This is a genomic window from Ectobacillus sp. OTK, from assembly GCF_059698935.1.
The window spans coordinates 1,305,858-1,421,200 of sequence record NZ_AP048547.1 but is presented as its reverse complement, the minus strand read 5'-3'; the positions used below and the strand labels follow the sequence as shown (position 1 = coordinate 1,421,200).

Annotated in this window: 100 protein-coding genes, 3 pseudogenes, 1 riboswitch and 4 other annotated features (1 of these 108 only partly in view); of the genes and pseudogenes, 26 read left to right on the top strand and 77 right to left on the bottom strand. The window is 41.1% G+C overall.

Features of this window, described 5'->3' with window-relative positions; all coding sequences use genetic code 11:
• Nucleotides 1-155: 155 nt before the first annotated feature.
• The 3 genes from AC6HZ4_RS06915 to AC6HZ4_RS06905 form a co-directional block, all read right to left on the bottom strand.
• On the bottom strand, nucleotides 156-449 hold the full coding sequence (locus tag AC6HZ4_RS06915) for a CPBP family intramembrane glutamic endopeptidase (protein WP_497494251.1): 294 nt from the start codon (nucleotides 447-449) through the stop codon (nucleotides 156-158).
• 59 nt (nucleotides 450-508) lie between these two features.
• On the bottom strand, nucleotides 509-1,525 hold the full coding sequence (locus AC6HZ4_RS06910; RefSeq protein WP_497494250.1) for a DUF3231 family protein: 1,017 nt from the start codon (nucleotides 1,523-1,525) through the stop codon (nucleotides 509-511).
• A gap of 340 nt (nucleotides 1,526-1,865) precedes the next feature.
• Nucleotides 1,866-2,264 (bottom strand): hypothetical protein, encoded by a 399-nt coding sequence (locus AC6HZ4_RS06905; RefSeq protein ID WP_497494248.1) that lies wholly within the window; start codon nucleotides 2,262-2,264, stop codon nucleotides 1,866-1,868.
• A 151-nt stretch (nucleotides 2,265-2,415) separates the two neighbouring features.
• Between AC6HZ4_RS06905 and AC6HZ4_RS06900 the strand changes: the two are divergent.
• Nucleotides 2,416-3,194: pseudogene (locus AC6HZ4_RS06900) on the top strand (IS3 family transposase); the annotation flags it as partial.
• A gap of 929 nt (nucleotides 3,195-4,123) precedes the next feature.
• On the opposite strand, the gene AC6HZ4_RS06895 reads toward AC6HZ4_RS06900, so the two are convergent.
• The 7 genes from AC6HZ4_RS06895 to AC6HZ4_RS06865 all read right to left on the bottom strand — a co-directional run bounded on the left by AC6HZ4_RS06895 (nucleotide 4,124) and on the right by AC6HZ4_RS06865 (nucleotide 12,680).
• Entirely contained in the window at nucleotides 4,124-5,545 is a 1,422-nt protein-coding gene (locus AC6HZ4_RS06895) for a family 4 glycosyl hydrolase (protein WP_497495625.1), read from the bottom strand.
• A gap of 32 nt (nucleotides 5,546-5,577) precedes the next feature.
• The gene (locus tag AC6HZ4_RS06890) at nucleotides 5,578-7,569 is read right to left on the bottom strand and encodes a beta-galactosidase (protein WP_497494247.1); all 1,992 of its coding nucleotides are present in this window, start codon (nucleotides 7,567-7,569) and stop codon (nucleotides 5,578-5,580) included.
• A 28-nt stretch (nucleotides 7,570-7,597) separates the two neighbouring features.
• Nucleotides 7,598-8,305, bottom strand: a complete 708-nt coding sequence (locus tag AC6HZ4_RS06885) for a rhamnogalacturonan acetylesterase (protein ID WP_497494246.1) — start codon at nucleotides 8,303-8,305, stop codon at nucleotides 7,598-7,600.
• 107 nt (nucleotides 8,306-8,412) lie between these two features.
• Nucleotides 8,413-9,447: a glycoside hydrolase family 88/105 protein gene (locus AC6HZ4_RS06880; protein ID WP_497494245.1), complete on the bottom strand. Its 1,035-nt coding sequence runs from the start codon at nucleotides 9,445-9,447 to the stop codon at nucleotides 8,413-8,415.
• A 17-nt stretch (nucleotides 9,448-9,464) separates the two neighbouring features.
• On the bottom strand, nucleotides 9,465-10,358 hold the full coding sequence (locus tag AC6HZ4_RS06875) for a carbohydrate ABC transporter permease (protein ID WP_497494244.1): 894 nt from the start codon (nucleotides 10,356-10,358) through the stop codon (nucleotides 9,465-9,467).
• 5 nt (nucleotides 10,359-10,363) lie between these two features.
• Nucleotides 10,364-11,263 carry a carbohydrate ABC transporter permease gene (locus AC6HZ4_RS06870; protein WP_497494243.1) on the bottom strand — a complete coding sequence of 300 codons (900 nt, stop codon included), beginning with the start codon at nucleotides 11,261-11,263 and terminating at the stop codon, nucleotides 10,364-10,366.
• A 118-nt stretch (nucleotides 11,264-11,381) separates the two neighbouring features.
• Nucleotides 11,382-12,680 (bottom strand): ABC transporter substrate-binding protein, encoded by a 1,299-nt coding sequence (locus AC6HZ4_RS06865; RefSeq protein ID WP_497494242.1) that lies wholly within the window; start codon nucleotides 12,678-12,680, stop codon nucleotides 11,382-11,384.
• A 320-nt stretch (nucleotides 12,681-13,000) separates the two neighbouring features.
• On the opposite strand from AC6HZ4_RS06865, the gene AC6HZ4_RS06860 reads away from it, so the two are divergent.
• The gene (locus AC6HZ4_RS06860; protein ID WP_497495624.1) at nucleotides 13,001-13,534 is read left to right on the top strand and encodes a dihydrofolate reductase family protein; all 534 of its coding nucleotides are present in this window, start codon (nucleotides 13,001-13,003) and stop codon (nucleotides 13,532-13,534) included.
• A gap of 94 nt (nucleotides 13,535-13,628) precedes the next feature.
• Here the strand turns inward: AC6HZ4_RS06860 and AC6HZ4_RS06855 are convergent.
• The 8 genes and pseudogenes from AC6HZ4_RS06855 to AC6HZ4_RS06820 form a co-directional block, all read right to left on the bottom strand.
• Nucleotides 13,629-13,885 (bottom strand): annotated as a pseudogene (locus tag AC6HZ4_RS06855) (MFS transporter); the annotation flags it as partial.
• A 234-nt stretch (nucleotides 13,886-14,119) separates the two neighbouring features.
• Entirely contained in the window at nucleotides 14,120-14,635 is a 516-nt protein-coding gene (locus AC6HZ4_RS06850) for a DinB family protein (protein WP_497494241.1), read from the bottom strand.
• Nucleotides 14,636-14,705: 70 nt separating this feature from the next.
• On the bottom strand, nucleotides 14,706-15,761 hold the full coding sequence (locus tag AC6HZ4_RS06845; protein WP_497494240.1) for a PQQ-dependent sugar dehydrogenase: 1,056 nt from the start codon (nucleotides 15,759-15,761) through the stop codon (nucleotides 14,706-14,708).
• Nucleotides 15,762-16,274: 513 nt separating this feature from the next.
• A complete protein-coding gene (locus AC6HZ4_RS06840) occupies nucleotides 16,275-16,628 on the bottom strand; it encodes a VOC family protein (protein WP_497494239.1) in 354 nt (117 codons plus the stop codon).
• Between the two features lie 398 nt (nucleotides 16,629-17,026).
• A complete protein-coding gene (locus AC6HZ4_RS06835) occupies nucleotides 17,027-20,272 on the bottom strand; it encodes a rhamnogalacturonan lyase family protein (RefSeq protein WP_497494238.1) in 3,246 nt (1,081 codons plus the stop codon).
• 140 nt (nucleotides 20,273-20,412) lie between these two features.
• Nucleotides 20,413-21,723: an ABC transporter substrate-binding protein gene (locus tag AC6HZ4_RS06830; RefSeq protein ID WP_497494237.1), complete on the bottom strand. Its 1,311-nt coding sequence runs from the start codon at nucleotides 21,721-21,723 to the stop codon at nucleotides 20,413-20,415.
• Nucleotides 21,724-21,930: 207 nt separating this feature from the next.
• A complete protein-coding gene (locus AC6HZ4_RS06825; protein WP_497494235.1) occupies nucleotides 21,931-23,097 on the bottom strand; it encodes an acyltransferase family protein in 1,167 nt (388 codons plus the stop codon).
• 445 nt (nucleotides 23,098-23,542) lie between these two features.
• Complete coding sequence (locus tag AC6HZ4_RS06820; protein ID WP_497494234.1) at nucleotides 23,543-24,271, bottom strand: GntR family transcriptional regulator; 729 nt, start codon at nucleotides 24,269-24,271, stop codon at nucleotides 23,543-23,545.
• 756 nt (nucleotides 24,272-25,027) lie between these two features.
• Between AC6HZ4_RS06820 and AC6HZ4_RS06815 the strand changes: the two genes are divergently transcribed.
• From AC6HZ4_RS06815 to thiC, 5 genes are all read left to right on the top strand, one after another.
• Nucleotides 25,028-26,344, top strand: a complete 1,317-nt coding sequence (locus tag AC6HZ4_RS06815; RefSeq protein ID WP_497494233.1) for an amidohydrolase family protein — start codon at nucleotides 25,028-25,030, stop codon at nucleotides 26,342-26,344.
• Nucleotides 26,345-26,401: 57 nt separating this feature from the next.
• Nucleotides 26,402-27,220 (top strand): purine-nucleoside phosphorylase, encoded by an 819-nt coding sequence (locus AC6HZ4_RS06810; protein ID WP_497494232.1) that lies wholly within the window; start codon nucleotides 26,402-26,404, stop codon nucleotides 27,218-27,220.
• Between the two features lie 113 nt (nucleotides 27,221-27,333).
• Complete coding sequence (locus AC6HZ4_RS06805; RefSeq protein ID WP_497495623.1) at nucleotides 27,334-28,605, top strand: NCS2 family permease; 1,272 nt, start codon at nucleotides 27,334-27,336, stop codon at nucleotides 28,603-28,605.
• Nucleotides 28,606-28,789: 184 nt separating this feature from the next.
• Nucleotides 28,790-29,971 (top strand): NupC/NupG family nucleoside CNT transporter, encoded by a 1,182-nt coding sequence (locus AC6HZ4_RS06800; protein ID WP_497494231.1) that lies wholly within the window; start codon nucleotides 28,790-28,792, stop codon nucleotides 29,969-29,971.
• Nucleotides 29,972-30,441: 470 nt separating this feature from the next.
• Nucleotides 30,442-30,556: riboswitch (TPP riboswitch) on the top strand.
• Nucleotides 30,557-30,691: 135 nt separating this feature from the next.
• Entirely contained in the window at nucleotides 30,692-32,473 is a 1,782-nt protein-coding gene (gene thiC / locus AC6HZ4_RS06795; RefSeq protein ID WP_497494230.1) for a phosphomethylpyrimidine synthase ThiC, read from the top strand.
• 947 nt (nucleotides 32,474-33,420) lie between these two features.
• Here the strand turns inward: thiC and AC6HZ4_RS06790 are convergent.
• From AC6HZ4_RS06790 to AC6HZ4_RS06715, 16 genes are all read right to left on the bottom strand, one after another.
• The gene (locus AC6HZ4_RS06790) at nucleotides 33,421-34,968 is read right to left on the bottom strand and encodes a response regulator transcription factor (protein WP_497494229.1); all 1,548 of its coding nucleotides are present in this window, start codon (nucleotides 34,966-34,968) and stop codon (nucleotides 33,421-33,423) included.
• On the bottom strand, nucleotides 34,961-36,733 hold the full coding sequence (locus tag AC6HZ4_RS06785) for a cache domain-containing sensor histidine kinase (protein ID WP_497494228.1): 1,773 nt from the start codon (nucleotides 36,731-36,733) through the stop codon (nucleotides 34,961-34,963). Before AC6HZ4_RS06785 ends, AC6HZ4_RS06790 begins: the two co-directional genes overlap by 8 nt.
• Nucleotides 36,734-36,794: 61 nt before the next feature.
• Nucleotides 36,795-37,424: a YesL family protein gene (locus tag AC6HZ4_RS06780; protein WP_497494227.1), complete on the bottom strand. Its 630-nt coding sequence runs from the start codon at nucleotides 37,422-37,424 to the stop codon at nucleotides 36,795-36,797.
• Nucleotides 37,425-37,710: 286 nt separating this feature from the next.
• Nucleotides 37,711-38,526 carry a sugar phosphate isomerase/epimerase family protein gene (locus tag AC6HZ4_RS06775; RefSeq protein ID WP_497494226.1) on the bottom strand — a complete coding sequence of 272 codons (816 nt, stop codon included), beginning with the start codon at nucleotides 38,524-38,526 and terminating at the stop codon, nucleotides 37,711-37,713.
• 151 nt (nucleotides 38,527-38,677) lie between these two features.
• Complete coding sequence (gene kduD, locus AC6HZ4_RS06770) at nucleotides 38,678-39,460, bottom strand: 2-dehydro-3-deoxy-D-gluconate 5-dehydrogenase KduD (RefSeq protein ID WP_497494225.1); 783 nt, start codon at nucleotides 39,458-39,460, stop codon at nucleotides 38,678-38,680.
• A 42-nt stretch (nucleotides 39,461-39,502) separates the two neighbouring features.
• A complete protein-coding gene (kduI, locus tag AC6HZ4_RS06765) occupies nucleotides 39,503-40,333 on the bottom strand; it encodes a 5-dehydro-4-deoxy-D-glucuronate isomerase (RefSeq protein ID WP_497494224.1) in 831 nt (276 codons plus the stop codon).
• A 15-nt stretch (nucleotides 40,334-40,348) separates the two neighbouring features.
• Entirely contained in the window at nucleotides 40,349-41,365 is a 1,017-nt protein-coding gene (locus tag AC6HZ4_RS06760) for a sugar kinase (RefSeq protein WP_497494223.1), read from the bottom strand.
• Nucleotides 41,362-42,015: a bifunctional 4-hydroxy-2-oxoglutarate aldolase/2-dehydro-3-deoxy-phosphogluconate aldolase gene (locus AC6HZ4_RS06755; RefSeq protein ID WP_497494222.1), complete on the bottom strand. Its 654-nt coding sequence runs from the start codon at nucleotides 42,013-42,015 to the stop codon at nucleotides 41,362-41,364. The genes AC6HZ4_RS06760 and AC6HZ4_RS06755 overlap by 4 nt, the downstream gene beginning before the upstream one ends.
• The gene (bglB, locus tag AC6HZ4_RS06750; RefSeq protein WP_497494221.1) at nucleotides 41,990-43,117 is read right to left on the bottom strand and encodes a beta-galactosidase BglB; all 1,128 of its coding nucleotides are present in this window, start codon (nucleotides 43,115-43,117) and stop codon (nucleotides 41,990-41,992) included. Before bglB ends, AC6HZ4_RS06755 begins: the two co-directional genes overlap by 26 nt.
• A gap of 373 nt (nucleotides 43,118-43,490) precedes the next feature.
• On the bottom strand, nucleotides 43,491-43,805 hold the full coding sequence (gene rhaM / locus AC6HZ4_RS06745; protein WP_497494220.1) for an L-rhamnose mutarotase: 315 nt from the start codon (nucleotides 43,803-43,805) through the stop codon (nucleotides 43,491-43,493).
• Between the two features lie 141 nt (nucleotides 43,806-43,946).
• The gene (locus AC6HZ4_RS06740; protein WP_497495622.1) at nucleotides 43,947-46,460 is read right to left on the bottom strand and encodes a rhamnogalacturonan lyase; all 2,514 of its coding nucleotides are present in this window, start codon (nucleotides 46,458-46,460) and stop codon (nucleotides 43,947-43,949) included.
• A gap of 422 nt (nucleotides 46,461-46,882) precedes the next feature.
• The gene (locus AC6HZ4_RS06735; RefSeq protein ID WP_497494219.1) at nucleotides 46,883-47,785 is read right to left on the bottom strand and encodes an AEC family transporter; all 903 of its coding nucleotides are present in this window, start codon (nucleotides 47,783-47,785) and stop codon (nucleotides 46,883-46,885) included.
• A gap of 159 nt (nucleotides 47,786-47,944) precedes the next feature.
• Entirely contained in the window at nucleotides 47,945-48,685 is a 741-nt protein-coding gene (locus AC6HZ4_RS06730; RefSeq protein ID WP_497494218.1) for a GTP cyclohydrolase II, read from the bottom strand.
• 418 nt (nucleotides 48,686-49,103) lie between these two features.
• Nucleotides 49,104-49,760 (bottom strand): TetR/AcrR family transcriptional regulator, encoded by a 657-nt coding sequence (locus tag AC6HZ4_RS06725; RefSeq protein WP_497494217.1) that lies wholly within the window; start codon nucleotides 49,758-49,760, stop codon nucleotides 49,104-49,106.
• 74 nt (nucleotides 49,761-49,834) lie between these two features.
• On the bottom strand, nucleotides 49,835-50,899 hold the full coding sequence (locus AC6HZ4_RS06720) for an ABC transporter permease (protein ID WP_497494216.1): 1,065 nt from the start codon (nucleotides 50,897-50,899) through the stop codon (nucleotides 49,835-49,837).
• Nucleotides 50,896-51,621 carry an ABC transporter ATP-binding protein gene (locus AC6HZ4_RS06715; RefSeq protein ID WP_497494215.1) on the bottom strand — a complete coding sequence of 242 codons (726 nt, stop codon included), beginning with the start codon at nucleotides 51,619-51,621 and terminating at the stop codon, nucleotides 50,896-50,898. Before AC6HZ4_RS06715 ends, AC6HZ4_RS06720 begins: the two co-directional genes overlap by 4 nt.
• 361 nt (nucleotides 51,622-51,982) lie before the next feature.
• Here AC6HZ4_RS06715 and AC6HZ4_RS06710 point away from each other — a divergent pair, with 361 nt between their 5' ends.
• Nucleotides 51,983-52,756 (top strand): alpha/beta hydrolase, encoded by a 774-nt coding sequence (locus AC6HZ4_RS06710; RefSeq protein WP_497494214.1) that lies wholly within the window; start codon nucleotides 51,983-51,985, stop codon nucleotides 52,754-52,756.
• Nucleotides 52,757-53,275: 519 nt separating this feature from the next.
• Nucleotides 53,276-54,154: a hypothetical protein gene (locus AC6HZ4_RS06705; RefSeq protein WP_497494213.1), complete on the top strand. Its 879-nt coding sequence runs from the start codon at nucleotides 53,276-53,278 to the stop codon at nucleotides 54,152-54,154.
• Between the two features lie 344 nt (nucleotides 54,155-54,498).
• Here AC6HZ4_RS06705 and AC6HZ4_RS06700 read toward each other — a convergent pair whose 3' ends face one another.
• The 11 genes from AC6HZ4_RS06700 to AC6HZ4_RS06650 all read right to left on the bottom strand — a co-directional run bounded on the left by AC6HZ4_RS06700 (nucleotide 54,499) and on the right by AC6HZ4_RS06650 (nucleotide 64,614).
• A complete protein-coding gene (locus tag AC6HZ4_RS06700) occupies nucleotides 54,499-55,236 on the bottom strand; it encodes a thermonuclease family protein (protein ID WP_497494212.1) in 738 nt (245 codons plus the stop codon).
• Between the two features lie 150 nt (nucleotides 55,237-55,386).
• Nucleotides 55,387-55,617 carry a hypothetical protein gene (locus AC6HZ4_RS06695; RefSeq protein WP_497494211.1) on the bottom strand — a complete coding sequence of 77 codons (231 nt, stop codon included), beginning with the start codon at nucleotides 55,615-55,617 and terminating at the stop codon, nucleotides 55,387-55,389.
• Between the two features lie 264 nt (nucleotides 55,618-55,881).
• The gene (ssuD, locus tag AC6HZ4_RS06690) at nucleotides 55,882-57,009 is read right to left on the bottom strand and encodes an FMNH2-dependent alkanesulfonate monooxygenase (protein WP_497494210.1); all 1,128 of its coding nucleotides are present in this window, start codon (nucleotides 57,007-57,009) and stop codon (nucleotides 55,882-55,884) included.
• Nucleotides 57,010-57,052: 43 nt separating this feature from the next.
• The gene (gene ssuE, locus AC6HZ4_RS06685) at nucleotides 57,053-57,604 is read right to left on the bottom strand and encodes an NADPH-dependent FMN reductase (protein ID WP_497494209.1); all 552 of its coding nucleotides are present in this window, start codon (nucleotides 57,602-57,604) and stop codon (nucleotides 57,053-57,055) included.
• 123 nt (nucleotides 57,605-57,727) lie between these two features.
• Nucleotides 57,728-58,522, bottom strand: a complete 795-nt coding sequence (locus AC6HZ4_RS06680; protein WP_497495621.1) for an ABC transporter permease — start codon at nucleotides 58,520-58,522, stop codon at nucleotides 57,728-57,730.
• 86 nt (nucleotides 58,523-58,608) lie between these two features.
• Nucleotides 58,609-59,634 carry an aliphatic sulfonate ABC transporter substrate-binding protein gene (locus AC6HZ4_RS06675; RefSeq protein WP_497494208.1) on the bottom strand — a complete coding sequence of 342 codons (1,026 nt, stop codon included), beginning with the start codon at nucleotides 59,632-59,634 and terminating at the stop codon, nucleotides 58,609-58,611.
• A 15-nt stretch (nucleotides 59,635-59,649) separates the two neighbouring features.
• Nucleotides 59,650-60,417 (bottom strand): ABC transporter ATP-binding protein, encoded by a 768-nt coding sequence (locus AC6HZ4_RS06670; RefSeq protein WP_497494207.1) that lies wholly within the window; start codon nucleotides 60,415-60,417, stop codon nucleotides 59,650-59,652.
• 307 nt (nucleotides 60,418-60,724) lie between these two features.
• Nucleotides 60,725-61,798, bottom strand: a complete 1,074-nt coding sequence (locus tag AC6HZ4_RS06665) for a sulfate/molybdate ABC transporter ATP-binding protein (RefSeq protein ID WP_497494206.1) — start codon at nucleotides 61,796-61,798, stop codon at nucleotides 60,725-60,727.
• Between the two features lie 16 nt (nucleotides 61,799-61,814).
• On the bottom strand, nucleotides 61,815-62,684 hold the full coding sequence (cysW, locus tag AC6HZ4_RS06660) for a sulfate ABC transporter permease subunit CysW (protein WP_497494205.1): 870 nt from the start codon (nucleotides 62,682-62,684) through the stop codon (nucleotides 61,815-61,817).
• A gap of 10 nt (nucleotides 62,685-62,694) precedes the next feature.
• The gene (gene cysT / locus AC6HZ4_RS06655) at nucleotides 62,695-63,522 is read right to left on the bottom strand and encodes a sulfate ABC transporter permease subunit CysT (RefSeq protein WP_497495620.1); all 828 of its coding nucleotides are present in this window, start codon (nucleotides 63,520-63,522) and stop codon (nucleotides 62,695-62,697) included.
• A 39-nt stretch (nucleotides 63,523-63,561) separates the two neighbouring features.
• Nucleotides 63,562-64,614, bottom strand: coding sequence for a sulfate ABC transporter substrate-binding protein (locus AC6HZ4_RS06650; RefSeq protein WP_497494204.1), 1,053 nt, complete (start codon nucleotides 64,612-64,614; stop codon nucleotides 63,562-63,564).
• A gap of 596 nt (nucleotides 64,615-65,210) precedes the next feature.
• Between AC6HZ4_RS06650 and AC6HZ4_RS06645 the strand changes: the two genes are divergently transcribed.
• The 5 genes from AC6HZ4_RS06645 (at nucleotide 65,211) to AC6HZ4_RS06625 (ending at nucleotide 67,156) form a co-directional block, all read left to right on the top strand.
• On the top strand, nucleotides 65,211-65,372 hold the full coding sequence (locus tag AC6HZ4_RS06645) for a Fur-regulated basic protein FbpA (protein ID WP_497494203.1): 162 nt from the start codon (nucleotides 65,211-65,213) through the stop codon (nucleotides 65,370-65,372).
• A 17-nt stretch (nucleotides 65,373-65,389) separates the two neighbouring features.
• The gene (locus AC6HZ4_RS06640) at nucleotides 65,390-65,530 is read left to right on the top strand and encodes a DUF2292 domain-containing protein (RefSeq protein ID WP_497494202.1); all 141 of its coding nucleotides are present in this window, start codon (nucleotides 65,390-65,392) and stop codon (nucleotides 65,528-65,530) included.
• 268 nt (nucleotides 65,531-65,798) lie between these two features.
• Nucleotides 65,799-65,960: a Fur-regulated basic protein FbpA gene (locus AC6HZ4_RS06635; protein WP_497494201.1), complete on the top strand. Its 162-nt coding sequence runs from the start codon at nucleotides 65,799-65,801 to the stop codon at nucleotides 65,958-65,960.
• 45 nt (nucleotides 65,961-66,005) lie between these two features.
• Entirely contained in the window at nucleotides 66,006-66,164 is a 159-nt protein-coding gene (locus AC6HZ4_RS06630) for a DUF2292 domain-containing protein (RefSeq protein WP_497494200.1), read from the top strand.
• A gap of 203 nt (nucleotides 66,165-66,367) precedes the next feature.
• Complete coding sequence (locus AC6HZ4_RS06625) at nucleotides 66,368-67,156, top strand: EcsC family protein (RefSeq protein ID WP_497494199.1); 789 nt, start codon at nucleotides 66,368-66,370, stop codon at nucleotides 67,154-67,156.
• Nucleotides 67,157-67,363: 207 nt separating this feature from the next.
• On the opposite strand, the gene AC6HZ4_RS06620 is transcribed toward AC6HZ4_RS06625, so the two are convergent.
• From AC6HZ4_RS06620 to AC6HZ4_RS06590, 7 genes are all read right to left on the bottom strand, one after another.
• Complete coding sequence (locus tag AC6HZ4_RS06620; RefSeq protein ID WP_497494198.1) at nucleotides 67,364-68,329, bottom strand: sporulation protein; 966 nt, start codon at nucleotides 68,327-68,329, stop codon at nucleotides 67,364-67,366.
• A gap of 60 nt (nucleotides 68,330-68,389) precedes the next feature.
• Nucleotides 68,390-69,721, bottom strand: coding sequence for a hemolysin family protein (locus AC6HZ4_RS06615; protein ID WP_497494197.1), 1,332 nt, complete (start codon nucleotides 69,719-69,721; stop codon nucleotides 68,390-68,392).
• Nucleotides 69,722-69,880: 159 nt separating this feature from the next.
• Entirely contained in the window at nucleotides 69,881-70,288 is a 408-nt protein-coding gene (locus AC6HZ4_RS06610; protein ID WP_497495619.1) for a MerR family transcriptional regulator, read from the bottom strand.
• Nucleotides 70,289-70,517: 229 nt separating this feature from the next.
• Nucleotides 70,518-70,739: a hypothetical protein gene (locus AC6HZ4_RS06605; RefSeq protein WP_497494196.1), complete on the bottom strand. Its 222-nt coding sequence runs from the start codon at nucleotides 70,737-70,739 to the stop codon at nucleotides 70,518-70,520.
• Nucleotides 70,740-71,147: 408 nt separating this feature from the next.
• The gene (gene licT / locus AC6HZ4_RS06600; protein WP_497494195.1) at nucleotides 71,148-71,981 is read right to left on the bottom strand and encodes a BglG family transcription antiterminator LicT; all 834 of its coding nucleotides are present in this window, start codon (nucleotides 71,979-71,981) and stop codon (nucleotides 71,148-71,150) included.
• Nucleotides 71,982-72,304: 323 nt separating this feature from the next.
• On the bottom strand, nucleotides 72,305-73,252 hold the full coding sequence (lipP1, locus tag AC6HZ4_RS06595; RefSeq protein WP_497494194.1) for a LipP1 family hormone-sensitive lipase: 948 nt from the start codon (nucleotides 73,250-73,252) through the stop codon (nucleotides 72,305-72,307).
• Between the two features lie 592 nt (nucleotides 73,253-73,844).
• Nucleotides 73,845-74,819, bottom strand: coding sequence for an NAD(P)H-dependent flavin oxidoreductase (locus tag AC6HZ4_RS06590; RefSeq protein ID WP_497494193.1), 975 nt, complete (start codon nucleotides 74,817-74,819; stop codon nucleotides 73,845-73,847).
• A 514-nt stretch (nucleotides 74,820-75,333) separates the two neighbouring features.
• Between AC6HZ4_RS06590 and AC6HZ4_RS06585 the strand changes: the two genes are divergently transcribed.
• On the top strand, nucleotides 75,334-76,239 hold the full coding sequence (locus tag AC6HZ4_RS06585) for a cation diffusion facilitator family transporter (protein ID WP_497494191.1): 906 nt from the start codon (nucleotides 75,334-75,336) through the stop codon (nucleotides 76,237-76,239).
• Between the two features lie 95 nt (nucleotides 76,240-76,334).
• On the opposite strand, the gene ystJ is transcribed toward AC6HZ4_RS06585, so the two are convergent.
• On the bottom strand, nucleotides 76,335-77,579 hold the full coding sequence (gene ystJ / locus AC6HZ4_RS06580; RefSeq protein ID WP_497494190.1) for an NADP-dependent malic enzyme: 1,245 nt from the start codon (nucleotides 77,577-77,579) through the stop codon (nucleotides 76,335-76,337).
• Between the two features lie 395 nt (nucleotides 77,580-77,974).
• On the opposite strand from ystJ, the gene AC6HZ4_RS06575 reads away from it, so the two are divergent.
• Nucleotides 77,975-78,856 (top strand): LysR family transcriptional regulator, encoded by an 882-nt coding sequence (locus tag AC6HZ4_RS06575; RefSeq protein WP_497494189.1) that lies wholly within the window; start codon nucleotides 77,975-77,977, stop codon nucleotides 78,854-78,856.
• 189 nt (nucleotides 78,857-79,045) lie between these two features.
• Here AC6HZ4_RS06575 and AC6HZ4_RS06570 read toward each other — a convergent pair whose 3' ends face one another.
• Nucleotides 79,046-80,365 carry a hemolysin family protein gene (locus tag AC6HZ4_RS06570; protein WP_497494188.1) on the bottom strand — a complete coding sequence of 440 codons (1,320 nt, stop codon included), beginning with the start codon at nucleotides 80,363-80,365 and terminating at the stop codon, nucleotides 79,046-79,048.
• 251 nt (nucleotides 80,366-80,616) lie between these two features.
• Here AC6HZ4_RS06570 and AC6HZ4_RS06565 point away from each other — a divergent pair, with 251 nt between their 5' ends.
• Complete coding sequence (locus AC6HZ4_RS06565) at nucleotides 80,617-80,808, top strand: hypothetical protein (RefSeq protein WP_497494187.1); 192 nt, start codon at nucleotides 80,617-80,619, stop codon at nucleotides 80,806-80,808.
• A 1,112-nt stretch (nucleotides 80,809-81,920) separates the two neighbouring features.
• On the opposite strand, the gene AC6HZ4_RS06560 is transcribed toward AC6HZ4_RS06565, so the two are convergent.
• The 6 genes from AC6HZ4_RS06560 to AC6HZ4_RS06535 form a co-directional block, all read right to left on the bottom strand.
• The gene (locus tag AC6HZ4_RS06560; RefSeq protein ID WP_497494186.1) at nucleotides 81,921-82,142 is read right to left on the bottom strand and encodes a hypothetical protein; all 222 of its coding nucleotides are present in this window, start codon (nucleotides 82,140-82,142) and stop codon (nucleotides 81,921-81,923) included.
• Between the two features lie 2 nt (nucleotides 82,143-82,144).
• Complete coding sequence (locus tag AC6HZ4_RS06555; RefSeq protein ID WP_497494185.1) at nucleotides 82,145-82,849, bottom strand: ABC transporter permease; 705 nt, start codon at nucleotides 82,847-82,849, stop codon at nucleotides 82,145-82,147.
• 5 nt (nucleotides 82,850-82,854) lie between these two features.
• Nucleotides 82,855-83,577: an ABC transporter ATP-binding protein gene (locus tag AC6HZ4_RS06550; protein ID WP_497494184.1), complete on the bottom strand. Its 723-nt coding sequence runs from the start codon at nucleotides 83,575-83,577 to the stop codon at nucleotides 82,855-82,857.
• Nucleotides 83,570-84,220 carry a TetR/AcrR family transcriptional regulator gene (locus AC6HZ4_RS06545; protein ID WP_497494183.1) on the bottom strand — a complete coding sequence of 217 codons (651 nt, stop codon included), beginning with the start codon at nucleotides 84,218-84,220 and terminating at the stop codon, nucleotides 83,570-83,572. The genes AC6HZ4_RS06550 and AC6HZ4_RS06545 overlap by 8 nt, the downstream gene beginning before the upstream one ends.
• A 736-nt stretch (nucleotides 84,221-84,956) precedes the next feature.
• Nucleotides 84,957-85,256 carry a YxcD family protein gene (locus AC6HZ4_RS06540; protein ID WP_497494181.1) on the bottom strand — a complete coding sequence of 100 codons (300 nt, stop codon included), beginning with the start codon at nucleotides 85,254-85,256 and terminating at the stop codon, nucleotides 84,957-84,959.
• Nucleotides 85,244-85,669 carry a hypothetical protein gene (locus tag AC6HZ4_RS06535; protein WP_497494180.1) on the bottom strand — a complete coding sequence of 142 codons (426 nt, stop codon included), beginning with the start codon at nucleotides 85,667-85,669 and terminating at the stop codon, nucleotides 85,244-85,246. The genes AC6HZ4_RS06540 and AC6HZ4_RS06535 overlap by 13 nt, the downstream gene beginning before the upstream one ends.
• Before the next feature lie 176 nt (nucleotides 85,670-85,845).
• On the opposite strand from AC6HZ4_RS06535, the gene AC6HZ4_RS06530 reads away from it, so the two are divergent.
• Nucleotides 85,846-86,625: a DUF1836 domain-containing protein gene (locus tag AC6HZ4_RS06530; RefSeq protein ID WP_497494179.1), complete on the top strand. Its 780-nt coding sequence runs from the start codon at nucleotides 85,846-85,848 to the stop codon at nucleotides 86,623-86,625.
• Nucleotides 86,626-86,751: 126 nt separating this feature from the next.
• Here the strand turns inward: AC6HZ4_RS06530 and AC6HZ4_RS06525 are convergent, their stop codons facing one another.
• The 7 genes from AC6HZ4_RS06525 to AC6HZ4_RS06495 form a co-directional block, all read right to left on the bottom strand.
• Nucleotides 86,752-87,852, bottom strand: coding sequence for a bifunctional 3-deoxy-7-phosphoheptulonate synthase/chorismate mutase (locus AC6HZ4_RS06525; protein ID WP_497494178.1), 1,101 nt, complete (start codon nucleotides 87,850-87,852; stop codon nucleotides 86,752-86,754).
• Between the two features lie 81 nt (nucleotides 87,853-87,933).
• Nucleotides 87,934-88,165 (bottom strand) — a binding site (T-box leader).
• A 71-nt stretch (nucleotides 88,166-88,236) separates the two neighbouring features.
• Nucleotides 88,237-88,467, bottom strand: a binding site (T-box leader).
• 102 nt (nucleotides 88,468-88,569) lie between these two features.
• Nucleotides 88,570-89,388 carry a uroporphyrinogen-III synthase gene (locus AC6HZ4_RS06520; protein WP_497494177.1) on the bottom strand — a complete coding sequence of 273 codons (819 nt, stop codon included), beginning with the start codon at nucleotides 89,386-89,388 and terminating at the stop codon, nucleotides 88,570-88,572.
• A 233-nt stretch (nucleotides 89,389-89,621) separates the two neighbouring features.
• Entirely contained in the window at nucleotides 89,622-91,085 is a 1,464-nt protein-coding gene (gene cobA, locus AC6HZ4_RS06515; RefSeq protein ID WP_497494176.1) for a uroporphyrinogen-III C-methyltransferase, read from the bottom strand.
• A 123-nt stretch (nucleotides 91,086-91,208) separates the two neighbouring features.
• Nucleotides 91,209-91,544 (bottom strand): nitrite reductase small subunit NirD, encoded by a 336-nt coding sequence (gene nirD, locus AC6HZ4_RS06510; RefSeq protein ID WP_497494175.1) that lies wholly within the window; start codon nucleotides 91,542-91,544, stop codon nucleotides 91,209-91,211.
• A 173-nt stretch (nucleotides 91,545-91,717) separates the two neighbouring features.
• On the bottom strand, nucleotides 91,718-94,129 hold the full coding sequence (gene nirB, locus AC6HZ4_RS06505; RefSeq protein ID WP_497494174.1) for a nitrite reductase large subunit NirB: 2,412 nt from the start codon (nucleotides 94,127-94,129) through the stop codon (nucleotides 91,718-91,720).
• A gap of 470 nt (nucleotides 94,130-94,599) precedes the next feature.
• On the bottom strand, nucleotides 94,600-95,955 hold the full coding sequence (locus AC6HZ4_RS06500) for an aspartate kinase (protein ID WP_497494173.1): 1,356 nt from the start codon (nucleotides 95,953-95,955) through the stop codon (nucleotides 94,600-94,602).
• Nucleotides 95,956-96,086: 131 nt separating this feature from the next.
• Entirely contained in the window at nucleotides 96,087-96,974 is an 888-nt protein-coding gene (locus AC6HZ4_RS06495) for an AraC family transcriptional regulator (protein WP_497494172.1), read from the bottom strand.
• 145 nt (nucleotides 96,975-97,119) lie between these two features.
• Here AC6HZ4_RS06495 and AC6HZ4_RS06490 point away from each other — a divergent pair, with 145 nt between their 5' ends.
• Nucleotides 97,120-98,439 (top strand): alpha-glucosidase/alpha-galactosidase, encoded by a 1,320-nt coding sequence (locus AC6HZ4_RS06490; protein ID WP_497494171.1) that lies wholly within the window; start codon nucleotides 97,120-97,122, stop codon nucleotides 98,437-98,439.
• A 213-nt stretch (nucleotides 98,440-98,652) separates the two neighbouring features.
• Nucleotides 98,653-98,899: a binding site (T-box leader), on the top strand.
• Between the two features lie 48 nt (nucleotides 98,900-98,947).
• Nucleotides 98,948-100,270, top strand: coding sequence for a branched-chain amino acid transport system II carrier protein (brnQ, locus tag AC6HZ4_RS06485; RefSeq protein WP_497494170.1), 1,323 nt, complete (start codon nucleotides 98,948-98,950; stop codon nucleotides 100,268-100,270).
• Between the two features lie 35 nt (nucleotides 100,271-100,305).
• Here the strand turns inward: brnQ and msrA are convergent.
• Nucleotides 100,306-101,239: pseudogene (gene msrA / locus AC6HZ4_RS06480) on the bottom strand (peptide-methionine (S)-S-oxide reductase MsrA).
• Between the two features lie 214 nt (nucleotides 101,240-101,453).
• Nucleotides 101,454-101,667 (top strand) — a binding site (T-box leader).
• Between the two features lie 40 nt (nucleotides 101,668-101,707).
• Here msrA and proB point away from each other — a divergent pair.
• Entirely contained in the window at nucleotides 101,708-102,799 is a 1,092-nt protein-coding gene (gene proB / locus AC6HZ4_RS06475) for a glutamate 5-kinase (RefSeq protein ID WP_497494168.1), read from the top strand.
• 137 nt (nucleotides 102,800-102,936) lie between these two features.
• On the top strand, nucleotides 102,937-104,184 hold the full coding sequence (locus AC6HZ4_RS06470; RefSeq protein WP_497494166.1) for a glutamate-5-semialdehyde dehydrogenase: 1,248 nt from the start codon (nucleotides 102,937-102,939) through the stop codon (nucleotides 104,182-104,184).
• Between the two features lie 95 nt (nucleotides 104,185-104,279).
• Here AC6HZ4_RS06470 and AC6HZ4_RS06465 read toward each other — a convergent pair whose 3' ends face one another.
• A complete protein-coding gene (locus tag AC6HZ4_RS06465) occupies nucleotides 104,280-105,035 on the bottom strand; it encodes an NRDE family protein (protein WP_497494165.1) in 756 nt (251 codons plus the stop codon).
• Between the two features lie 128 nt (nucleotides 105,036-105,163).
• On the opposite strand from AC6HZ4_RS06465, the gene AC6HZ4_RS06460 reads away from it, so the two are divergent.
• Nucleotides 105,164-106,081: a metallophosphoesterase gene (locus AC6HZ4_RS06460; protein WP_497494164.1), complete on the top strand. Its 918-nt coding sequence runs from the start codon at nucleotides 105,164-105,166 to the stop codon at nucleotides 106,079-106,081.
• 80 nt (nucleotides 106,082-106,161) lie between these two features.
• Here AC6HZ4_RS06460 and mscL read toward each other — a convergent pair whose 3' ends face one another.
• The 4 genes from mscL to pxpB form a co-directional block, all read right to left on the bottom strand.
• A complete protein-coding gene (gene mscL, locus AC6HZ4_RS06455) occupies nucleotides 106,162-106,560 on the bottom strand; it encodes a large conductance mechanosensitive channel protein MscL (RefSeq protein ID WP_497494163.1) in 399 nt (132 codons plus the stop codon).
• 95 nt (nucleotides 106,561-106,655) lie between these two features.
• The gene (locus AC6HZ4_RS06450) at nucleotides 106,656-107,867 is read right to left on the bottom strand and encodes an MFS transporter (RefSeq protein ID WP_497494162.1); all 1,212 of its coding nucleotides are present in this window, start codon (nucleotides 107,865-107,867) and stop codon (nucleotides 106,656-106,658) included.
• A gap of 302 nt (nucleotides 107,868-108,169) precedes the next feature.
• A complete protein-coding gene (locus AC6HZ4_RS06445) occupies nucleotides 108,170-109,174 on the bottom strand; it encodes a 5-oxoprolinase subunit C family protein (protein ID WP_497494161.1) in 1,005 nt (334 codons plus the stop codon).
• A complete protein-coding gene (gene pxpB, locus AC6HZ4_RS06440; RefSeq protein WP_497494160.1) occupies nucleotides 109,171-109,881 on the bottom strand; it encodes a 5-oxoprolinase subunit PxpB in 711 nt (236 codons plus the stop codon). Before pxpB ends, AC6HZ4_RS06445 begins: the two co-directional genes overlap by 4 nt.
• Before the next feature lie 278 nt (nucleotides 109,882-110,159).
• Between pxpB and AC6HZ4_RS06435 the strand changes: the two genes are divergently transcribed.
• Complete coding sequence (locus AC6HZ4_RS06435) at nucleotides 110,160-111,266, top strand: GerAB/ArcD/ProY family transporter (protein ID WP_497494158.1); 1,107 nt, start codon at nucleotides 110,160-110,162, stop codon at nucleotides 111,264-111,266.
• A 223-nt stretch (nucleotides 111,267-111,489) separates the two neighbouring features.
• Here the strand turns inward: AC6HZ4_RS06435 and AC6HZ4_RS06430 are convergent, their stop codons facing one another.
• A complete protein-coding gene (locus AC6HZ4_RS06430; RefSeq protein WP_497494157.1) occupies nucleotides 111,490-111,975 on the bottom strand; it encodes a hypothetical protein in 486 nt (161 codons plus the stop codon).
• Nucleotides 111,976-112,124: 149 nt separating this feature from the next.
• On the opposite strand from AC6HZ4_RS06430, the gene AC6HZ4_RS06425 reads away from it, so the two are divergent.
• Together AC6HZ4_RS06425 and AC6HZ4_RS06420 are read left to right on the top strand one after the other, a co-directional pair.
• Nucleotides 112,125-112,523 (top strand): VOC family protein, encoded by a 399-nt coding sequence (locus AC6HZ4_RS06425; protein WP_497494156.1) that lies wholly within the window; start codon nucleotides 112,125-112,127, stop codon nucleotides 112,521-112,523.
• Nucleotides 112,524-112,752: 229 nt separating this feature from the next.
• On the top strand, nucleotides 112,753-113,217 hold the full coding sequence (locus AC6HZ4_RS06420; RefSeq protein ID WP_497494155.1) for a chemotaxis protein CheX: 465 nt from the start codon (nucleotides 112,753-112,755) through the stop codon (nucleotides 113,215-113,217).
• Between the two features lie 126 nt (nucleotides 113,218-113,343).
• Here AC6HZ4_RS06420 and cysK read toward each other — a convergent pair whose 3' ends face one another.
• The 3 genes from cysK to AC6HZ4_RS06405 all read right to left on the bottom strand — a co-directional run.
• A complete protein-coding gene (gene cysK / locus AC6HZ4_RS06415) occupies nucleotides 113,344-114,264 on the bottom strand; it encodes a cysteine synthase A (protein ID WP_497494154.1) in 921 nt (306 codons plus the stop codon).
• A gap of 305 nt (nucleotides 114,265-114,569) precedes the next feature.
• Nucleotides 114,570-114,710: a YrzI family small protein gene (locus tag AC6HZ4_RS06410; protein WP_497494153.1), complete on the bottom strand. Its 141-nt coding sequence runs from the start codon at nucleotides 114,708-114,710 to the stop codon at nucleotides 114,570-114,572.
• Between the two features lie 387 nt (nucleotides 114,711-115,097).
• Nucleotides 115,098-115,343: the 3' end of an L-lactate permease gene (locus AC6HZ4_RS06405; protein WP_497494152.1), read on the bottom strand. 1,257 nt of this gene lie beyond the right edge of the window; 246 of the gene's 1,503 nt are visible here — the last part of the coding sequence; its start codon lies off the right edge, out of view; the stop codon is at nucleotides 115,098-115,100.

Sequence of the window (115,343 nt, the reverse complement as noted above, 5' to 3'; positions counted from 1 at the left end):
TTTATGTGTTAGTTATTATAACAATACAAATTGTAACAAATTCCGATACAAATAGGGGTTAAAATAATGTAAATCCGAGGTAAATCCAAAAGTGGCACGATTTGTGTATATTTTATGCACACCTAGCTAACATAATTGCCGAAAGAGGAAGTTGCTCAATGACTTATAATCACAAATAAATTATGAAAAGAATGCAAGATAATGACTGACCATAAAGAGTTAGTTTTTTTATACACATAACCAAAGATCAATCCAAGTAACAATACGTAATAATGAGACCCTAAATTCGAAAATTCCCCGCGATAAAGCCAAATTGGATAATGAATGATTAGAAAAAGAACAGCCGTATAAATGCTTATATTTATACATACTTGTAAAGGTATGCTTATTGTATTAACGTGGAGTTTAGTTGAACAAGAAGATGTGATTTTATGTTGTATTTGACTCATGAAGTGCATTACATTAAAAGCTAGGAATTTTTCCTAGCTTCGAGTTTCTGGAATATTATTTATTGCTCCTTTCCGTTGGCAAGCGATTCTCGGTCGCTTGCTGTTGGAGGCTGCTCTAACCATCCATTTTTTATCATTAGGTTTGCTCCGTCTTCTGCAAATTGTAAAAGTTCTAAAATTAGTCGTAAGTAGCTAACACCTAAATCTCTTCTTGAATTGACACTCAAAGCAGAACCATAATATGAAAGGGTTAATTGTGTAGACAATTGAATTTGGTACATCATATATTTATCTGAAAAAGTCATAGAAGTAGAGTTCGTGATCATTGACTGCCAGGAAATAGGTGAATTTAATTTATTTTCCTTAAATACCGATTCAAATATTTTTATGTGTTTATTGGCAATGTCAAGTCCTCTCATGAAATGTTGACGAGCCTCTTTTGATTGGGCTACTTGGATGAATCCCACTTTTAAAGCAGCATGTAAATGCATTTTTAGCATATTGAAAGTAATATCTCCAATTTCGATAGCATTCAACGGACGACGATTTCCCAACCATCCAGTTAAAAAACTTTGATGCTTTACAAAATCGATCGAATCGGGTGGCGTAATAATAGGAGGTCGAGTAAAAAGTCCTTTTGAAAGCATTAAATCAATGGATTGATCAAAAAGCTCCATCGTTTCGGACATACAGGTTATGTAATACTTCCGTAAGTCAGAACGAATTGAATTACTAACAGACAAAGCATATCCAGTTATTCCTTGCAAACTCATGATATAAATATAATTTAGGTAGAAAGAGTCTTGAAAAAGACGTGGTGCGTAAATGTTTACGTCGTCTTTTTCTGTAAACCCACGTGGAATAGGGTAATTTTCTTTTAACATGAATATTGTAATTTCTTGGACATGCTTTTTGGATAATTCAAGGGAATTTTGGTAGATCAATTTGACTTCGTGATCTTCGATATGTTCGAGTGCATAACGAAAGAAACAAATGGACATTGTATCAAAAATGTATTGAGTCCAAAGGCTTGCAATTTCCGGAGCAGTTAATCGAATTGGGCTATTTGTCTCCAAGGTTCATCCTCCGATTTACGATATTCTTTAGTGTTTATTATTGTTTTCTCAGAGAATAAAAAATATGTAAAAAGTTAGAAACTCCAACAATCACAAGATTTTACTGATAAGAAACAAGGTATAGATTTGAAAAAACAGCATATTTTGAATTTTTTACGAAGCCCCCCACTTTGTTTGAAGCAGGCTGAGTAAATTCAGTTTATTATTGTGATAAATTTATAGCGAAAAGGGTGTGATTCTTCTTTAAAATGTACATTGGTCGCCTGCTTCTTTCTCACACAAAAAAAGATTGTGAAAAATTGTACTTAAAGTAAACGGGTGCTTTAATGAAATAACGAAATCAATGAAAGAGCCAAAAATATACAAGTAATGCATAAAAACTTGTATATTTTTGGCTCTTTTTTACATTCAAAAAACATACTACCATAAACAGCATTTTTTTAATTGCCAAATACACAGGGATCAAGAATAATATTGGCAACTTGACACGGTGCCTTTGCGGGCATGATTTCCAAGCCAAAAAGCCAGCATTCTCAATGACTGGCTTCACTTTTAAATTCAAATTCTTTTTGCATAGTTCATTACAATTAGTAAATTTTAATTTGATGTCATACCTTAGTCCTTGTTTGGTTATCGAAGTTGAAACAATAGAGACCTCGACCCGTTCTTTATTTTCAAATCCTGAAAGGATAAACATTAAAGTGAAAATTATAACTGTAAAACAAATTTTGAACTTCATATTACCACTCCTCAAATAATTATCATTTCATATTTGAGAGTGTATTATCCTGTAAGTGTTTTAAATGATAACAAATAGCTGTTTTCGGCACAAAAACAGTGCTATTTCCAAAGGAGATTTTTTCTTTCCCTCTTGGAAAGCACTACACTACATTAAGCATAAATCACAGTTGAAAACATGGATGAAATGGTATCGCATGGGACAAACCTATCGATTTGAACAACCTGTAGGAAAGCAATATAGTCATGGGAAAGGCCAAAAAGAACTAAATGAAGTGGAACAGTTACGGTTAGAAAATAAACAATTAAAGGCGCAACTTCTTGTATTGGGAAAGTACCGAGAGATCGAAAGGAGTGGAAACCCAATCTTGTAATCACGACATGGAAAGAGCTGAGAGGATCCATTACGATAAAAGAGTTCTGTAAGATTCTCAACATTCCTCGCTCTGCCTTTTATCGTTGAATCCACAAACTAGAATGCATATCAGATGAAACAGAAAAACAAGTTCAGCGTGTGTACCATCAATATAAGCAGCGATATGGATACCGAAAAGTAACAGCGCTTCTGAGGCGATTGGGGCTCCATGTGAATCATAAAAAAGTGTTACGAATTATGAGAATGTATAGCCTATTATCTAGGGTTCGGCGGAAGAAAAAAGTATATATAGGAGGAGCGGAGCCAGTTGTATCTCCTAACCTTCTCCAAAGAGAGTTTGAAGCGACCGCACCGAATCAAAAGTGGTTTACAGACGTAACATATCTTATGTTTGGAGAGCGTACCTTATATCTTTCTACCATCATGGATGCCTACAACCGTGAGATTATCAGCTATGTCATCAGTGAATCTCCTAGTGTACGACTCGCTCTGGATACACTCAAACAGGCGATACGTAAGCGTGATGTGAAGGATGTCATTCTGCACTCTGATCAAGATTGGTGCAACCATTCCCATGCTTACACGCTGTGCATAACTCGCTGCATCACTGAACATGAGGACATCCATTTTTTCTCCGGATGCAGCTGCGAGATCCAGCTTTTTAGTGGCTTCTTGAGTGTCTCCCTTTTCGCTAAGAGTCACTAAATCAATGTCAATATTCGGATATTTTTCCTCAAAAGCATCAATTGTACTTATCCAATTGTAAGATGCCTCATTTCCAAAGGTATGGAATTTAATAGTAACTGTTTCAGCTTTTTTCGAATCTTCTGATGATGCTTTTTCGGTGCTGCCGCTTCCTGAACAGCCTGTCATTATAGCAGTAGACATTACAGTACAAAGCAATGGAGCCCATAACTTTTTCTTCATCATCTTTCCCCCTACAGTTATTTAAGTTTCATCATGAAAGCCTTTACAAGGAGAGTTTATCAAATTTAGTTATTCCAGATATAAAAATAATTTTACTAGCTCAGTGAAAATTTTGACAAAAGTATCCTAGATTTTAATTCAATCTCCGGTTCCAGTTCAAAAAACTCAAAGCAATTTCAATTAATTTCTAAAGCTCGGGCATACTGACGCTATTACTGCTTCTATACAAATATGCTTTGTTAGAAACATAACCTTTAAGGAAGTAGAAATAATAGGAGGTGACATAATGGGGCTGTTAATCAGTATACTAGTCCTTTTCTTATTTCCTCTTTTTATGTTTATATGGGTAAAAGCAACAGCTAAGGACGATTGTTGTAACAATGGAGTGCAATGCAAGAAGCGAAAAATAAAAAAATGGGATACAAAAAAACTAAAAGATTAGCAATATAATTAGCTTACCTTCAGGATTTATCACATGCTCATCTACAAAAATAAAAAACCGCCAATGCATCTCCTCCCTACGAGTCGCATTGGCGACTTTTAGTAATATACGCAGCTTAATTAACACTATAAGCGGCCGATTCCGTAGAATCCTTTATCTCCCATCCTGGTAAATATCCTCTAGTATTCTGCAGCATTTCCTCAAACAGCTGCTCCGCTTTCTCTCTAGGTATGGCAACTAACGGATCATTGATAAACGCATTAAAGGCCAATTGCTTATCCTTTTTGAGAGCCGCCTTCAATATTGCCTCTTGATTCAAAACATGTCTTTGGACCATATTTTGAATATCAAGCGGGAGCTTGCCTGCTATAATAGGCTGCACACTGTCCCTTTGAATGAATGCATTTGTTTCCACAATGGAGCCTAGTGGGAGGCCCTGCATTTGTCCCGCATTTGGAAGGTTTACGTTCGTTACCAAGTCCCCTAGTCCAAGAAGCGCAAGAATCATCTGAACTCCTTCCTCCCCGGAAGGCTTTATGTACATTTTCTCCTCCCCGGAAAGCAGCTTTTGATTCTCCATAATCTTTCTTTCGTGCTGTTGAATGCGAAAGTTTACAGAAGTGAGATGAAACTTCCAAGATTTTACCGTCTCCGGATCCTTTAGATACCAAGGGGGCATAAATTCAGCTAGGTGACGGTCTCCTGCTGCAGCGATTAGACCATATTTTTTAAACAAATCGAATTTTACCCGGTGACAAGAGTCGAACACACTGCCAAGCCATTGACCTTCTGAAGCTTCATAGCCTGTATCATAGTATGTATCAACAAACTGTGCATATAAAGGCATTAAATCAATCCCTTGATACGATGCCCGATTAATCCAGGTAAAATGGTTAATGCCAAGAACGTTCACTTTAATGTCCTTGCGGCTCTCTGCCTCTAACTCTAGTAAATCCTTCACCATATCGGCCAAAAGCTGCTGGGTATGGAATACCTCGTGGCAGCAGCCAATCGCTTTTATATTTGGAAATACTTCGAACAAAGTTCGCGTACATAATGACATTGGATTTGTATAATTGATCACCCAAGCGTTCGGGGAATATGCTTTGATCTGTTCGGCAATCTCCGCATAAATAGGAATGGTGCGAAGCGCCCTCATGATTCCGCCTGGACCTACCGTGTCCCCTACAGATTGATAGATTCCGTATTTCTCAGGCAAATGGACATCGGATGCCATCTCTTGAAATGAGCCAGGAAGAATTGAAATAATAACAAAGTCAGCTCCAGTTAGCGCCTCACGAATGGTTTGCACTGCTTCATATTTCCATTTCCCTTTTACATTAGGTTGTTGAGAGAGAACATTCCCCAGCTTTTCATTCCGCACCGCAGCTTCAAAATTCAAATCATACAAAGCGACTGTACCGGAAATTCTCTCCTCCAATGCAAGATCATTCATGAAGCTTCTCGCCCATCCCTGCGATCCGCCTCCAATATAAGCAATTTTGATGTCGTGGACTTTACTTTCGCTATACTGCATCATCTTATCTTCCCTTCTGCTTATTTTGTAAGTCATTGCTCATCGAATCTAATGATTCGGTATTCATAGCTGCCAATTTCTAATTTCCCTGAAAATACTTTACTTTGCGTAAGTAAATCTATTCCATCCTGCGGCGCAGTCACATTTCCTCCTTTTCCGTCCATGTTCACAATAATCCAAACTGTATACCCATCTCCTCGTCTCGGCGCAACAATTGTTCCTTCTGTTACATCGGTGCGAAGCGTAACACCAGCTTCAAGGGCATAGTGATCGAGCAGCTTCATGAGCAAAGCATTGCCGTCTTCCCCCATAGGCATGGAGCCAAGCATAACAATTTTCCCCTTGCCATACTGACGCTCTGTTAAAAATGCCTTCCCTGGTGTAAGTCCACCCTCAATGATGCCAACGGTCTTTGCCTCCTTCGGTTCAAATACAGAGCTCCAGAGCCCTAATGGTGCCGATACATCGAAAGCTTTTCCTACTGAGCCTGTACCATCCATCGGAAACGTAAACAATGTTTCCACACCTGCAATATGCTCTAGTGCCCCTAACGCTGCATCCGTATGAATCGTATGATGCTCTGTTCTTCCTCCCGTTAGAGGGCCAATTATCCAGATGCCTCCCTTTTCAACAAATGCTTTTGCTTTTGCTATATAGTCGGGAGATACATAATGGAGAAAAGGAGTACATAGCAGCTTATAGCCTTCTAAGTCCGCCCCTTCTGGAATCAACTCCCGATGAATCCCTGTTGCCAGCATTCGTTCATAAAACCCGGTGACCATCACTTTATGATTGAGGTTATTATGCGGCTCTGTTTTAAAAAACGCTTTTGCCCTGTCCGAATACGTCATGGCGACTTCAGCCTGACACGGTCTTGAGGCTAGAATAATCGGTTCGATTTCCTTTCTTGCTTGTTCGACCCCCAATACACTGGCATAGCCTACTGTCGGCTTTCCCCATGCGCTTATGACAGAGCCATGGGGCTGTTCACAGCCCGTTCGCTGCTGTCTCCATAGCCAGTAGCAAAAGGCTTCTGCTCCTAGTGCGTAAGCAGCCACCGCTTCACTCCTTACATATCCGTTCGGATGAGGCGTCGCATAGCTTTCTAGCGATGCACTAAAGGAGGTGCTTGTTTCCATAATCCAAAAGTCTTTCCCTTTTTTGAAATTTCTCCATAAGTCGCAGTTCAGTAAGTACGAACCAAATTTATCTTGAGGGGCATACGTATCAAATGATGCGAAATCAAGGTTTTGAAAGAGACGTTCATTGTCTACATGAAACATCACGCTGCTGTTATGTGTAATCGGTGCGTTAGAATATGTCCGGATAATCTCAGCCTGTTCATCTGCAAATTCAGCGATTTTTTCCATAGAGAACAGCTGATACATCGTTTTTAATGATGAATGATGCAAAAATGGTACTGGCCCTGGCTGCGGTATTTCTTCAAAGCTGCGGTAGTGTTCACTCCAAATTTGCGTCCCCCATGCTTCATTTAACTGTTCGATTGTCCCATAGCGCTCCTTTAGCCATTCATGCCATAAGCCTTTGCATGTCTCACACATACATTCCGCTACATGACACTTAAACTCATTGTCAAGCTGCCAGCCGATTACCCCTGGCAAGCTCCCAATCGATTTGGCAAGATGCTCTGTAATGATTGCTGCTCTTTCCCTAAAGTAAGTGTTATTCGTGCAAACATGCTGTCTGGATCCATGTCCCATCACATTTCCAGCTTCATCAACATACATGCGCTCTGGATGACCATAAGACAGCCAAATGGGAGGAGTAGGAGTCGGTGTACACATAACCGTTTCAATGCCGTTTTCATAGAGTTTGTTAATGATATTTACAAAGAAGCTGCTATCAATCTGTCCCTCCTCCGGCTCTAGCGTTGACCAAGCGAACTCTCCCATTCTTACGACGTTAATGCCAGCCTCTTTCATGAATTGAATATCCTGCTCTATAACACTTTCACCCCACAGCTCAGGATAAAAAGCAGCTCCATGATATAACCTTTTGTTCATGTACCTGTCCCCCATTTTCTAGTAACCATTAAGAAATCATTTGTGATCCTTTACCGTCTTTTACGTAAGCAGCCAACGGAAGCTGCAATTCCCGGATCCCTTCTATGACCAATTTAGCAATCTCCGTTGCTCCCTCCTCACAAAAATGGGTGTTATCCTGAATTCCATTGGGATAATTGGGATGCTCATTAGGCTCAAACCACACAAATAATCGTTTCGATCCTTCCACACCTAATGATTGGTACAGCACTTCTGTTTTTGACCATAAATCGAGTAACGGAACATTAGATATGGCTGCTAATTGTTTCATAGCTTCTGGATAATCGCCCAACGTATTGACCAGCTTTCCCTCACTATCAAAGCTTCGCCGATGAACAGAGGTAATAAGGACTGGAAGGGCTCCTCTCTCTCTCGCCCCTGTAATGTACTGCGTCAAATAAGATTGATACGTTGTAAATGGCTGTGTTCCATAGGTCTTTTGATCATTGTGACCAAACTGTATAAATAGATAATCGTTTGGCTTGATTCTTTCAAGAATGCTAGTCAACCTGCGTTCTGTAATAAAGCTGTTTGAACTCCTCCCGCCCATTGCTTCGTTATGGACAATGACCTGTTCAGTAAAAAAAGAGCCCAGTACTTGTCCCCAGCCAGCCATCGGCGCTTCATGCTTTGGACAATTGGCGACGGTCGAATCCCCTGCTAAAAAGACCTGAATCCGTTCATTTTGATTTTTCATTTGACTCATTCACCCTATTCCAATTTGTATAATCAAAAGCAACTGGACAGTGAAGAAACAAAACGGATTGCCTTTGAATTTCGACAATCCGCTTTATCCCCTGGCCCCTAATCGAACACCCTTTTGTTCGCCTTTAATAGACTGGCTAAAAAGGCAAGAGTCAATCCTTGTCCCCATCCTTGAATTCGTTTGTACGGTACATCCATATATCCTTGCATATCTCGCATCACTGCGGTTCCTGCAGATACCTGCGTTACCCTGCCGTCCTCAGTAATTCGATCCAAAATTCCATGAATCGATTTTTGAATATGTTTGTGATATAAGGATCCTCTGGAAAGAAGGGCAGTTGCAATTCCTGCTGAACCTGAGACCTCTGGATACGACTCGGGATTGTCCACGACTGTATGCCATAGACCAGTATCAGATTGCAATCGAACCAATGCGCTTAATTGATCTCGCAGCGACCCGTCAATAATCATATAGGAGGGATGGGTTACATCAACAAGCTCCAAAGCCTTTGCCATCGTTAAGGCAGCCCATCCGTTTCCGCGAGCCCAGAAAATACCCGACATATGATTTTGTGCAATGTTATCCCAGCCATGATAGTATAGATTAGTAGTTTCATCCTGGAGGAAGTCTTCATGGCCATGGTACTGCTTTAATCCATCTTCAAAGAAATCCTCTCTTCCCAGAAACTTCCCCATTCGAAGTAAAAACAAACCAGCCATCATCATCGTGTCCACCCATGCTTGCTTAGGAAAGATATACGTTTCTGAATTGACTGTATGCTGGAAAATTCCGTCTGCAAAGCGATCCGCATCACGCTGTAAAAATTCTGCCATTTGAATAGCTGCATTAATGTATTTCTCATCGTCTGTCGCTTGATAAAGCGACAAAAGCGCGTGGCCAATTGATACCCCGTTCACCGAAAGCTTCGGAAGACCATCCTCTAATTTTTCATCTACCCATTTTCTTAAAAGTTCGATATACTCACCTTTCCCTGTTGCCTCATATGCTTCAGCAACCCCATAGAACGCCACTCCTCCCGGCCAATCCCAGTTGAAATCCATTTGGAAGGTGCGGTGAACAACACGATCGATAGCTGTTAGAATTTCGTTCTCATCGTATACAAGTGCGGGCATGATAGCTCTCCTCCCCATTACTTTAATCCACTTGTGCTAATTCCCTCGACAATATACTTCTGGAATAGGAAGAAAATAAGCACAACTGGAAGCAAGGATACAACGGACATTGCAAACATAGCGCCCCAGTTTGAAGCAGTTTCCGTATCTAAAAATAGCTTTAACGCCAACGATACTGGGTACATTTCCGCTTTATTCAAATACAGCACCGGATTGATTAAATCTTCCCATTTCCAGTAGAAGGAAAAGATTGCTGATGTAGCCAGCGCCGGTAGAATGAGCGGCAAAATAATTCTAAAAAAGATACTAAATCTTCCGCAGCCATCAATTCTAGCAGCTTCATCCAGCTCTACAGGAATCGTACGGATAAATTGAACCATTAAGAAGATAAAAAACGCGTGCCCAAAAAATTGTGGTACAACAATCGGTTTAAAGGAATTCAACCAGCCAAGCTTTGAAAACAGAATGTATTGTGGAATCATTACGACTTCATGAGGAAGCATCATCGTTACCATCATACAAGCAAACCAAAATGCCTTCCCTTTAAACTGAATACGCGCAAATCCGTAAGCAATACAAGCAGAGGAGATAACAGCGCCAATCGTTGATAATCCAACGATGATTAAAGAGTTTTTAATAAATACACCAAAGGACTGACCAGCAATTCCTTTCCATCCCTCTGTATAGTTGCTCAAAATGAATGGATTTGGGATAAGAGAATGAGCTGTAATAAAGACCTTGGAGCTTTCCTTAAAGGAGCTCATTAATAACCAAATGATAGGATATAGCATCAGAACAGCTAAGCTGCCCGTCAAAACATGATAGAGTATTCTTTTGGGCTTAACTTTTGGCGGATTGATTGTAACCGGCTCGCTAATTCTGCTTTTTGGAGTCTCTTGAACTAGTTTCATTATCTTTAATCCTCCTTTGATTCATAATGAACCCAATAAGATGATGTTTTAAATAAAATCAATGTGAGTAAACCGACTATAAGCAGCATCACCCATGCCATTGCAGAGGCATATCCCATTTGGAAGAAGTTAAAGGCTTTTTGGAACAAATATAAGGAATACAGAAGCGTTCCGTCGAGCGGACCTCCTTCGCCCTTTGAAATAATGTAGGCAGGAGTAAATGTCATAAATGCTGAAATCGTTTGCATGACTAGGTTAAAGAAGATAATCGGGCTTAATTGAGGTAGTGTAATCTTGAAAAATTGCTGCAGCCCGTTTGCGCCATCAACACTAGCAGCTTCGTAATATGTCGGCGGAATATTTTTTAAACCTGCCAAGAAAATCAACATGGATGAGCCAAATTGCCAAACTGACAGCAAAATCAATGTCCATAATGCACTAGTCGGATCTTGATACCAAAGAATTTTTTTATCAATTCCCATGAAGAATAAAAGAGCGTTAATTGTTCCATCATTCCCGAAAATATTGCGCCACATAATCGCAACAGCTACGCTTCCCCCGATGATGGATGGAAGATAAAAGAGTGTCCGATAAATCCCAACCCCTTTGGAGGCACGATTGAGGAGCATTGCCACACATAATGCGAAAGCTAGCCGCAGCGGAACTCCTGCTAGTACATAAGTAAAGGTAACCTGTAAGGAATGCCAAAACTTTTCATCACCTGTAAACATTTTTATATAGTTATCTAACCCAATCCATTTTGGCGTGGAAAACAAATCATAATTCGTAAAGGACAAGTACAGCGAAATAGCCATTGGAATGATTGTAAATGCCATAAAGCCGATAATAAATGGAGAAATAAAGGCATATCCTGCTATATTGTCGCTCGTTGATCGAAGTTTCATTTCTCTCAGCTCCATTCTAGAAAATAGTAAACTTATTCAAAAAGCGATTGTGGCTTTGATAAAGAGGAGTACGAAAACCATTAAATGCTGCAGCTTTCGTACTCTCTCACCGTTGTCTCTATTGCTTGTTTCTAGCTAAAATTTCATTTGCTTGCGTTCTAAATTTCTTTGCACCTTCTGCAGGCGTAATTTTCTTGAATAAAATTTGATCCGAAATATCCTTAAGTGCTTTCATTACCTCCGCGCTGCCAAGAGGATCTGGCGGGTCTGTTTCACTTGCATGCTGTGAAGCCCGTTCTACATATTCAAAAATCTTCTTTGCTTGTTCGCTTAGCTCCGGCTTGATAGCGTCCGCTACCTTAGAGGATACCGGTACGCCGCGTTCTCCCTTGATAAGCTTGTTTGCTTCAATATTGTTTGTGTAGAAGTCAATAAACTTTGCCGCTTCTTCCTTATGCTTAGAGCTCTTTGGAACGGAGAAGAACATGCTCGGTCTTAAAAACAATGCCTCTTCCTTTTCTTGTTCAGGCGGTAAATATAGACTAAGCGCTGATTTGGACAATTGTGCAAAGCCAAGGTACTGGTTGGAATAGTTCCATGTTACAGCGGATTTGCCTTTTACAATAAAGTCATCCTCAAGTCCTTTCACCTGCGCTTGTTCATCAGGCGTTGGGAATGCTTTGGCATCCACTAAACGAAGCTGTCTTTCAAAGTAATCGATAAACAGCTTGTCATCGGAATACGCAAGGCCTGTCCCATCCTTTTTATAAAATCTCTCCCCCTGCGTTCTTAAGTAGTAAGGGAAGAACACATCTGGCGGATTCATGCCGTTCGTTCCATATTGACCGGTTTTTTCCCGAACCCCAGTCGCCATCTTTTCAAAATCATCCCAGGTCCAGTTTTTATCATTGATTTCAACGCCTGCTTGCTTTAACAAGTCATCATTTGCAATGACAGATAACACGTTTGAGCCTAAGGCAAAGCCGTACAGCTTCTTGCCAATCATTCCGCCCGATAGATTGTTTGGATCAATCGAGCTTACATCGATTGTCTTATCTTTTGTGTAAGGAGTTAAATCCTCAAGCTGCCCCTTTTCGCCGTATTGCGATAAATACGCTGTATCCATTTGCATTACGTCAGGCAGCTGGTTTGCCGCAGCCATGGGCGCCAGCTTCTTCCAATAATCATCCCAGTTGGAAAATTCTGCTTCAATATGAACGTTTGGATGTTCCTTTTCATACATTTCAATAACTTTCATTGTATAATCGTGTCGTGGCTGCCCGCCCCACCAGGATACACGTAATGTGATCGCTTCTTCCTTGCTGCTTTTACTTGCTGTTTCTTCACTCTTTGAGCTGCAGCCTGCAAACGATCCTAGTAAACCCACACATAATGCGGATAAGAAAAGCTTTTTCATATCGTTCCTCTCCCTCATCTTGTCCTTGCTGAAAGTGCTTACATGTATTATTTTAGGTTATTTCCAGCAAATCTTGAATTGAAAAACTAGACATGATTGTTTAAAAAACAGGGATGTCTACACATGCTTTATTCATCTGCTCGTCTCATCAGATGAATAAGAGAATAGCGTCTATAATCCGCTATTCCCTTGGCATCCGCCAAACTTTTAAGTTTTATTAAAGAAGATTGTTAATCTTCACAGAAAAGGGGGATTGAAGAAGGAACACTGCAAAAATTGTTGAATATAGGTAAAGTTTAAGAACTTTAAAGGGGGATATGATGAACGCTCAACGTAAAGTAGTATTATTCATTGCCACAAGTTTAGATGGTTATATTGCCGCACAGGACGAATCTTTGGAATGGCTATTTAAAATTGATGGTGAGGGCGATAACGGTTATTCAAGGTTTTATGAAACTGTGGATACTATTTTAATGGGGAGAAAAACTTACGATTGGATTTTGAACCATGTAGATGGAGGGTTCCCGTATGAAAATAAAACATGCTATGTTTTTTCAAGAAGCGTTATTGAAGACTTCAAAAATGTAAAATTTGTTAACACAGATATCATTCGCTTTACTAACCAACTAAAAAATGAAGAAGGAACAAACATTTGGATTGTGGGTGGAGGAGATTTGCTGCACTCATTTATAAAAGAAAAATTAGTCGATGAGCTTATTATTACAGTGGCTCCCGTTTTAATTGGAAAAGGCATTCCTTTGTTTAAGAAAGATAATTATAGCCTGGAGCTCACTTTAAGAGATATACAGCGTTACAATCAATTTGTTGAACTTCATTACGAAGTAAAAAGGTGAACTGCAAACTCCAGCTAATTAAATAAAAGGTTGTGTTAAATGTTATAAAAGAAGTCACTGAAAAAACAAAAGTTAAGGAAGGTCCTATCCATTACATTGTTACAGCGAAGAATAGCAGTCCACAGACAATAAACAGACGCCTACCAAACCGGTCCAGCAGCCCTCCTACAAATGGTCGAAAAATAACGGAAACAGCATAAACGCCCCCATTGCCAGACCTACCTGCGACTCGTTGCCACCTCTCTCCTTAATAAACAGCGGCAACGTTGGATACAGCATATAAAATGCGGTGAAAAGGAAAAACATCCCCATAATCATAAGAACAAACGACTTCGTCCATAGGCGTTCCACGTTTCATTCCTTCTTTCATTTTCAGTTCCTTTGATTTGATTAAATTTGATGTTTGCAAAAAATTTTGATGATATTACGAACAGGACAGGTTCGTTCAATCGCAATACTTCACAACCCTCTTTATATAGCCTTGTCATAGCAACAGCGGAGAATTCACTTCAGAAAATTGTATTATCTGCGTTTTTCCATCAGGACCCTATAAACAAAACACGGATATGATTGGCAGGGGGAAATCTATTTTTTCATATTTATTGCATACAAATAAAGAACATAATCAGTCATAACACCGGGATATCCTAGCTGACGCAACATAGCTGTTATATTCCCGCGATGATACGTGCCATGATTGACAACATGCTGTACCAATTCAAAAAGATTGGTTTCCAACCGACCCAAATTAGGGTGTTCCATGAACACTGGTTGATCCAGATCCCCTTGACTATCGAAAAATACTTTAAATTGATCGGATAAGTCAAAAAACATCGTCTCCATTTCTTCGATGCTTTTTCCTTTTGTTTTTTCCCACAGTTGGCTCCTTAATTCTGCGATTTTATCGAAACTGTCACCAGACATGACACCTAACCAAACGGTATCGGCAATGTAAATATGTACCAAAACCTCTGAGATAGACGGAAAAACACTTTGAATCTCCTTGTAATAAATAGTTTGCGGCAGTTCTTTCAAGTGCTCAAGAACTCTTTTATTTGCCCATACATGATAATCATACAGTGATAGTATGTGATGCTTCATTTGAAATTCCCCCTATTTTATTATTGATATAACTCGTCTGTGCTTCCTCATAAATACATATCCTTACCTATCAATTCAACCGCAGCAGCCGGTCATCATTTTCCGCAGGACTGCCTCGTCCGTCCGTATTATTCGTAATAACATAAATAATCCCATTATGAATCTTCACGTCCCTCAGCCTTCCTTCGTTTTCCAGCAATGTTTCCATCTTCTTATCCTGCGGATCGTAACGATACAGCTTCTGTCCTCGCAACGTGGCCACCAGCAAGCGATTCTCCCCATCCATTGCAATGCCAGAAGGCGCAATCGCTGTCTCCCCTGTGTGATAAATCGGCGTGATCATGCCTTCTTGTTGTTCATCTCCAATAATCTCCGGCCAGCCGTAATTGCCGCCGGCTTTAATAATATTAATTTCATCATAACCGTCGGGCCCATGCTCTGAGTTATACATCTCACCTTTGTCATTCCAGGCAATGCCTTGCGAATTGCGGTGGCCGTACGAATAGACGTATGAACCCGGAAATGGATTATCTGCCGGAACGCGGCCGTCGAGTGTCATCCGCAAAATCTTCCCGGCTAAGCTGTTGAGATTCTGCGCCAGCTCCCCACGTCCGGAATCCCCGGTTGTGATGTAGAGATGGTTATCCGGACCAATTGCCATTCTCCCCCCATCATGTATAAATGAGCCGGGGATGTTTTCAATAAATACCTTCACTTCTTCCCATCCATCCTCCTTCTCCTCCAGAAGAACAACGCGGTTCAACACTTCCCCGCCTTTCACATATGTATGATACGCATAGGCTTGTTTCGTTTGCGCAAAATCAGGCGTTAATACGAAGCCAAGAAAGCCGCCCTCCCCATCATTGTGTACATTCTTACGCAGATGAACGGACTTCCGTGTCGTTGTCTCCCCTACAATTTTTACAATATTCCCTCCCCTCTCGCTAATATAGATTGTGTCCCCATCAAAAGCGATTGCCCAAGGTACACGCAAACGCTCTGCCAAGGCTGTAGGAGCGACACGAGTCGGGGCGGAGGAATCCGGTGTATTTGAATTAAAGCAGCCAGTGAATATCGTCAATACAATGAATAACATTCCGATAACAGCCATTTGTTTTAATCGCATGTAACTCTCCCCTCCCTCTATCAGGGATACCTTTTTCAGCAGGTGTATTCATTATCCATAACAACAAAAAGAACACCTTTCTAATAGAATGTAAGTGCGACCAAACAATCCTAAGAAGAGGTGTTTTCTATTAAATAGTATACCATATTTTTACAAAATTGAAATAATTATCAGCAAGATGAATAGTTACATCTTTGCTTACTTCTTTAACATTGTGTTCTTTTAGTCGTTCCAATATGGCTTGTATAGTGTGCATGTGCTATGTTCCCCTCTTTCAGGTACTGTGTTAGTGCTATATTAGCGCTATCGATAACACCTATTAGTGGATCATATTCTGCATAGCTGTGGCTTGTCCTGCAAACATGTCATTATCGGAAGTTCTTCTGTCTGTAAAAGTAGACCTTTACAAATTGTTTTTGTTAGGTAGGACAAACTTAAGAAGTCTGTTCAATTGAACAGGCTTCTTTACACAATTCCCGAAAGTGGAAGTTAAAAGTGTATTTTTCCACTATGTTAAATATGCTCAACATATTCAATTATCGTACCATCCGGTTGTTGCACAATCATGTTGTAACCTGTCGGAACTTTCGTTATATCTTGCCGTATCGCAGCCCCGTTATCCAACAGCCAAGTTTTATAAGCGTGAATATCATCTACTAAGAAAGACAAAGCGATATTCTGTACAACTTCCAATGCTTCATCTGTTCCGCTTATAAGTAGAATTTGTCCCACAACTGCAATGTCCAAATTCTTCTCTGTATAATGAAATCTTGTTCCTGCCTTAGTTTGAAGCAGTTCTTCGTAATACGGAAGAGCTTTTTCCATTTCATTTACATAGATAGGTGTCAATATTTTGTAGATTTGCATAATCGTCCTGCTCCTTTTCTTTTAGTAATAATAGATTGCTAAATGAAATCATTTTATCTAAATTTTACCATAAAAGATTAAGAGTTTGCTGTATATTTTTCCTGTATATTCCATACATTTCAAGTTAACATAATAAACTATTATCGGCAGTGAAATCGCTAGGGGTTCCCTCGGACATCCGCGCCAACACTAGGTTTCCCTCATTCTCGGACAATAGCAAGTATGCAGGATTTTGTGAAAATACGAATATAGCTGAAACACTCCTAATTCATTGAGAGATACGACAGCCGCCAAGAGAGGTAATAAATTAATCAATAAAACTGAAAAACAGCCTGGTTGTGGCAGCCAAGCTGTTTTTTATCTAAAATCAACAGAGTTATATAAGATAGAATTCGGTGTTACTTTGTTACCTTTAAGATAGTGCTTCCTTTTAACATACTGCTATCCTTAAGAGAGCCAGTCATACTAACCTCAATCTCCCCTGTTTGTCCTTCAAAGGCCTCTATAACAGCTGGTCTGCTCCACTTTACTACAAAACCTTTATCCGATGTCTGAACTGGAGCTCTTTCTGCAAATATGGTTTTTCCATTGACATGCAATCGTATAGTTGAAGGATCGACTAAGGATGCATCTATCCCTTGCGGCAATGCAATATTTGCCGTCATTGAATGGTCCTCTCCTTTAGATTGTAAACTCAATGTCCCTGGATGTATTTCCGTGCTAACTGCAATGACTTTAGAGGCATACATATTTGGCAGCTGTGGATTTTGCATACCTTCTCCAAGGTAGAAACTAGGATGAGGAGGCTGATTGTAACCTACGTTCTCTCTAGCTACCCCTAGCCGATATACTGAATCATGCATAAGCGTATGGATTCGGCGGTCTGTAACGTCCGTTGTCGTGTAGATGCGAAGAGAACTGCTATCCTCTGTTCGCCAGATCACTTCCTCTCGCCAGTCTCCTAGAATATCGGCTTGTAAGCTAGGATTTCCCTTTGTTCCGTTGTTGGAGTATGTTCCAGTTGCCGTTAATAGATTAACAGCTTTCATGTTTTTATAATCCCACTTGGCGATCGTACCAACCCCGTCTTGTCCGCCAAAATTATGATCAAGAATCTCTCGCAGCGGATCCCCATCCCACCAAATCGCAAAATTGGCAGCAGGAATGTTTGTGGAAATCTTTTCCCCCTTCACCGTAAACAAACCGCCGGTAGGACTGTTCCATGCCCCATCTATTGCCCAGGTTTCTTCCCCCTTGTATCTTGGGTCAATATCAGCTGATAGTCCTCTCCCTACATCATAGTTTGTTGCAATTCCCCAGATTAGCTTCCCTGTATTAGGATCGCGGAATTCAATGCCAGCCCGGTTCGGCCGCTCTTCATGAACGGCGAACATTTCCAGCCCGGGTCTATCAGGATCTAGATCCCCTACATGCTGGGCATCCCCGTGTCCAAGTCCAGTCGTATAGAGTCCTTTTCCATCATCATCGAGAGCCATTGCTCCGTAAATGATTTCATCCTTACCATCGTTATCAACATCAGCTACAGCTAAGTTATGATAGCCTTGACCAGCATAACCTGCATGACCGGAATCATTGCTGTCAAAGGTCCATAGCTTTGTCAGTTTTCCGTCTCTCCAATTATAGGCAGTCAGTACAGTCCTTGTATAATAGCCGCGAGCCGTAATGACACTCGGTCTTTCCCCGTCAAGATACGCGACACCTGCAAGGAAGCGGTCTACACGGTTTCCGTATGCATCACCCCAGTCAGCTACATTGCCCCTAGACGGTTCATAATCGGTCGTTGTTAATGCCTTCCCTGTTTGTCCATTAAAGATGGTAAAATACTCAGGACCGCTTAAAATATAACCGCTGGAATTCCGGTAATCGGCATTCGCATCACCAATAACCGTACCGGTCCCATCAATCGTGCCGTCCGCTGTTTTCATGGCTACTTCAGCCTTTCCATCCCCATCCAAATCATATACCATCATTTGCGTATAATGGGCGCCTGCGCGAATATTTCTGCCTAAATCAATTCTCCATAGCCGAGTTCCATCCATTTTATAGGCATCGATGAATACATTTCCTGTATAGCCCGCTTGGGAATTATCCTTTGAGTTAGATGGGTCCCATTTCAAAACCACTTCATACTCACCGTCTCCATCAAGATCAGCTACACTAGCATCATTAGCTCTGTACGTATACGCCACTCCATCTGGTGTCGTGCCGCCGTCCGGCTTTTGCAGCGGAATGTCCAGATAGCTGTTATTCCAAACCTTTGCCGCACTTGAACCTGGCTGTTCCTTTCCATAGGAAACAGTCCGGATTTCATAGATCGAGTTCTCGTTTCCGCCTTCATCAAAGTAATTTGTACTTCCTGTAATAGGAGCAGCATTAACCTTTTGACCGTCCCGGTACAAATTAAAGGAGATATTTTCAGAATCCGTACCAAGCATGCGCCAACCGACGTAAACGCCATGATCCTCCTTCACAGCAACAAGACCGCGGTTAAGCTTTTCCATTTGACGGAACATCACCTTGCTAATTGGCGTTTTTAGTGCCTCTGACGTTTTAGACAATCCCCCTAGGTTAACAGCTGTAACTTTATAATAGGCATTGGCAGTCGACACGGACTGATCCGTAAATTCTGCATTTTCGGTTGTACCAATTCGGGTAAATGGGCCTTCCGGTGAATTTGCCTTGTAAATATAATATTTCAAAGCGCGCTCCGCAGGCTTCCAGTTAAATGATACAGCGTTTTCCGAAGCACTTTTTAAAGCAAGCTGAGAAGGAGCTGCCGGAACCGATACCGATGTGTCCGTTACAGTGACCGACACAGGAGAGCTCTTGGCGGATTCCACATGATCAGTATTCACCTGTGTAATCATATACTGATATGTATAACCAAGCTCCGCTGTAGTGTCAGTAAAGTTAGGAGTAGCAGCACTGCCGATTTTCATTACATTGTTTTCACCATCAGTCATTCGGTAAATATTATAGCTCGCTGCTCCTTCTGCCCTATCCCATTTCAAACTGACAGATGGATTTGGAGTAAGCGTTAGATTCTGCAGAGCTGCCCCGCTTGGCGCCGAAATCGGAGTAATTTCAATTGCGTTTACACGGCCATCCTTGCCAAGGGAAATGTTCAATTGGCCATCCATTACTGTAATAATCTTTGCGAGTTCAGAAAACTTCCCGCTGCTAGAGGTTATGGACCCTTGTGATACTCCTTCCATCGAAACAGTAGTCGTATTGGCTGCAATAGCATCGCCTGCAATAATCTTGACGTAATAATCTCCATTTGGCACGTCTGCCAAGAATGAATAGTTCCCATTAATAAAGTCTCTTCGGATATCATCCGGAGTTCCCCTGTCACGTGCGCTCACTACTTTATCGAGTCCATACCCTCTCGCTTTATCATAAAGCATATTATTATCGACCCGGGTGTAGCCTTCTGCGACGGGACTCGTAGTAGAACCAAAGTCAAATTTCAGTACTGTAGGAGCTAGAGCCTGCTGCTGCACAGAAGTTGTTTCCTCTGCCAAGGCTTTTCCTTGATCCACACCACCTACACCAGAAACGGTAGAGAGCGTTACCATAAGTCCCATTGCAATCGGCAGCTTTTTTGATTTTTTCTTCGCCATTTGTATGCCTCCTTGTTAGTAAAGAAATACAAGTACATCTATCTATTTCACCAGATGTAATTCCACAAGCTATGAAAATCAGAAAAAAGAGTACGAAAACTATTACCTCTTGCAGCCCTCGTACTCTTTTATCGGTGTCTCTATTGCTTGTTTCTAGCTAAAATTTCATTTGCTTGCGTTCTGAATTTCTTTGCACCTTCTGCAGGCGTAATTTTCTTGAATAAAATTTGGTCTGAAATATCTTTAAGCGCTTTCATTACTTCCGCACTGCCAAGAGGATCTGGCGGGTCTGTTTCACTTGCATGCTGCGAAGCAAGTTCTACATATTCAAAAATCTTCTTTGCGTCTTCGCTTAGCTCAGGCTTGATAGCGTCCGCTACTTTAGAGGATACCGGTACGCCGCGGTCTCCCTTGATAAGCTTGTTTGCTTCAACATTGTTTGTGAAGAAGTCAATAAACTTTGCTGCTTCTTCTTTATGCTTGGAGCTCTTTGGAATAGAGAAGAACATGCTTGGTCTTAAAAATAGTGCCTTTTCCTTCTCTTGTTCAGGCGGTAAATGCAGGCTAAGTGATGCTTGGGATAACTGTGCAAAGCCAAGGTACTGGTTGGAATAATTCCATGTTACAGCGGATTTGCCCTTTACAATAAAATCATCCTCAAGTCCTTTCACCTGTGCTTGCTCGTCAGGTGTTGGGAATGCTTTGGCATCCACTAAACGAAGCTGTCTTTCAAAGTAATCGATAAACAGCTTGTCATCGGAATACGCAAGACCTGTTCCATCCTTCTTGTAAAACTTCTCTCCCTGCGTTCTTAAGTAGTAAGGGAAGAACACATCTGGAGGATTCATGCCGTTCGTTCCATATTGGCCGGTTTTTTCCCGAACCCCAGTCGCCATCTTTTCAAAATCATCCCAAGTCCAATTTTTGTCATTAAGCTCAACGCCCGCTTGCTTAAGCAAGTCGTCGTTTGCAATAACAGATAGCACGTTTGAGCCTAAGGAAAAACCGTATAACTTATTGCCAATCATGCCGCCTGATAGATTATTTGAATCAATTGAGCTTACATCGATTGTCTTATTTTTTGTGTAAGGTGTTAAATCCTCAAGCTGCCCCTTTTCACCATATTGCGATAAATACGCCATATCCATTTGCATCACGTCAGGCAGCTGGTTTGCCGCAGCCATGGGCGCCAGCTTCTTCCAATAATCATCCCAGTTGGCAAATTCCGCTTCAATCTTGACGTTTGGATGTTCCTTTTCATACATTTCAATAACTTTCATTGTATAATCATGTCGAGGCTGTCCGCCCCACCATGACACACGCAGTGTAATCGGCTCTTTTTCTGATGCTTCTTTTTCTGTGTTGCCTGATGTGCTTTCGCTCTTAGAGCCACAAGCTGTCATGACTACTAGCAGGACCAAACTTAGTATTGATAAGAACAACTTCTTCATTGCGATCCCCCTTCTTTCATCATCATTTTTGTAAGTGCTTACATTTATTATTCTAGCCATTTTAAAAAAGTTTGGAATGTAAAAAACAGATATGATTGTTTAAAAAACAGGGATATCGCTTATAAGCTTTTATGATAAATAACACTGCTTTTTCAGGTAAATAGAAAAGCAATACCTCCTATAATGGTGGTACTGCTTCCTAAATTTTTATAAGTTCTTTTTCATTCGGTTATTTTCTAAATTTAGATGTAATGATTTCCTTTTCAATCCGAATAACCATCGTGTGACCGTTAATCGCTTTATAATCAGCTCATACATCAACAACGAGATAGCGAATGTTAAGATCATGATGATAAAAAACTTTGGAAGAACACCAAGATTTAGCTGTAGCACATAGTACCCCACAACGACCAGCACACTCTGATGAATAATGTAAATAGGGAAAGCTGCTTGATTGAAATAGGGTAATAGCTTATGTGAGAAATTTAAAAATTTATTTCCGAACCCAAGTATAACAATAAGAGTCAACCAGACATTTAATGTCCGCAAACAAGTTAGTATAATAGCAACTGCGGAAAATCCTGTTGCATCTTGGTTGTACTGCATAAGAACAATCCATGTTGGAACTAATAACAGGACTAATATAAATGCTTTCAGGCGCATACGATTAAACATTTCCTCATAGCTGGGATGGCTGCATGCAATAAAGCCCGCTACAAATATTACCAGGAAATAGAATGGATTTTGACCGCCCGGCGCAGGCAAAGCTTGTGTTAACACTAAAACAATAAAAAAGAGAAGAAACATCAGCGGCTGGCTGAAGGCCAAATTAAATTTTTCAATCGCCTGCTTTCGTTTTTCACTTTTAAAAAAGATAAAGAACGGCAGTGCAATGAGTGACAAGACAAATAAATAGAGAATAAACCATAAATGGGCAGGCGTAAATGTACCGAAGTATCCAGATAAATCACTAAAATCAGTGAAAAATGCCTGTAAGAATGACCAATACGGACCAACTTCACCTGTATGCTGCCATTTTGCATAATAGCCCTGAGGCGGAACCATGAACAATACTCCAAAGAGAAGCGGGATAAACAACCTATCAACACGATCTTTAATATATTGATGATTGGACCTAGCTTGAAGAGCATACCAGCTTGCTGATCCAGCTAACCAAAACAGTAATGGCATAAACCAATAACTAGTCAATGCAATAAACCAACTGGCTCCCCAGCTCAACACATCATTTTTTACATAAAATGGATCCCAATGGTCAAACACCCTGGACGAATGAAATGGAAATAACAATAAAATACCAAGGTTTCTAAGCCAGTCTATGTCGTACCTTCTTTTTACTCCAGTTTCTTCCTTCATGTGCTCCCCCCTAATCATAATATCCTTATTTATAGGACTGCTAACTCTTCATCAAATGAATGACAAAAATCAGTAGATGCAAACTCCTACTAAATTTTATCATTTCGCTCCTGATAATCGGGGAATTTTGGAAGTTTTTTGATAGATTCAACTTCTGTTCTCTGCTAAACATGCGATATCTCTTTGAAATATTTTGATTCTTTTAGTTTTGCTAGATAAAAATGTATAGTCAAGAACCTCTTACTATAAGGGGTACCGTTCTAGGAGCTTTAAAGGATTTTGGCGCAAAGATGATTTTTTTAAACATAGAACTTCATCATCCTTTTCATCTATTGAACAAGACACATTAAATGGTGTTATTTCAGAATCCCCCGCCGATCCCCCTCTTTTACATAGATTAGTCGTATTATTATGTCCAAATTTCAGAATTCTCGCGCCAAAAACCTTATCTTAAGCGTTTACGGAACACATGAAAGCTAAAATTATCAGAACGGAAATAATTGATTGAATATAAAATAAGCTGATCTTTTTCATCATAGTGAGATTGTTTTAGAACTAATAAAGGAGTTTCTTTATCACATTTTAAACTATCAGAAATTTCCGGCAGATAACTAGTTGTTCCAATGTCTGTAGTCGCATAATCAATTTTAAGATTCGCTTTGTCTTCTAAAAAATTAAAAATAGATTCTCGGTCTAATGTACATCCTTTTGGTAACAGATGTTCAGGAATTTTATCTATACAATATACTAACGGTTCTTGATTAGACGTTCTTATTCTTTTAACCAACAATATTTTTTCATTATCCTTAAGATTTAATTTTTCTTTCTCTTGGCTATTTGGCGTTACATAGTCTGAAAAAATTAACCTTGTGCCGGGTGTGTGTCCTCCCCTTTGAATCAAATCTGTAACGCTAAACAATTCTTCTATCCCATTAGAATATAAAGGTTTCTGGTTTATAAATGTCCCTATCCCATGCTTTTTAGTAATTATATTTTCTTGTTCTAATGATCTTAAAGCTTCTCTTAATGTAGAACGACTTACTTTAAACTTTTTAGCCAATTCCGTTTCGGAAGGCAACTTCTCTCCGGGTTTTAAATTACCATTCTCTATTTCTTCTTTAATCTTATCTATGATAACTAAATACCGTGATTTATGATAATCCTCTGCATACATGAATACGAACCTCCATAAAAGACATTAGTTATTTTATGGTATCAAAATAAACATCATTTTGCTATTTGTTTTCTAATAGGGACTCTATCGTATAGATCATATTTCAATTCGAATTACACACAGCCTATATTCTCCTCCTTGGTTTTTGTAAACACTTGGATAAATGTAACCATGCATAAGCATTTGCTAATACCACAAGTTTTAAAATTTACTTTCAAAAAGTATTGAATATGCGATAATCAAGTGCTAGAATCAACCTAAGCAATCCTGGTTGTTGGACATCCAACAACCCATATCAAGAAAACGCTTTCGATATGTATCTTTTGATTAACTATTTACAAGGCTTGCAAAATAAGAGGTGTTGAAACGAATCCTTTCTCATTCAGTAGTAAATTACCGCACATTAGAAAGATTCGTTTACAGATTTTGCTTTCAAAAAATATTGCATACTAGATAATTAAGTGCTAGAATCAACCTAAATGCTTTCTAGTTGTCTGACATCTTACAACCGAAGGTATAAAAACACTTTCAATCCTTGACCTTTGATTAACTATTTAGACAGCGCACAGAAATAAGAGACGTTGAAATACTAGAGAAGCACCTATCTAGCGCAAAATGAAGGATTTACATACCCTTGCTGGAAGCCGTTAAGGCCTTTTTTAGAGAAAAACAATTCTAATTCATGCGTACTTGTCCGTCCTTTTAGGAAGGCATGGAGAAACAATAGCTTAATCATACGAAATCATTTTGGAGGAGATGTTATTGAATACCGCTTATGTAAACGCTACCTTTTTCACCATGGATAAGGAAAATCGAATCTTCAAAAATGGCATTATGATTGTTGAGAATCAACTCATCTCCTACATCGGTCCATATTCTGCAGAATGGCTTGCAAAGGCAAATCAGGTGGTAGATCTTGGCGGAAAATGGGTTCTGCCAGGATTGGTAAATGCCCATTCTCATATAGTGATGACTCTTTTGCGCGGCATTGGAGATGATATGCTGCTAAAACCGTGGCTGGAAACCCGAATATGGCCAATTGAAGCCCGGTTTACAACGGAAATTGCTTCTGTAAGTACCCAGCTTGGTATTTTAGAGATGTTAAAATCCGGAACAACTACATTCTCAGATATGTTTAATCCCAATAGCATAGATCCCGATGCTGTAATACAGACGATTGGGGAAACCGGGATTCGTGGAGCCTTTTCTTATACGATTTTTAGCTTAGGCACGAAACAAGAACAGAAAGCAAACCTCATGGGAGCTGAGCGTTTTGCTAAAAGCTATAAAATGGCTGCTGATGACCGTCTAACAACGATGGTAGCGCCCCATAGCCCGTATGCTTGCACGCCAGAAGCTCTTATTGAAAGTGCACGGATTGCTAAAGAAAATGATTTGATGGTACACATTCACGTTTCGGAAACGGATTTTGAAGTGCTAGATATTGAAAAACGTTACGGAGTTCGTCCTGTCGAGCATCTTCGCCGTTTAGGTCTCTTTGATCAGCCAACTGTGATGGCTCACGGTGTGATGCTCAATGATGAAGAGCGGGCGATATTAAAGCAGTATGATGTACGGGTTGCCCATAATCCAATCAGCAACTTGAAGCTTGGCTCAGGCATTGCCGATGTCGTTCGTCTTCTAGATGCCGGAATAAAAGTAGGAATTGCAACAGACGGCGTAGCTTCCAATAACAATTTCGATATGTTTGAGGAGATGCGAACCGCTGCACTGCTGCAAAAAGGTATCTATAAAGATGCAACTAAGCTCCCGGCCCCAACGACGCTATCCTTGGCCACACGAGTAGGAGCTGAAGCCATTGGTATGAGTCACACAGGTTCTCTGGAAATAGCTAAAAGGGCTGATTTCATTACAATTTATCCGTATGACAAGGAACATCTACAACCACTTAGTGAAGCGTATTCACATTTGCTTTATGCAGCATGCGGACGCGATGTATGCGATGTGTACATCGATGGCAGGGTAATTGTGAAAGACCGCTGCTGCTTAACTATAGATGAAGAAAAAGTGATTGCTGAAGTGAATCGTCTGCAGGCTAGCCTTTCAGGATAAACTCCAGGCATATTAAAACTTTCAATTTAATTTTTAACATTTGAGAGGAGAAAAAACATGAGGCTTAGCGAAAAAATTCAACAAACAAAGGAATACTTGCTTTCCAAGGTGGATCAATCCCCATTGATTGGCCTAGTCCTAGGGTCTGGACTTGGCATATTAGCAGACGAAATTGAAAATCCAATTGCCATTCCTTACGATGTCATTCCTCATTTTCCCGTTTCTACCGTGGCAGGCCATAAAGGTCAGATAGTGATTGGCGATTTAAAGGGTAAGCGTGTAATCGCAATGCAAGGACGATTTCACTACTATGAAGGTCATGCACTTGCGGCTGTTACCTATCCTATCCGTGTCATGAAAGCGATTGGAGTTGAGCAAATTATTGTAACAAATGCAGCAGGCGGTATTAACTCAGCTTTTAAGCCTGGTGACTTGATGATCATTCAAGACCATCTCAATTTAACCTCCCAAAATCCGTTGATTGGACCTAATGAAGAGGAGTTTGGAGAAAGATTTCCAGACATGTCCGAGGCTTATTCGAAGAAATTGATTGCTTTAACAAAAGAAGTAGCAGCCAAGGAAAAAATAAAAGTCGTGGAAGGTGTCTACGCTGGAGTGATTGGACCTAGTTATGAAACACCAGCTGAGGTTAAGTTCTTGGGGAGAATCGGAGCGGATGCTGTTGGAATGTCCACTGTTCCAGAAGTAATCGTTGCCAGACATTCCGGGTTAGAGGTTCTGGGCATTTCCTGTATTAGCAATATGGCAGCAGGCATTTCTGAACACTCTTTAACGCATGATGAAGTAATGGAAACAACCGAAAAAATCAAAGCTCAATTTTTGCAATTGGTCAAAGAAGTCATTGTTGCAATGTAGAAGAATTTCGATTCTGAAAAGCTCATACATCCAGCATAGGCCAAAGAAGGCTGATTGTCCGGGCAAACATAGTTGGATCGAAATGGAGGAGTAGAATTGTGATTCAGCGTTTCATGCAATATTTTCAATTGGAAGCACACGGGACGACGTGGAAAAGAGAGTTAACGGCAGGGCTAACCTCTTTTTTCACAAGCGCCTATATTATACTGGTCAATCCCTTGATTTTAAAAGACGCTGGAATTCCATTAAGCGCTAGCGTCATAGCAACCATTATTGCATCAATTGCAGGCTGTCTACTGATGGCCCTATGGGTTAATGCGCCGATTATTGTGATTCCCGGCATGGGGATCAATGCTTTTTTTAGTTATACGATGATTCAGTCTATGGGGCTCACCCCTCAACAGGGGATGACTGTGGTAATCATCTCAGGAGTTCTATTTTTTCTCGTCAGTATCACTTCTTTCGGAAATCAAATCCTATCGTCTGTCCCTGATTCGTTAAAACATGGGATCACAGTGGGCATTGGACTTTTTCTTACCTTTATTGGGCTGCAGAAAGGGGGAATTATTCAATCTAGTGAAACTACTCTCGTCGCCCTTGGCAATTTTGGAAGCCCTATTGCACTGTCTACACTAGCAGGCCTGCTGGTCACACTAGTGCTATTTGTTCGCAATGTCAAAGGGAGCCTATTAATCGGTCTCTTCTTTACTAGTATATTGACCCTTTGGATTACTGAAAAAAAGGAAATTACTAACAAAGGAATGGATTTTCACGCTTACAGCCAGCTGTTTGCCTCCAGCGAGTTCAGTATCCTACAGATTTCTTTCTGGATCGCCGTTTTTTCTATGACTATGATTCTTCTCTTTGAAAACATGGGATTGCTAAGCGGGATGCTGCCGGATGTTGAAAAGTTTCCTCGTGCTTACAAAGCAATGGCGATCTCTACGATTGCATCGGGAATCTTTGGAACCAGCCCGACCATTGCTTCCGCTGAGAGTGCATCCGGAATCTCAGAAGGAGGAAAAACTGGTATTCCTGCCCTAGTAACAGCAATCTTGTTTGCCCTCTCAATGGCAGCTTTGCCGTTCATTCAGCTAATACCTGAAAATGCAGTTGCTCCGGTATTGATTATCATTGGAGCATTAATGATGAAAAGTGTGATTAACATCCCTTTTCATGATTTTTCCGAGAGTTTTCCAGCTTTTTTAATTATCGTCTGTATTCCATTAACATCCAGTATCGCCGACGGTTTGGCCTTTGGTTTTATCGCATATCCATTAGTCAAAGTGGCGATTGGAAAGTGGAAATATGTGTCACCTCTCATTTACCTAATTGCCGTGCTCTTTCTGTTGAATATCGTCGCTTCTTCTGTACTTGTACATTAGTACGTATTTTATAAATAAAGAACAAATCTCTCTTGCACCGAACTTCACTCCTTAAAGTAGATACACAAGAAACATACAATGTCAAAGTACTTTAAGGAGTGTTTTGGATAAAACAACTTATCCTTTAAACTCTTAAATATAAGAAGGTTTTTATATTAAAATATTTTGTGGGAGGAAATACAGAATGAAATTTCTAATCTTTATACTCGGATTAGCTATTACTTTTTTACTAGCTTTTCTTGCAAGCAGTGATCGCAAGCAGATTAAATATAAACCAATTATGCTTATGCTTGTTATACAATTAGTGTTATCGTACTCTTTATTAAATACACAAATCGGATTTATATTAATTAAAGGAATTTCTGATGGGTTTGGAACACTCCTGCATTATGCAGAATCCGGTATTAATTTTGTATTTGGCGGTCTGGTTAATCAAGGAGAATTCTCATTCTTCCTTTCTGTATTGCTTCCAATTGTTTTCATTGCAGTATTAATCGGGATATTGCAACACCTCAAAGTTTTACCTTTTATCATTAAAGGAGTCGGTTTCCTATTAAGTAAAGTAAATGGTTTAGGAAAGCTGGAGTCCTATAATGCTGTTGCAGCAGCAATTATTGGACAAGGAGAAGTATTCATTACAGTAAAGGATCAGTTAAGCCGGTTGCCAAAAAGCCGATTATATACGCTTTGTGCCTCTTCCATGTCTACTGTTTCTATGTCAATTGTTGGTTCGTACATGAAAATGGTTGAACCCAAGTATGTGGTAACAGCACTTGTTTTGAACTTATTTAGCGGATTTATCATTGTCCACATTGTAAACCCTTACAAAATAAATGAAGAGGAAGATATTTTAGAGTTACAAGAAGAAAAAAAACAAACATTCTTTGAAATGTTAAGTGAATACATTACACTCGGATTTACTATTGCTGTTATGGTGGGTGCAATGTTAATTGGCTTTGTAGCATTAATGGCAGCAATTAATGGTGTATTCGACTATATTTTCGGTATCACATTCCAAAGTGTCTTAGGATATATCTTCTCACCATTGGCTTTCATTATGGGAATTCCAGCATCAGAAATGCTGGAAGCTGGTAAGATTATGGCAACAAAATTAGTTACAAACGAGTTTGTAGCAATGCTTGATTTAGCAAATGTATCAGCAGAGTTATCACCACGAACAGTTGGTATTTTATCAGTATTTCTTGTATCATTTGCCAATTTTTCTTCCATTGGGATTATTGCTGGTGCGACAAAAAGTATTGACGCAAAACAAGCGAATGTTGTTTCTCAATTTGGTTTAAAACTTTTATATGGAGCCACTTTAGTAAGTATATTATCAGGGACTATTGTTGGTGTGATGCTGTAATCTTTGAGTAGAATAGAAGAGCAAATGTAAAAGGGATAGCTCACGCTATCCCTTTTACAGCCCTCCTGATCAAACTTTATTTCTTGGTTCCGCATCTGTTTTTTAATCTCTACATACTTTCTCTTCTAACTTAGAAGCTTCCGAGCATAAGTTATTTCGGTTATCCATTTACTCTCAAGGCTAGCAGGAAATTTCTATTCTATGGCTCTAACGAAGAATTTTTGTACTAGAACCTAATCTTCCCTCTTTTTCAATGACTCTTATTTTACAAGAAAACGAATGTACGAAAAGATATAAATTCGTGCATTCAAATTGTTTACAGTCTTCAAAATAAAAACAAAATCCCCGCACATCTGCCGTAATATCCCGTTAGTCTTGAGGCACTATTCCAACGGCTTCGATAAAAACAGCTAAATATTCCCTTTACAATTCTCTCTATATTCTTTATAGTAAACTTGTAAAACTTAAAATTTTCAGACTAGGGGTGTCCAATAAGTTGGGCTGAGAGAGAAACACGATAAAGTTTCTTAACCCTCAGGACCTGATCTGGTTCATACCAGCGTGGGGAAGTTAGAATATCTACTACACATAATGATTAATAATTATTATGTACCTATCCTCTAACATCAGCCGGGTCCTATAACAGGTCCCGGCTTTTCATGCTGCAAGTGGATTGGATTTTGTCCTTTTTAATCATTTAAAAAAGGAGCGAATACAATCATGAAAAACAATTCTGTACAGGATATGAATTTTTCTATCATGTCTAGTTTCTCGGGAAGTAAAAAGGTCTATGTAGAAGGATCTAGACCAGACATTCAAGTTCCGATGCGCGAAATTCAATTAAGTCCAACAACTGGTTCATTTGGTGAAGAGGAAAATCCCCCTGTACGTGTGTATGACACAAGCGGCCCGTACACAGATACCAATGATTTAGTCGATATCCGCAATGGTCTCCGTCCGATACGCCGCAATTGGGTTCTCGAACGTGAGGATGTAGAGGAGTATGAAGGGCGAGAGATAAAGCCTGAAGATAATGGGTATAAAAAGGATGATCCACGAGCTAATGCACTTGTCTTTCCAGGACTCAAGCGAAAACCATTACGTGCAAAAAAAGGGAAAAATGTAACGCAGATGCATTATGCACGTCAAGGAATTATTACTCCTGAAATGGAATTTATTGCTATAAGGGAAAATGTTTCCCCTGAGTTTGTTCGGGATGAAGTGGCCCGCGGCCGCGCCATTATTCCTGCTAACATTAATCATCCTGAAGCGGAACCAATGATTATTGGACGTAACTTCCATGTGAAGATTAACGCGAATATCGGAAATTCAGCTGTTACTTCATCTATCGAAGAAGAAGTGGAAAAAATGACATGGGCTACTCGTTGGGGAGCAGATACACTAATGGATCTTTCCACCGGTAAAAACATCCATACAACTCGCGAGTGGATTATTCGAAATTCACCTGTTCCAGTTGGAACTGTACCTATTTATCAGGCACTTGAGAAAGTGAATGGAATTGCTGAGGATTTAACTTGGGAAGTGTTCCGCGACACATTAATCGAACAGGCGGAACAGGGTGTGGATTACTTTACGATTCATGCGGGTGTGCTTTTGCGATATATTCCATTAACAGCAAAGCGCGTAACTGGAATTGTTTCACGAGGCGGCTCTATTATGGCACAATGGTGTCTTGCCCATCATAAAGAAAACTTCCTTTACACTCACTTTGAAGAAATCTGTGAAATTATGAAAGCATATGATGTATCCTTCTCCTTAGGAGATGGCCTCCGTCCTGGTTCAATCGCAGATGCAAACGATGAAGCACAATTTGGGGAATTGGAAACATTGGGTGAACTCACAAAGATTGCATGGAAGCATGATGTGCAAGTAATGATTGAGGGACCGGGCCACGTTCCTATGCACTTAATCAAAGAAAACGTGGATAAACAAATGGAACTCTGCCAAGAAGCTCCATTCTATACTCTTGGACCGCTTACAACAGATATTGCTCCTGGCTACGATCATATTACTTCGGCAATTGGAGCTGCAATGATTGGGTGGTTTGGCACAGCAATGCTTTGTTATGTAACTCCAAAAGAACACCTAGGGCTTCCGAATAAAGAGGATGTGAGAGTAGGGGTTATTACATATAAAATTGCTGCTCACGCTGCTGATTTAGCCAAAGGTCATCCGGGTGCCCAAAAACGAGATGATGCCCTTTCAAAAGCAAGATTTGAGTTTCGTTGGAGAGACCAGTTTAACCTATCCCTTGATCCTGAAAGAGCAATCGAATATCATGATGAAACTCTTCCAGCTGAAGGTGCCAAAACTGCGCATTTCTGTTCCATGTGCGGTCCAAAATTTTGCAGCATGAGAATTTCACAGGATATTCGTGATGCTGCAAGGGAAAAAGGACTTGGTGTTGAAAGCATCATTGACGAGGGTTTAAAAGAAAAAGCAAATGAATTTAAAAAAACAGGCGGCGAACTCTACCTATAATACGTATAGCTGGAAAGGAGAATTCGATGCAGCGAGTGATCCAAATTAAAGAGGAAATAAGACAACTAAACAATCTGCTAGAACGGCTGAAGGAAGAGCTAATTAGCCTGCAAAACAATTGTAAGCATGAATTTATAAGCAATGGTTATGTACGAACCTGTACAAAGTGTCAGAGGGTAGAAAGTCTACATTGGTAATAGTAGTTTATAACACTTATTGTAAGAAAGTTTAGATAAAGTGTTATAAAGAACTGAAAGGTAGCCCTTACAAGCTAAATTTGCAACTTTACCCATTCCTCGAAGTTACACTAATACAAGATAAGGCATCTAATCAGGGATTACCTAACCAGTTATACTCTATTTAAATAGCATAAAAAGTGGTTCTGATGCAAATATGATGTTTTCGAAACATAGAACCGCAATATCCTTTTCAGCTGTGAATTATGATACGACAGTCATTTATGTATAAATTCAATCTTAGCCTGGACAGACTTCACCCCTTGCTGAAGTCTGTCCTTTTTTGAATTCTAGCATAGTACGAATTCACTTCTTTATAAAACGATGATCTTGCTCCATTGCATATTATTCGAGTGTTTCTGTTGTCTCAGTTGTATATTGTTAGGTATGTTTTTTCCTTTTAACGGTTCAATCGCTATAGGATCGCCGCGTAATGACGTGAGGTATAGAAGCATGAAAAGGCTGCAAAGCTTTCTTGAAGAAGCTACTTTGCAACCTTTATGTCTCATATTTTACAACCGGACATGCTTCCCTGACATTATTCAACTCTGGAAGGAAACTCGTTCCGTATTTTGGCACGGATACACCAGAGTTTCCGGCTACTGTTGCTCCAATATCTTGCAAATATTTAACGGATTGGAATTTCTTGTCCTGCGTTTTTCATACTTGGACTGTAAAACAACAACAGTATCTATTCACGTGTATGATCCTTTAAAGCGCCTTTCGGTATTCGGAAGGAGTACATCCTGTATGCTTTTTAAATACTTGGCTGAAATATTGCGGATTATCGCCAAATCCTATCATTTCCGCTAGCGTCACAATTTTCACATCATCCATTTGCTTGATCTGTTCCATCGCTTTTTCAATTCGTGCCTTCATTACATAGTTAGAAAACCGTTCTCCTGTTTCTTGTTTAAACAGCTTCCCTAAGTAATCCGCGTTCATATATAGCATTTGATTTGCAACCCACTTTAATGATAAGTTCGGATTGCCAAGATGCCCATCAATAATGCCAATTACCTTATTAATAATGGATGAATGCTTTGTCTTATGCCGGTCGTAATACGTAAGGGTAATTTCTTTTGCAGTCTGTTCAAAAAATGTTTTCATTTGCTGCACTGTATTCATTGCCATAAGAGCAGAAATTTTCTCCATGTATACATTCATACGCTCTGAATCACATGTCTGAACCATAACAAGGAACAGCTGCATTGCATATGATTTGGTTAAATGAATGCCTAACCGTTTGTTGATGAGGGTAGTAAAAAAGTTTGTAATTTCTTCATGCACATCTTCCCAATGCCCTGATTTAATCAGTAAACAAAATTGCTGTTCATCAAATTCTATGTGGAAGTTGTTGCTTTGGCTAACAGACATTATATCCTTCTTTGTAATAATACTTCCCTCGCTTAAATAAAAACGATGATTCAAGCATTCCAACGTTTCTTGATAGAGTTTTCTCGCGCTGCGAATATGATCCGCTTCACTTACCGCAACTGTGGTATCCAGCTCGTAAAACTGAAAGAAGCGCTCACGGATGAGATTAATTTGATCCTGCAGCTTTGCTGCTTCTCCTTCCTCCATAATAAATAGGACGTATTCTCCAATAATCGTACTTAGCAAGGGAGAAACAAAGATTTCCTCCGCAATGTTTTTGATCGCATACATATGCTCAAAATCAAATTCACCCTCTAATTGAAACAAAATAAGCCGCACTTGCTGATCGCTTAATTCAATATGAAACAGCCTTTGATAATAGCTTAAGTCTTTGTTTGTATAGATTTTATTCGAAATAAACTCCTTCAATAGCTGCTCCTTTAGATAAGGCTGCGCTGTTTCAAAACGGCTTTTTATACCTTGTACAAACTGCTCCTTATGCTCCTCTTCTTTGATTTCACTTGTTACTTCTTGTAATGTTTCCATGATGGTATGCTCATTACAAGGCTTTAGTAAATAATGCTTTACTCCATATTGCATGGCGCTTCTGGCATATTCAAACTCAGAGAACCCAGATAGTAAAATAAAACGAATAGAAGGAAACTCCTGATGTACCTTAGCTGCTAATGCCAGCCCGTCCATGCCCGGCATTTTAATATCACTAATAACAATATGCGGCTGCTCATGAACAATTTTTTCATAGGCTTCAATACCATTTCGTGCGGTATCGACTAATACCGTGTCTAACGCAGCCCAATTAATCCCATTTGAAATCCCTTCCAAAATAATTCGTTCATCATCTACTAATAATACCTTATACATATTCTTCACACCCCACTTGATACGGTAATATGATGCTTACTGCCGTCCCCTTCTGAGGTAAGCTCTCTATTTTTAAACCATATTGCTCACCGAAGGAAAGCTTAATCCGTTCATCAATATTCTGTAATCCAATGCCATTCCCTCTTGTTTTTACTTGTCCGCTCTTTATCTTATTAAGTAACGAAGCGTCCATCCCCGGCCCATTGTCCTCTACTGTAAGATAAAAGCAGCCTTCTTCTCTAAAGGCTCTGACTGTAATCGTACATGGTTCAATCGAGGGCTCCAAAGCATAGTGAATCGCATTTTCAATTAAAGGCTGTACGGTAAGCTTTGGAATATAGCAATTTTGTAAATCCGGAGGAATATCTAAAGAAAAATCCAGCCGTTCTTCAAATCGGTATTGTTGAATTGTTATATAGGACCGAACAATTTCAATTTCTTTCTCAATCGTGATGACATCTTCCTTCATACTGATAGAATTCCGAAGCAAATATCCAAGTGACTCGACCATTTTAGAAATCTGCTGCTGCTGATTTGCTTTTGCCAGCCAGTTAATCGATTCTAAAGTGTTGTACATAAAGTGAGGATTGATCTGCGCTTGGAGTGCTTTAAACTCCGTTTCCTTGATCAACAGCTGCTTTTCATAATTCTCTTTAATCAGTTCATTGATTCGCTGTACCATAGTTGTAAAATTACGATGCAGAATGCCAACCTCATCTTGATGCAACGGAGGGGAAGGCAATGATTCCGCTATTGTAAAATCTCCCTTTTGAATATGCTTCATAGCTGAAACTAACCTTTCAATCGGGCTTGTAATTCTTTTCGAGAATCTAACGCCTAAAGAAATAACAAAGATAAACAGCAAAATAAATATAATGATAAGAGAATACTTTACTGCTGTTACCTTCGCAAACATGAGATTAAAAGGGATGATATTCCAATACGTCCAATCCGCATAAGATGACTGAATATGAGTAATAAAATATCTTTGCCCGCCTACCTTTTGAATTTTATAGCCTTGCTTTGTATTGTTTGAGAAGTCAAATTGTTTAAAGCTGTTGATTGTTTTTTCTGAAAAAAATATGTTTTGTCCGCTGGAAATCATAATACTTCCAGCTATTTCTTCCCATTCCTTCGGCAGATCTCTCACAATTTTTTCTAAATCAACATGAATGACTAATGTTCCTAATTTGTCTAAGCTTAAATTTTCGTACGATCGAATTTGTCTCGCAGAAACTAAGAAATCATTGAAGCCATCAGGTGTAATCCATAGGGTACCTCCATGCTGCTTAGCCGCTTTATAGATGATAAGATTTCTCTGTTCTTGTGATAGCGGCGCAGGATTCGTTCCAGCTACATATTCTGTTCCATTCGCAGCAAGCAAACGAATCGAATGAATATACTTTTCTGAGCCAACATAATTTGTTAGCTTGTCCCAGAGCTCCTTTTGAATGCGGTATTGTTCGTAACCGCTAATATTACCTTTTAAATCTTTTAGGTTTCTTTGTATATCATTATCTGTAATAATATCGAAGGAAATTTCCTCTACCTTTTTCAGTTCATCTTGAATACTATTAGACGACATCGTTAACACTTGGGAGGACTTTCGATAAATTTGCTCATCATAAATTTGAAAGGCATATTGTAACCCAATTAACATAAAGGAAAGAGAAACAATCATAATAAAAGATATAAAGATAACTAGCTTATATTTGATTTTTAAGTTTTGGTAGGTATTTGTTATAGAGAGCAGCAGCTTATTCATGGAAGTTAAAGTCCCCCCTCACGTTTACATGCTTTATTGCATTTGTAAGCTTCTATTTGATCTAGATTGTTTGTCTCTTTGTGTAGCTGTGATCAATACTATGAAAGGCCTTGACCGCAAACCATGTTACGATTAAACAGAAAACGCTTCCGCTAAAGAATACGACGAATGTAACATGCAACAAAATCAGATAGGTGATACCTAAAGCTCCAGCGATCATCCCAAGTGTGTGTAAAGGTCGGGAAAACCCAATAATCAGTGCGTATTTGAATGTGTGAAATAAAGGAATATTGTAGTGAACATACACTGGGAAAATTAGTAATACAATAACTCCATACACCAATAATAAACTCGTAAAAATAAGCTTCATTATGGACATTTGCTCATGGAATAAACCGAATATCACAAAATCCAAGTAAAAAACAGCAGCAATGATAGACAAAATGCATCCCAGTACATTTATTTTCAAAAATTCTTTCTTATAGGTTTTCCAAAAGGTTTGAAAAATCGGAATGTCCGTGTTCCCTGTTACCCATTTGCGAGTCACTGAAAAGGTAGCAGCAGTGGCCGGCATAATACCGAAGACGACTAGGCCAACAAGAGAAAAAGAAATCCACAATACATTTAAATAAGCCAGGCGCATAACCCATTCACAAAAACGGTATAATCCGTTTGTAACAAATTGTACCATTATTCTCCAACCTCCTCTCATGAACTGACAATGTTTTAATCATTCCCTATTTGATTTGTATTCTATCATTTCCAGAATAAAAGTTAAACTAGGTGAACAATTCCAGTAAATAGTTAAAGAGACGCTTTTGAAAGCGCTTCTAATATTATAATTGTAGAAAATTGCTTACATATTCTAAAGCAAAAAAACAGACATCACTGTTTAAAAAACAGTGATGTCACGGGCAGTTAATTATGTTAAGACAATTAGATAGGGAAAATCCTCCCATTTCCGACTAAATTTTTGTTTACTGATGGAGAACACCATTGTACTTATACTTCAAAAACGCCATACTTTCCTCTATAAAAGGCTCTGTAGTTTCCTCCATCAAAATATTTATAAATGGCTTTCTAGGCTTTATAAGCTGCATGACTAAATCATAGTCTAATAGACCTTTCCCAACCGCTGTTGGCTTTAACTGATTATCCTCTACTATAAAATCCTTTGCATGCAGGATGGCTATCCGATCTCCAAACAATTCGATTGCCTCAGAAAAGATCTGCTCCTGTTTCATGTAATTTTCTATTGTCAAGAAATTAACCGGGTCAAAAATAACCTGAAGGTTGTTGGAATGTACCGTATCTAAAAGCCTTTTCATTACTTTTTGCGAATAAATTGGATGATTCACTCCCCCTTCAATCCCTACAATTACGCCAAATTTTTCTGCTTCTTCTACAAGCTCCCGTACACTGCTTACAACCTGCTGAAATGGTTCTTCTTTGAAGTTCTCTACCGTATAGACAATGTCTGCATTCACATTCCCAGTTTCAGTCCCGACAATGCTGCAGCCAAAATCCCTTGCATATCTGATATGCTCTTTAAATCGCTCTAATGCTTTCCTTCTCTCGCCTTGATCCGGATGAATCATATTAATATAGCAGCCGAGCACGGCAATTTGAATATTATGGCTGCGAAAGGCATTCCCAATTTGATATGCCATCCCTGGATTTAAGCTCCCTAGACCTGTATCGAAATCAAAGGATTTACTTAAAGCCAGCTGTACAGAGGTCAGCCCCTTATTTGAGATTTCTTGTACCAATTCTTCTAGCGGAAGTTTTTTCATATCATGCGCTCTTATGCCAATATTCATATATACCACTTATCCCTTCCTCGATTCGATTCACTACAACGTTCTGTGTATACAAATAAACCGTATCACCTCTTTGCGTGATACGGCTTATCGAGTGTTCCCCTTACCTAAAGTTACATAAGTATTATCTAGCTAACCAGCCGCCATCAACTGCTAAAATATGTCCGTTCACATAATCAGACGCGCTGCTCGCCAGGAAAACAACGGCCCCCATCAAATCCGCTGGAGCGGCCCAGCGCCCAGCAGGGATACGTGACAAAATTTCTGCATTGCGCTTTTCATCTGCACGGATTGGAGCAGTGTTTGCGGTTGCTACATATCCCGGTGCAATTGCATTGATTTGCACGTTATATTCCGCAAGCTCATTCGCAAATGCTTTTGTAACACCAGCCACCCCATGCTTGCTGGCTGTATATGGCGGTACAAATTTACCGCCCTGAAAAGTGAGCATAGAGGCAATATTAATGATTTTTCCGCTTCTTTGCTCTACCATTACCTTGGCAGCCTCCTGGCTTAAAAAATACACAGAGTTTAAGTTGAGATTCATCACAGCATCCCAGTCTTCTTCCTTATACTCCAGTAATGGCGTACGGCGAATTGTACCTGCGTTATTTACTAAAATATCAATTTTTCCGTATACCCTTACACATTCCGCAACGATTTCCTTTATTGCTTTTCTATCAGTCAAGTCAGCTTGGAAAAATTGTACCCTGCGGCCTTCCTTTTCAATTAACTCTCTTGTTTCTTCCCAATTTGTGCCATGTGTTACGATAAAAAGATCAGCTCCCGCTTTAGCAAGCGCTACCGCATAGCCTTGTCCTAATCCTGTATTGCCGCCTGTTACAATAGCAACCTTTCCCTCTAATTGAAAGAAATTCATTGAAAATGCACTTAGCTCATTCGTCATGACTGCTCCCTCCCCCTCGTTTTTTTAACTTCTATCGTTTGCTTATTTCAGTTCACTCATTTTTACATGATCCATATCGTCATAGGTGATGTTTTCTCCGCACATTCCCCAAATAAACGTATAGTTACTCGTTGCAGTACCTGTGTGGATCGACCAGCTTGGCGAAATGGCAGCTTGTTCATTGCTCATAACCAAATGTCTCGTTTCCTCCGGCTTACCCATAAAATGGAACACACGAGTTTCCGGCTCCATATCAAAGTATAGATACACTTCCATACGGCGTTCATGTGTATGGCAAGGCATTGTATTCCAAACACTGCCCGGTGAAAGCATTGTTAACCCCATTTGCAGCTGACAGCTTTCACAAACATTTGGATGAACATATTGATAAATTTTCCGTTCATTTAATGTGCCAGGTGCTCCGGCCTGAAGCGGATCAATTTGATTAATATCAATTTTCACCGTTGGATATGCGTGGTGAGCTGGTGTGGAGTTAATATAGAATTTAGCCGGATTGCCAGCATCCTTTGAACGGAATAAAACCTCCTTAACCCCCTTCCCAACATATAAACCATCACGGCGCTGCATATCATACTCAATGCCATCGAGGGTAATAACGCCGTCCCCGCCAACGTTGATAACACCCATTTCACGACGCTCCAAGAAATAATTAACCCCTAACTCCTTGTCCAGCTTAATCGTTAATTCTTCCTTCGCCGGTGTAACCCCTCCGAAAATCATCCGGTCCACATGCGTGTATGTTAGATGCACTTGATCTGCTTCAAATAGCGTTTCTACTAAAAAATGTTTTCTGAGTTCTTCTGTTGTGTATTTTTTAATATCCTCTGGATGATGTGCATAACGAGTTTCCATTTTGTTTCCCCCTTGTTATCGCATAATTTTCCCTGAACCAGCTTCCACGAACCGAAGGATTTCCTCCTCCGAAAAAACATTGCAATCCCCATGCACAGTATGCTTTAAAGCAGATGCTGCGGTTGCAAAGGAAATCACTTGCTCTAGCGGCAATGTTCCGGACAGCAGACCGTGCAGCACACCAGCCGCAAATGCATCCCCTCCGCCAACACGGTCAACAATAGGATAGATATGATGCTCCTTCGACTGATACAGCTCTCCACCCGCATACAGATTCCCTTGCAGTATATTATCAGATGCAGACTGTACTGTTCGGAAGGTAGAGCTCATATAGCGGATATTTGGATACATCTCTTTAATTTTTCCGTAATAGTATTCGAGTTGTTCTGTACGAGTTAAAGAATGATCGGCCTTTGGAATACCAAGTAAATAAATGGCATCCAATTCCCCGCAAAAGCAAATATCTACATAGGGCAATAGCGGTTTGATGGCTGCTGAAGCTTCTGTTTGACTCCAAAGCGATGCACGATAATTAAAATCTAAGCTCGTTTGAAGCCCACAATCCTTCGCCTTTTGCAGGGCAAGTAAGGTCAACCCTCTTAAGCAGGGGGACAAAGCAAGTGTAATGCCGGAAACATGAAAGAGTGCTGCATTCTCGAAAATCTCCCCTAAATCTAGTTCTTCCACTGTGAGTCTAGAAAAGCTCGAGTATTTTCGGTCATATGTAACCTGTGCACTTCTTTCACCTATACCTGCTTCTAGATAATAGGTTCCCAGTCTTTCTCCGCCCTTTAACAGGTAATCAGTACGCACTCCATGAGATTTCAAGTGGCGCTCCGCTGCAGCTCCTAAAGGATTGCTTGGCACTTTACTAACAAAATAGACATCGTAACCAAAATGGGAAAGGGACACACTTACGTTTGCTTCGGCGCCTCCATAATGCATGGTAAGATGATTCGTTCGTGAAAGACGCTCCCCTGTATGGGTGGAAAGACGAAGCATGATTTCTCCAAGCGTAACAATCTTCTTCATACGCTCACCCATCTCGCTTCTTTTACTTTTTGAATATATGCCCCTGCCATTTCTGTAATTTTTTCGTAATTTCCTGTTTTCGCCGAGGCAACTAGATTACCGCCTACGCCAACAGCTACGCAGCCATTTTCGATCCACTGTCCTACATTATCCAAGTTCACTCCGCCAGTCGGCATGATGTTCACCTGTGGAAGCGGGGCTTTTACAGCTTTCACAAACTCAGGACCAAATGCATTTCCAGGGAACAATTTTATAATATCCGCACCGTGCTCTAATGCTTGTTTCATTTCTGTAATTGTCATGCAGCCTGGCATGTAAGGAATTTGGTATAGATTACATAGCTTGGCAGTTTCCGCATCAAAGCATGGACTTACAATAAATTGTGCACCGGCTAAAATGGCAATTCGTGCCGTAGCATGATCAAGAACAGTTCCGGCTCCAATTACTACATTAGGATTAGCTGCATAAAAGGATGCCAATTCCTTGATTACTGCCTCTGCGTGCTGGATTGTAAAGGTAACCTCAATCCCTAAAATACCTCCCTTTACACAAGCCTCAGAAATACGGACTGCCTCTTCCTTTGTATCTGCTCTTACGACAGCAACTACTCCACACTCAGATATTTTAGTTAACACATCTAGCTTCTTCATTCTTGCCTCCAGGAAGGGAAATATTGTGATCTAGATACTCTACTAAACAAAGGATAGCCATGGATTGTCCATACGGCATAGGCGTTACAGGAATCTTTTTATAAAACTCGAGTGATTCCCCCATTGCCGTACCTGCTGATACGTGCTGGAGTGCCCCTTTATCATCAATATTTTCAATTACTGCTTGAACTGCCTTTAACCCCATATCCAAATACTTCTGATCCACGTAGCCTTTGCGAATTGCCTTTAATGTGCCGAACGCGAAGCCTGCTGTACAAGATGCTTCCACATATGATGTCGGGTCTAACAATAACGTATGCCATAGACCATTTTCGTTTTGGCATTTCTCTAAAGCTTCTAATTGTCTGTCTAACGTATCGATTAAAATGTGATGAACTGCATCATTTGTTGGTAAGTCTATCAAATCTAAAAATTCTGGAATTGCAATTGTTATCCAAGAATTTCCACGTCCCCATAATGCTTCAGCAAAGTTATGATTTCCCTCAAAACTCCAGCCGTGGAACCAGAGTCCTGTTTTCTTATCAAATAAATACTTAATGTGTACCAAGAACTGCTTTTTTGCTTCCTCAATGTACTCAGGCTTATTCAGCAACAGGCCAATTTTCGCTAAAGGCAACACACTCATCATTAATGTATCGTCCCACAGTTGCTGATAATTTTCCGATCCAAAAACAACGTGTTGAATACCGCCGTCTTTCGTTCTCGCCATATCATGGTACAACCAGTCCCCCCACGTTTCCAAATATGGTAAATACGTCGGGTTTTTTGTTTCTTCATACAGATATGCAAGCGTTATCATCTGAACCATCGTATTAACATTTTTTTCAACGGGCGGCAATTTAAATTGCTCATCAAACCAATTTATAATAATATTTAATACTTCCTCATTTCTTGTAACCTTGTAGTATTTCATCATCCCATAAAGGCCTACCCCTGCTGTCCATTCCCAATAGTTAAAGCTTTTATTATCTATTTTGCGTCCGTCAGCAAGAGGAATTGCATATTTTCCTTCTGGATCCTTCAAGTTAACTAGATTATCAATTAATAGCTCAATCTTTTGTTCGATTTCTTGTCTTTGCATTTGATAACACTCCTTTTAGGGAATAAATAAACAGCTTGCCAGGAAAATGATAGCGCTTTAAAAATAAAATGAAGTCTAGCAGAAAAAATGGTAAATGGACCATTCATCGTTTGGTTGCTTCTTTATGGAAATTTCTTTGCAATTTTGTTTATAGAAGGTTATACATCAATTTTAATAACCTTTCAGAGCTTTTTTAATATAAAAAACAGCAATCATTGTTCAAAAAACAGTGATTCGAGTTTACCTTGCATTCATATGGCCTGTTCAAGAATTGAATTCTATAATGAAAAAGACCGCCAACTAAATCATGGCAGTCTTATATTGAGACGTCTCTTTCTTTTTCTAATTTATTTTTACATCCCACTGAATCCTATTATTCTAAATAAAATACTTGCTTCAATTCAGCTGCAACAGGGCTATTATCAGGATTCGTTTCCATAATATCCTTCATATAAAGCCACCATTTTTGGCAAATCTCTGTTTGAGACATGGCATTCCATTTTTCTTCACTCTCAATTTCGACATAGGCAAATAAGGTACTCGTTTTTTCATCCAAAAATATGGAATAATGATGTGCTCCATGATTCTTTAATTCTCTTTCCATTTCCGGCCATAGCTCATCATGACGTCTTTTATACTCATCATGGAATCCTTCAAATACCTTCATTACTGTCGCTTTTCGAATCATGCTAGATTTCTCCCCACGTTTATTTATTAACCTTGCAGTCTAGTTATGCTTTCCTAAAGCGGTACAAAAAGCTGCCTGCTATTTCAAGGCGGCCGTCTACATGCTTGCACTTTTTTCATACTCGAATTGTTTCAATGGCTATTAGTTCTTTCCTGCCTTCCACATCTCTATCAGCAGCTGAGCATGATGGGATAAGTTTTGTTTCGCTCGGTCTGAGACTATATTCGCTGGATTCTTTTCTTGGTTGATATGAGACAAATATTGCTCCATAAACTTAATAGCATTTTGTACGGATCCTTTTTCAAGCTGATGCTTTGCCTGATTATAGCTATTCGTTAATTGCGGCACGATCGGACCCGTTAATTCACCAGCTTCTTTATAATCATTCATTAAATTCTCTAATACAGACATAACGCCCGGTGTCCAGAAGCTTGGCGTTGGGACCTTCGACCAATCCGTATCAGATGCAAAATAGAAGCTTGTGTAGGAAGGCTGGTTGTAGGCTGTGTTTTGTCTTGCTACCTCTGCCCGGTATTGCGGGTCTTGCATTAGTGTATAAAGCTTGCGGTCTGTTACCTCTGTGCTGAGATACATACGAATCGCAGAGCTGTCCGCTGTTCTTACAAGGAGCTCCTCTCTCCAGTCTCCCAATACATCGGCAACTAAGGAAGGATTGCCCTTTGTACCGTTATTTGTTCTTGTATCTTCAGCTGTAAGCAAACAGCCCTTCTTCCAATCCTCAATGGTTGGTGTAGCTTCTTGTGCACCGTTTACGATTTGTGTAGTCATATCCGCTGACCACTTAATATTCATATTCGTGCCTGGCGATGCTGTACTTAACTTTTCACCAGCGGCTGTCCACGTACCGACTGCCCATGTTTCTAATCCTTTACGAGAAGGATCGATATCTCCTACCATGCCTCGTCCAGTATCCTTGCCCGTATAGCCTCCATACAGTACGTTTCCTGTTTTAGAATCACGCAAGGAGTAACCATATGGAGCACCTGTAGCACCTTCGTGAACCATGAAGGTTTCTAAGCCCGGTCTATCTGGATCAATATCTGTAACATGGAGCGCATCACCGTGTCCTAATCTAGCTACCGTGCCTGGCGACGCACTTTGCGGAGGCAATACATCCATCGAACTGTACAATAGGCTGCCATCATGATCGATTGTAGCTCCTCCGTATACAATTTCCTGACGTCCATCACCGTCCACGTCCGCTACGCTGAGAGAATGGGCACCTTGCGTTGTCATAGATCCATACTCTGGATCAGTTCTTGATCTGCCATGAGGACTATCATTAAATGGATTGCTCATAGGCGTCCATCCGCTGTCTGCATACCAATGCTCCTTCAAATGGCTGCCGTCCCAGCTGTAGGAAACAAGCGTAGAACGCGTATAATAGCCGCGTGCAAATACGGCATAAGGCTTTTCTCCGTCAAGGTATGCAACACCAGCAAGGAAACGATCCACTCGATTTGCCGGCTCAATTCTTGGCATTGCATAATCTCCCCACATAAGACCATCGTCATGACGCTGTGTTTTATAATGGATGGTTTCCAATTCCGCACCATCTGCTCCATTAAATACCGTCAAATATTCAGGCCCGTCCACAATAAAGCCTTCAAATTTTCTAAGCTCATTTTTGCTGCTTCTGCTCGGAGCGTATACATCAATAAAGTAATCTGCTAAGCTTTCAGCATCTTTTCTTGAGAGCGGATAGTTATATTTCTTTTCGATTCCAAAGCATTCCTCAAGAGTTTTTGGCCAATGCCCGTTTACAACCTCCTCATGCTTGTCCCAGCCCATAAACATGTTCACTACATGCTCATAATAATCGCTCGCACTCATGCGGTAATCATCCTCATTACTATAACCCGCTTGAATGTCCTCCTGCGGCATTGTGATGTATTTTTCAGATACCACATTTCCTTCGTTATCGAACTTGATCACCTTTGTACCAGGGGCTGTTTTGAACATCATTTCAGCTTTTCCGTCTCCATCAAAGTCATATACCATAAATTGCGTATAATGGGCACCTGCTCGAATATTAACGCCCAGGTCTATCCGATAGAGAAGTGTTCCGTCAAGTTTGTAACAGTCAATGTATACATTACCGGTATATCCTTTGATAGAAACATCCTTAGAATTGGATGGATCCCATTTCACGAAGTACTCATATTGACCATCACCGTCTACATCGCCAACGCTCATATCGTTAGCAGAATACGTGTACGTTTCTCCCGCAGGTGTTACACCGTCTGCCGGTTTTTTCAGCTTCAAATCATAATATTGCTTTCCCCACGGGGTAACAGTTGCGCTTTGGTCAACTTCTTTTCCATTCGCTACGGCGCTCACATAGTATTTAGATGTAGCATTTCCCTCTTTATCTAAGTAATTTGTGCTATCTTCCACCGTTGCAATTTTTTTGCCATCGCGATACACATTAAAATTGGCGCCGGTTAAGCCTTTGCTAGAATAGCCTGTCACCTCATTGGCTAAAAGTCTCCAGCTAAGAAACACACCTTCAGATGTAGGTGCCGCAGTCAAACCTCTGTCAAGGTATTCTAGCTGCACACCTGCCCCCTTACCTGCCAAATTCTCCTTCTGGACATTAGCAGCAGTTGCGTTATCGATACCCGTAAAAAGCATCGGCACCGTTAAAGCTACAGTGAGTGCCTTGTTAACGAATGAAGATTTCTTCTGATTCACGTTCCGGTCACCTTCCTTAGCAGTCTTTATAGCTGTTTTACAGCATCATCATTTTTAAAAAAGATATCCTTATCTGTTTTACTAGTTTTATCATGCTGCCGAATCACAACAACCATTGTTTGCCCTTAGTATGAAGACCCGCTGCACCGCCTCTCTGCTCGTAATACTCCCCTTAATGAAAACCCTTTCAAAAAGAGGCGGACTAAGAGGAGAAATTCTTCTACATTATAATTTGATTATTCTGAATTCTAAATTAAAAAATCAGTTATTTTTGTTAAAAAAACAGACTTATTTCTACGGAAATAAAAAAGCGAACCGTTTGTCGGCTCGCTCTCTTGTCATAAAAAAGCATGGGATCGTTTTTATAAAACAAGCGTAAAAATAATCGGCAAGGTAGCCAAACTTAATGATGTACTTACGAGTGTCGCACTTGAGACGAACTCGGGCTCAGTATCGAATTGGATAGCATACATCGTTGTATTAGCAGCTGTTGGCATAGCGGCGATAATCACCATAATTTGCTTCACCATTCCCTCCATAGGAAACAGCATCGTTAAACCGTAAGCGATGACAGGTGAAATCGCCAGCTTAATCATAAGAGAAAAAGAAATTTTTTCCTTAGCCAGATTTCTGATTGATATTTTTGCGAGCTGCATACCTAACACAATCATAATAGTTGGAATAGCCGCATTTGCGACTAAATCAATCGCCTCGCGAACGGATCCACTAAGAGGAACGTGCAGCATTTGGAATAAAAATCCGAGCATGGCACCGTAAACCATCGGCATGCGCCGGACGGCACGAAGAGCGGAACGAACCCCATCTCCATCCGGGCTGCCTTTTGCCGCGTAATACACACCGACCGTGCACATCACAAGTGATTGAATGACCATTAAAATAATTCCATAATCAAGTCCTGTTGCCCCAAATAAAAGTAAAATTACAGGCGTACCATAATTACCATTGTTCATAAAGACCGATGCCAAAATCATACCGCATGTTTCAGATCTTGAATAGTTGCGCATGGCGGAAACGGCATAGACAATGAAAATTAAAATAAAGCAAAGAACCACAAGATACAATGTCATATACAAGTACTCTACCGTAAATGTCGTTTTGTAAAAGGTACGGAATACAAGTACAGGCGACATTAAATACATAGACATCGCAGAAATTGTCTTCGTGTCAAAGCCGATTTTTTTCTCTCCAATATAACCGAGCACAAAAATCCCAAAGATCGGCAAAAGCACTTCAAGAAATTCCATTATCCTCACCTTCGTTGTCAAAAAGTTCAGTTATTAAAAGATTCTGCTAATACTCTAGCAGAATCTCTATTAAACTATTATAATTTTAACATAACGATGTGAGGAAAGTCCTACTATATTTTAATGGCAGCAGGCATGAGTTTCATGTGAAACTCATGCTTATTCTTGTATAGAGTCTCCTCTCAAATGACCAGAGCGCTTAATTTTTGTTTGAAGATACTTTTCATTAAACTCAGAAACATCTCCCCATAGCGGCTCTCGATCTGATACATTTAATCCTGCGTTTTGCAGTGCCTGCAGCTTTTTCGGATTATTTGTAATAAGGGTTACCGGCTTGGATCTTAATGTCTTCAACACTTCAATTGCATCATCATAGTTACGGGCATCATCCACAAAGCCAAGGCTTAGATTGGCCTCTACTGTATCTAGGCCTTTTTCCTGCAAAACGTACGCCATCGCTTTACTAAATAGACCAATGCCGCGGCCTTCATGATTTGCCAGGTAAAAAAGGGCGCCTGTACCGTGCTCTGTAATCATCTTCATCGACTGCTTTAATTGAAAGCCGCAGTCGCAGCGTTTGCTGCCAAAGATATCCCCAGTATGACAAATACTGTGCATGCGAATAAGTGCATCGTCCGCGTTTGCAAAGTCACCGTATACAAGCACGCTGGACTGCTGCATTTCTGCTAAGTCTACAGATGATAGCTTCTCAATAATCCGTTCTATTCTATCTGTTACTTCATTGCAATTCAGCCAGCAGTACCACTGAAACGTCTTCGTTTCCCCATATAAATTAACCGGTAATTTTACAGGACCAACTAAATAGATTGCTCCTTCGTTACGATGAATGATTTGAATTTTATCTTCTAGCATATGAACGATGTTTGCTGTAATCGTCATGTATGTACCTCCCGTGGATTCTGTTTAACAGCACGAGCTGCCTTGTACTATCCGGATAGTTGATTATTTTATGTAAGTTATTTTATATTTGTAATAAGCATACGTCAAATAACGGAATTTCTACTTGCTTCGTATTATCTGTAATATTCCTTAAAGTTAAAGAATATATAACTCCTTCATTATCCCTTCCCTAACTGGGCAGTCCTCATCTATTTTATATTTATAAGCAAAGCATATCAATTAAAACTCCCCGATTGGTGAGCCTTTAAGCGAAGACAGAGGCGCAGCCGCCCTTATACCTTATTCCTAAAGTTTCCTGCTGCGTTGAATTAGCTTCTAGCTGGAAATTTATATTAAAGTAAAAAAGAACCTTTACCATGCAGATAAAGGTCTTACTAGCTAAACTAAAGGCTCTATATTATTTTGCTGCCCCAATGCCATTTAATATAAACCGAACCATATTTTCTACTTCTGCTCCATCATTCCACTTGATATTTGGGAAAAATGCAAAGCGAGATACGCAATATCCAAATATACTCGTTCCCATCATGCGCAAAAGAGCCGCATTCGGAAGATCGAGCAGCTCCCCCCGTTGTTTATACATATCGAGAACAGCACTGAAAGGCTGAAGCGCCTTTTGCTCAAACATTTTCATCAGATATTGACGTAAATCATCTCGATTTAACAATTCAGTCACTAGAATTTTAAAGATATCTATATTTTCCTCAAGAAAGGCTAAGCGGTTTTTGATAATAGCCGTTAAAAAGCTTTCAAAGCTGTCATAGGGTTTGCTTACTACCTCTTGAATAAACTCGTCGGCTGCGATCGGTGCAGCTTCCATTAAAAATGGAACAATTACCGAAAGCAATAAATTTTCCTTCGTGCCAAAATGACGAAAAATCGTTCCTTCAGCAACCCCGGCCGCCTTGGCAATTTCATTCGTGGACGTAGCTGTATAACCTTTTTCTGCAAATATTTTAATCGCTGCTTCTACTATTTTTTGCTGCTTATCGGTCCTTTTTTCTTTGAGGCTCATTTGAATGAGTGCGGATTCGATTAAGTTCTTGGACGACAATATAACCACTTCTTTCTATGCACATTCTAATCCTTTTTTATTTAGATACGTACAGCTCGCGCGGCCTGCTGTCTCTATAACTTACGATATTTTTTTAACGCGAATACATTTAATACAATACAAACAAGTGCAAAGACTGCTAACGCAAACAGTTTTCCACTAATAGCACCAAGGCCTAACCCCTTGTACATCACATCCTTTAAAGCATTCCCTGCATAGTACAACGGCATTGCCTTAGCAATTGCCTGCAGCCATCCAGGCATGCTGTCGAACGGGAAGATGCCTGTAAAAAATACCTGCGGCACTACAACAATCGGGATAAACTGAATCATTTGAAACTCTGAAGCTGCAAAGGAAGATAATAAAATTCCTAAGGATAACGCAACAAGAGCTACTAAGAGGTTAATCAGAATTACATTCCAAATAGATCCTGCCAAGACAATATCTAACACATTCACAGCATACAAAACAACTATCACCGTTTGTATAATCGCAAATAAGCCATAACCAATCAGATAGCCGGCTACAATTTCTCCTCTTCGAATTGGTGTTGACATCAGCCGCTCCAACGTACCTGTTGTCCGTTCACGTAATAGTCCAATTCCTGAGATAAGAAAAACAAAGAAAAATACAAAGAATCCGACCAATATAGGGCTTAACACATCGAAAAATGATGTGTCCTTATTTCCATACACATAATGTGTCTTCATTTCTGTTGTTTTGGGGAGTGCTGCATGAGCCCCGGTCTGTGCAGCTAGATTTTGTTGCGCTTGGGCCGCCAGAGCTTGTTGAATTTTTATCTGTAATGCCTTGCTTTTTGAAGGATCTGTATTTTGAAGCGTCAGGGCCGCATTGCCATTTTCTATCTTCAATAAGCCTTCCAAGTGATCATCAATAATCGTTTGCTGTACATCCTTTACATCCTTGTACTCCACTGCTTCAATATCCATACCCTCAAGCTTTTGCGCAAGCTTAGCATCTACGTTGACTATACCTATCTTAGGATTGACTGTATTGCCGTTAAAGAGAAAGTACATGAGTGATAACACCAATAGTGGAGCAAGAAACAGCAATGCGAGCGTTCGCTTATCCCGAAGCATTTGTTGACAAATTCGTTTGATGAGAGCCATCATTCTCATTTGTGCTTACCTCCCGCCTTTAAAAATACTTCCTCTAAATTGGCAGCATTGTAAAGCTCCTTTAACTCCCTAGGTGAACCGCTTGTCAACACTTTCCCCTCTCGCACCATCGCAAGACAATCGCATTTTTCTGCCTCATCCATCACATGAGTCGTCACAAGGATGGTTTTTCCTTCCTCATTCTTCAGCCGGATGAGCTCATTCCAAATGGATAGCCTCAGCTCAGGGTCAATCCCTACCGTCGGTTCATCTAAAATGAGAACTTGCGGATTTTGAACTAAAGCAATAGCTAGTGACAATCTGCGCTTCATGCCTCCTGAATACGCTGATACTTTCTTGGATAAATCAGAAGTAAGGTCCACTAAATTTGCTGTATACGCAATCCGTTGCTTTTGTTCCTCCTTTTTCAATTTAAAAAGCGAAGCAAAGAAAGCTAGATTTTCTTTCCCTGTTAATTCTGGATACAAAGCATCGGATTGCGCCATATATCCAATATCCTGTAAAAGTGATAAGTTCGGAACCTTCGTATGCAATACTTCTACGTCTCCATAAGCAGGTGCGTCCATTCCGACAATCATCTTAACCAAAGTTGTCTTACCTGAACCAGAAGGACCAATTAAACCGTATATTTGGCCTTCTCCCACCGTTAAATCGATATTTCTTAATACTTCTTTTTTTCCAAAGCTTTTGCTTACTCCTTTGACTACAATGGCTGGGTTCATATCGTAAGCCCCCTTTCAACTAAAAGTGAGTGATTACTCACTTTCATTATACAATAGTTCAGGAAAAATGAGCACAAAAAATGAGTAAGTACTCACTTTTTTATATTAGCATTTAGAGTAATTGCCGATCAGCACATGTAAATCGTCTTCTTTAGAAGAACATCCCTATAGACCAAAAGCTGCAAAAAATTTTCTGCACTCACCAAAAACCCACTTGACTGATAGGAATAATTTGTTTTAGTATTAGGTTACATTATAATTGTTAATTCATTCACTAATGTCACCAAATGAATTAAGAGAATAGAAATATAATTACGACTTATTCTAAATAGAAAACAAATAGCTATGAGGAGGGAATAGGATGACAACACAATATCCAATTTTAGATGGAGCAGACTCATTCTTTTTCAAAGGAAATGATATTGGTGTTTTAATTTCACACGGATTTGTAGGAACGCCTCAGAGCGTCCGTTTTCTAGGAGAATACATAGCAAAGCAAGGCTTTACTGTATATGCTGTCAGATTAAAAGGGCACGGTACGCATTATGAAGATATGGAAAGCTGCCTATATAGCGATTGGATTCAAAGCCTGGAAGAAGGCTATCGCCTTCTTCAGCAGCACTGCCGTGAAATTTTCGTAATTGGCCAATCTATGGGAGGTGCCTTAACCGCCCAGCTTGCAAGCAAGCATCAGGATATTGCAGGCATTATCCTCATTAATGCAGCTATGACGAGCATCCCTGTACTTGAAGAATTTCGGGGTAAACAAAAACCGCGCTTTGTAGATGAAGGAGCACCTGACATTAAGGATAAGGATGTATATGAAATCGCATACCCGAAAGTACCAATTTCAGCAATTCAACAGCTGCTGCTGTTAATGGACGACACCAGGGAAAAACTCTCTCATATTACATGCCCGGTACTAGCCTTTAAATCTACAGAAGACCATGTTGTTCCTCCTGAGAACACAGACTATATCACTCAGCACGTAAGCTCTCGTATAAGGGAGACTGTTACTTTGCAGAATTCTTATCATGTTGCCTCCATGGATTATGACAAGGAACTGATTGCTGAAAAAAGCTGTGCATTCATTCAAGCACATAGCAGCATACAGCAAGCACTCACAATTTCTTAGAAAAAACGAAATAGGAAAAGCTGGGACACCCCGCCTAGCAAGGGCAGGCAAACAATCCGCACACAAAACGTACGGTTCAGGCGAAGCCGATTCACAGAAGGTTTCCGTGTGGTCTTTACCACTAAAGGCGCTTTTTCGCTTTATGTGGCGAGGGTTATTTGACTGCGAGAAGACTGGATGCTGGAGCTAGACAATACCTTAAAAAGTTATACTATCTTTTAACAAGGTTCTGTTAAACTCCATTGTTAATTTTTAATCAAAACAAAAGACCGAATTAATCGGTCTTTCGTTGCTTCTTAAGATTTATAATAAAATCTTACCACCTTGTTGAGGAAATGCCCCCATCAATGAACCGTTTTCGGATTAGTTAGAATATTACCGTGAGAGCGTAGTTCCTCACGTCCCTCATCCTCCACTGCTGCAGATTAGATATGTCTAAACTAATAAGTATTTGTATATCCTACATAATAATAGTCCCTGTCATGATAAAAACTTTCCATAACTAAGTGAGGAATTCCCATGAATAAAGGAATTTTTTTACCTTTGAATGACCATTCAATATGGTATCTAGGATTAGGAACGATAAGTCTTATCCTTCTTATATACACCTACCTCAAAACAAAAAACCCACGGTGTCTTCTCCTTTTTTTCAATATGGTTGGCCTTAGCTTTACTATTGAATTCTTTATTTATGTATTATTTGAAAGCTATGATTATTCTCCCAAGATCCTTTCAAATGATGAGTATTATGACAACAACATGGGAGCTCTTGCATCAAATTCACTTACCTTGCCTTCATCCGCTACATTAATAGCCGCGTTTCACTTGCGTTGGATATGGATCATTATTATTACCTGTTTTGTAGTAGGGACCGAATGGCTATTTTTAAAATTAGGCATTTATCATCATAACTGGTGGAGGCTTGAATTTACGGCGATTGGTTTGATATTCTACTACAATATTGCTAAATTTTGGTTTAAACAAATATTGCTTCCGTTAACGGGTTTTCGCCACTCTGTAACCCTATTTTTTATTCTCTGGTCGTTTTGTACTATGCAGTTTCTGTCGATTGCCTTTTTTCATAGCAGGTATTATTCTATAGGGTGGTTTGAAAACCAATCTCATAATACAACATTTGTTTCAGCCCTTATCGGGATGCTTTCAAGTGTTTTCTTTGTATGCGTTTTGAAACGGAAATGGAAATATCTATGGCTCAAATTTACCTTACCTGCTTTTTTCATAGGCGGAATTAATAAACTTCTTCAAATGATTGGAGTACTGCATAGTCTGGTTTGGTGGGATATCTCTGCTTGCATAGGAATGAATATGATCATACTTATAATAGGAAATAGGATTAGTAAACGATTATGGAAAGGTCCTGATGATTTACCATCTTGAAAATTAAACTCTGTATTCAATATAAAAGAAATATTGAATTGAACATTAAAGCGCCTATTTTAATGTCTTGGTGTTCCTGAAAAATAAGTACCGAGCCATTAAGCAGTTTTAGTTTTTTGTGCTTCACTAATCTGTACCCATCATTTAATAAAAAAAAGAAATTGCCGTAGCAGCTCCTTTTTTAACTAACTTAGCATCGTAACTGAAGAAAAAATCAACAGCACCTTTAAAAAAGGAGAAGAACAGATTTCACTGCCTTTCCTCTGCTTTCTTCTAAATAATAAAGGATGGTGATAAAAAAGAACCATCCAGTCCTTCTTTATTTTCACCATCCACTTTTTATACTATCCGGCCTTCCTAAACCCTGCCTTTACAGCATCCTCTTCTGTACAAAACATCTCTTCCGCCTTTGTCACCTTATATTGCGGACTAGCAGGCGTATGGTAAATTTTTTCGCCATCGTTCCTGATATTTCCTTTAATAAGAGGCTGGTCACACGTTGAAGAGTCTGACTTTCCTTGATCCTGCGAAGGAGCCTGAACATCGCTATTGAATCCTCGATCTGTTACATAATTGGGAATCGACCAAATCCCTAGCTTTTCCTCCTTCGCTTTTTCCTCCGCCTTTTTAAGCCTTGCTTCATACTTTGTATTCGGTTTATAGATATAAGCTACCCTAGCGAGTCCCTTTTCTACCAAAACCTCATTTAGCATTTTGTCATCAAGCCATATATACGCTAATACACGGTCATACTTATCGCGCTTATCTACATCATACTCCAGCTCTACCTTTGTTCCATTTGGCAGCATTTCTTTTAAGTAGTTGCTTGCTTCTTTCCCAAATGGCTGGACCGGCTTAGTTGGATGGACAGACTCCGGCGTATCAATCAACAGCATACGAATCGTTTCTGTCTGATTTCCTATTGTTACCTTAACCGTATCACCGTCAATTACATGATCTACTGTCGCCGTCGTTGTATTTCTAGCTGTTTGACATCCTGTTAGCCCAACAAGAACATAAGAAATAAGTATAATATAAACTAAGTATTTTTTTAATAAGATACAATCCCTTAGTTTCCCCATATATCTATGTTTTCTCCCTTTCCTATTCTAGTATTGAATACATAACTAGAGTATAGCATAAGCCTTGTTCAAGACTGGACAAAAGAATAGGCAAGAAGGCGTCCAACCCTTTACTGGACCTGTTTTGAACAGATAAATAGAAATTTCACTCTATTTTTTCTTTCTTTGAAGAAGAGCTGAAACGAAAAATAGTAATATAGCCCCCATGAGCCACGGTAGCGTTGGATTCATTGTGATATACATAAACACAGATAGAAACAGACAAAGGGTGCCTCCAATCAAGAAGGCAAGTACGGATTTTTTCCAAATGCCCCAAATGATGACGACAGGAATACCAATAATGCTAAGCCATACTAGTGAACTGACCAGTAAGAACATCATGTTTCTCACCCCCTTGTAGAATTTTCTACTCTTTCTATAATATATGCCGGGTACTTCTATAACGTACGTCACTTGCTATATGCAGGATTTTGCATAAATTCATTTAATTCTAATAATATAATATAAAAATCCGTGAACTTGGACTCAAAAGCTATAATATATTCTTTGCGATTTCGCCATCCAGTCCAAAATAGTTCCATACAAAGCAAGAAAAAGAGACCGCTCCGCACGGCCTCCTTTTCATATACACTTGTATTTCAAGGTCTACTTTACTATTTCTGGTGCATATTGATTCGCAATCATTTCCCCAACAGGCTGATTGTTTTGCCCTGAGCTTCTGTTTTTCAACGGCAAAAGCGGGAAGACAAGCTCTGCAAATTGATATGCTTCTTCTAAATGAGGGTAGCCCGATAACACAAATGTATCAATACCTAAGCCCTCGTATTCTCTCATTCTAGCTGCCACTTGGTCCGGGTTGCCAACAAGCGCTGTACCGGCTCCGCCTCGAACAAGCCCGACTCCTGCCCAAAGATTGGGACTAATCTCCAGAACTTCTCTTCCTCCTTTATGAAGCTGCATCATTCTCTTCTGTCCAACCGAATCTTGGCGAGCCAACGTACGCTGCGCGGCCGCAATTGTATCCTGATCCACATATTGAATTAAGCGATCAGCAGCTTGCCAAGCTTCTTCTTCCATTTCTCTTACAATGACATGCAAGCGAATGCCAAAGCGTACCGTTCTTCCTTCTTGCTCGGCCCGGCGGCGTACCTCTTTTATCTTTTGCTCCACCTGTGCAGGCGGCTCTCCCCATGTTAGGTACACATCTGTATGCTTAGCCGCAACAGCTTGCCCTGCCGGTGATGAACCGCCAAAATAAATAGGCGGATGCGGCTGTTGGACAGGCGGGAAGAGCAATTGGCCACCGTCTATATTCAGATGCTTTCCACTAAAATGAACCTCTTCCCCCGCTAGCAGGTTCCGCCAAACTGTTAGAAACTCATCGGTTACTTCATAGCGCTCATCATGTGCAAGGAATAATCCATCACCAGCTAATTCAACTGGATCGCCGCCTGCGACCACATTAATGAGAAGCCGTCCGTTTGAGATGCGATCCACTGTTGATGCCATCCGTGCTGCAACAGCAGGAGACATAATTCCTGGACGAACAGCAATGAGAAATTTCAATCGTTCTGTAACAGCTGATAAGGCTGAAGCCAGCGTCCATGGATCCTCGCATGATCTCCCTGTTGGAATTAAGACACCTGTATAGCCAAGGCGATCAGCGGCTTGCGCGACTTGACGAAAGTATGAAAAATCAGCTACACGCCCTCCCTTTGTCGTTCCCAAATAGCGGCTGTCCCCATGAGTTGGAATAAACCATAAAACTTCCATTCCTTCTTCACTCCCTAATTATAGATGGTTAGTAATCTAGTGTTTATCGACTTGCTTGTGCTTCTTTTTGTTGTAGTCGTATCTGCAGCTGCGCGATAGCATCCCCGAGCCTTTGTTCAACTTCAGCATCGACAAATGTAAGCTCCTGCTCCGTATACGCGACTTGTGAATCTACAATATATACACCATCAGTAAAATCTCGTGCCCCCAGTACTGAGAAAAGAGGTTTGAATGCATATTCAAGCGCTGCAAGATGTGCAATAGTACCTGCTGTCGCAATCGGAAGAACAATTTTATTTGTTAATCCTTTTTCTGGAATTAAATCTAAAAAGGTTTTTAAAATCCCTGGATAGCTTGCTTTATATACCGGGCTGACAATGATAACTGCATCCGCTTGTTCAACCAACGCTTTTGCCTGCCCAATGGCCGGACTATTAAAATTTGCATAAATAAGATCCTCAGGAGGCAGGTTGCGCACCGTAATCGTCTCTACTTTATTTCCTTTCGTAACAAGCTCATCCCTCACGAATGCTGAAATTGCGGATGAACGGGAGACTGCAGCAGGGCTCCCGGAAATTACTACAACGTTTGACATTATCCTCTCTCCTTTTCCCATATGAACAAAGTAATCAAAATAGAATGAACACGCCTAAATTCTTATTTAATCTATAAATTTAGTTGGTTTTAATTGTATGACAGGTTATTTCCTAATTAATAATCAAGTAGCATCCTTTCCACGGTAGCTGTCACGCCATTTTAATAGTCTAGACTCCAACACTCGAACGAATGAATCGGCCAGCTTCCCGCCCAGGGCGAAGATGATGATGCCGACAAAGACAACCTCCGTGCGGGTAAATTGCCTTGCATCCATAATCAGGTACCCAATCCCTTCGCTGGCTCCCATTAATTCTGAAACAACTAGCCCAAGCCAAGCTGCTCCAAGTGACAACCGAACCCCAAGCAGGATATTCGGAAGAGAGGCCGGTAAAATGAGCTTTGTTACTTGCTGCCAGCGACTAAATTCCAGAATGCGCGCTACATCAAATAATTTTTTATCTACTCCGCGTATGCCAAGCAGTGTATTAACATACAGAGGGAAGAATGCTCCAAGCGCGATTAATAATATCTTTGATAATTCCCCTAGGCCAAACCAGAGAATAAATAACGGCGCTAATGCTAAGTGCGGCACTGTACGCAGCATTTGCAAGGACGGATCCAGGAGTTGCTCTGTTTTATTAGAAAGACCCGTTATTGTTCCAAACAGGAGACCTAGGCTTGCACCTAATAGAAACCCAATCAAAGCACGAGTGAGGCTAACTTTCAAGTGTCCAAACAATTCGCCCGATCCTATTAATTCTTGAAACGAGGCAAGAATATGTAAGGGTGTTGGCAGTACTGTATTTGGCACATGTAAAATTGATACGGATAGCTGCCAGATTATTAATACAACGATTGGTACAACTAAGCCCCGAAACATTACGCTTGTGGTACTATTAAAAGAAATACTCTTCAATTTTTTAGAATTATCAGGCTTTCGAATGTTACCAATGGACCGAACGGGTGATAATGCTGTTTTGACTTTACTCACCCTGCATCACCTCACTTATTTTGTTCTTCCTTTACTTCCTGTAATGCCTGCTTAATATAAGAATTATCAACTATCTGGGATACGTCAATTTTCTTCGTAATAGCCTGAAGAGAATACTGGAAGTCTGCAGTAGCCTGCTGTGCTTGTATAATTTCCTCTGTAATCGGCAGGTTCAAGGCTTCGTTGTTTTCAAGTACTTGACGCACAATATCCTTATCAATTTTTTTCGCATTTGCATACAATTCAATCGCTTCAGTACGGTGTTCTTTTTCAAAAAGACGTGCTTTCTCGTATACCTTTAGAAAGCGTACAACGTGCTCAGGATGTTCCTTTGTAAATTCTGTCCGCGCAATTACAAAGCCCGGGGAGTACACATTTAAGGATGAGCCATCTGCCAATACTCTTGCATCTTTCTGTATAGTTTGTAACGAAACAAAAGGCTCCCAAATCGACCAAGCATCTACCGCTCCTGTTTCAAATGCGGGCTGTGCTTCATCCGGTTGTAATTGAATAATTTTAGCATCCTTTGGTTTTATGCCAGCTTTATCTAACGCACGATATAATAAATTGAATCCGCTGCTTCCTTTAGCTACTGCAATCTTTTTCCCTTTTAAATCTTCTAACGTTTGAATTGGACTGTCCTTGCGAACAAGAATTGCATTTCCTTTTAATCCATCGCTTGCAAGTGCAATTTCCTTGAATTGGATATTTGCGGCTTGACCGGCAATCACCGGTGAATTTCCTACTGCACCAAAGTCTAACCGGTTCGCTGCTAATGCTTCGAAATGGGGAGGACCGCTTTGGAATACTGTCCATTTTACTTTAACCCCGACCTTCGCAAATTCTTCTTCAAACCAGCCCTTCTCCTTCGCAATTAATAAAGGCCCTAGGCTTTGCTGAATCCCAATATTCACTGTAAGATTTTCCTTATTCCCCTTTTTTTCGGTTGCCGTTGTCTCTTTTGAAGCACAACCAGCTAGAATAACCGCAATCATTGCTGCTAGTATGAAAATAGAAAGCTTTATGTTTCGAATCATATTCTTCATCCTCTCCTAAATACCAGAGCCTTCAATGAGCTGAAGCTCTTCTACTTTTTCAAATTCACTTAGTACTTTTTGCCTAAACTCCTGGAAGGAACGACTCGCTCTTTTCCGAGGATGCGGTAAATCAACCGAGATAATATTGCTAATTTTGCCTGGTCTTGCGCTCATAATGACAATGCGGTCAGCGAGATAAATAGATTCATCCAAATCATGCGTCACGAGGATCATCGTCGTTTTCTTTTGCTGCCAAATCTCAAGCAATGCATCCTGCAAGTGCGTCCTTGTAAATGCATCGAGTGCACCGAACGGTTCATCCAACAGCAGCACCTCTGGATCTCGCAATAATGCTCTTGCAATCGCTACCCGCTGTGACATTCCTCCAGATATCTCCTTTGGGTATGCCTTCTCAAAGCCTTTCAATCTTACAAGTTCAATGAGCTCATCCACCCTGCCTCGCACCTTAGGATCCTTTAGTGGTAAGTCGGCAGCAATGTTTTTTTCTACTGTTAACCAGGGAAAAAGACGATGCTCCTGAAAAATAAATCCTTGTTTGATGCTTGGCCCTGTAATTGGCTGGTCACCCAGGTGAATCGCTCCTTCAAACTCATGATCCAAACCCGCAATCAGCTTCAGCAATGTGCTCTTGCCGCACCCGCTAGGTCCAATAATGGTAACAAATTCCCCTTGCTTTACTTGTAAATTAATATCCTGTAGTACCTTTGTTTGCCTTTTGGACTTCACAAATGTTTTATATAATGACGTAATCGAAACGCTCACTTTCTTCTCCCTCCCTACAAAAATAGATTAACTGTTCTCTTACAATAGTAAACATCTGTCTTCGCACATTCTAAGTCGCCTCTTCTCTAAATAACATTTTCCTATCTGATAACTCGGATTAAGGGAACAAAAAAGGCCCTTAACCTTTTTATCTTAGCGTTAAGGACCTTCGGTTTTTCCGATCAGTCAGATGAAATATTGTTATCTTGTTGACAATAATATTACGCATTACTCCTATAAGTCAACTATGATTTTAAATAATTTTCCACAAATGTAAGAATTAGTTTCATAGTCTAGTATTCACACTTTATATGACAAAGTCCTCTGGCACAAATACTTTCACTTCCTTTGGACGAACGTATACAACCTCGCCAACTTGGAGCTGCAGCTTAGCAAACCTCTCTTTGCTAATTTCTGCCTCCACATACTCATTCGTATCCTCTCGCTTTAGCTCAATATGCACAACAGGACCAATGGCGTGCGAATAGAAAACTGTCGCAGGAATGGCATCCTCGCTTTGCTTTATGCGTTCAATTGACAAATGATGCGGCCGAACATAGCCAATAGCGTCTGTATCTAAGACGTGTGAATGCTCCGGTGCTTCTAGCTGTGCGGAACCAAGATTCAGCTTGCCGTGATGCAGACGACCTCGAAATAGATTAACGCTTCCCAGAAAGTCATATACAAACGGACTAGCAGGATGATCATACACCTCATCCGGTGTACCCAGCTGCTCAATCTTTCCTTCATTCATCACAACAATCCGATCCGCTACATCCAATGCCTCCTCTTGATCATGCGTCACAAATACACTTGTGATATGAAACTCATCATGCAGCTTCCGCAGCCAGCGGCGCAGCTCTTTACGTACCTTCGCATCTAATGCACCAAAGGGCTCATCAAGCAGCAAAATCTTCGGTTCTACTGCGAGTGCCCGTGCAAGAGCAACACGCTGCCGCTGTCCGCCTGAAAGTTGTGCAGGATAGCGATTGGAAAGGCCATCCAGCTTCACCAAACGAAGCAGCTCGTTTACTTTCCCCTCAATTACGGCCGCGGACGGCCTCAGTCTCCGCTTTCGGGCTTTTAGTCCAAATGCGATATTTTCAAACACATTCATATGCTTAAACAAGGCATAATGCTGAAAAACAAAGCCGACCTCGCGATGCTTGACATGAACATCAGTCAAGTCTTCCCCATCAAATGAGACAGATCCTTTGTCTGCCGCTTCTAAACCTGCAATGATGCGAAGCAACGTTGTTTTTCCTGAACCGGAAGGTCCTAATAATGCAACGAGTTCTCCCTTTGGAATATCTAAATCAATATCTGTCAACGCTTGAAATGCTCCATATTGCTTTGATACGTTTCGAATTTGAATTGTCATCGATTGTTCTCCTTCCTCACTCTTCCCGATTCTCTGTCTGCCACTCAATCCAGCTCTTAATAATAAGAGTAACAAGCGCCATAAGCGACATTAAAGAGGCCACGGCAAACGAGGCAGAAAATTGATATTCATTATATAAAATTTCAATATGCAGCGGCATTGTAATCGTCATCCCGCGTATATGTCCAGACACAACAGAAACTGCTCCGAATTCACCAATTGCTCGTGCATTGCACAAAATCATTCCATATAACAATCCCCATTTGATATTTGGAAGCGTAACCCGAAAGAACATATACCAACCGTTTGCCCCAAGCGAAATTGCGGCTTCCTCCTCTGACGTTCCTTGAGATTGCATAATTGGAATCAGCTCACGGGCAACAAAAGGAAGCGTAACAAATATAGTTGCAATCACAATGCCGGGCACCGAGAAAATAATCTTCACTCCGTGCTCTACAAGCCACGGACCCAATACGCCGCGCGGGCTGCATAACAATACAAATACCAAACCGGCAATAACAGGTGAAACCGCAAAAGGTAATTCAATAAGTGACAAAAGCAGCTGCTTTCCCCTAAAGCGAAATTTTGTAATCAGCCATGCCGCTGCTACTCCAAAAATGGTATTCAGCGGTATGACGATCAATGTAACTATGATAGTGAGGCGAATAGCAGCAAGAGCATCACTTTCTGTCACTGCAGCTTCATATACGGCCAGCCCCTGCTCGAAGGCCTTTATAAAAATAGTAAGGAGTGGAAGAAAAAGAAATAAAGATAAGTACATAATTGCTACCGAAATAAGGATAATCCTAACAAATTTAGGCTCGTTTGTTGTTTGACGAGCTGCCGGCGCTATTTGTTTCGCCGGCTTTGATGCTGCAAGCTCCATACTCCTCCTCCTATTCGTTTCCAATCTCGTGCTTACGGCTCCATGTTTGGAGCAGATTAATCAAAAATAAAAACAGCAAGGAAACAAGCAGCATCACAACTGCAATCGCCGTCGCTCCCGCATAGTCGTACTGCTCAAGCTTCGTCATAATCATAAGCGGAGCAATCTCCGTCTTCATCGGCATATTCCCTGCAATGAAAACAACAGATCCGTACTCCCCTAAGCCGCGTGCAAACGCTAATGAAAAGCCAGCTAATACAGCAGGAAAAATTTCAGGGAAAATAACTTTACAAAAAATTTGCAAGCGAGAAGCTCCTAAACTAGCTGCTGCTTCCTCCACTTCCCTCCCGATATTCTCCAAAACCGGCTGAACCATACGCACTACAAAGGGAAGTCCGATGAATGCTAAGGCAATTGTAATACCAAGCGGAGTAAAGGCAACCTTAATAGGAAGAAGCTTCCCAATCCATCCGTTCGGCGAATACAGCGTTGTCAGTGTAATCCCCGCTACTGCAGTTGGCAAAGCAAACGGTAAATCTATGAATCCATCCAGCAGGCGCTTGCCTGGGAAAGGGTAGCGAACCAATACCCAGGCAATTAATAGACCAAATACCGCATTAATACATGCTGCTGCAAGTGCAGTCCCGAAGCTGACCTTATAGGAATGCAGGACTCGTTCACTTGTCACAGCCTGAAAAAATTTACTCCACCCAAGCTGTGAGGTTTCAATAAATACCATAGACAGCGGGATTAGCACAAATAAGCTCAAATATAATGTGGTAAAACCAAATGAAAGACCAAAACCCGGCAAAATCCTTCGATGTGTTTTTCTGTGTATGTTCACCTTTGTTCACCTCATGGAGCACAATAGCTCTTTTTATTTTTGGTAAATAGAATCAAACACGCCGCCATCATTAAAATGTTTTTCTTGCGCTTCCTTCCATCCGCCGAATAGTTCATCTACTGTAAATAATTGTACCTTTGGAAATTGGGATGCGTATTTCTCGGCTACCTTCTCATTACGTGGACGATAGAAGTTCTTTGCTGCAATCTCCTGCCCTTTTTCTGTGTACAAATAATTCACATACGCTTCAGCTGCTTTGCGTGTCCCTTTTTTGTCCACTACCTTATCTACAACAGCTACTGGCGGCTCAGCAAGAATACTAATAGATGGAGTCACAATTTCAAATTTGTCTTTCCCCAATTCCTTTTGTGACAGCAACGCTTCATTCTCCCAAGCAATTAAAACATCACCGATTCCCTTTTCTACAAAAGTAGTCGTTGCGCCCCGCGCTCCAGAATCCAATACTTGAACATTTTTGTAAATATTTTTTACAAATTCCTTTGCTTTTTCATCGCTATTTCCATATTGCTTCAGCGCATATCCCCAAGCTGCTAAGTAGTTCCAACGAGCACCGCCTGACGTTTTCGGGTTTGGTGTGATAACAGATACCCCGTTTTTCGTTAAATCATCCCAATCCTTAATTCCTTTTGGATTTCCTTTTCTCACCAGGAACACGATTGTTGATGTGTATGGAGTGGAGTTATTTGGCAAAAGCTTCTGCCAATCGTCCGAAAGCAGCTTTTGCTGGCTGATTGCATCGATATCATAGGCAAGCGCCAATGTTACAACATCTGCTTCTAAACCATCAATAACAGAGCGGGCCTGACTTCCTGAGCCGCCGTGTGATTGCTTCACCGTAACGGTCTGCCCTGATTTTTCTTTCCAATATGCTGCAAACTCCTTATTAAACTCTTGATACAGCTCACGTGTTGGATCATATGATACGTTGAGCAGCTCAATTGACTTCGCCTTTCCCTGTTCCGCTGTACCTCCTGTTGTCTCGGATGAGCAGCCTGACAGCAAAACAAATGCAGAAAGTAGGATGCCTGCCTGCTGTACGATTGGTTTTTTCTTCCATAATTTCATATAAGTTCCCCCTTTTTATATAACAAAAAGCACACAACAAGCCCTATGGAGCAAATGTCGTGTGCCTTCAGTCGTCTGATCGGCCTATGCAATTTTAAATGTTTTCTAAATATTCTATCGCTGTCACTCATTTTATACATACTATTCACATATGTCAACTAAGAATTAAATATTAAAAAAGCGGATTAAAGTCATTCTCGTTTAAAAGATCCTAACATACACTTTTTTCATGGAGCTCTACTTTTCATTTAGCCTCCTAAACAAGAAACTTATTGTAATGAAAAATAGTGTTCATATAAAAATGGAAACATTTACAAAAAATCACTTTCAATTAACCAAAAACACACTTGACTTATAGGAATAATACACTTTAGTATGGTGTTACACCATATTTGCTGATTGGTCTACCAAAGGCACTGAGCCATATTCACATGTAGGTGCCTTATGGAGTTTATCCCAGATTTACTTCGACCTATATGAGACATAGGGCATAGAGACACGAGGAGGGATAACATGACAATACAATCTGGAGGACATGATTCTGCTTCGAAGAGAAGCTTGAAGGTACACATTTTTACGATGGGACGCGTTATAAAATGAGTAATGAGTTCCGCAATGCTTTGGAAAAACGAAAACAATACTTAATTGATCAATTGATTGCATCAGGTGTTTATAAAAAAGGATCTAAGCACCTCTTTGAATGGAAGCTGAGTGACCTTGAAAGAGAATACAAATGTATGAGAAAGAAAAAAAGATAATAAGGGGGAAACACATCATGGCAGAGATCAATCAAGAAAAGATAAACTATATTCTAGAGTTACTGGAAAGAATCAAATACGGCTCTGTAACAATCGTCATTCACGATGAAAAGATTGTGCAATTGGATGTAATCGAGAAGCATCGTTTATCCAAGTAGAAGATAGATTTCATGCAATACACTAATCTACAAATTTATAAACATACATTTATTAGGCGCCCTTTGTATCGTTTAGTTTCAATCAGGTCACTGGAGAGTCATCCATACACGCCAAAAACAGACTTTATCCATCGGAATAGTAAATTTATTATATAAGCTATACTCGCTGATTGCTTCACAAAATTGAGAATTTCAAGTCTTAAGTCTCGTCTTGCTGAATTGACTCTTTTGTAAAGAGATACTTTTTAGTGATTGGATGTGTCTTAAAATGAGCAATTTGCTTCGCCGCGCTTTAGAAAAACGAAAACAATACTTGATTCATCAACTCATTGCATCAGGCATGTATAGAAAAGATTCTAAGCATCTTTTTAGATGGACATTGAGTGACCTTGAACAGGAATATAAGTTCGTCAAAAGCATGAAAAGGTAATTTGAAATTCTTAGGAAAACAGCTCACAATTGGGAGGGATATATAATGATAAAAACTAATCAAGAAAAAGCAGATTACATCCTATCGTTACTAGAAAAAATCCAGTATGGCTCCGTGACAATCATTATCCAAGACGGAAGAATTATCCAAGACGGAAGAATTATCCAATTGGATGTAACAGAAAAGCATCGGCTATCCAAGTAGAGGCTATATATAATGTATCATAATCAACATAGCCCGTAAGTTCACGCTCTTCTACTACTCTCTAAATATTTCATTTCAAATCAACCATACATTTAGAAAAGCTTTCTTCTAAAAACATTCACCAGGATTTTGCAGTAAATTTCACAATAAAAGCTATCAAATAGGTTACAATAGTAATATGAATGAGGCTAAGGAGAAGATCAATGCGAGAGCAAAATGAAGAGCTGTTACAGCAATTGCAAGAAATCAAACAGTGGGAGCAGGAACAGGAAGACCTTTGGTTCTGGGAGAAATGGGGGAAAATTCCGTTTGCAATCTTAGATAAGCTCACACCGAAATTCCTTCATCAAAAGGTAAATGCTGTACTTGATGAGTTGGTTCAGTACATTCATACCGGAAGCCAATATCTTGTAAGCAAGGAAGCAACGCTAAAGAAGTTTGGAGCAAATATTTCCCTAGAGGATGTTCGTCATTTGCCGCTTCGCGATATTGATCGTGTTGCCCAGGAAATTGCGCAATCGCGGAAAAGATTAGCAACAGCTCAAGGGGCGACAACTGGGTTCGGCGGAATTTTCACATTAACAATTGATATACCGGCCGTACTTGGTATGTCGTTAAATGTTCTCCAAGAAATGGCAATCTGCTATGGGTATGACCCCCATGATGAGACAGAACGATTGTTTATTGTGAAATGTCTGCAGTTTTCCTCCTCTGATATTGTCGGTAAACAGACCATTTTAAAGGAGCTTCAGAACTTTGATAACCGCGCACATCAACAGGATGGCATTTCCCAAGTTGCATCCTGGCGCGAAGTCATTACTGTATACCGCGATAACTACGGGTGGAAAAAGCTATTTCAGCTCGTTCCAGTGGCAGGAATGGTATTTGGGGCCTATCTGAACCGAAAAACCATTCAGGAGATCGCGGAAACCGGAAGAATGCTTTATAAAAAAAGAAGGATTTTAGAACGATTGCCTGAACTAGTCAAATAAGAAGAGCTTTCATGCCTCTTCTTTACTACGAGAGGAGACTGCATCGGATAGTCTTCTAGCTGGAACATTATAAGGATAAACCAAAAACCTCCAAGCGCTAAGCTTAGAGGTTTTTCCGTTTTAATTATTGTTGCTTTACAGCTTTGCTTGCATCCTTACTGTAGGTTGTGCAGTACGCTGCATTTACAATTAGTAAAATATATCCGCTTAAAATTCTCCGTCATCTCCGCCGAAGAAGTCACCAAAACCGGATTCTCCTTCTGCAAATTCCTCTTCCTCCAAGCCAAGCGCTTCTCCTGCCGCTTCCATCGCTTCGCTCATCATTTCTTCTAGCAGCACAGCTCCCAAAATTCCAATTGCCATACCGCCAATCATGCCGGCAATCGGGCTGCCGTGATGGCCGTGTCCATAATGGCCATGGCGTCCGTATTGCTCATAAGAGAATGGATGCATAAAGCTATGCGGCTGCTCCACCGCTTCTAGAATAGATTGTTTCAGTACATCCAGCACTGCCTGAGCATCTTGCAGCGTATCTTGGTCTAAAAATAACTCTCGCTTAGCCTCTACTTCACGATAGCCGCCGCGGCAGTCCACTTCCATCCAGATGCGTAAGCCTGTTGCTTCAGAAGCAAAACGAAGCTCTACCTCGCTTACCTGTCCCGCAAACAATGTTGTTGGGAAAAACGCGAATTCTTGACCATAGCTGTCCAGCTTACCGGAACCCGGCTTTTCGCTGAATCCAAGCTGCCCGAGCGCTTGAAACACAGCTTGTACATCCTTTGGAACTTCAATAATAAGACGATCAAGATCGGTACGATCTACACCACCGTCAATATCTAAATGTGTATCAAAATAATAGGAAACTGTTCCTCTAGAAACAGGCAAATTTGTTGGAACTATATAGGTAAACGGAATGACCTTCTGTTCCTTCGGAAAAATTGTAAATGTGCCGCTAAGCGGAATTGTTGTGACCTCGCGTGTAACAGTTCCTTGCTTTGTGTTAACACTCATCATCAGCCTTGCTGCTAGATGATTAATTTTTTGTTCTACTTCTCCGCCTTGAATCACAACCTCCCCCTGCACAGCTTCATTTGCACGATACGGGCGACCTTCAAAACGCAAATCAACAGTTGCAGCTCCTTTTCCTAAACGCGCTAGAAACTTCTTAAACATCTCCATCTCTCCTTCTTATAAATTGTAGAGTTATATATGTAGTGAGAGCAGGCAGCAGCCCTATATAGTCGCTGCTTGCTCCTCTTGTTGTTCCTGCTTCTCCTGACGAAAAATTTCCACAAGCTTCACTTGATGAACATCCTTCTCTAACACCTTAAACTCGTAATCATCCATCCGAATAGATTGTCCTTGCTCAATCTCATGGTTTTGCGTCATAATCCAGCCGCCAATTGTGTCGACATCTTCATCAGCGATATGAATTCCAAACAAATCATTCACGTCACTAATGAGCACTTTGCCGTCTACGATTTTATGATACTCATCAATATGCTGTACAGGCGGTTTTTCATCTTCATCATACTCGTCGCGAATTTCTCCAACGATTTCTTCTAAAATATCTTCAAGCGTGACTAAACCAGCTGTTCCGCCGTATTCATCATATAAAATTGCTAGGGCAATCCGTCTCTTTTGCATCTCAAGCAACAAATCATGAATTGGAATGGTTTCCATGACTTCAATAACAGGACGCATAAAGTCCCGGATCGATTGCGGCTCTGTTTGTAAGCGGTCTGTATAGCGAATGAAGAAATCCTTAACATTGACCATGCCAATGATATCATCCTTATCTTCGCCAAAAACAGGATAACGTGTATACTTCTCAGTCTTAATGAGATTCATATGCTCTTCTATCGGATCATCTGCATATAGACCAACAATTTCTGTACGCGGAACCATAATTTCCTTTGCAATGCGATTATCAAATTCAAATATGTTGTTCACATATTTGTACTCAGCCTGATTGATTTCTCCGCTCTCATAGCTTTCTGATAAAATGAGACGCAATTCCTCTTCCGAGTGTACCGCTTCATGCTCAGAGGCTGGTTTTAGCCCGAACCATCCGACAAAAACACGCGCTGAACCGTTTAAAATCCAAATAAATGGGTAGGCAATTTTATAGAAAATAATAAGCGGACGAGCAAACAGCAGTGTAACCAGCTCAGCTTTTTGAATTGCTACCGTCTTTGGCGCCAGCTCACCAACAACAACATGCAGGAATGTGACAAGTGAAAAGGCAACAATAAAAGCAATCATACCTGCAACCGCATCAGATACATTTAAATTTTGAAACAGCGGCTCCAGCATATGATGGACAGTTGGTTCCCCTAACCATCCGAGTCCAAGCGCTGTTACAGTGATGCCAAGCTGGCAGGCTGATAAATACTCATCTAGATGGGTTGTAACGTGTTTCGCGGATAAAGCTCCCCTTCTTCCTTCAGCAACAAGCTGGTCAATTCGGCTGCTGCGCACCTTTACCACGGCAAACTCCGCTGCCACGAAAAAGCCTGTGAGAGCGATTAAAATTGCAATCATGACTAAATTAAATATCTCCAAGAACATCCCTTAGCTGATAACCAGCTAAGGTGTCCACCTCCCTGTTTTCTCTATTTTATCTTTCTTGGTTATTCTTTTTGTCGCTTCCCTTGAAGAAAATCTTGGTATGTTTAAGGAGACGCAATCTCTATCTAAAAAAATACTTACTTGGTATTCCCTTTATGCAAGCAATCCTAACAATGTGTGCATCAACGCCGATGTTTGTGCAGACAAATGCTGTCTCAGCAGCTGCTTTTGGTCATCTGGCAAGGAGCTCAATAATGGACGAATTTGCAGCAATTCACGTTCGATTTCATGCAAATGCTTTGAAATCTCACCAATTTGCTCCATTACTATATCATCATGTTGGTTCCCTTGCTGCCGATGCAGCAACTCTTTAATCTCACAAAGCGGTACATGCATCTTCTTATAACTCTCAATATATTTCAATGTATCAAGCGCCGCTTCATTATAATATCGGTAATTGGAATCCGAACGCTCTGCTTTCAATAAGCCTAGATTCGTATAATAATCGATCGTTCGTCTTGAAACACGGGCTAGCCGTGCTAGCTCTCCAATTCGGTACACGTTCCCAAGTAGATAACCTCCTTTATGCATCTATTGGCATTATCATAACATAACACAAACCGTACAGTCAAACGTTTAGGTTTTTAGATAAGGTTTTATGAACTCGAAAAATCCGTGCAAAGTAAAAAAGATACCTGCTTTCTAACACAGAGGTGTCTTCCTCCTAATGTATATTTACAATCATAACATTTTAGCAAAGTACTGTATGTGCTTATTTAGCCCTGCAGCATCATTTGTTCTCTTGTTTGTTCAAGCATATCAATCTCTTTCCTAATGGAAGATATCTTGCATCAAGCTTTCCGACAGCAAGCGAAGCCTCCAGCAGTTCTTGAAGAATATAATCAGGAACCTCTTTTCCATACTTATAACAGATTTTATGCTCAAGGCTGGATACATTTTGCTCACCGCCAACAAGTCTAACAATATCCTTTGCTAAACCATTATAGCTCATGTTCTACACTCCTTTTGTGATTAGACTTTCTTTTTAAAATTACTGCTATCCAACTAAATAAAAAGTGCGGGTACATCTGTTCTAAAGAAAACTCGCCGATTGTCGAGCCGTTAGGCGAAGACACAGGCATAGCTGCCCTTATACTTTATTCCTAAAACTTCCTACTACATCGAATTCACTCCTAGCTGAAATTTTATACTCCTAAAGTGTAAAAAGAAAAACCTGAACTGATGCCATCGGACAATAAAATCCCCGATTACGAAGCACCAATTCAGGTTTTGCCTGCCTAACCAGTAACAATCCTAAAATGAATCAGATATTTAAATTATGAGTACAATTTAACATGCTTACAAAGGATTGTTAACGCTTTCTTTCTTCTCGAAAAAGCTTTTTCAAAATGCACCTGACTTACTTTCGATTTACAACCCGTTCAATATGAATTGTCAAGTACAGCTTTTCTTCATTCGTCAATTCATACGCATGCTGCTTTTTAATATAGTCGTTGATTTTTTCTGTACACTCAAATGCTTCTTTATGCTTATGCTTCACCGCTTCAAATAAAAAGTCATCCTGATCTTCCATATACGTTTTGCCAAACAGCCGTTGTGCAAAGAATTTTAAATGCGTAACAAAGCGATAATAGTTCAGTGACTCCTCATCAAACTGAATTTTAAAGTGATACTTAACGATATTTAAAATATCCTGCATTACCTTCGTAATATTTATGATATTTGGCATCTCTTCATTCAGCTCAGCATTCACAATATGCATGGCAATAAAGCCAGCCTCATCCTCAGGAAGAGTAATACCAAGCTTCTTTTCTATTTTAGTCAAAGCCTCTTTCCCAATAGAAAATTCGTCTTTATACAAGCGCTTAATTTCCCAAAGCAACGCATTTTTAATATCCATCCCCTTTTTATTTCGTTCAATGGCAAAATGGATATGATCTGTTAGAGACACATAAATGCTGTCATTTAGCTCTCTGCCAAGCCTTGTTTTGGCAGACTGGATAATTTCCTCAGAAACCTCCATGTACTCCATCGGAATTTCGTATAAAAGCGTTTTAAATTTTTCTGAGATGTCTTTATTTTTTAATGAGAACACCTTCTCAATCCGTTCCTCATCGACTGGATCCCCTGGTTTTTTCTGAAACGCAAGCCCCCTCCCCATTATGACCAATTCCTCGTTTTGATCATTGAAAACACTAATAACATTGTTATTGATTACCTTTGCGATTTTCATTGAGATCACCTTTATGAATAGTAAGTATATAAAGAATAATGGTTAAGGTTTTGCCTGCTTGACCAGTAACAATCCTTCATGGTAAGAATAGCTTTAATTTATCATTAGGGGAGGGGAATAGCAACTGTTTTTAAAATCGTTTTCATTCTATCCTGTAAAGAATCTTTCTGTTTTATCCCACGAAAAAGCTCTATACTAGATCATTAGTGTTACGCTACTCCGTAATTATAGCTATATGCATTCTTTACTTTCCTAGATTTATGAAAAAAACCTAAATTGTTCTCTCTAACAAGAAAACGATTTAGGTTTTACGCCTAAGCTATTTATTTCTGCATTACAAACGGCTTATTCACAAAATCTCTAATCAACCGCATCGCTTCTCTTCCATCCTCTTGATTCGGAAATAGAGAAACAAAACCGTGGATGGTACCATCAAATCGTTTAGCATCTACATGCACACCAGCCTGTCGAAGCTTTTCTCCATACAGCTCCCCTTCGTCGCGCAGCGGGTCATATTCAGCGGTAATGAGGAGCGTTGGCGGCAGATTGCTGAACTCACGCGCACGGATAGGGGAGGCATAATAATTTACTGCATGAATCTCATCTCCTAAATAGAGCGTCCAAAAATAAGACATGTCCACATTTGTTAAAAAGTAGCCATCGCCATTTTCAATAATGGAGTCATATTCCGAATAGACACGATAATGATAGTAATCTGTAGCAGGATAAATGAGGACCTGTCTAGAGATAAACGGTTTGTTCCGGTCTCGTGCCATGAACGCTACAGCTGCCGATAAGTTTCCTCCCGCATTATCACCGCCAATCGTGATATTGGCTGGATCCCCGTTTAATTCGGCAGCATGCTCAAACACCCATTCCGCCGCTGCATAGCAATCCTCCAACCCCGCTGGAAATGGATGCTCAGGCGCCAAACGATATTCAACAGAAATGACCTTGGCTCCTGTCTCCCTAGCGAGCAGCCTGCATGTGATATCATATTCTTCAACACTTCCGACTGTCCATCCTCCTCCATGTATATATATAAATAAGGAGAAAGGGCCTTTTCCAGAAGGTGTATACATTCGAACTGGAACAGCGCCGTCTGGCCCGGGAATAAGGCGGTCTTCTACTTTTTCTACAGGCGGCCGTGACTCCACTGGCGGAAGCATCGCAGCCATCATACCGCGCAGCCTTACCATATCAATTGGACTGTGTGGAACTTCCTTTGGAAATGACTGAAGAAACTCCTTTACATATGGTTTTAAAGTCATGCTCACAACTCCTTTCATTATTCACGCACGTTAGGATAATCATAGGAAAATGAGATACTAATTTGATAGAACTTGGCGATGTAAGGTGAAATGGATGCGTAAAGCGATGTCTTTTGAGGAATACTATTCTGCCTAGGCGGCCATATATGTGGTAATCTAAAATATATGCGTACAATACATTCTATACTTACATAACAACTTACAAACTCAACATACATATACCCCTCCTCTTGAAAATATATGGACAAGTTTTTCTCAGAAGTTAATTATTACCATCATAACTAGCTAACATACGGCTGTCAACCAAAAAATGGCAACGTTTTCTTTACATCCTTATACAATCTCCCCGATATTCTTAAAAGAAACTATGAAAAATAGTAGTTTAAAGACTCCTCAACGGCTCCATAAAAATTGAAATAAAGTACTTTTCTGAACTAACCGGGTGCTTTAGTAGAACAAGAAACCCACAAAAAGAACCATACAAGTATTTTTTTCTTCTGCTAAAAAATCAACATGATTGTTTAATAGAATCATTCAAAAAAAGCTGATATCCTATAAAGAATATCAGCTCTTTTACAAGCCATTTGCATCTCTATTTATGTATGTTTTCAAAAACTCTGCTAAGACGCAAACATCCTTCTTCAGCTTCGGCAATTATCCCATCAAACAGCTCTTGTACCGTAGGAACACTATTAATAAGGCCGACAACCTGTCCAGCCCAGCCAAATCCATCCGTTTCATTTCCTTCATAAATATAACGGCAGTTAGCCTTGCCGCTAATCACGTCCTTTAAATCCTCATATGTTGCACCTTCTTGTTCCCGTGCAATAATCTTTTGCGTATATTCTGTTTTTAACACACGTCCCGGTGCTCCTAATGTTCTCTTAATAATGACTGTGTCTGTTTCCTTTGCATTCACAATCGCCTGTTTATATACTTCATTCGCATGAATACATTCTTGGGTTGCAATAAAGCGTGTACCCATCTCAATTCCTTCTGCTCCAAGTGCAAGCGCAGCCAATAAACCTCGGCCATTGCCAATCCCGCCACTAGCCAGTACTGGAAGTGCTACAGATTCAACAACGCGCGGAATGAGCACCATTGTGCCGATATCATCACGTCCTATATGGCCTCCGCCTTCCTGTCCAACAGCCATAACTGCATCCGCACCAAGCTCTTCAGCTTTTCTTGCTTGTCTAACACTTGCGACAAGTACGAGCGTCCGAATATTTTCTCCCTGCAAACGCTCAAAAATCGGCGCGGGGTTTGCACCGGTGATAGAAAGCACCGGTACCTTTTCCTCAATAGCAGTCTCAAGCAAATCCTTATACTGTCCATCATGTGCACCAATGGCAAAATTAACGCCAAACGGCTGACTGGTAAGCCTTCGAACCTTGCGAATTTCTTCTCGAAGCCTTTCTGGTGTACCAAGTGTCATAGCGGTAATTTGCCCAAGTCCGCCTGCGTTTGAAACAGCCGCAGCCAGGTCTGCATAAGCAAGATGGGCCAAGCCCCCCTGCACAATTGGGTATCGAATGCCAAACATTTGTGTTACGCGTGTCTTCACTTTTTTTCCCCTCTTTCTCTTCCTGCATCTTTGCTTCTTTCAAGTGATGTATTCGCCTAAGACTGGCGAATTCCTGTTTCAATAAGCCGTATGAAACAGGTTACTCACAATTGAACTGCCCAAGCTTAGCAGTAAAACTCCTAAGTGTGGGTATAGAGAGAGAGCGAATGGGTACAAAACGAAACATATATTCTGTTGCAAAACATGCAGTTATACGTCAAACGACGATCGCATTGGTGCATCTTCAACGGAAAAGAATTGAGTACAAGGAGCGTTAGCGAGTCAGTGGACTTGAATGAACAATGAACAGGAAGGAAAGGATACAATACAGAAACAAAACAAGACTAAACAGCGGAAATAAAAACAAAAAAATCTCTAATTTCCGATACTTTGCGATTTCTCAGTATTATACGCTTCTTTTCATTTGTCACAACATGTAATGTGCATACATGTTATAGAAGGATAAGGAAAAAGTATCCATATACAATTAAACACTAGTTAGGAGGTGACCGATTTGAAAACAAGCAGAATTGCCGCTCTTTCTGTAGCCAGCAATACGTTTGTGGTGGCTCTAAAGCTTATCATTGGATTTGTCACAGGGTCCGTTGCAATTATTTCCGAAGCGATTCATTCATCTTTGGATCTCGCCGCTTCTGTTATTGCTTTTTTTGCGGTACGTATTGCAAGCAGGCCGCCTGATCCAAAGCATCCCTACGGTCACGGGAAATTTGAAAATGTATCGGGAACTGTTGAGACGCTGCTGATTTTTGTAGCCGGTGTCTGGATTATTTACGAATCTGTAGAAAAAATCATACATCCTGCTCCTATCCGACTTCCATGGCTTGGCGTAGGAGCAATGCTTCTTGGTGCCGCTCTTAACTTTGTCGTAGGCAAAACCGTACAAAAAGCAGGCGAGAAGGCTCGTTCGGTCGCAATGCGTTCGAATGCTTTACATCTGTTAACAGATGTATATTCTTCGCTCGGTGTTGCCGCGAGCTTAGTGCTAGTCAGCTTCACAAATTGGACGATTCTAGACCCGATTATTGGAATTGCCATCGCTTTATATATTATGAGGGAAGCACTTCATCTTGTAAAAGAAGCATTTCATCCTTTAGTAGATACAGGACTGTCCGACAAAGAAAATGAGACTATTCGCAGCATTTTAGATAAATACAAAAACCGCTATCTTGAATATCATGACCTTCGTACGCGCCGCGCCGGCTCGGAGGAGCACATCGACCTTCATCTCGTGGTGCCCAGCAGCATGAAGGTTGAAATAGCACATGAAATTTGTAATGATATTGAGAAGGATTTGCGACAGGCTCTCCATAATCCGAAAGTTTTAATTCACGTAGAACCAGAGCAGGAGCGTATTGCTGCAGTACAGCATGAAGGAACTGATTCAGGGAATGCTACGTGATTAGGATACGGAATCTTAGCACAAGCTTTTTATTAGAAAAGTAAACACCTCTGCAAGCAGATGCAGAGGTGTTTACTTTAATCAAAATGCTATATTTATACGAGAACCGCTTTCTTATTCGCCAGCGCCAATAAACGTTGCTTAATATCTTCTGCGTTAACATGTCTTTGCGCTACACCTGTTTCCATAGCTGCGTTAGCAACAGCTGCTGCTACCTCAGCAGCAACGCGATAATCAAACGGATCAGGAATGACATAGTCGGCATGAATATCTTCATTTGAAATCAATCCAGCAATTGCATAAACAGCCGCCAGCTTCATTTCCTCATTAATTTCGCTCGCCTGCACATCTAAAGCGCCTCTGAAAATACCTGGGAATGCCAATACGTTGTTCACTTGATTCGGCAGATCAGAGCGTCCTGTTCCGACTACGAGCGCTCCAGCCTCCTTTGCCTCATTCGGCATAATTTCCGGCACTGGATTTGCCATAGCGAAAATAATTGGTTGATGGTTCATTGTTTGAACCATTTCCTTTGTAACTGCTCCCGCAGCCGATACACCGACAAATACATCCGCTCCAACAAGAGCATCTGCAAGTGTCCCTTGCTTTTTCTCTTTATTTGTAATGAGTGCCATCGCTTCTTTAAATGGATTCATTCCCACCGGACGTCCTTCATAAATGATTCCTTTTGTATCGCAAAGAATAACATCCTTTACTCCCATACGAAGCAACAGCTTCACAATTGCCACACCTGCAGCACCGGCACCGTTCACCGCAACGCGGATGTCTTCCATTTTCTTATTCGCCAGCTTTAAAGCATTGATAAGTCCAGCAGCAGTAACAATAGCCGTTCCATGCTGGTCATCATGGAAAATTGGAATATTGCAAATTTCGCGCAGGCGTTCCTCAATTTCAAAGCATTTTGGAGCTGCAATGTCTTCTAGGTTCACCCCGCCGAATGTCGGCTGAAGCAGCTTTACCATTTCAACAATTTTATCAGCATCCGTAGTGTCCAAACAAATTGGGAATGCGTCAACATCGGCAAATGCTTTGAAAAGAAGAGCCTTTCCTTCCATAACTGGCATAGCTGCCTGAGGGCCGATATTTCCAAGGCCAAGTACAGCAGTTCCATCCGACACAACCGCTACAAGATTCCCCTTCATCGTGTAGTCATATACTTTGCTTTCATCTTTGTGGATCTCTAAGCACGGTTCTGCCACTCCTGGAGAATAAGCAAGACTTAAATCTTTTGCATCGCGCACCTCAACTTTGGAGTGCACACCTAGCTTTCCTTGCTTTTCCTTATGCATTTGCAATGCTTCATCTCGTAAAGTTAACATACAATATCCCCTTTTCCTGCTTATCTCATCTACAGTAATGTGATACAACACTTTTAGCTATATTGCCTCACCTGACACCTGTCTTATTGTTTTATAACAGGCATACTAAGCAGCTCTCCCCTTTTTGTTGTTCCGAAATAAGAAAAGCGGAATTGGTCCGCCTGTGCTCCTGTAGAAGAAGCAAAACACTGCCAAAAAGAAACGCTTTCTTAATTCTTGAACAAAGAGACATATTTTGTGCAATACTGCCCATCTTGTTTTTACAAAATATGTATTGCTACGTTATGTAACATATAATAATATTGAAAAAGTATAATGTCTAATTTATTATTTGCATAGTTTTCATGCATAATAGGTATCGTTCGGATATTAATAAAAAAGGGGACTGAATCTATATGGAATGGCAGCACATTGAATATTTTCAGGTTGTTGCTCGTATACAGCATATTACGCGTGCAGCCGAAGCTTTGTCGATTTCTCAGCCAGCCTTAAGCCGTTCCATTGCTAGATTAGAAGAAGAGCTAGGCGTTCCGCTATTTGAACGGCAAGGACGAACGATTCGACTAAATCGTTACGGCCAACTTTTTTTAAAACGGGCAGATCGTATTTTGAAGGAATTTCAGGAAGGAAAGCAAGAAATTCAGGATTTATTAAACCCTGATTACGGAGAAGTATCGTTCGGTTTTATGCCGACGCTTGGTACGTATCTCATCCCTACTCTAGTAAGAACATTTCATGCTGAACACCCGGGTGTTAATTTTCAATTTAAACAAAATAGCAATCCATTGCTCATTAAACAGCTGGAGTCGGGAGATATTGATTTTTGTCTCGTTTCTGCAATTGAAACAAATAAACAAATTAACTGGACTCCTTTATGGAGTGAAGAATTGTTTGTAATTGTTCCAAACAATCACCGCTTAGCTGGAAGCAAAACCGTTACATTGAAGGAAATTGCAAATGAATCCCTGATTCTCTTAAAGCAAGGGAGCGGGCTTCGGGGCATTGTAGCCGAGATGTTCGAAGAGGCAGGTCTGAGTCCAAAAATTACATTTGAGGGCGAAGAGGTGTATACGATAGCAGCCTTCGTTGCAGCCGGTCTCGGAATAACAATTATTCCTGACTTTAAGGGCTTCGATTGGTCGAAGGTATCGAGATTACGTATAAGCTCTCCGAAATGTAAACGTATGATTGGACTTGCCTGGGTTGAGGGAAGATACTTGTCACCCACAGCCAAACGATTTCAACAATTTATTACAGATTACTTTATCAAAAAATAAGGAAGAACACCCCTTCCTCAATTATGTTAAGGACGTAGCTCGATGCCAGGCAGGGGATGTCTACCTATAGATTGTAAATAATTGTTCACTCCGCCTAGCATTATAAAAAGTAATCAACCCATACCGAACTCATGTGTAACATTATCTAGCACTCTTTCGTAAAATCGATATAAAAAAGCAGGCAGCAACCTATACGGTTACTGCCTGCTCTTCTATATCCTGTTTACGAATTTCTATTCGCTTAATTTGATGGGCATCTTTATCTAATACTTTAAATTCATAGCCACCCTCTTCAAGGATTTGACCTTGTTGAATCTCATGATTTTGCGTCATCACCCATCCGCCGATTGTATCTACATCTTCATCATCAATGTGCAAACCAAACAAATCATTTACATCGCTGATCAGCACCTTGCCGTCAACAATTTTATGATAATCGTTAATATGCTGCACGGGCGGCTTTTCATCATCATCATACTCGTCGCGAATCTCTCCAACGATCTCCTCTAAAATATCCTCAAGAGTAACAAGCCCCGCTGTCCCACCGTATTCATCATATAAAATGGCCATTGGAACACGCTTCTTTTGCATCTCCAGCAGCAAATCGTGGATGGGGATCGTTTCCATGACTTCAATAACAGGTCTCATAAACTGCCGGATTGACTGCGGTTCTGCTTGTCCTCCATCCATGTAATGAATAAAGAAATCCTTTACGTTTACCATACCAATAATATGATCCTTATCTTCTCCAAAGATAGGATAACGCGTATACTTTTCAGTCCGAATGATGCTCATATGCTCCGCAGCCGGATCTTCTGCATACAAACCAACAATTTCTGTACGCGGAACCATAATTTCCTTGGCAATCCGGTTATCGAAATCAAAAATGTTATTTACGTACTTATACTCAGCCTGATTGATTTCTCCGCTCTCATAGCTCTCTGACAAAATAAGACGCAGCTCTTCCTCAGAGTGAGCAGCTTCATGTTCAGATGCCGGTTTTAATCCAAACATTCCTGTTACAACACGAGCCGAATTGTTAAGCGTCCAAATGAATGGATATGCGACTTTGTAAAAAAGAATCAAAGGCCGAGAGAATAATAGTGTAATTTGCTCCGCCTTTTGAATCGCTATTGTCTTCGGCGCTAATTCTCCTATTACAACGTGCAGAAACGTCACAATTGAAAAAGCGGCAATGAAGGCAATAGTTCCAGCAACCGAATCAGAAAAATTCAAATTTTCAAACAACGGTTCCAACATCTGGTGTACGGTTGGTTCCCCTAGCCAGCCAAGTGCAAGTGCCGTTACGGTAATTCCAAGCTGACACGCTGATAAATACTCATCCAAATGAGTAACAACACGCTTCCCAGATAAGGCTCCTCGTTTTCCTTCTGAAACAAGCTGATCAATACGGCTGCTTCGTATTCTTACAATCGCAAACTCTGCTGCAACAAAAAAGCCTGTAAGAGCAATTAAAATTGCAATCATGACTAAATTAAATATGTCCAAGAACGCCCCTTAGTTCACTGAACTAAGGTGTTCACCTCCCGTTTTCCTACCTTATTCTATTGTTATGAGTATTATACTTTACGTAAAACTGTACAGTCAAACGTTATAGTTGAAATGGATGCTCTACAAAAGCTTTCTTCCTATTTACAACAAATATATATTTAAAAATTACATTTTGACTTTGTGACAATTTTGTGAATAATAAAACTAAAGGAATCATTTTTTACGTATACGCGAAGGAGGAACTTGAAATGCTTGATTTACTTAGCCCGTATTCCATGATTGGGTTTATTTTCTTTGGTGTTAGCATTAGTTTCATCATCGCCTTACATATAAAGGTTTACTCGAAATGCAGCTGGGAACAGTTCGCCAAAATTATTTCCAACGGCTTTGGCGTGACACTGCTTTTATGCACATTAGCGATACTCGGTCATTTTTATTAAATTCGCCATCTTATGTCTATAAGGTAGTTTTTTCATTACTGATTACATCCCTTTTTTAGAGTAAAGGTATCAGTATATCGGAGCTTTAGAGATTAATTGCAATTGCTTTAAGGTTCTTGCAACAGAACCCCCATGGGTACCACTTAAAGTAAAATTGACTATGTTTTCAGGGCAGGTTAAAACTGATCCAAAAATGGAACAGCTCCTGGAGTAGTTTAAAAATAACCGAAAAGAACCACCTTTTATTAATTTGTCACTTATACCAAATGGCTGCTTTTCTCTCCCCTTCATGCCTTCAGCATCAACAGGACGAGGAAGCAGCCACGGTCTTCAATGCAAAATTAATCCACCTATAAACTCTGTTTGGACTGTAGTTACCCCACAATCTTTACAAATCATTATTGTTGCGCGAGCGTTGAACATATTCAGCACTTCCGAATCACTCGGATACCAGCTGCTGCATTCATGCTTTGCACTCTTTTCACACCTAGGACAATGTTTCTCTACCAATTGAACAGAAGGACTGCTAATTTCATTCACTTTCTCCACGCCCCCTTAGCCATATATAACAAAATCCGAATTTACAATCATTAAAATTATCAAAATAGATGCTTATAGTTGAATTAACAATCTTATTAACTTCACTTCCCTGATATCGGCCCCGCCTACGCCGATATCGCTGGCAGCCACGCGCGCCGCCCAACCCACTTACAGAATAGCATGCTAATTACCGACTTTTATATTCTTTCGTAAGAAAACCTGACATATTATTTACCACTCTTATATGCAACTGTAAGAAAACCTCACGAATCGTTTGCTACTTCTTTTTGTTTCAGCTCTACCCTGAAATAACTGTGGGCAACTTTGTCGTTATTTCATTTATGGATGTGCCAATAACAATTGGCATAGATAGCTGTTACACGTTAATGTTAATATTTATTCAAAAGAAAAAGGACCATTCTTGGTCCTTTTTTATTCCTTCTTGAGCTAAAGCCCCTTTAGTTTAAGATAACATTCCTGCTTCTCCCAAAGCATATTAATAAACCTCTACTGTTGTTGAACTCTTACAATATTATATATCAGGAAACTATCGTTTAATAATCATCAACTTTTTAGAACAGCTTTAAAAAAAGTATCTGTATCGTTCCACTCAATAATCCTAAACAACCTAACACTAAAAAAATCCACCCTCCTATTTTTTTGGCTTTGGATAACTTTGCTCCTAAAAGGGCGAATCCGGTGATAACAAGCAGGATACCAAACATAATATTAGCGATTTGTATGTTGGTTTCGCCAAAGAGCGCTTCAAGAAATTGATCTATGCTCTGTTCCATCACTATACCTCCATATGATTAACTTTATTGAAAAGCTGTAAAGTTACAATTGCACCGGCAAAAACGGTTATTCCCATAAATGCGATAGCAAATAAATCGCTTTCTAAAGTATTCATCATGATATTGCAAAGTAACGACGATAAGAGTATTGAGGTGATAATAGTGGTTGGGACAGATTTCTTAATAAAACCTATGCCCGCAGAAATAACAGCTAATGCGGCAGCAATAATAGCAAATATACTTGCGAGCTTAATTACCCTGAAAATAATGGTTGAGGATAAAGTGTCATCCACCAAATGGAAAAAGTCTTCGGTTATACTAAAGATTAAAAAAATGGAGACGTTGCTTATCATAACTGTAGCAATGGTAAAAAAAGAAACAAGGACAATCTTGGAAAGCAGTATCTTGCTTCTATTGACTGGATAGGAAAAAAGTAAAGTCACGCGATTCCCTGCATATTCGTCAATGATAAATTTTGTATACATAACAGATGCCAATGTACAGAAAACTGTCATATTTAATACGCCCATCATTACAACAAGGTTATTATACCCCGCGAAGATCTGCAAGTCAGGATCAGGATCTATCTGTGGTGCATATGCAAATAGATACATGAATCCCAGCATGGCAACTCCAATACTTATACTTGCAACGATGTAGGTTCGGATATTAATTTTTTTCATTTCCAATTTTATTAAATTTAGCAACTCTTTTATCTCCTTTCATGAATAGTAAGGAAATATTCTTCTAAACCATCAGGAAATTGCTCTCGAATCGCTGACATAGATAACTCTTTTACCAATACACCTTCAGCAATCACCCCGATGGTATCTGCTATATACTCCATCTCGCTCAATATGTGACTGGAAATCAATATCGTCATCTGTGTTTCATTAACCAGACTTAAAAATAGTTCTCTTAACTCCCTAAAACCGATTGGGTCAAGCCCATTAATAGGTTCATCCAATATTAACAACTGCGGGCTGTGTGCTAATGCTCTTGCTATTCCTAAACGTTGCCGCATACCAAGAGAATATTGCGATACAGGTTGATTATTGGATTGATTCAAGCCAACCAGCTTTAACACTTCACCTATTTTACTTCCTGAAGTGCCCATATAAGAAAGGTGTATTTCTAAATTTTCCGATGCTGACAAATGGTCGTAAAATGCCGGAACTTCAATTATACTGCCAATATTTCTTAAAATTTCATTTCGATTCGTAGAAATATCCATTCCTAAAATTTCAATACTACCTGCAGTTGGCTGTAATAAGCCCATTAGCATTTTAAAAATCGTCGTCTTACCGGCCCCGTTTGCTCCTAAAAGACCATATATAGAGCCTTTCTGAACAGTCATATTACAGTCTTTAATCACTTCTCTTCCAGCAAATGTTTTTTTCAGTTTGTTTGTTTTAATCACAGCTTCATCAAACATCTAAAACATCCTCCTGTTCAAAAATACCAACCATTTTTTGAATGAGCTGGTCACTCATAATATCCATCCCTAAAAGCTTTGTGACATACTGCAGAAACATCAACCGTTTAACAGTTTCTTTTCGGTTTCGCTGAAATAGTACAGGGTTGCACCATACGGTGATCAGCATTAAAAAAGATTCAGCACATTCTCTTGGGTATTCGGTCACAATCGAGCCGTCTTTTATTCCCTCCCTTATAACCTCTTCCACAACAGGAGCATTTTTTTCCACTGTGCTCTGTATGCTGGCAACAATGAATTGCGGATTTTGTACATGTGGCTCTAACACGTCTTCAAAAGAATATTGTTGGTGATCCAAACTTTTTTCTAACACAATTCTCAATTTCTCTCTAGCATTTTCAGCCTGTGTTTGATTAATCAAGTCTTTCAAACTTTCCGTCGAATCTTTAAATGTTTTTTCGATAATCGCATCTAAAATTTCTTCCTTTGACTTGAAGTGGTAATAAATTGCACCCTTGGACATCCCAATTTCATTGATAATATCTTGTATACTTGTTTTATCATAACCTTTCTCCATAAATAATTTAGAGGAAACAGATAAGATTGCTTCAACGGTTTGTTCAGGATATTTATTTCTAGCCATAACTTCCACCTTAATTGAGTTTATTTATACCAACGGTCGGTATGTTTTTAAATTACCACAATATTCCTAATAAGTAAATGAATTTTTAATATTCTTAATAAACAAAAAGGATACTTGGTTAATGAGTACCCTTTCCAATACTTATAGCTCCTTTCAATATTAGGCAAAGACAGATGTACTAAGGTTTTGAGTAAAAAAGAGCCGTGAAGATAGAAGAGAAATTTCTTTTCTATCTTCACGGCTCTTTCCTTCCGTAAACCGATGGTAAGCATCCGTGATCAACTTTTAGATACGTTGCAAAAAAACGAGTTTAATGAATGTTCTACAATCAATTAACGTAGTTTTATAATACTAATAGATGATAAATACATCTCCCTTTTCGTAAAGGTTTCTGACACATTTTTTATTTTCTGAATATAGAAACTTAGATTTTGCAACTGTTGCGTATTGGGTTCATCAATACTGCACCAGAATCATACGTCCTTATCTTTAAAGAAAACTCGCCAATTGGCGAGCCCTTGGGCGAAGACAGAGGCGTAGTTACCCTTATACTTTATTCCTAAAATTTCTCACTACGTCGAATGGTCCCCTGGATAGAAATGTATATATTCTTAAAGTGTAAAGAAAAACGGCACGAAGCCATAGAGCTTCGTGCCGTTTTTCGATTATATAAGGGGTAGGGGGAAATACTATATCTGAACACAGCAGGGGAGCTGTGGCAGACCCATCGTAATATTTATTCTCCAACTGTCGCAAACGCGATGATGCCTTCTTCTTCGTGAAGTTCAAAGCGCAGCCTTGCAGAGAACGGGTCAATGTTCTGTTCAATATCCAGCCAAAGGCGAAGTGCTTCAATCATATTGGCTTGGATTAAAATCTGCTGCCGATTGTTTACTTCTACTTCAGCAGAGTAACCATAATCGTCATCATACATAAGCTCTACAACTACTTCCTGAGGCTTTACCTGCCGTTTCTGAGCGATGTATAAGCAAAGAGCATTAATAATTTGCTGTTCAGAAATTTTTAGCGACGCCATGCTTCTATCTCCTGTTGTCGCTTCTTCTTCTTCCAATGCTTAAACAGCTTAATTCCTATCATCACAATTCCAGCCATCAGCATCATGTTAACAAAAAACGCGAGTATAGCACCAATTGGACCAAGACCAGCAAACAAGCTACCAAGAAGCAAGCCGCCAATGCCGCCAAGAAGCATTCCCTTTAGAAATCCGCCGCTCTTTTTAGTTGTTGCAGGAGCTTTTGAATCCTGCTGCACCTTAGATGAATTTACAGTTGAATCCTTCTTTTGTACAACCGTTTCGTTTTGAGTTGGAGCATACGATTTTCTTCCTGATTTGTATCCTTTTGCTGCTGCGGAATCAGGAGAAATAAAGCTGATAGCTGCAAACATAAGCATAAACGCTGTTAGAAATCCGATGAATTTTTTCATCATACGTAGAATTCTCCTCTTTTCTTTGCTAGATTCAGTTCTTTATAAAGTTCTTATGAACCTATTATATGAACTATTAAAAGAAAGGTCAAGTATTAAATATTTTCATAGTTTGACTTTCTAACGAATAACTAATAAGATAAGGTCATAAGAACTTCATATCGCTCGAGGTGGGAAACATGAATATCCTTCAGCTAACAAGAAAAGAGATGGCTGACCTGCTTCTTTCCCTTAAGGGATGGAACGAGAAAAAGGCGCTTACTGTTTTGCAGGATGCTTGGATCAAGTCTCGCAAAACAAAAGCACCGTACGAGATACCGACGAATGCATTCATCACAACCTCCTTGCCTCCCATTTTTGAAAAGCTTGTAAAAACAGAGGAGCTCGATATCGGATTTTCCCTCAATGAAATCGGCGCACTCGGCAATCAAATTGAGCATACAAGCTTTTCTGTAACGGCTTTGCAAAACTGGGTAAAGCGGGATCTGAAGGATATGGTCGGTGCTCCGCAAAGAGGAAAGAAATATTCCATTGAGCAGGCCGCCCTTTTATTTATCGTAGAAGATTTAAAAACAGCATTGGACTTCGATTCCATTCGCAAGCTGCTTAGCTTAATTGTAAATGACCCATCGGATAGAGATGACGATTTAATTAGTCCGATTCGCCTGTATGCAGCATATTCTTCTCTATTTGAGAAATTGAATTTCAGAGAAGCAACTGCTGCCTCTGGGGGAGATGCCATTATAGCGATTGAGCAGGAAATTGAAGCGAGAGCAGCTGATTGGGCCGACTCATTTCCGAACCTGCATGCAAATCAGCGGGAAGCGGTTCGGAATGTCATTGTGATTGCAGCTCTATCTGTACATACCGCTTATTTTCAAATGCTAGCCAAACGTTATGTTTCCGCTACTCTTTTTTTGCAAAACTTAACAATTAGCAATCCAAAGCAGACAGAATAGGAATATATTCTGTCTGCTTTGTTTTCCTTTGCATCAATTTCATAAACTTGCTGTACAAACCTTTGATTCAATGCCAGGGGAAAATAAAGAAACAGCGTGCACTTAACCACACGCTGTTTCTTTATTTTATCGCACTAATTGTGCTCCTGCCCCTGCCAATGTGTCACGGAAGCCCTTTAGCTCATCCATGAATTTATGGAACTCAGGAATATTCATTTGCTGCGCAGCATCAGAAAGCGCTACAGCAGGATCCGGGTGAACCTCAGCCATAATTGCATCCGCACCGATTGCTAATGCTGCTTTTGCTGTTGGAAGTAATAGATCTTTTCTTCCAGTAGAGTGCGTTACGTCCACTACAACTGGTAAGTGTGTTTCTTTCTTTAAAATTGGTACTGCAGAAATATCTAATGTGTTGCGGGTTGCTTTCTCGTATGTGCGAATTCCGCGCTCACATAGAATGATTTGGTCGTTTCCTTGCGAAATAATGTACTCAGCTGAATTAATGAACTCTTCAATTGTTCCAGCAAGGCCGCGCTTGAGCAGTACTGGCTTATTCACTCTTCCTGCTTCTCTTAGCAAGTCAAAGTTTTGGGAGTTACGTGCACCGATTTGGATAACATCAACGTAGTCAAGAGACATCTCGATGTCGTTCGGATTTAAAATTTCGCTGATGATCGCTAAACCGAACTCATCTGCAACTTGACGCAGGATTTGCAGGCCTTCTACGCCTAAGCCCTGGAAATCGTACGGAGAAGTACGAGGTTTGAACGCACCGCCACGCATTAATTTTAGGCCTTGCTCCTTCATCGCTTGTGCAACAGCACGAACTTGCTCGTAGCTTTCTACCGCACATGGCCCCATTACGAACGTTTGTGTTCCGCTTCCGAGCAACTCGCCCTTCACGTCAACAATTGTGTTCTCTTGCTTCTTCTTGCGTGATACAAGCAAAGCTTTACGATGGTCATCTTCTTGCAGTTCTAAACTTGCTTGGAAAATTGTTTTGAAAATATGCTGAAGTGTAGCTGTTTCAAATGGGCCTTCATTGTTTTCAGCGATCATATCAAGAGCTTGGCGCTCACGTACTGGGTCAAAGCGCTTTGTACCTTGCAATTTCTTCTGTTGGCCAATTTCCTTTACTATTGTTGCGCGTTCGTTCAACAAACGTAAAATTTGCAAGTTAATTTCATCCACCTTATTACGCAACACATCTAACTCATTAACTGTCATACAAAACTTCCCCCTTAGGATTAAATGGAATAATAAATCGTAAGTAAAACTTTATAAAAAATCGTCCCTATCGCTCAAAACGATAGGGACGATCAAATATCGCGGTACCACCCTAGTTGCAGACAAAGTGCCTGCCTCTTTTCCTTGTTAACGATCCTCCGACCGTCTTTCCCTTCATAAAAGCATGCGCCCTTACTACGAAAAAGATGCTCCGGGAGTGTAATTCGTGTTTATCTATGCACTGATTCGCACCAGCCATCAGCTCTCTGCAGCAGGGAGATACACACTACTAGCTTCCCATCTTCACACTACTATAAAGTTGTTTAAAAAGCGGATACAGCCATATTTACTAACTAAAAATAAAAAGTCCCTGCTGAATATATCAGCAGGGACGATAATTATCGCGGTACCACCCTGATTGCAGACAAAACGTCTGCCTCTCTTCCTTGTTAACGATCATTCGACCGTCTTTCCCTTCATAAAAGCAAGTGCCTTTACTACGAAAAAGATGCTCTGGGATTGTAATTCGTATTTATCTATATACTGATTCGCACCAACCATCAGCTCTCTGTTATAGGGAGATAAACACTACTTTGTTCCCTTCATCGCCTAATTATTTGAAAATTCATTTTGTTCGACTTCTTATGCTTCTCATTATATGACCGACAAGATAACATGTCAATTATTTTTTCCAGAATGATTTGTCTGATTCGTTTTTTAGGCTTGGGAGCTTTCTTGTGTATAATACTGCGCCAGCTTCATAATCGCGCTGCCCATCCGTTCTTCCTCCGGCACAACAATTCGCTCAATCCCAACTTCCCGTAGAGCCGCAGCTGTTACCTTTCCGACTGCGACAGCTACAATATTGCTTGCAAATGCGTCAAGCACCTGCTGCTCCAGCCCCTTTTTTCTTGCATACTCCATAAGGAACCTTGCCTGCGGTGTGCTTGTAAAATTCACAGCATCAATTTCTCCGCCCAGCATTTCAGAAAGCAGCTGCTCCATTACATGCTCCTCAGGCGGAACATGATGGTACGGCAAAAGCTCATGAAAGGACGCCCCGCGTTCTTCCAGAAATCCAACAAGCCTTGGCGCCGGGTCGCCGTGAAGCTGAAGAGCAACCCTCTTTCCTTCAAAGGAAAAGGACTCCAGCTCCCGTACAAGACCTGCCGTACTGCCGTCATCATCACGTACAAGCGGCTTTAAACCGAGCTTTTTCAGCATGTTCACTGTTTTATATCCTCTTGCGGCAATGCTTGTACGCTGCAGCGCATCAAGAAATGCCTCTTCTTCTCCCATTTTCGCCGCTATCTTATACAAAGTTTCCAGGCCAACACCCGTTGTGAATATCGCCCAGTCAAAACCGCCTTGAATAAGGCGTTGAATATCCTCTTCCACATGCGAATCGTCTAAAAACACCGTTCCTTGCGCAGGTCGAATGAGAGGAATCCCTCCCAAATTTTGCACAAGAACGCTCATTTCCTCTGAACGGCGCGGACCGACGAGAGCGATGCGTTTCCCTTCGAGCTTTTTCATCTGCAATCACCCTTTCCAATAAAGAAAACTTGGCTACGCCAAGCCTTGGAAAGGTTGGCGATCGCCTAAGCTGCACTCATACTTTATTTTTAAAATTTCTCACCACATTGAATGGCTTCCTAACTGGAAATTTATAATTTCTTAAAGTACAAGTCAATCAGTTTGTAAGTTGCCCTGTTTATCATATTACATGATTTTCCCAAGAAAGCATACTCTGATTTCCTTATTTTTCATTACATCCCGCTTTGCTGAAGACATTCAATAAGCGCCCCTCTTTCCGGTGCATACGGCATACCGATAGGCTTAAACCCGTAAGCTTCCGCTGCCTGCCATGTTTCAGAACCCATGCAAACAACAGCTGCTCCTTTCGTAAGATCGTCCATATCCAGTCCACACTGATATGCCTCATCGACGAATGCAGAAACAGATGCGGCACTCGGGAAAATAATAGTATCAAGCGCCATGTCCTGCAGCATTCTTTGAAATACAGGAACAAACCGATCATCGATTTGCTTGCGGCTCGTAACGAAACGATCATGCACTCCATACTTTGCCGTATAATAGGAGCTGCGCTTGCGAAGCTCGCTATCGCCCACTATTAATAACCTTCCCTCCTGCATGTGTTGGCAGACATCTGCAGAAAATCCACGTTCCCTTAGTGCGCGTACAGATTTAATAGAGCCACCGAAGAGCTTCGCTCTCACTTGACGTACATCAATTCCCTGTCCGATTAACGCTTGAAAGAAATCATGTACACTCTCAGGGGCGTGAAACAAGATGTTATCATAGGAGGCAATTTTGTTAAGAATGGTAACATCAATGGGCGCGGGAACAGCACGCCATTTCGGGAACTCTATTACATCCGCACCTTGCTCGGCTAACTCCCTTGCAAGCTTACTTGGTTCAGCGCTTGTGCGTGCCAATAAAATTTGCCGTCCGAATAGAGGCTTTTTCTCAAACCAGCTTAACTGCTTGCGAATCGCTACAATTTCTCCTACTAATGTAATAGCAGGGTTTCCAAATTGTTCCGCTTTCGCTTTTTCGTAAATCGTCTCAAGCGTCCCTTCCAATACTTTTTGACGTCCCATTGTCCCCCATTGAATTAAGATAACCGGAGTTTCCGGACGTTTTCCGTGCTGCATAAGGTTCTCGCAGATCCAGGATAAATTCGCGATACCCATATAAAATGCAATCGTATCGACTCCTTTAGCTAAACCCTCCCAATTCACGTGCGGCTTCCCGCTTTCTCCTTTTCCATGTGCAGTAACAACAGCGAATGAGACTCCATATTCCCGATGCGTAACAGGAATGCCTGCATACAAAGGAGCCGCAATTCCAGATGTAATACCTGGAACCATCTCAAACGAAATATCATGCTCCGCGAGTGCCGCAGCTTCCTCTCCAACTCTGCCAAATATTCCAGGATCCCCTCCTTTTAGACGTACAACTGTTTTCCCTTCGAGAGCTTTTTCTACAAGCAACTGATTAATTTGCTCTTGTTTTAACGTATGACATTTCGGTTCCTTACCGCAGTAGATGAACTCACAGCCTGCAGGAGCATGATCAAGCAGCTTCGCGTTGATGAGACGATCGTACAAAATTACATCTGCTTTTCCGATCGCTTGCATCCCTTTTACTGTAATCAGGCCATCATCTCCAGGTCCGGCTCCTACTAGAAATACTGTTCCCTTCTTCATCGTGCATCCATCCTTTCTTCTCGTTTTAAGCTACAATCCTCTCATTGTATGAAAAGAACCCCTTCAAGCGTTTCCCCGCCTGAAAGGGTTCTCGTATGCTTATTTTCTTTGTAATGACCAGTATTAAGAAGCGAGACTCTTCTTCTCCTCTACATGCAATACAATTTCTTCAGTCTTTTCGTCGATCTCGACTTTATATGTTGCTACGCAGCCTTCATCCGGCTCCTGCACAAGACCGTCAAGCAAGTTAATCTTTTGATCATGCAACGGACAGTATACGTGGTGGTCGCAAAGGATACCCTCCGATAATTTGCCTCCCTTGTGAGGACATTTATTTTCAATCGCCTTAATTTCACCTGTCGAAAGCTTAAATAATGCAATCTCTAATTCTCCAACTTGAATGGTTCTTGCACTTTTCTCCGCAATATCAGATAATTTGCCGACAACAACCTTTTTCATTTGCAATCCCTCCCTGATTTATATACGAAAAGCAGAGTTGGCCTAGTTTCGCTATCCTAGGCGAATGCCCTCCGGCAACGAAGGCATCTTTTGCCGGAGGTTATTCTGCAGACATTAGCTAGACAACTCCTTAAAAGCTATACTTTCTTAATTTCTTAAAAACCCGTCATACTTTACAACGTAGCCAATGGTTCAAATGTTGCGCTAAGCTTCCCTGTTTCGATAATTTCCTTCCATGGATCTTGTGTTAAGCCCAACGTCTTTTCAATACGTGCTACTAGAGCAAGACGATCTTCCTTCTTCTCTAATGCTTGTTGAATCGTAGCTAAACCAAGACGCTCCACCCATTCAGATGTACGCTCACCATATTTTCCTGTTTCACGGTAATATTGGAGATAAGCACCCGTCCATTCCAATACGTCTTCTGATGTTTTCACCTTGCAGAGCAAGTCACCTGCTCTAAGCTTTGTACCGCCATTTCCGCCGGCATACAGCTCCCAACCGCCGTCAATCGCAACAACTCCAAGATCTTTAATGCCAGATTCCGCACAGTTACGCGGACAACCGGATACAGCTAGCTTCACCTTTGCAGGCGTATTAAGGCGCTCAAATTTCTTTTCTAAATCAATGCCCATTTGGATCGAGTCTTGCGTACCGAAGCGGCAGAACGTGGAACCAACACATGTCTTAACTGTACGCAGTGCTTTTCCGTACGCATATCCGGACGGCATATCCAAATCAGCCCATACCTTCGGAAGGTCTTCCTTTGTGACTCCTAATAAGTCGAGGCGTTGTCCGCCTGTAAATTTCACCATCGGAACGTTGTATTTCTCTGCTACTTCAGCAATTTTCTTTAAGTCACTTGGTGTTGTAACACCGCCGTAAATTCTTGGCACAACGGAATACGTTCCGTCTTTTTGGATGTTCGCATGATTACGCTCGTTTACGAAGCGGGACTCTCTTTCATCCTCATGCTCCTCCGGCCATACCATGCCCAGGTAGTAGTTAAGTGCAGGACGGCACTTTGAACAGCCTTCCTCATTCTCCCACTCAAGCACGTTCATTACTTCTTTTGTTGTTGTTAGCTTCATCGTACGAATCGCCTCAACAACCTCATCACGGCCAAGCTTTGTACAGCCGCACATTCCTTCTGCTGTTGCTTGCACGCCGTCAGCGCCAAGTACGTATGTTAGCACATCCTCTACAAGCGGTTTACAGCCGCCGCATGATCCGGATGCTTTCGTACATGCTTTTACGTCACTTACGCTTGCACAGCCCTTCTCTTTAATAGCACTCACAATCGCACCCTTGGAAACGCCGTTACAGCCGCAAACAATCTCGTCATCCGCCATAGCCGCAATTTGTTCGACTCCGGACTTTGCTCCGCCTGCACTCTCCCCAAGCAAAATTTCTTTTTCCTTGCCTGTAACGTCTTCGCCTTTTCTAATCATTGAGAAAATACGGGAGCCATCGCTCGTGTCTCCAAATAATACGGAGCCGATTACTTTGCCATCCTTAATTACAACCTTCTTATACACGCCCTCAAAGTCATCTTGAATGCGGACAGAGCGCGTGCCTGGAGCATCCATAAATTCTCCTGCAGAGAATACATCCACGCCGGATACCTTAAGCTTCGTTGATACAACAGAGCCTTGATAGCCTTCTCCCTCGACACCGGCAAGCTTCTTCGCTAAAACATTTCCTTGTTCATATAACGGCGCTACAAGTCCGTATGCGATGCCGCGGTGCTCAGCACATTCGCCGACTGCATATACGTTCGGGATGCTCGTTTCTAAATAGTCATTCACAACGATGCCGCGATTGACTTCTAAACCACTTTCCCGGCCAAGCTGTACATTTGGACGAATACCGACTGCCATTACAATCAGACTGCCTTCAACTTCTGTACCATCAGTGAAGCGTAAGCCGCTCACCCTTTTGTCACCTAAAATTTCCGCTGAGTTTTTCTCCATCAAAAACTTCATGCCTTGGTTCTCTAATTCTTGCTGAAGCATACGAGATGCTGTTGCATCAAGCTGTCGCTCCATCAAATATGGAGCAAGATGCACAACTGATACTTCCATGTTTAAATTCAGCAAGCCCCTTGCTGCTTCCAATCCAAGCAAGCCTCCGCCAATAACAATCGCCTTCTTGTACTCCTTCGCAGCAGCTATCATCGCTTCGCAATCTTTAATGTCACGGAACGCGATTACGCCTTCTTTATCTGCTCCCGGAAGCGGAAGCATAATTGGTAAAGAGCCCGTAGCAAAAATCAATTCATCATACGAAACTGTAATACCGCCATCTGAGGTAACCGTTTTTTGTTCAGTGTCAACTTTTCTTACACACTGTCCTGTATGGAGCGTAATATTGTTCTCTTTATACCAGTCCCAACTATTTAAAATAATGTCATTCATATCAGAATCGCCGGCTAACACCTTGGAAAGCAGGATACGATTATAGTTTGGATGCGGTTCTTCCCCAAACACTGTAATGTCATATTGGTTCGGGTTTAGCTTTAGAAGCTGCTCAATACACCAAACGCCCGCCATTCCGTTACCAATGAGAACTAATTTCTTTTTCATTCCCGCCACACTCCATTCTGTAACTATTTATAACTTATGATGTTATGTTTTTTAACATGAATTAAATGTAACGGAGTTTTCTGAACATTTCAACTGGATAATTCACGTATTTTTCACAAAACCTGTATGAAAACGTTACCAATTTACGACATTTTTCGACATCAGGCGTTACTTTTCCTAACAAGATCATTAAACTCCCTTTGCGTGCGTTTTCAATGCAACGTAAGTAAAGCAGGTACAATCAGCTTTTCTTCGCGCAATAAACCTATCCACGCAAAAACTGCATGAGCCGGCAAGCCTACTTCATGAAAACTTCCCGCGAGTTTTTCACCATAATAAAGATATATTTACCAACTTAGAAAGAAAGTGTATTACAGGAGAGGGTAGTGATATCCGCTCTGAAGATTTATACTTTCTTAACGCACAAAAAAGATGCCTCCTCAAAAAGGAAGCATCTCTTTTCTCATCCGTTAGTTTTTGTTAAAAAACGCATCGTACAGAGCACGAACCGCCTTTTGTTCGTCCACTCCCTGCACACCATACATCATGCTCACCTCAGAAGAGCCTTGGTTAATCATTTCAATGTTTACACCGGCATTCGAAAGAGCTGTTGCTGCTTTTGCTGTTGTACCTATGTTTTGCTGCATACCTTCACCGACAATCATAACCATGGCTAAATCACGCTTCACTGTGACGCTGTCTGCTTGCAGTTCCTCTTTAATACGTTGAACGATTTGTTCTTCCGTACCCCCGTCAAGCTGCTTTTGACGCACAATGACAGAAATGTCGTCAATGCCAGATGGTGTATGCTCATACGATACGCCGTAATCTTCCAAGATATGAAGCAGCTTTCGGCCGAAACCGATCTCTCTGTTCATTAAATATTTGCTCACATAAATGCTGGCAAATCCATTATCACTCGCAATCCCTGTGACAGGGCCATTCTGATGCTCGCGTTCATGCGCAATTTTTGTTCCAGGCGCAGAAGGGTTGTTTGTATTTTTAATCACAACCGGGATTTGCGCACGGAACGCAGGGATTAATGCTTCATCATGGAATACAGCAAATCCTGCATAGGAAAGCTCGCGCATTTCACGATATGTTAACTCTTGAATCGCCTTTGGATTAGATACGATATTTGGGTTCACCGAATACACGGAGTCAACATCGGTAAAGTTTTCATAAACCTCCGCCTTTACGCCGTTTGCTAAAATAGACCCTGTAATGTCAGAGCCGCCGCGTGAAAATGTAACAACCGCTCCTTCTTTGGAGTAGCCAAAGAAGCCTGGGAAAATGATGATACCAGAACGATCGCGCAGTGCATATAGATTTTCATAAGACTCAGGAAGCACCTGCGCATTGCCTGGCTCGTCCGTTACAAAAAGACCCGCTTCCTTCGGATTCACATAATGGGCTTCTACCCCTTGAACGTTAAAGTATGCCGCAACGATTTTTGCACAGTTATCCTCTCCGCTCGCAACTACCGCATCACGGAATCTTGCCGCATCACTGCGATCACCGTGCAGGATTTCAAGCAAATCCATAGAAATGCGGTCAACCACATCATGAGATACTCCTAAATAATCAGCAATTTCTTTATAGCGGGCAACAACCGCTCCAAACGCTTCTTTCCCTTCGCCAGAGCTTAGGTATTGCTCTACGCAAGAAAGAAGCAAATCTGTCACTTTAATGTCCTCTTTAAATCGTTTCCCTGGCGCAGATACAACAACAATTTTTCTCTCAGGGTCACTCGTCACAATATTGAAAATCTTTTGAATCTGTTCGCCTGAAGCAACAGATGTACCGCCAAACTTTACAACTTTCATTTTAATCCCCCATCATTATATCCACGAATAAACATCGTGCTTGTTATATTGAAATTAAGTTTTATTATCTCTCTATTTTTTATTTGTTGCAATCCCTTTTATCACAAAAGCCACACATTTCCACACTATTTTCATCGGATAATAATATGATCGATAGGAAGTGTTCCCTTCCTTTCCCGAAACCGACCGGCGGATACTCCGACAATCCGTTTAAATACCTTGTTAAAATAATTCGCGTTTGTATAGCCTGCTCTCACTGCAATCTCCCCAATCGGAAGGTTCGTCTGCTTAAGCAGCTGAACAGCCCTTTCTATTCTAATTTTTGTTAAATATTGCATAGGGGTAATACTCATTTGCTCCCGAAATTTATTAATAAAGTAATATTTGGATAAATTGGCAGCATGAGCTATATCTTCAATTGCAATTGGCTGCTGATAATGCATCTGCATATAATAAAGCGCTTTGGACATATCTGATGAAATTGCTCTGTCTGCGTTGTCCATTTGTTTGGCGAACCTATAGCACTCCATCACACATTCATACGCTTTGGCCGAAGCGGAGTAAGCATCTAACAGCTTTTTTTCCGCCACTTGCTTATAAAGCTCAATTAAACATTGAATAATCTTGGCCTCAATTGAGATTTGAACTACAGTCCCGCATGTACGCCGTATGTACTCCCAGCATTTTGCCGCCTCATTGCCGTACAGCGTAATGTAAATAAACTCCCAGCGTTCTGAGTCTTCCGGTAAAAAATAACAGTGATCACTAGGAATATCGACGAAAAAGGCTTGCCCTGGCTCTAGTGAAGTAGATTCTCCGTCTACCTCAATCATCCCTTTACCTGATAGCGTATATTGCAGAACATAGATACCCTGTTCATTTCGCTTCATCCCGTCCCATCGGTATTCTTTCGACGTTCGTTCCTCCCATCCGATAGACCATATCCCTGCAACATGCTCCTGACTTTGCTCATGAAATCGGGGACCATATGATCCAAATTCCACCTTTTGATACAACAATATTTTACCCTCCTATCACACTTTATTACCGTTGATTTCCATATACTCGCAAGTTTAACATAGATTATAGCAGCAGCGTTATAAAAAACGATTCAAAAACAAGAAAAATGCATCAGAAATATTTTACCTTTTAGGGGGAATCAAAATGGGAAAAATCACATTTCTTGGAGCAGGAAGCACAGTTTTTGCGAAAAATGTACTAGGAGACTGTATGCTAACACCGAGTTTGCAGGGATTTGAATTTGCTTTATATGATATTGATTTAGAGCGTCTAAGAGATTCAGAAAATATGCTAAATAATCTAAAAGACAGCATAAACAGCACAGTCCGGGTGAGAGCATATACAAATAGAAAGGAAGCACTGCGAGACGCTAAATATGTCATTAACGCTATTCAAGTCGGCGGCTACGATCCTTGTACAATTACAGATTTTGAAATTCCAAAACGATACGGCCTTCGTCAGACGATCGCTGATACAGTCGGAATCGGCGGCATTTTCCGAAACCTTCGCACCATTCCGGTGATGCTTGATTTTGCCCGTGACATGCAGGAGGTTTGTCCTGACGCTTGGTTTTTAAATTACACCAATCCAATGGCTGCGTTAACAGGGGCCATGCTTCGCTACGGCGGTATCAAAACAGTTGGGCTGTGCCATAGTGTGCAAGTATGCGTTCCTCATCTATTTAAAGCACTTAACATGCCGCTTGATAACATCCAGTGGAAAATCGCAGGTATTAATCATATGGCATGGCTGCTTGAAATTACGCGCAACGGTGAGGATTTATATCCGGAAATTAAGCGCCGCGCTTTAGAAAAACAAAAGACGAAGCATGATGATATGGTTCGTTTCGAGCTTATGCAACGATTTGGCTATTACGTTACAGAATCGTCCGAGCATAACGCTGAGTACCATCCGTATTTCATTAAAAGCAAGTATCCAGAGCTTATCGACCGCTTCAATATCCCATTGGATGAATATCCGCGCCGCTGCGTGAAGCAAATCGAGGATTGGAAAACAATGCGCGAGGAGCTCGTTCATAACAAAAACTTAACGCATGCGCGCACACATGAATATGCATCTTACATTTTAGATGCGATGGAGACGGATGTACCGTTTAAAATTGGCGGCAACGTCTTAAATACAGGCGGACTCATCAGCAATCTTCCTGAAAAAGCAGTCGTAGAGGTGCCTTGTCTTGTGGACCGCAGCGGCATCACTCCTACATATGTCGGCGAGCTTCCAGAGCAATTAGCTGCTTTGAACCGTACAAACATCAATACACAGCTGCTCACGATTGAAGCTGCCATCACTGGTAAAAAGGAACACATTTACCATGCGGCGATGCTTGACCCGCATACAGCAGCTGAGCTATCCATAGATGATATTGTTTCACTATGTGACGATTTGATTGAGGCTCATGGTGAGTGGCTGCCATCCTTTAAGCATAATTATATTCAAGTATAATAAACTAAAATACTCACAACAAATATTAAACTCAACGACTTTACACAAAGCCTGCACTAAGTTTTATAGTTTATGCAGGTTTTTTCATTAAACTTGCTTATATCCCTCTCTCCTTCTTCAAGTTTGACCAAGAGAAATGTTCTTAAAATTTATACTTAAAAAAATATTGACATAATATTTTTCTCTTGATAATCTTTATTTCAGACAAAAGCACAAAAATTGATGACGAGAAGAGTAAGATTTGCTTCTGTTCTACAGAGAACCGGCGTGAGCTGAGAACCGGTGTTCAGAGCATATCCGAAAATCATCTCCGAGATGCACAGCCAAAACACTAGGAGTAGGCTGTGACGGGCTGTCCTCCGTTACAATGGAACGCGTATGATTGTACGTGGATCGAGAGCCGCAGCATGCTGTTTCGCCGCGGAAGTAGGGTGGTATCGCGAGCAAGCTCGTCCCTATATACGGGACGGGCTTTTTGAGTTGTTCAACACGAGAAAGGAGTTCATCTATGAAAAAGAAAGACCTTTTGCTTATTGGGCTAATGTTATTTTCCATGTTTTTCGGAGCGGGAAACCTAATGTTCCCTCCGCTGCTAGGAGCTGAGGCTGGTACATCCCTTTGGCTGGCCATGACCGGCTTTATCGTAACTGCGGTTGGTTTGCCTTTGTTTGTACTGGTCGCAATTTCACTTGTAAAAGGAGGAGCACAGGCACTCGGCAATCGGGTTCATCCTCGCTTCGGCTCTGCTTTTACTGTAATTGTGTACTTATCCATCGGACCATTTCTGGCAATTCCGCGCAATGCAAATGTTGCGTATGAAATGGGCTTCAAGCCGTTTATCGACGGCTCATCGCTTACGTTATTTATCTTTACAGTTATTTTCTTCGCTCTCGTCTATGTAGTCAGCCTAAATCCATCCAAAATGGTAGACTATATGGGTAAATGGATTACACCTGTCCTGCTTTTGGCAATGGCTGTGCTATGCGCAGCTGCCTTTATGCAGCTGCATGAGCCGCTTCAAGCGCCAAAGGCAAAATATGAAGCTGCTCCGTTCTTTACAGGCTTTATTGATGGTTATTCTACGATGGATGCGCTGGCTTCTCTTGCATTTGGTATCGTTATTTTGACAGCATTGCAGCAACGCGGCATTACAGATTCCCAAAAGCTAACACGCTATACAGCAAAAGCAGGTTTGATTGCCGGTGTTGCTTTAGCAGCTGTTTATATCGCGCTCGGCCTGCTAGGTGCAAGGATGGCTTCGCAAGGTTCGTTTGAGAATGGAACAACCGTTCTTTCCAGTGCAGCAAGCCTGCTGTTCGGACAAGGAGGCAATATGCTGCTTGGTTTTATCTTTACGTTAGCGTGCTTTACAACATGCGTTGGCCTAACCACTGCATGCGGACAATATTTCGCAAAGCTCATGCCAAAGGTAGGCTATAAAACAATGGCATTGACGGTTACACTCGTAAGCTTGGGCCTTGCGAATCTAGGCTTAAATCAAATTCTTACAGTTTCGGTACCGTTTCTTGTAATGGCGTATCCATTAACCATTGTGCTCGTAGCTCTTGCCTTTTTGCACCGTTTCTTTAACGGCTCGCGAGCAGTATACACTGGCTCTATGCTGTTTACAGGAGTCTTTTCGCTATACGACGGACTTAAAATGTTTGGGCTAGAGTCAGCACTTCTAAATAGCATAATGAATTCACTTCCGTTCTCTTCGTTTGGATTAGGCTGGGTTGTTCCAGCGATTGTCGGGGCTATTATCGGGGTCATCATCAGCCGTTTTGTCCCACGGCCGCCCGCACATAAAAATGATCAATATGCATCTTAAGATAAAAGGTCTTGCCGATGAATCGGCAAGACCTTTTATCTTTTCAATTGAAATAAAATGAGAAAATCTCCATAGCCTTCACGCTCCAGATCTTCTTTTCGGATAAAACGCAGGGCTGCGGAATTCACCTCGTAGCAAGATGGAAAACGGCGGCCTAGATAAGAGCCCGCTTCTCTGCTTCGAACTTCCACCCCATCGCTGCCAAGCTGCTCCATTACGCTCGCAAACATAACAGGTTTTCTAAAAACAGGTCGGCCCGAGCCGATATCGATCTTATCCTTAGAACTAAACAACGGTTCTCCGGAGACAATATCCACATATAGTCCCTCTAAGTCACAATTCCAATACTCATTTTGAAACGGCGGCTCCGTGCCCTTCTCTTGTGTGACATAATATTGCATCGCCGTTAGCTTTTCCTGTAAATAAGACGTATCCTTAGGGCCAATGCTTCTTAATGAAGGCATCACGTCCCGAGCCTTGCCGATACATTTTATAGCGGAACGGGTTTTTCTTATGATAATCCTGATGATATTCCTCTGCCGGGTAGAAGGTAGAAGCCGGTAAAATAGCAGTCACAATCGGTTTTTGAAAACGACCGCTTTCCGCCAAGGCGCGCTTGGACGCTTCCGCTTGCTGTCTCTGCTCCTCTGTATGATAAAAAATGGCAGTTTGGTATGATTGCCCGCGGTCATAAAATTGCCCGCCCGGATCCGTCGGGTCAATTTGCTGCCAGTACAGTTCAAGCAGCCTTTCATACGGCATACGGCTCGGGTCGAACGTAATTTGCACGGCCTCGTAATGTCCAGTCGTTTCCGAGCATACCTCTTTATATGTCGGATTTTCTGTATGTCCTCCTGTATATCCTGATACAATACCAAGCACGCCATCCATCTCTTCAAACGGCGTGACCATGCACCAAAAACAGCCGCCAGCAAAGGTTGCCAGCTGCGCATTTGTATTTCCATTCATTCCTTTCACCTCATTATGAAAAATATGGTACTGCTGTGATTATATCATGTTTATTTATTTTTCTAATATAAATGAAGCTGCTACAGCAGATTAGCTTCTTATCAATGAACGTACTATTGTGTTAGACGAATTATGCTGCTGATCAAAAAGAAATCCCCCTTTCCGCTTGACATTGGACAAGGATTTACGGCATAATATTCTAAAAATTAAAATACAAAAAGCATTGAAAGGGACTAGTAAATACCCCTTCTTTCGATAGAGAGTGGAATCCGCAGGCTGGAAGATTCCTCGAGAAGAAGCTATTGAACCTGCCCTGGAGCTTTCGGTGATAAACTGAACGTTCGCCTGCGTTACAGGTGTTGAGCGGATATGCTTTATGCATATCAAAAAAGGTGGTACCGCGGAATCATGACCCTTCCGTCCTTTTTATAAAGGATGGAAGGGTCTTTTTATATTGGAGGGAAAAACGTGAAAAAGCAACGTATTGTCGTGAAAATCGGAAGCAGCTCGCTTACGTCTGACGGCGGCGGTATTTGTATGGAAAAGCTAACGGATCATGTAGGCGCTTTAGCAAAGCTGAAGCAAGCCGGGCATGATGTCGTACTTATCTCCTCTGGTGCAGTGGCTGCCGGATTTACAGAGCTTGGCTATCCGTCGCGTCCCGTAACAATTACCGGAAAGCAGGCGGCAGCTGCAGTCGGACAAGGTCTTTTGATGCAGGCTTATACGGAAGCCTTTCGAGAGCATCGCATCGTAGCTGCACAGCTTTTGTTAACGCGAGGCGACTTTTCAAGAAAAGAGCAATACAGTAATGCCTTTGCTACCTTGTCAGAGCTGCTTGACCGCTCCGTGCTCCCGATTATTAACGAAAATGATTCTGTTTCTATCGAAGAATTAACATTTGGAGACAACGATATGCTATCGGCTCTCGTAAGCGGGCTCGTTCAGGCAGACATGCTTATTATTCTTACAGATATTAATGGGCTATATGACAAAAATCCGCGTCAGGATGCATCCGCTAAGAAATACTCCTTTCTTCCTGCCATTACAGATGAAATCGCTGCATTTGCGGGTTCCGCCGGTTCTAAGGTTGGCACCGGCGGCATGAAATCGAAAATTGATGCGGCAAGAACTGCCTTATCGCTTGGCGTCAGCGTCTTTATCGGAACGGGATCGGGTGCGGAGAAGCTAACAGACATTTTAGAAGGAAAAGGCGACGGCACATATATTGGCAATGCACCGCAGCGTCTTTTGAAAAATAAGAAGCAATGGATTGCGCTTCACTCATTCGTAAGCGGGCAAATTGTTGTAGATCCGGGTGCAGCGGCAGCTATCCTTCAGCAAGGGAAAAGTTTGTTGCCGGCAGGCGTTACATCGGTGCGCGGCAGCTTTCATGCAGGTGAAGTTGTTGAGGTCATAAATGAAAAGGGAGTCGTAATCGGAAAAGGACAAATCAACTACGATGCACCTGAACTAGAGCGAATAAAAGGAAAGCAAAGCAACGAACTCGCATATAAGCATTATGAGGTCATTCATCGAGACAATTGGGTGACTATCTAGAAATGCGGACACAGCCCGATTTGCTCCCGCAGGTGAAGATTCTTCACCTGAAGAAAATAGGCTGCAGGAGCTAGATAACACCCAATTCTCATCAATCAATACTTATCCTAGCTAAATTAGAAAAGGGGGATTTATCAATGAGTGAATTATTGACGAAAGCAAAACTGGCAAAGCAAGCAGCAAGTGAGCTTGTTACAAAGTCAACAGAGCAGAAAAATGCAGCTTTAGCCGCAATCGGAAAACAGCTTGTAGAAGAGATGGACTATCTGCTTGCGGAAAACAAGAAGGATATAGAAGATGCGAAGGCAAAGGGAACGTCTACGTCTTTAATCGACCGCCTTACCTTAAATGAAGCGCGCATCCATGATATGGCCGATGCGATGACACAGCTTGTTGAGCTGCCAGATCCTGTTGGAGAGCGCCTAGAAGCATGGGAGCGTCCAAATGGCTTACAAATCGAAAAGGTGCGCGTTCCGCTCGGTGTTGTCGGCATGATTTATGAAGCACGTCCAAACGTAACAGTTGATGCTGCAACGCTTTGTCTAAAAACAGGAAATGCGGTTATTTTGCGCGGCAGCTCCTCAGCAGCTCACTCTAACAAAGCTCTTGTACGTGTCATTCATCATGCTTTAGAGCGTACTGACATCCCTGTGGATGCTGTTCAACTGATTGAAGATACGAGCCGTGAAACTGCTTCTCAGCTATTTACATTAAATGATTATTTAGACGTGCTAATCCCGCGCGGCGGCAAACAGCTCATCCAAACTGTTGTAGCGCAATCGTCTGTTCCTGTATTAGAAACTGGCGCTGGCAACTGCCACGTCTTTATCGATCAATCAGCCGATGAGCAAATGGCAATTGATATCGTTGTAAATGCGAAGGCACAACGTCCTTCCGTCTGCAACTCCATTGAAACAGTTCTCGTTCATGAAGCTTGGGCAAGCCATCATCTAGCTAAGCTTACAGCGGCTTTGCAGGAAAAAGGTGTTGAACTTCGCGGCGACGAAGCAGCGCGTCAGCTCATTCCTACCTTGCATGCTGCAACAGAAGAGGATTGGGAAACAGAATACAATGATTTAATTCTAGCCATCAAAATTGTCGCTAATACAGAAGAAGCTATTGCCCATATTAATCAATATGGTACAAAGCATTCAGAAGCAATTGTAACAAGTAACGATGAGAACATTGCAAAATTCTTTACATCCGTTGATGCAGCAGCCTTATATCACAATGCTTCTACTCGATTCACAGACGGCTTTGAATTCGGCTTCGGCGCTGAAATTGGCATTAGTACACAAAAGCTGCACGCGCGTGGACCAATGGGGCTTCCTGCTCTTACATCTACCAAATACATTGTGCGCGGAACTGGCCAAATCCGCCAATAAGATAATTCCTATCTCCCTAAAATGTATAAGGGAGCTTCATAAAGCACAACGAAAGTGGGATGTTTTATCCCACTTTTCCTATATACTCCCTAGTTTCATTCTGTAACAGAAAACAAAAATTCTCTTTCCGCTACCATCCCATCCTCATACACACGCTCTGTAAAATGAATTTCCTTCTCTTTCCGAAGCAGTACCGCAGATGATCTTGTCCCGTAGCTCGGTGTTTGAATAAACAATGGCGACAGCTTTCGCTCCCAATCAAGCGAAACACCTGTACTCGGAAGCTCTTCATCTGGCGCTGGCTCTGCCTGCTGCAATGATGCAAATAGACAACCATAAAGATTGTCCGCTGCTTCTAAGCATTGTTTCAATCCCTCCTTCCCCTTTCGAACCTTCGGCCACGGAGTGTCAAGCAGATGATTGCTTAACCCATACAATCCAGGAGCCAGCAGCTTAATTTCATTTTCCACGTTAGAGTAGTAATATAATGACTGCATATCTCCGGCGATTAGATTATAGCCCGGATATGCATCACGTTGCCGCTGCATCTGCAGCATATAGTACTCTGGCGAGTCCTGTCCCGTTAAAAACCGACTAACAACCTCGCCGCGGGAGCGTTTATGCTCTGTGCTTTCCGCCGGATTTCGATAGTTTGTAAGCGCGGCAAAGCGCCCCTGCTTCGTAATCCCCATCCAAGTCCCCATTTTCTCTAAATCCCGGCCTGCGAGCACATTCGGGGCATCATTCCAAAAATGTGCGGGAGCCGTCGGTCTATTATAAAATTCATCCCGATTGGCCGCTACAATAAGGTCGATATTACCTAGTTTGTAAGCAAAATTAATTAAGCACATGTTCGGCACCTTCTTTCCAGAGCATTGATTTTTTCACTATATCATACTTGTTTTTCTTGCTGCTCAACGAAACCCCCCCTTGTTTTTATGCATACGATAAGGTATCACTTTGTAAGGAGTATAACCGTATGGCAACATTAAATGAGGAATCTTTAAATCTGCTACGAAAAAAATCGTTTCCGGACGATGAAATACAGTTTGTTATTCTTGGTGACAGCCATATAAACTCTTATGGTTGGAACGGTCATACAAAACAGTATGACCTAGACGAAAACGGAGAACGCTACAAAAGAATTTTGCAGCATATTGTCAAAAACCATGCTTCCTCCGCAGCTTTTGTCATTCACGGCGGGGACACCATTGGCGACGGTGTGATTAAAGGCATTAGCAAACTAAAACAAAAGGAAGCCAACCTGCAAGCCTTTGTAGATGTTACAAAAGATATATTATTTCCGAAAGAGCTTCCGATTTTCGTCACAATTGGCAATCATGATTTCGTGCTTGAAGAGGATGAACTGTCTCCTCGACTATTTGAGGAGTATATTGGGCCTGTTAAGGGAGAAATACTGATCCCAGGTTCAAATGTAGCTTACATTTATCTTCCAACATACTTTTCAGGCTTAAAGGGTACACCTTATTTTTACGATGAGGACCTAGAATGGATGAAGCGAAAGCTTATTACACATTCGTCTGACCATTACTTAATTGACTTTCACGCCGACTTACGTGTAGGAACTTTTAAACAAAAGAAAGATGATGACCATTACGTTTTATCAGCTGATGAAACAAAAGCATTTTTTCAGCATATAAGCACGAATGTACAAGGCATCATCAATCATCATCGTCATTTTTCATATGAGCATACCGCTTCATTTCGAGCATTAAGCGTCACGCACCGGATTCCTTATCTTGTTACCGGGTGCGGCGGCAATGATACGAGCCGCCACAGCAGTCCAAATTATTTCATCGGTACAATCAGCGAACTGCACACATCACAGCCATCCCTTGTCTTTACTCCAGTCACAGTGCCGGGACTGTGGAGTTAAAAGGCCGCCTTCTTGGCGGCTTTTTTCTTACTCACATAAGAAGATCTATGTCGAATTCTCACTCTGCTCCTAACCGGAACTTACTTATCTGTCTCCCTTTGTATACTTTGCTTTAGAACATCACGAATTTCTGTTAACAGCTCTTCCTCTTTACTTAGCTTCGGTACCTCCTGCTGCTCCTCTATTTCCTCTTTCCTCTTTAATTTGTTGAAAAAGCGAATAAAAAGAAAAATAGAAAACGCAACAATTCCAAAATCAATAATCGTTTGCAGAAAGCTGCCGTATTTCACAACCGCTTTGCCGACTTGAATTTGTAAATGTGCAACATTAATACCGCCGAGCAGCAATCCTACGAGCGGTGTAATAATATCTGTTACCAAGGAGGTGACGATTTTCCCGAATGCAGCGCCGATAATAACCCCGACAGCAAGATCCATAACATTTCCTTTGAACGCAAATTTCTTAAACTCCTGCCACATGCCTCCTAGCTCCTTTCTTAATTCTCTCAGTTTCCTCATTGTACCATCTTTCTCACAGACAAAAAAAGAGAGACGAATCCATCTCTCTTGTGCCGCTATTGCGCTTTTCGGTCATCCGGCAGCAGCCATGACACAACCCCGAGAAGAGGCAGGAAGCTGCAAAACATCATAGTAAACGTTAAACCGTACATATCGGCCAGCTTTCCAAGTACAACTGCACCGAGTGCACCCATACCGAATGCAAGACCGACAATTAAACCGGACGCCATGCCTACTTTTCCAGGCATAAGCTCCTGTGTGTACACTACAATCACACTAAAGTTGCTGAATAAAATAAATCCAAGAACTGCAAACAACGGCGCTACCCACACGAGCGGAATGTGCGGCAGCAACAAAGCAAGCGGCGCGGAACCCAGCATGGAAAACAAGATAAGATTTCGCTTTCCAAAACGATCGGATAACGGCCCTCCAAAAAACGTTCCCGCCACTCCGGCAATCATAAAGATAAATACATAATATTGTGCAGCCTGGATGGACAGGCCATAATGCTCAATCAGATAAAACTGATAAAAGTTACCGATGCCGGCGTTATACCAGGATCGCGCAAATGTTAAGAAAATGAGGAATACAACCGCAAACTTTACTTTCCTGCTCAGCTTGCCTTCCGCATTTCCAGCCGCCGCACGCTTCTTCACGCGCATCGTACCGCTCGTTAGCTCTGTACGATACCATTTGGATACGTACCAAAGCAGCAATACACCGATTGCTGCCGAAATCGTAAACCAAGCAGCACCGTGCTGACCAAGCGGGACAAAAATTAAAGCGGTGAAAATCGGTGCAAGTGCATTTCCGGTATTACCGCCAACCTGATAAATTGATTGTGCCAATCCTCGTTTTGTTCCCGCAGCCATAAAGGCAACACGCGCTCCTTCCGGATGAAACACAGCTGAGCCAAGGCCGATAAATAAAACAGAAAGAAGTACGAAATAAAAGTTGGGTGCAAAGGCTATGCCAATCATACCGAGCATACTTGACAGCATTCCAAGCGGAAGCAGAAACGGTGAGGGCTTCTTATCCGTATATAACCCAAATACAGGCTGCATAATCGAAGACGTCATATTCAAAGCGAACGCAATCCAGCCAACCTGCGTATATGATAGATTCATAGACCGTTCCAAAATCGGAAATATAGCCGGCACGACAGCTTGCATAGAATCATTCATCAAATGACCTAAGCTAATAGCAAAAATAATGCGGTAAATCGTCGGTGTGTTTAAAGTGCTTTGTTTAGGCGCTGCTGCTTGCAAGGTATTTTCTCCTCTCCAGCAAATGGACGATTAACTCTAGAGTCCATTTTTACAAGTTTTTAGATACAGTCTATTGTATACCCATCTTCTTCTATTTTCCAGTTACTTACCTGTAATCTTTATAACTATTCACTTACTTAAATGATAAGAAAACATAGCCTGGGTACGTATCGAAGTTCATCTAATTTGAACGTTCTAAATAAAGCACCTGCAGCTTGCAATATACGAATACTTTGCACAAGCATGAGCATGTGCGCCGTCTCCGTAAATACAGGTCGTATCAGACTTCAAAGATACATCCTTTACCCCTTCCCTTTCCATTGTATCTCGAACTTTGCCAGTTTTAGTCGTTTTTCTTGCCCAAGCATGAGCACGTGCGCCTGCTGTAAGGAAATTTCTTGAAACTGCACGAAATCTCCAGGCTTCAGTTGAGCCAGTATTGGAATATCGACACTCGCCGCGTATCCAATGTTCGGATACCCGCCAGTCGTTTGGCAATCTGCCATCAGTACAATCGGATTTCCTTCTGGCGGCACTTGAATCGTTCCGATTGATACGGCCTCAGAAAACAGTTCAGCAGCCCTTTGCAGTTCAAGCTTCACTCCTTCTAACCGATATCCCATTCGATCTGAGTTTGTTGTAACGCGAAACGAACATGAGAAAAACTCCTCTTGTGCTCGCCCTGTAAAGCATTCAAACTGTGGACCGCGAATGATGCGAACGATCGATTGCGTCGAATACACAGGTCGCAATTTTGAGGAGATTCCCCACCTTGCCGCCGAGAATCCCCTTTTTGCTCGTCCAGACAACTGCCCTGCTAAACGGCAGGCAAGCTTTGAAGCCTTTCCAATTAAAAGTCGATCTCCCTCTTTTACATTACGCCCTTCCAAGCCTCCAAATTCCCCTCGTATATACGTACTCCTGCTTCCCATCACCTCTGGAACATCAATACCGCCCGCAACTGCAATGTACGATCGGCATCCAAGCTTTGAAGCCCCAAACTGCAGAATGCTGCCCGACTTTACAAGCACGGAACGCCATAGCGGAACTGCATATCCCTCTATATGAGGGGATAAATCGCCGCCGCATATAGAAATCAATGCATCCTCTTCAAACAAAAGCTTTGGACCGACTAGCGTTACCTCAAGCGCAGCAGCAGTTTCTTCGTTGCCCACCAGCATATTGCCGATTCTAAGAGCTGCCGTATCCATCGCGCCGCCCACAACAACTCCTTGCTTTCGGTATCCGTATCTTCCTAAATCCTGCACACTCGTACACAACCCTGGACGTAGTACCTGTATTGTCACTCTGTTCGCCTCCCCCAAGCTTCATATTCTTCTCGCATAATAGGCTGAAAGTGCACGATATCTCCTGCCTGCAGCAGGCTTGGTTGGTCCCTGAGAGGATTAAATAGCCGCAGCGGCGTGCGGCCGATAATTTGCCAGCCTCCTGGACTTTCCATTGGATAAATACCCGTTTGCTTTCCTCCAATCCCGACACTCCCTGCCGAGATAACGAGACGAGGAGAAGAACGGCGCGGCACTGCAAGTCTCTCGGACATCCCTCCTAAGTATGGAAAACCAGGTGCAAATCCGATCATATAAACTGTATAGCTTCGCCCTGAATGAAGTGCAATGACTTCTTCAGGAGGAATTCCCGTAAAATCGGCCACTTCCTGTAAATCAGGACCAAACTCCCCTCCATAACAGACAGGAATGGTAATAACTCTCGGTTCTCCTGTAGCTATGTAAGAATTGGCCATAGCCTGCTCCAATGCGGCGCGAATTTGTTCATAAGGCAGGGCTTTCTGCCCCAAGCATGATAGCTGAATAGGATCATAAAACACAGTTACTGTTGTAAAACCGGGAACCAGCTCTGTCATCCCCGGAAGCGGATGCTCCTCTAAGTATTTGACAAGTCCCCTCACCTTGTTATGTACTTCTATATCAGCCGATCTCCCGAGCTGCACCGTAATAGCTGTATCGCCTAATGGATAAAACCGAATCTCACCCATACACCTGCTCCTTTCACTTGAAATGCACAAGAAATTACTCTATCTCCTATTCCAACGAGCTTCTCTATACGTTTCCCTGTACTTACATCATATTGTACCGCAGCCTCCCGCTCCGTCTCCATAGCTTTTATTACATAACGCTCCCTCCCAAAAGAACTGCAAAAATTTAGAAAATCCACTTGTGAAGCTTTATATTTTGGGGATAATATCCAAATGAATCTACTGTCCGGCTTACGAACATAATCACAAAGCATCCGGGCTTGAAAGGAGGAGTGATAATGATCGGGATAGAGAGAATCAGTTCGTTTCAATTGTTCTGTTTAATTATATTATTTGAGCTAGGAACAGCGGTTATGGTTCCGTTAGGTGTAGATGCAAAACAGGATGCTTGGATTGCAGTTTTACTCGGTATGCTCGGAGGTCTGCTAATTTTCTTCATTTATGCTTATCTGCATCGGCACTTTCCCCGCCAGCCATTAACAGGCTATGTAAAACAAATTGTCGGTCAGAAGGCAGGCTTTGTTATAGCACTGCTATATACTCTTTTTTTTATCTATGGCGCTGCAAGGGATTTAAGAGATGGGATGGAGCTGCTGCGCCCTACCTATAATGAAACCCCTTTATCAGTTACCGGGCTTATTATTATGAGCTTAGTTTGTTATTCTTTATATAAAGGGCTTGAGGTACTATCACGTGTAGGGGAGATATACTTTCTCTTGTTCTTATTCATGGGAATACTAGCACTAGTATGTTTACTTTTTTCAGATGTAATAGATCCAACAAAGGTACTTCCTCCGTTAGAAAAAGGATGGAAACCCGTTCTCACTGTCACCTATGAGCAAACAATTATGTTTCCTTTTGGTGAGATGATTTGCTTTACAATGGTACTGCCTTATTTACTTCATCCAAAATCCGGGTTCAAAATTGGAACAATTTGCATTTTAATAAGCGGGACTATACTATCGCTAACTGTGTTTCTAGAAATTTCGGTACTAGGAGCAAGCAAGGTTAGCGCTGTTATGTTCCCGTTTTTAAGGTTAATGCAGTACATTAACATTGGAGATGTTATACAGCGGCTTGATGCATTTGTTCTTATTAGTTTAATTTTGAACGACTTTTTTAAGGTTGCCATTTTTTCCTATGCCGCCATCATAGCTGCTGCAGATGTGCTCCATATTCAAAAAAATAAACTTGTGCTTCCAATCGGGAGTATAATCTTTTTGGCATCTCTAGCTATCGCTCCGAATGCACAAACCCATTTTGAACAAGGAAGGTTTGCTTTAAAATACATCTTTCCTCCGTTCGCACTCTATATACCTCTTTTGCTCATGATTATAGAATTGCTTCGCACAAGGCTAAGAGGAAAAAGAAAAGAAGAAATATAAACTCACACGCTAGAGGGCAAGCAAGCCAATGAAGCTAGATAATGCTTTAAAAGCTATACTTTCATGGATAAGGAAAATTACTATGCCTTCGACTACTAGCAACTTTTCATTGCAGATAAGAGATATAAATGAAGAAAGATATGAAGAGCGGGATGTGCCTCTTTTGTTTTTGCTAAAAAGCTATTCTTCTATTTCTAAAACAAGCTGCCGCCATCATCCCGCTTTACATCCCTATTTTCACCCACAGCTTTCCATCCCGGATTTCAAAGTGTTTAATGCTTCCAACTGGAATAGACTTAATTGTATCAATCTCATCCAAATTCATCTTCAGCATCCGCTCCTCATACACTGTGTACGGAGGTTTATTTAAAACTCTTCTCTTCATCCACTCCTGATTGAACGGCTTCATATATGGAACCGTAAAGTATAAGGTTCTATGCTCCGCTTTCAACGGTTTCAAATCAATTTCAAAATATACCTGCAGCAAAAGCTTTTTCGTCAAACCGCTGATGCATATTATTCCGCCGTGAAAGGATACATCCAAATTCCGAATCTCCTCCTGTTCCTTAATCCCCTTGCGAAACATCCATAGTAAACGGTCCGCAGTAATTGGAATAGAGACAGCCTTATCCACCGCCATGCTTGTAAATGTTCCTTTTAACTTTTTAAAGAACTCCTTCACTTGTATCACCTGCTTTAGTTTATACAAATTTCTAAGCCTCCTATAAAAAGTATGTGAAGGCTTCAAATAGATTGACAGACGAGTCAACACTACAGCGATAGCGAATATAGTGCAGGTTGTGGTAACATCGAGGATATGGGTAAATCTAATTAAGTGTTTGGAAGGGGATTATCGTTTTGATTCAATACGAGGAGCTTCATCACATTGGAATAAATGTGACTGATTTAGAAAAGGCAAAACATTTTTATAGTAAAATTCTCTGTTTGAAGGAAATTGAGCGCCCCAATTTTGACTTTGAAGGAGCATGGTACGCAATTGGACAGCAGCAGCTTCATTTACTTGTCTGTCCAGGCTCACAAACAATTCGACCCGATAAAAGGTTAAGCAGCAGAGAAGGACATTTTGCGCTGAGGGTGAAGGACTATGATCAAACCTTACGTTGGTTAAAGCAGAATCATGTTGACGTACTCGAAAAGCCAAATAGCGTGAGCGGCTTTGCACAAATCTTTTGTGCTGACCCAGATGGAAATTTGATTGAACTGCATGTAGAGCAAAAGAACTTACAACGTTCATAATTAGCAGACAAGCAGTTTCAAGCTGCCTGTCTGTTGATCCCCTTTAACGCGATAAAATTGCTTCGTTATTGCTTTGATTAGGAGGCTCTATCGGATAAACATTCTCCTCTACTACCTGAAGCTCCATTAAACACCTCTTCTGTTCTTTTCGTATGTAAACAAAAAAAGAAGAACAATATAAGAATTAAGAAGAATGTTTCTCGTAAAGATCATGCGGAGGTGCTTATGTATGGTAGAGATGAAGCAATATATGGAAGCATTAAGGCAGGCTGTAAGCAGCCTGTTTAAAAGCCATTTTGGTATCGAAATAGAAATTGCCCAACTAGATACGGGCAAGACAGAAATAGAATCCAGGGAAATTTCTGTTTTGCTTGGAATTGTAGGGGACTTAAAGGGGCAAATTATTTGTTCCTTCAATGAGGATACAGCAAAAAATATTGTCGGAATGATGATGGGAGGCATGGAGATTCCCGAAATTGATGAAATGGCTTGGAGTGCCATTCAGGAATTCGGCAATTGGGTGGCAGGAACAACAGCCATTGAAATATCCAAAAGAGGGACTTCTGTAGATGCAACACCGCCAGTCCTGAATAAAGGCATCTCTACCTTCCGATCCCCTGATCAGTTTACTACCATTGTCCTAAAGGGTCTAATCGGAGAAATCAATGTATATGTATCTCTAAAAAGTGCATAGCATACAACAAAGAGGCTGACCCAAAGGCTGCTAAACGCAACCTTTTGAGGGCAGCCTCCATCTTTTGAGACATCCTCTTTGTTTGCACAGGTTTGAGACGCGGTCAATGTTGTTCCATGTTCTATTTTACTCACCGAAAATATTCATGCTTAGGTATCTCTCCCCTGTATCAGGAGCAATACACACTACACGTTTGCCTGCACCTAACCGTTTCGCGACCATTATAGCTGCATAGACGGATGCCCCTGATGAAGGCCCAACTAAAATTCCTTCCAGTCTTGCAAGGTTTCTGGTTGTTTCCAATGCCTCTTCGTCAGCGATTTGGATAATTTCATCATACACGCTTGTATTTAAAATAGGGGGAATAAAGCCCGGACTTGTACCAACAAGCTTGTGCGGACCCGGCTGTCCACCGGATAAAACCGGAGATCCCTTTGGCTCAACAACCGCTACATACAGCCCTTGTATTTTTCCCTTCAGCACTTCGCCGGTTCCTGTAATCGTGCCGCCTGTTCCGGCAGTCGCGACGAACGCATCGAGCTTTCCTTCCATTTGCTCGTAAATTTCAAGAGCGGTTGTACTGCGATGAATATCCGGATTTGCTTTATTTTCAAATTGCTGCGGAATGAAGCTGCCTGGAATTTGCTCCCGAAGCTCCAGTGCCTTTTGAATAGCACCCGGCATGCGCTCAGCAGCTGGTGTTAACACAACCTCTGCTCCATAGGCCTTCAAAATATTAATACGTTCCTTTGACATATTATCAGGCATGACTAAAATTGCTTTATACCCCTTTGCCGCCGCGTTCATTGCCAGCCCGATACCTGTATTTCCGCTTGTTGGCTCAATAATTGTGTCTCCTGGACGAATCAGCCCCTGCTCCTCTGCGGTCGCAATTAAGTTATATGCAGCTCGATCCTTTACGCTGCGGGACGGATTGAACATTTCCAGCTTTACATACACATCAGCTGCCTCAGCCGGCACAATTCGGTTTAAGCGAACAAGCGGTGTTTTTCCAATTAGTTCTGTTACATTATTGTATACATTCATCACAGTCTCCTTCATCGCCGTTATGTAATATACATCATCTTTTCCTGCACCTGGTTTTCAATCCCAAATCCCAGTAAAATTATAGGAGAATATAAACATAACGTATCATTTCCTGTTCATAGGGTCAATTACGAAGGCTGATTTACGCAAAAAAAGACAGATAAGATTTCTCTCCATCTGCCATTCCATCACAATATTCCGTCGTCCCGGCTAAATGGAATCCACCTCAACGAACCAAATCATTACCTCTCTTTTTAACGGTATCATATCCGCCAACCTCCTTTCATCTATTTGAACGATTGTTCCTACAGCGGGCGATAAAATGCAGCTTGACGATCTCTTACTTCGTCGTACATTTGCTGTACGCGTGCTTCATGCAAGAGTTCCTCCTGCGAACGTCTTCGTTTTGTGATAGTAATTGTGAAAAATAAGAAATGAAATCTCATGTAAAAAATCCTCTCTTCATGTATAGTTTGTAAGAATAGTAAAAACTGCACAAAAAAGCCGCAGAAATCCGAATGACTCTGCGGCAAAGCATAGGAAAAGCCGCAGGAGACAATTCGTCCTGCGGCTGAATGGTTTTGGGCAAAAAAACTGGGCAGTTTTCAGTTCCGTATCGGCGCGGTCGAATTAAATATAAGATTGTATGAAGCTTTGGTCATAGGAAACATTACAATCGTCATACAATTCATCATTTTATTCGACCTCCTTTTTGGAAATTTATTCTTACACAGTAAAGTATATACACATAGGGATTCATTGTAAACTACTAATTTAGAAAATATTTGAATTTCTTCATTATTACAGCAAAATAGACTTGTATCATTGGTTCCTTATTGAAACATCGTGAGCCATGCAATTGTTTCAACCAGCACAATCAGCACTGCTCCGCTAATCATAAGCGCCGTTGTGCGAAGCAGCTCATTTTCGCGAGACGGAATGTTACATAAATAAGCGCCAAGTGTAATGCGAGATGGGCAGGCAATGGTGGAAATAGAGGAGCTTGTATTTTGGCTTATCGAAATCAATTGCCAAGGCAAGCCGACGTGCTGCGCTGTTTGGGCCTGCAGCTTAATAAA

Coding starts and splice junctions, on each gene's coding strand:
- AC6HZ4_RS06915 (WP_497494251.1), bottom strand. CDS start 449: ATGAGTCAAATACAACATAAAATCACATCTTCTTGTTCAACTAAACTC.
- AC6HZ4_RS06905 (WP_497494248.1), bottom strand. CDS start 2,264: ATGAAGTTCAAAATTTGTTTTACAGTTATAATTTTCACTTTAATGTTT.
- AC6HZ4_RS06895 (WP_497495625.1), bottom strand. CDS start 5,545: ATGCAGTATAGCGAAAGTAAAGTCCACGACATCAAAATTGCTTATATT.
- AC6HZ4_RS06890 (WP_497494247.1), bottom strand. CDS start 7,569: ATGAACAAAAGGTTATATCATGGAGCTGCTTTTTATCCTGAGCTGTGG.
- AC6HZ4_RS06885 (WP_497494246.1), bottom strand. CDS start 8,305: ATGAAAAATCAAAATGAACGGATTCAGGTCTTTTTAGCAGGGGATTCG.
- AC6HZ4_RS06880 (WP_497494245.1), bottom strand. CDS start 9,447: ATGCCCGCACTTGTATACGATGAGAACGAAATTCTAACAGCTATCGAT.
- AC6HZ4_RS06875 (WP_497494244.1), bottom strand. CDS start 10,358: ATGAAACTAGTTCAAGAGACTCCAAAAAGCAGAATTAGCGAGCCGGTT.
- AC6HZ4_RS06870 (WP_497494243.1), bottom strand. CDS start 11,263: ATGAAACTTCGATCAACGAGCGACAATATAGCAGGATATGCCTTTATT.
- AC6HZ4_RS06865 (WP_497494242.1), bottom strand. CDS start 12,680: ATGAAAAAGCTTTTCTTATCCGCATTATGTGTGGGTTTACTAGGATCG.
- AC6HZ4_RS06860 (WP_497495624.1), top strand. CDS start 13,001: ATGAACGCTCAACGTAAAGTAGTATTATTCATTGCCACAAGTTTAGAT.
- AC6HZ4_RS06850 (WP_497494241.1), bottom strand. CDS start 14,635: ATGAAGCATCACATACTATCACTGTATGATTATCATGTATGGGCAAAT.
- AC6HZ4_RS06845 (WP_497494240.1), bottom strand. CDS start 15,761: ATGCGATTAAAACAAATGGCTGTTATCGGAATGTTATTCATTGTATTG.
- AC6HZ4_RS06840 (WP_497494239.1), bottom strand. CDS start 16,628: ATGCAAATCTACAAAATATTGACACCTATCTATGTAAATGAAATGGAA.
- AC6HZ4_RS06835 (WP_497494238.1), bottom strand. CDS start 20,272: ATGGCGAAGAAAAAATCAAAAAAGCTGCCGATTGCAATGGGACTTATG.
- AC6HZ4_RS06830 (WP_497494237.1), bottom strand. CDS start 21,723: ATGAAGAAGTTGTTCTTATCAATACTAAGTTTGGTCCTGCTAGTAGTC.
- AC6HZ4_RS06825 (WP_497494235.1), bottom strand. CDS start 23,097: ATGAAGGAAGAAACTGGAGTAAAAAGAAGGTACGACATAGACTGGCTT.
- AC6HZ4_RS06820 (WP_497494234.1), bottom strand. CDS start 24,271: ATGTATGCAGAGGATTATCATAAATCACGGTATTTAGTTATCATAGAT.
- AC6HZ4_RS06815 (WP_497494233.1), top strand. CDS start 25,028: ATGTTATTGAATACCGCTTATGTAAACGCTACCTTTTTCACCATGGAT.
- AC6HZ4_RS06810 (WP_497494232.1), top strand. CDS start 26,402: ATGAGGCTTAGCGAAAAAATTCAACAAACAAAGGAATACTTGCTTTCC.
- AC6HZ4_RS06805 (WP_497495623.1), top strand. CDS start 27,334: ATGCAATATTTTCAATTGGAAGCACACGGGACGACGTGGAAAAGAGAG.
- AC6HZ4_RS06800 (WP_497494231.1), top strand. CDS start 28,790: ATGAAATTTCTAATCTTTATACTCGGATTAGCTATTACTTTTTTACTA.
- thiC (WP_497494230.1), top strand. CDS start 30,692: ATGAAAAACAATTCTGTACAGGATATGAATTTTTCTATCATGTCTAGT.
- AC6HZ4_RS06790 (WP_497494229.1), bottom strand. CDS start 34,968: ATGTATAAGGTATTATTAGTAGATGATGAACGAATTATTTTGGAAGGG.
- AC6HZ4_RS06785 (WP_497494228.1), bottom strand. CDS start 36,733: ATGAATAAGCTGCTGCTCTCTATAACAAATACCTACCAAAACTTAAAA.
- AC6HZ4_RS06780 (WP_497494227.1), bottom strand. CDS start 37,424: ATGGTACAATTTGTTACAAACGGATTATACCGTTTTTGTGAATGGGTT.
- AC6HZ4_RS06775 (WP_497494226.1), bottom strand. CDS start 38,526: ATGAAAAAACTTCCGCTAGAAGAATTGGTACAAGAAATCTCAAATAAG.
- kduD (WP_497494225.1), bottom strand. CDS start 39,460: ATGACGAATGAGCTAAGTGCATTTTCAATGAATTTCTTTCAATTAGAG.
- kduI (WP_497494224.1), bottom strand. CDS start 40,333: ATGGAAACTCGTTATGCACATCATCCAGAGGATATTAAAAAATACACA.
- AC6HZ4_RS06760 (WP_497494223.1), bottom strand. CDS start 41,365: ATGAAGAAGATTGTTACGCTTGGAGAAATCATGCTTCGTCTTTCCACC.
- AC6HZ4_RS06755 (WP_497494222.1), bottom strand. CDS start 42,015: ATGAAGAAGCTAGATGTGTTAACTAAAATATCTGAGTGTGGAGTAGTT.
- bglB (WP_497494221.1), bottom strand. CDS start 43,117: ATGCAAAGACAAGAAATCGAACAAAAGATTGAGCTATTAATTGATAAT.
- rhaM (WP_497494220.1), bottom strand. CDS start 43,805: ATGATTCGAAAAGCGACAGTAATGAAGGTATTTGAAGGATTCCATGAT.
- AC6HZ4_RS06740 (WP_497495622.1), bottom strand. CDS start 46,460: ATGCTTTTTACGGGTATCGATAACGCAACTGCTGCTAATGTCCAGAAG.
- AC6HZ4_RS06735 (WP_497494219.1), bottom strand. CDS start 47,785: ATGGAATTTCTTGAAGTGCTTTTGCCGATCTTTGGGATTTTTGTGCTC.
- AC6HZ4_RS06730 (WP_497494218.1), bottom strand. CDS start 48,685: ATGACGATTACAGCAAACATCGTTCATATGCTAGAAGATAAAATTCAA.
- AC6HZ4_RS06720 (WP_497494216.1), bottom strand. CDS start 50,899: ATGAGAATGATGGCTCTCATCAAACGAATTTGTCAACAAATGCTTCGG.
- AC6HZ4_RS06715 (WP_497494215.1), bottom strand. CDS start 51,621: ATGAACCCAGCCATTGTAGTCAAAGGAGTAAGCAAAAGCTTTGGAAAA.
- AC6HZ4_RS06710 (WP_497494214.1), top strand. CDS start 51,983: ATGACAACACAATATCCAATTTTAGATGGAGCAGACTCATTCTTTTTC.
- AC6HZ4_RS06705 (WP_497494213.1), top strand. CDS start 53,276: ATGAATAAAGGAATTTTTTTACCTTTGAATGACCATTCAATATGGTAT.
- AC6HZ4_RS06700 (WP_497494212.1), bottom strand. CDS start 55,236: ATGGGGAAACTAAGGGATTGTATCTTATTAAAAAAATACTTAGTTTAT.
- AC6HZ4_RS06695 (WP_497494211.1), bottom strand. CDS start 55,617: ATGATGTTCTTACTGGTCAGTTCACTAGTATGGCTTAGCATTATTGGT.
- ssuD (WP_497494210.1), bottom strand. CDS start 57,009: ATGGAAGTTTTATGGTTTATTCCAACTCATGGGGACAGCCGCTATTTG.
- ssuE (WP_497494209.1), bottom strand. CDS start 57,604: ATGTCAAACGTTGTAGTAATTTCCGGGAGCCCTGCTGCAGTCTCCCGT.
- AC6HZ4_RS06675 (WP_497494208.1), bottom strand. CDS start 59,634: ATGATTCGAAACATAAAGCTTTCTATTTTCATACTAGCAGCAATGATT.
- AC6HZ4_RS06665 (WP_497494206.1), bottom strand. CDS start 61,798: ATGACAATTCAAATTCGAAACGTATCAAAGCAATATGGAGCATTTCAA.
- cysW (WP_497494205.1), bottom strand. CDS start 62,684: ATGGAGCTTGCAGCATCAAAGCCGGCGAAACAAATAGCGCCGGCAGCT.
- AC6HZ4_RS06650 (WP_497494204.1), bottom strand. CDS start 64,614: ATGAAATTATGGAAGAAAAAACCAATCGTACAGCAGGCAGGCATCCTA.
- AC6HZ4_RS06645 (WP_497494203.1), top strand. CDS start 65,211: ATGAGTAATGAGTTCCGCAATGCTTTGGAAAAACGAAAACAATACTTA.
- AC6HZ4_RS06640 (WP_497494202.1), top strand. CDS start 65,390: ATGGCAGAGATCAATCAAGAAAAGATAAACTATATTCTAGAGTTACTG.
- AC6HZ4_RS06635 (WP_497494201.1), top strand. CDS start 65,799: ATGAGCAATTTGCTTCGCCGCGCTTTAGAAAAACGAAAACAATACTTG.
- AC6HZ4_RS06630 (WP_497494200.1), top strand. CDS start 66,006: ATGATAAAAACTAATCAAGAAAAAGCAGATTACATCCTATCGTTACTA.
- AC6HZ4_RS06625 (WP_497494199.1), top strand. CDS start 66,368: ATGCGAGAGCAAAATGAAGAGCTGTTACAGCAATTGCAAGAAATCAAA.
- AC6HZ4_RS06620 (WP_497494198.1), bottom strand. CDS start 68,329: ATGTTTAAGAAGTTTCTAGCGCGTTTAGGAAAAGGAGCTGCAACTGTT.
- AC6HZ4_RS06605 (WP_497494196.1), bottom strand. CDS start 70,739: ATGAGCTATAATGGTTTAGCAAAGGATATTGTTAGACTTGTTGGCGGT.
- licT (WP_497494195.1), bottom strand. CDS start 71,981: ATGAAAATCGCAAAGGTAATCAATAACAATGTTATTAGTGTTTTCAAT.
- lipP1 (WP_497494194.1), bottom strand. CDS start 73,252: ATGACTTTAAAACCATATGTAAAGGAGTTTCTTCAGTCATTTCCAAAG.
- ystJ (WP_497494190.1), bottom strand. CDS start 77,579: ATGTTAACTTTACGAGATGAAGCATTGCAAATGCATAAGGAAAAGCAA.
- AC6HZ4_RS06575 (WP_497494189.1), top strand. CDS start 77,975: ATGGAATGGCAGCACATTGAATATTTTCAGGTTGTTGCTCGTATACAG.
- AC6HZ4_RS06565 (WP_497494187.1), top strand. CDS start 80,617: ATGCTTGATTTACTTAGCCCGTATTCCATGATTGGGTTTATTTTCTTT.
- AC6HZ4_RS06560 (WP_497494186.1), bottom strand. CDS start 82,142: ATGGAACAGAGCATAGATCAATTTCTTGAAGCGCTCTTTGGCGAAACC.
- AC6HZ4_RS06550 (WP_497494184.1), bottom strand. CDS start 83,577: ATGTTTGATGAAGCTGTGATTAAAACAAACAAACTGAAAAAAACATTT.
- AC6HZ4_RS06545 (WP_497494183.1), bottom strand. CDS start 84,220: ATGGCTAGAAATAAATATCCTGAACAAACCGTTGAAGCAATCTTATCT.
- AC6HZ4_RS06540 (WP_497494181.1), bottom strand. CDS start 85,256: ATGGCGTCGCTAAAAATTTCTGAACAGCAAATTATTAATGCTCTTTGC.
- AC6HZ4_RS06535 (WP_497494180.1), bottom strand. CDS start 85,669: ATGATGAAAAAATTCATCGGATTTCTAACAGCGTTTATGCTTATGTTT.
- AC6HZ4_RS06530 (WP_497494179.1), top strand. CDS start 85,846: ATGAATATCCTTCAGCTAACAAGAAAAGAGATGGCTGACCTGCTTCTT.
- AC6HZ4_RS06525 (WP_497494178.1), bottom strand. CDS start 87,852: ATGACAGTTAATGAGTTAGATGTGTTGCGTAATAAGGTGGATGAAATT.
- AC6HZ4_RS06520 (WP_497494177.1), bottom strand. CDS start 89,388: ATGAAAAAGCTCGAAGGGAAACGCATCGCTCTCGTCGGTCCGCGCCGT.
- cobA (WP_497494176.1), bottom strand. CDS start 91,085: ATGAAGAAGGGAACAGTATTTCTAGTAGGAGCCGGACCTGGAGATGAT.
- nirD (WP_497494175.1), bottom strand. CDS start 91,544: ATGAAAAAGGTTGTTGTCGGCAAATTATCTGATATTGCGGAGAAAAGT.
- nirB (WP_497494174.1), bottom strand. CDS start 94,129: ATGAAAAAGAAATTAGTTCTCATTGGTAACGGAATGGCGGGCGTTTGG.
- AC6HZ4_RS06500 (WP_497494173.1), bottom strand. CDS start 95,955: ATGAAAGTTGTAAAGTTTGGCGGTACATCTGTTGCTTCAGGCGAACAG.
- AC6HZ4_RS06490 (WP_497494171.1), top strand. CDS start 97,120: ATGGGAAAAATCACATTTCTTGGAGCAGGAAGCACAGTTTTTGCGAAA.
- brnQ (WP_497494170.1), top strand. CDS start 98,948: ATGAAAAAGAAAGACCTTTTGCTTATTGGGCTAATGTTATTTTCCATG.
- AC6HZ4_RS06470 (WP_497494166.1), top strand. CDS start 102,937: ATGAGTGAATTATTGACGAAAGCAAAACTGGCAAAGCAAGCAGCAAGT.
- AC6HZ4_RS06465 (WP_497494165.1), bottom strand. CDS start 105,035: ATGTGCTTAATTAATTTTGCTTACAAACTAGGTAATATCGACCTTATT.
- AC6HZ4_RS06460 (WP_497494164.1), top strand. CDS start 105,164: ATGGCAACATTAAATGAGGAATCTTTAAATCTGCTACGAAAAAAATCG.
- mscL (WP_497494163.1), bottom strand. CDS start 106,560: ATGTGGCAGGAGTTTAAGAAATTTGCGTTCAAAGGAAATGTTATGGAT.
- pxpB (WP_497494160.1), bottom strand. CDS start 109,881: ATGGGTGAGATTCGGTTTTATCCATTAGGCGATACAGCTATTACGGTG.
- AC6HZ4_RS06435 (WP_497494158.1), top strand. CDS start 110,160: ATGATCGGGATAGAGAGAATCAGTTCGTTTCAATTGTTCTGTTTAATT.
- AC6HZ4_RS06420 (WP_497494155.1), top strand. CDS start 112,753: ATGGTAGAGATGAAGCAATATATGGAAGCATTAAGGCAGGCTGTAAGC.
- cysK (WP_497494154.1), bottom strand. CDS start 114,264: ATGAATGTATACAATAATGTAACAGAACTAATTGGAAAAACACCGCTT.
- AC6HZ4_RS06410 (WP_497494153.1), bottom strand. CDS start 114,710: ATGAGATTTCATTTCTTATTTTTCACAATTACTATCACAAAACGAAGA.